Origin of the sequence: Aeromicrobium jepli (genome assembly GCF_047246605.1) — a bacterium.
In the GTDB taxonomy this organism is placed as follows: Bacteria; Actinomycetota; Actinomycetes; order Propionibacteriales; family Nocardioidaceae; genus Aeromicrobium.
Genome location: NZ_JBFOKO010000003.1, coordinates 1 through 113,140, shown reverse-complemented (window position 1 = coordinate 113,140; position 113,140 = coordinate 1). Strand labels below are relative to the sequence as shown.

Sequence of the window (113,140 nt, the reverse complement as noted above, 5' to 3'; positions counted from 1 at the left end):
GAAAGACCGCCACCTGCTCCGGTGACGGATACATCCGCTGCTTCACACTCACCCGACGGCACTCCTGACGGTTCGGCCCTACGCCCACCACAAGCCCGACACCACCAAAGACTCGATCACCTCACCGTGACGACTCCCCGAACGGCGCTTACTCCGCCCTAAAGGACGGAGCCTGCGCGCCTCTCAGAAAAGGTCACGTCCCGCGTTCGGTGTGCCCCACGTCACGCCGCATGTACACAGGGCATGCGAACGAGACCTCGGGGAGTCGCACTCGCGCTCCTGACACTCATCCTTCTGCTGACCGGCCTAACCGGAGCCAGCGCGGCCGAACGAGGTTCGTTCTGGTGGATGCAGTTCGGTGACGGCACCCTTCAACCCGGGAAGCGGACCAACGGACCCGCTCTCGTCCTGATCTCAGGGAAGTCGTTCAAGGTCACCCTCGCCGGGACGTCAGGCGTTGTGGACGTCGATCTGATGAGGTCGGGCCGCAAGGTCGCCGACCTCACCTCCGGGCCTGTCGGCGACCCGGGCAGCAACGGCAAGCACAAGTTCAAGCGGACCGTCCCGAAGAACCTGTACGGCAACTACAAGGTGCGAACCCGGTTCATCAGCGACGACGGTCACATCACCGTCGACACATCCCAGACCATCCGTGTCGTCAAACGCGTCCCGCCTATCGCGAAGAAGTACCGAAACACGGTCACCGACGTGGACCCCGGGCATGTGCTGCGGTTCAACGCGTGCGACACCGTCACCATCAGGTACGACGACAAGGCGCTCCCGTCCAAGAAGCGCAAGGCTGCACTCGCTGACCTCAAATGGTCCGCGAACCAGATGACGAAACTGACCAAGACTCCCTACAAGGTCGTCGGCAAGGTCAACAAGAGGAAGCCCGCCAAGATCTTCGTGAAGTGGGGCAACCCGAAGGGGGACGCGCTCGGCATCGCCTACCTCAAGAAGTTCCGACACGTGTCCGGGAACTACTGGGAGATCACACGGACCGCCATCTCGCTCGACAAGAGGGCTCTCGCCAAGGACCGAAACCTGCGCCGGTCGACGATGGTTCACGAACTGATGCATGTAGCCGGTCGCGGTCATGCCAAGCAGTCCACCGGCAACATCATGACTCCCCGCGCTCGAGCGAACGAGAAGTTCAAGGCTACCGCCGCCGACCGGTACGCGATGAAGCGTCTCGGTCGAGGTTACGGGTGCCTGTGACGAATGTGCCCGGCCGTTCGCCGCATGAAGAAGGACATGGCGAACGACATCGTGCACGTCAAACTCCCGCCCGGGTTTGACCCCAAGAAGCACCTTGGCGCGCTGCGTCGACGCATCGAGCAGGAACACGGCGACGGGTTCGAGATCCGGTCCGTGAACTTGAAGTCCAACCGTGCGACCGCCGTCCGTCAGTCCACCATCACCGAGGTGTCCGACGACACCGGCAAGTACCTCGAAGTCAACCTTCCCGCGAACACCAAGCCCGCGGACGGCGACAAGATCGCCATCCAGTTGAAGTCCACCCATCCCGGCTACGAGATGACGAAGTTCGAGCCGTTCCTCGGGACCGCGCTCCTCACCAAGACCGACGCCGCGACCTCCCATGCCCGCGCCTCGATCGCGAACGCGCTCGGTGTGAAGACGTGGGAAGTGCAGGTCGAACCACGACGCGACGGTGGCTACAACATCGAACTGCCGATGACGTACGTGCCGTCGAAGCACGACGAGAAGTTGGACGAGGTGGCGACCGCGATGGTCGGCCAGCCCGGCTGGTACGTGAAGACGAACGCGCTCAAGCGCACGGCCGCGATCATCCCGTCCGAGCCGCCCACGTTCCCCGGTGTCATCCCGTTCCCGTTCGCCGAGTTGAAGCGCGCTCCGCGAGACAAGTTGCTCATGGGCATGCAGTTGGCTGAACCCGGCGCCGACAACGAGCCCCTCTACCTCGACTTCGAGGCAGCCCCACACACGCAGATCTCGGGTACCTCAGGATCCGGCAAGTCGGTCACCTTGAACACAATGATCACCGGCGTGCTTGCCGGTGGTGCCGAGTTGGTCATCATCGACCTCGCGCACAAGGCCCAGCCGCTCACCACCCGCATCCCCGTGCCGATCAGTGACCGGTTCAAGGATGGGTGGGCTCTCCTCGGCGACCTGCAGCCCGGAGACTCCGTGTACGCGGCCGACGGATCCATCGCACTCGTGTCCAGCCTTGCACCCATCGAGTACGACGCTGACGTGTACGAGGTCGAGTTCTCCGACGGGCAGATCGTTAAGGCGGACGGACAGCACTTGTGGCCTGTCCAGAACCGAACCGATCGGGCGCGCCTGAGCCCTTCCTATATCGAGGGTCGCGAAAAGGCTCATCGCGAGGCTGTCGCTCGCATCGAGGAACGAGTCGTACCCCTGCGTGACCGCGCCCGGGAAGCAGTTAAGTCGAAGCAGAAGGCGAACACCGCTGGACTCGCTGAAATCATCGGCAAGGGAACCGCGTACGCAGCCCAGTTGGTCAAGAAGATGAACACCCCGTTCATCGAGGTGCCGTCCAACGGCAAGACGGCCCGGTTCTACTCCGTGGACGAGTTCCTCACCGGCTACATCCACGTCCTCGAGAACAGTGTCCGTTCCGGTGAGCCAGTCCCCGCGTACCGGTTGGAGACCACCGAGACCATTGCCCAGAACCTCCGGGTCACCAAGAAGGGCCTCCTGAACTACTCGGTACCGCACGCCGCCCCCGTGGGCGGAGACGACCTCGACCTTCCCATCGCCCCGTACATCCTTGGCGCGTGGCTCGGCGACGGATCCAAGAACACCGGCCAGATCACCTCCGGCGTACAGGACGCCGAGGAGATGGCCGAAATTCTCAGCGACGAGTGGGGTCACCCGGTTCGCTGGCTCAAGGGACGCGAAGGCATCATCGCCACTCTCGCGTTGCCTCGACCCGACGACCACCTGTGCCCGTACGGACACGACGACTTCCGCGAGAACACGAACGGCACCCGCTCCTGCCGTACCTGCCTCCGTGTCGGCGGTCAGGACGGGCCCAAGAACTACAGCCTGTACTCCCTCCTCGAACGAGAGGGACTTCGCAACAACAAGCACATCCCCGCGGAGTACCTGCGCGCATCGTTCCAGCAGCGGCTCGCACTCCTACAGGGCCTCATGGACACCGACGGATCCGTGAACGAGAACGGCACCTGCCGGTTCATCGCCAGTAACGACGCGATCGCCGAGGGCGCGCTCGAACTGGCGCGTTCTCTCGGAATCGCCGCGACCTCCACCAAGTGCCCCACGACGTACACGGTCAAGAACGAACACGGTGAGACCGAGCAGCGTACTGGCCGAGACACCAACGTCATCCAGTTCGTCACGAACCTGCCCGTGTTCAGACTCGCGCGGAAGGCGGAACGGCTCGCGGCCCGCACCGCGAAGACCCTCGAGCACCGGTTCATCGTGGACGTCCGCAAGGTCGAGTCTGAACCGGTCCGCTGCATCACCATCGACCACCCCGAGCACCTGTTCCTCACCGACGGATTCATCCCCACCCACAACTCCGTGGACTTCTTCTGGTGCAAGGACTTGGTTCGTGACGGCGGCTGGGGTTGCGCGTCGCTCGAACATCAGGTCACCGCGCTCGCCCTCGTCTACGAAGAGGGTCAGCGCCGCGCCAAGGTGCTCGCTGAGCGAGGCGTCACCAAGTGGACCGAACTGCCTCCCCGTGAGCAGTTCAAGCCGATCTTCGTGCTGTTGGACGAGGTGACCGGCCTGATCCAGATGGACGACAAGCCGCAGGGCGTCCCGAAGGACCACCCGATGATGCAGGAAGTGCTGCAGTCGAACCTGCTGCGCGCGACCCTGCTCGCCCACATGAAGAAGATCGCCGCCGAGATGCGATTCGTCGGCATCCGGCTCGTCCTCTCCTCGCAGGTCTCCTCGGTGAACACCGGCATCCCGACCGCGTTGCGCATGAACCTCGCGCAGAAGTTCCTCCTCGGCGCGAACCCGACCGACAACAACCGCAAGTTGGCTCTCTCGGACCCCACGAGCGTCCCGAAGGTTCCCGAGAACGTACGACAGGACGGCAAGGCCGCCAAGGGTGTCGGCGTCGCCGAACTCGAAGGTCAACCGCCGACGGTGTTCAAGTCGTTCTACGCACCGACCGAGGAACTGCGTAAGGCACTCGACCAGTTGGGGCTGCCGCGCACGTCCCGCCCCGAACCCACCCCGATGGAGATCGCCAAGCACACCCCGTCTCTCGACGACGAGGGCCCGGCTGCGGCTCCTGCGTACGAGGGCGAGCGTGCCCCGTCAGGACGTCCGGCTGCTGAGGTGCTCGCCGAAGTGAAGGCGAAGGAAGCCGCTGCGGGGATCGCGTGGGACAACGACGTCGACCCGGAGACCGGCAAGCGACTGACCGGCTGGGCGAAGGCCAACGCCAACCGTGCAGCCGCCAAGGCTGGCGGACAGAAGCCCAAGGAGAACTGATGGACGACCGCAGCAACATCGAGAAGATCTACGCCGGAGTGCTCGGCCGGTTCGAGAAACACTACGAGCGTCACGGCGCCCCGTTCCTCAAGGCGACGATCGGTGCCCAGCATCGCAACGTGCTCGTCCCGACGTACGTCGGCCAGTCCGGTCACCGGTTCTTCGGATGGCGCATGCAAGAGATGAAGGCCTTCGGTGGTCGCCTGCCCGCGTTCGTCGAGGCTGACCCCTCTCGCGACATGGCGACCAACGACGAGATCGCGATGCAGTTCGCACGTCACATGAAGGAATTGTCCGGCTTCGTGGTCGAAACAGACCTGCGTTCCTTCTCCCTTGACCCGGCGTACCTCACGAACCGGATCGTCCCGTGGGTCATCACAGTTCGCCCGACCGACCTCGACGACGACTGGCAGTGGTCGACCGCCACGGAACTGCGCTCCTACATGCACTCCGCGGTGTTCGCCGGAGTCGTGAACATCCTCGACCGCGAGTTCCGGCCGAGCCAGTGACAGCCACACCCCGGGCGTGCGCCATGTTCCCGCAGACCTTCAACGAGAAGGCCCGGGACCGACGTTGGGAGTTCGCGTGAGCGCAGAGATCATCGACACGTACGACGACACGACCTCTCCTGCGCTCGCGTTCATCGGGTACATCGAATCGATCCTGACCGACGACATCGACGGCATGAACCAGTTCGAGAAGACGTTCGGCCGTAACTACATGGGTGTCGGTGCCGCAGCCATCTGCCTCGTGACCGTCTCGGTGTTCGAACGTCCCGAGTTCGTGCTCCTGCAGGCCCGTCAGACGTACGCCGGGTTCACCACCTCGCCGACGAAACGAGCCAGCCAACGGTTCATCGAAGACCTCCTCGAGTCGTACGCCCATCAGGAGGTGCATGAGCATGAGCATGACGATGACGACGGGCATATGCACTCGTTCGGGATCGACCTGACGTTCGGGCGCACCCCACGAGTGCGGTACCTGCGTGCTCTCGCGGCGGTCTCCATCACCCTCATCGCGACCCTCGAAACGCATTCGGGGCACTCCATCGAGGCACAGTTGATCGACATGCGGCGCCACTTCATGCCGAGCCCGGCATGAACACGACCCTCGCCGGGCACATCGACCGGCTCACACAGGACCGGGCCCGCATCAACCGACTGCTGACCGCCCAACCGCTCACCAGCGATGACGAGCATGCTCTCGGTCAGATGGTGTACGACATCGACGACCTGATCGACGAGTGCTCCCACTGGTCGGCGTAGAAGTCAGCATCCCGAGCGGCATAGATCTGGCATGAAGCCGTTCACCCATGCCGTCGTGCTGTCCTCCTTGCTGCTCGCCACGGGCACCTCCGTGTTCGGGTACTTCGACCACGACAACGCGGCGTTGGACCGTCTCGGCGAGTACGCCAGTGAGGTGGACGTCGCGCAGGGCCGCTACGACGCGCTCCGCGACGTGTGGGTCAAGCAGGTCGGCGACACGATCCTCACCTCGGACCAGTACAAGGCGTTCGAGGCCGAGCAGGTCGTCATGAACGAGGCGCTCGTAAACGAGTCCAGTGAGTCCGCCGAAGCCGACGCGCTCGACGGGTTCCGACTGTTCTGGCACAAGGATGACGCGAAGCCCCTCATCAAGAAGGTTCACGAGGCTGACCTCATCCATGCCGCGAACTCCGGCGTGAACTCGCTCGTCACGATGGCCGCCTCCACATGTGAGGGAAACATCCTGACGAAGGATCAGTACGCCGCCGCCGGTCTGGACACCGCGGCCGGTATCGCCACGTACGACTCCGTGGTCAAGGCGTGGAAGTCCAACGAGGCCGCCTGCGACGCGCTCGAGGAAGTGTTGAAGCGCGTCGCACAGTCGTGAGGTCTACCAGCCGGAGTTGAGGACGTTCCGGGCAACCGCGAGCACTCGTTCGGGGTCGTAGCAGAACACGTCCGCTGGTGTTTCGTCCTCCAACTGAGGGCAGGGGCGCACCATCCAGAAGAACAGGTCTGCGGAGTCCATTTCGGACAGCATCGCGACCATGTTCAGGTACTTGATTTCAGGGGCGACCTGACCGTCGCAGAACTGGAACCCCGGGAATCGCGGGCGCCCTGAACGGTCGATGGCGAGAAGGTCACCGCGACGCACGAGGATGAGGGTCGCTTCTTGCGAGTATCCGACGATCTCGCTGGCCTCGGCGAGGGACATGAGCCCGTGCCGGTCGATGGTGTCCTGACTTGCTGAACGCATGTCCGGGACGATGATTCCCCTCACCATGATGACTGCCCATGATAGCGCAGGAGCGCCATCGTTGGAGGGGTGAGCATCAAACGGCTCGAAGGTGCCCGGCGGCGGGCAGGGTGTCGTCCCACAGGTCGGTCTGGAGGTACTCGCCGTACAGGTTGTAGGCGATGTCCCGCAGAGCGGCTCGGGAGGACGTGTCGTTCATGAGGACGCGCCACACCCAACGCGGGATGCCGTCGTCGGCGAACTGGCCGGTCTCGAGGAGGGTGAGGAGGTGGTCGGTGTGCCACGTGCCCTCGGCGGTTCCCTTGATGGGTGACAGGTCGGCGTTCACGATGTGCCGCAGGAACGCCTCTGGGGACGGGAAGTTGAATTGCTTGGGGCGCGGACGTTCGGACACGGCCTCGATGATGACGTCCTGACTGTTGCCGAACTGGTTGTCCAGCACGACCAGTGACACGGTCGCCATCGCGGGTGTCATGGTGTCGTCGGGGGTCGACTCGAAGGTGAACTCCCACCGTTCGGCCGACACCTTGTGCCGGGCGACGTTGGTGGGGGTCAGGTCGCGTGCCGTCACGTCCGCGCCCACGGTCACAGGCCCTTGCCTGTCGGGGGCGTGTATCCGCGATGACCTCCGGCGGCGGTCTTCATGCCGAACGCCTTGGCCTTGATCTGCGAGGGGCGACGCGAATCGGTCTGCAGGAGGTACTTGTTGGCGAGTCGGATGACGACGTTGCCGATGAGGCCGAAGGGCAGCCAGCCGAAGGCGATGATCATGCCGAATGTGTCGAACCACGTGGCGCCGTCGGACAGCGTGGGGCGGAAGTCCCACGGGATGGTGTCGGGCCAGTACGTGGGTGCGAGGAACAGCAGGAAGATGATCGGGGCGACGATGAGGAACCAGTACAGGAGCGACTCGAACGCCGAGAGCAGTCGGATGGGTGCCTTGCGGGGCTTGTCGTTGGCGTGGAAGCCGTAGGGCCAGTCCTCGGTTCTGCCGTAGGGGTTCTCGCGCGTGCGCTCGATCTTCTCCGGCAGCGGGGGCGGCTCAGTCACATGATTGTTCACGAGGTCTCTATGCCGTCGACTGCGCTGACATCGAAGCGAAAACAACGAGAGGCGCCCCGACTGACGGGACGCCTCTCACTGCGGTTGACCGGGTTGGGTTACCGACCCATGTAGGTCCATTCCTTGCCGGAGTCGTTGTTGTAGCAAGACGCGTAGTAGGCCATCTGGCCCACCTCGTCGGCGTAGACACGCTCACGCTTGCCGTACACCCACTCCTTTCCGCCTCGACGGAAGATCCGCTCGACGGTGTAGTCATCGGCCGGGGTGAGACGGACGCGCACGTGGTAGCCGTAGGAGACGGGCAGTTCGATGCCGTCCTTGATGGGGATGACCTTGCCGCCGGAGATGGACAGCACGTTCATGAACCCGATCTGGTCACGGATGGTGCGTCGCTCATCGCCGGTGATCTCCCAGTCGTCCGGGATGGGCGGGGCGTCGTCGATCTTGGAGCGCAGGTATTCGGTGTCTGCGTCGGTGGCGGCCAACTCCTCGGCGGTCACGGTGACCGGGTCTGCTGCGACCTTGGCGGCCTCGTCAGCGGTGTAGTCGGTGTACCACTCGCGCACGACGTCGATGACTTCCTGCTGGGCGTCCACATCGACGTCCTTGTCGAGGGCGTCAGCCTTGACGACCGCGGTGTCGTACTGGTCGAGCGCGGCCCGAGCCTTGTCGGCGAGCGGTCCGTCACCATCGCGGATCTCCTCAGCGAAGTCAGTGATGAGGGAGAACTCCTCGGGGCCCTCGTCACCTGCCGAGACGGCGATGTCCCAGTTGCCGAGCGCGTACATGGCGCGGACACCGGGCTTGTCGAACAGGTTCGAGGGGTTCAGTTCCGAACGGGTCGGTTCACCCTTCGCGGTCTCCTGAAACCCCTGCTTGCCCTTCTCGACGTTGATCTTGCGGCCGTTGCTGTCTGTGGTCATGTCTGTCAGGTGTGCGGGGTTGGCCCGGTGGTCGTCGCATGTTCCTGATCGAGATCCTGTTCCCTCACACCCTTAGATAGACATGAGCAAGCGCACCAAGACCCCCGCCGTCGTCATCCCCGGTTCGACCCGCGAGATGCGCGCTGCCGCTGACGCCCACCGACGCTCCGGCGCCGCGGGCATCCACTCCGACCAGCGAGCGAAGAACCGTGGCGCCCTGCGCGGCAACCGTCAGACGACGCGTTCGTCGATTCGTCGCGCCGCCATCGCCGACTACCGTTGAACCCTGCCTCTGCCCTGTGTCCGCACACCGGACTGCATAGAGGAATCGAATGCAGTCGCCGCGTCGCTGCGCCCCGACAGTCAGAGAGCCGCATGGACCAGCCCTACCCGAACCTGCACGACATCGCCCCCACGCGAGTCCTAATCTGCGGTGACTGGCATGGCGACACCCGTCACGCCAAGGCGGCGATCGCTCTCGCCGACCGCGTGGGAGCCGACGGCATCCTTCACGTCGGAGACTTCGGCTGGTCATGGAAACGTGACCACCCGAAGACGTTCAACGTCCCCGTAGAGGAAGAACTCGCCAAGCGTGACATCTTCCTCATCTGGGCTGACGGCAACCACGAGAACCACAAGGCAATCCGTGACATCACGCCACGTAAGTCCGACGGGTTCGTACCAACCGGTGACTCCGGTCGCTTGTTCTGGGCGCCCCGGGCACACCGGTGGAACTGGCTCGGTGTGGAGTTCGCCGCGATGGGCGGTGCGATGTCGGTCAATCGTGAGGACTACACCGAGGGCGAGACCTTGTTCTCCGACCTCGAGGAGGTCAAACCCGGGGACGTCGAACTGCTCGGCGACGTCAAGGTGAACGTCATGCTCACCCATGACGTCCCGGCGGGAGGCTACGTGTTCAAGCACATGCACTTCCCGCCGTGGGTCGAACGACAGGCGTACGAGTCCCGTGAACTTCTCCGGCTCGCCGTGGAGAACACCCGCCCCGATCTGGTGTTCTCCGGGCACTGGCATCAGCGTGTCACCAGCCGGATCGAACGTCTCAGTGACGGCGGCGAGACAACCATTCACGTGCTCCACATGAACGGTCACGATTCGAACGCAGTGATCGTAGATCTGCCCGGTCTGGGGCTTATAGAAGGTACAGAGCGGGAGGGCTGGCACCACTGGACCAGACGTGGTGAGAAGCAAGCCAAAGCAGCCGAAGCCCGCCGCCTCTACCGCCTAGCACAGCAAGCATCCAACCCACCAGAATAGCCGAAACCGGCTCACATTCTGAGACGACTTTTCACTGCGGTTCCAGTGGAAATGCGACACCTGTTCGAAAAGTGATCGAACAGGTGTACGAAACATGCCTTAACTAGGTATGAAGAACAAGACGCAGGTCGTCCTGAGCGCCACGAAGGCGGGTGCCCGGACTGTCGCACACGCCTTCGAGCCGGTCAGTCACGGCATGACGTTCTTGCTGTTCACGTTCGTCTTCGTCGCGTTGGCCTACCTGTCCCCCGCAACCCCGGTGGTCGAGTACAAGCCCGCCCAGCCGGGTGTGGGTGTCTGCCAGCCGAACGCGCTGAACAACTGGTGCGCCCCGGTCAACGACCCGCAGGTCGCCAAGGCTGTCAAGGCGCTCGAGGCCAAGGGTTTCGACTGCTCGGACAACTCGACCATCACCGACACCATCATCTTCCAGCACAAGGCTGACAAGAGGGTGGAGGTCGTGGACTTCGACACCGCATTCGTGTACGGCAAGAAGGGTCTGGGCTGGAACCAGAAGTTCTGCAAGTAGTCATCGTCTCCCGAACGCCGCCGCAGCATCACGCTCGGCGGCGTTCGCCATGTCACCTGCGTTTTGTCGCATAGATCGTGCATGACTACCGACACCCCGGACCAGATCCAGCACCACGAACTGGTCCTCGACGAACGTCGCCGCGAAGCGATGGAGAACGTCGCCACATCCCTGCGCGATTCGATGGGTGGGCGCGACTTCAAGTCCGTCACCTTGAACGTCACCCGCACCGAGGACGGTTCGATCAGCGAACTGGTGTCGGTCACCGACCAGTACGGCGGCGTCGTCGTCGAGGAGCCTTCGGCGAAGGTTCACGAGCACATCCTGTGGGCTCGTGTCTGCCTACGCCTGCCCGACACCACCTCCTTCGAGACACTCGTCTGCACGATCACTGCGGGCGACGGCGAGGACAAGGTTCACGTGGCGCCGACGTACCCGGCCGGGTACAAGGTCCAGTTCGTCATCCCCACCGCCTGAACGAACCTCACATCGCGACCGGGGTCGTCTCGGTCTCGTTGTCCACGGGTACATGGACGTACTTGATGAACTCGGGCACCGACTGCGGTCCCGGGTCGTTGAGTGCGCACACGGCCGCGATGACCTTGATGGTCGGCGGCTCGGACGGCCACGGTGTGCAACCGTCGGTCAACACCACGATGAAGTCCGGGCGCTCGTTCTTCGGGCGCGCCTCAGCCGCCTTGATACCGACGGTCATGTCGGTGCCGCCGCGACCCTTCACGTGCGCGATGGACGCCGCACCCTTGTAGTCCACCGAACGCTGCACCTTCGCGTCCACGTCGGTCACGACCAGATCCTTGCCCCGGATGCCGCAGCGTCGCGCGATGGCTTCGACCTCGCGGGACACGAACGCGAACTCGCGGGCGCTCATGGACCCGGACGTGTCTCGGATGATCTCGACCTTGACGACGGGTTCGACCTGTCCGGGGTACATGGCCCTGCCGCCGCCGACTCGAACGTCGTGACGACGACGGTTCGTCTTGGCGCGGCTGTAGTCGCGCTGTCCGCGCCGGAACGCGACCTCACGGCGGAACAGGCCTCCGATGAGGTTCTGCCACGGCAACGGGGACGGCTCGATGATCGTCTCGGCCATCTCGACGAGGCCGCCGGGGACGTTCCCTCGGGACTTGTGTTCCTTGATCTCGTGGGCGGTCTGGATGCGGACGCGCTCACGCTCGACATCATCGAGTGCATCGGCCGCGCCGCCGAGGTCGTCGTTCTCGTCCAGTTCGAAGGGTGCGGACTCGCCGCCGGAGCCGGAGCCACACCCCTTGAAGTCGTTGGGGTCGAATCCGCCCGCGCCCTGACCCTCACCTGTGCCACTGCCGGACCCCTGACCTTCACCGGTGCCGTTCTGGGACGGGCACGTGCAGTCGGGGCCGCTCTGGTCACCGGAGGCGCCGGGGGCGTGCTGCTCACCTCCCTGACCGCCCTGCTGACCCTGCTGACCCTGCTGACCCTGCTGGGACTGCCCGGGGCTGTTTTGGCCCTGCTGACCGTCCTGCGGTCGGCTGCTCTGGTCACCGTGCTGCGGGCAGTTCGGGTCGGTGCTGTCGGACTTGCGACCCTTGTCCTCCTTCTTGTTCTTCTCGTCGCGCTTCTGCTGCTCGCGGACCATCTTGCGGATGATCTGGAAGTAGAACGCGCCCGGCTTGCCGTTCGGGGCGCCGAGTTGCGCGGGCATCGGATCCTCGCCCGTCGCGAACGACATGCAGCCCGCGTCCACCAGATCGTCGTTGATGGAGGCGTCGGCCGCGAAGTTCCACTGGCCTCGCTCGTGCGGCAGGACGTGAAGGTCGTTCGCCATGTCGGCGTGTGCGCTCAGCAGGTGCAGGCACTCGTGCAGCAGCGACTCGACGTTCCAGCGGGAGCCACGCTTGGCGACCTCATCGAAGCCGATGTAGAGGCGGTGGTACTGGTCCACGGCGTACGTGTTGAAGTTCGGGACGTTCACGACGCGCAGGCTGAACAGCAGCGCCGAGAAGTACGGCATCTCTTCGAGGGCGAGTGAACGCCACACCATGAACTGCTCGTACTGCTCGGGGGTCGGAGCGGACAGGCCGGACTGGCGTACCGCATGGGTGCGTCCCTTGCTGCCGTCGATGCTCGTCAACGTTGCCACAGTCGTATCTCCTGCCGTTGTATCCGTACAGCGGTACAAGCCCTCAAACGCAGGGCGGCCCGATCGCATCCCAGATGGTGGACACGACCGGACCGTCCTACTTGCTCACTTGGCGACGCACTCGGTCTTCGAGGCGAGATTCTCCTTCGCATCGACGGCCTTGCGGGCGATGTCGATGACCTGCGGGACGGTCAGCACCTGAGCGGTGTTGTTCGACACGACCGTGGCGAAGACCACGCCGATGACCTTGCCGTCGAGCGAGACGAGCGGGCCACCGGAGTTGCCCGAGCGGACCACCGCGTCCGCCACATGAACGGCACGCTCGTGAGTGCCACGGCCGTACACGTCAGGGCCTCGCAGGGTGATGTTGCGGGTGATCTGGGCGCCACGGGCGTCGAACGGGCCGCCGAGCGGGTAACCCATGACGATGCCCTTCTGTCCACGGATGGCGTTCAGGTCGAACGACAGCGGCTTGATGGGCAGCCCATCGACTCGCAGGACGGCCACGTCGAGGCGCTCGTCGAACGCGACGACCTTGGCGACCCACTTCAAGCCGTTGGACTCGACGATGGGCTTGGCGATACCGGCGACGACGTGAGCGTTCGTCATCACGAGCCCCTTGCTGTACACGAAGCCGGTGCCGGTGATGTCGAGAGCGGAGCAGCCGACGTGACCGGAGATGCGAACCACGGAGTCCTTCGCCGCGGCGGTCACGGGTGACTTCATGGCCTCCTCGTCCGACGGCGCATCGACGTCAACCTCACGCTCGATGACGGGGGTGACGAACTTGTCGAAGCCGTTCTCGAGCAGGCCGCTGCTGATTCGCAGGAGTCGGTTGTCGGCCGAGTCGGGCACGATGCTGTCGATGGCGGTGAGCACCTTGGAGGACTGAATCTGGTGCGACGCGGGGGTGACGCCGACGGCGCCGGAGAACGCGATGACCCAGCCGAGCGTGGCGACGCAGACGGCGTTGAAGACGGTGCCGAGAGCGCGGTCGACGCCGGTGAAGACCTTGCCGACCTTCTCCGCGGTGAGGCGCTTGCCGACGAGCGAGCCGAGCGTCTGACCGAGGACCGACATGAACAAGATGGTGCCTGCACCGGCCGTGAAGATGAGGCCCGAGGCGATGGAGTCGGGGGCGTCGAAGTCGCCGAACAGCAGGCGGATGGCGAGCAGCGAGATGGCCCCACCGGTGAGCACGCCGACGATCTCGGCAGCGCCTCGGACGAACCCACGGCGGGCGCCGAGGGCGATGTAGATGACCGATGCGAGGACGAAGATGATGTCGATGATGTTCATGTCAGGTGGCTCCTTGGGTGTTCGCTCACCTGTTTAAGACCCGTCGGTGGGTACTTCTCGATCACGCGCGCGCGGGCGCGTACGCGTGCGCGCGCGTGACAGCCGTAAGGCACGCTTATGGATGCGGACCTCACGCGTAAGGAGATACCCCGCACACCAACTAGTTGTGCACAACAGGTTAGTGCCCTAACGATCGGTTGAGAGAGGCGAATCCGGGTTTTCGAGCCCGAGAGTTGGATCTGGCTCCAACGTGGTCCAACTGTCTGGAGCCAAGATTTTGTCTGCGCTTTGAGCCCAAAACGGACGCTGGGTCCAAAATACCAACTTTTCCCGTACCCCCTCCCTTATACAGAGACCCCGTCTCAATCTCAGTCTGAGATTTTGAGATGAGAAGCCCCCTAGTAGTAGTAGATCTATTTTGGATCTTTGGATCCAAGTAAGTAAGTAAGTAAGAACGGCCCGGTTTTCCAGCCAAAATCTTGGCTCCAGATTCCCTCGATTTTCTGGAGCCATGCTGGAGCCACTGGAGCCAAGGTCGTTTCGGCTGTAACCGGCCGTTACGGGCCGCGTCGAGTTCGCCTCTCCCCCACCACCGGTCACCACCGACCGGTACATCACCATGCCCATCGGCACCCCTCGTCGCGACCTCGATGTCACCGGCCCGACCCGCATAGATCCCACGAGCAACGCCCAGCCGAACCCACGTGCGGAAGAAGTCCGCCGAAGTGATCGAGCCGGGCCCACGAGTGGCCTTGACCGGGTCATGGGAAGAGAGACGCATCCATGAGCGACACCTTGACGCGAGCCCCGGAGAAGACCGAGGTGAACCTGCCCGACGTCGTCGCGTGGGACAACGACCACCTCGTCATCCTCGACCATGCCATCACCGAGCAGGTCGAGCGCAAGGCCCTGTCACCATCAACGTCCAAGTCGATGGCGTCGTGCCGAGCCCGCTGGCTCGCCGACCGTCTCCTGCCCGACAACGACGACCGGTTCGCTCCCGCGCCCCTTGGCACGTCCGGCCACCTCATCCTCGAACGGTTCTACGACCTTCCCCCGGCCGAGCGGACCTCCGACCGGCTCATGCTGCTGCTGTTGGAGAACGCCGACGAGGAGTACCCCGTCATCGACGAGGACGGCAACCCCATCGCTCTCGACCCGGCGACCGTCGCGGAGAAGCAGCGCTGGATCGGTGCCGTCTACGACAAGATCCAGCGCATCTTCGAGATGGAGGCCCCTCAGAGCGTCTCCGTCCGTCAGACCGAGATGCCGATCGATGAGGTCGAGATCGCGGGCGTCCCCTTCAACGGCCACATCGACCGCGTGGACGACGTGTTCGACGAGAACGGCAACTACATCGGCGTCAAGGTCATCGACTACAAGACCGGAAACCCGCCCAAGAGCCTCAAGTTCGGTGACGACCACGGCGACCAGATGCGCCTGTACAAGTTGGCGTACGAAGCCAAGTACGGCGTCACTGTCGTCGAAGCGACGCTGTACTACACGGCCGTCGGCAAGGTCCGCAACGTGCCAATCAGCAAGGCCGCTCTCAACAAGACGTTGAAGGCGTTCGTGGCGTCGTGGAAGGCGCACAACGACTCGATCGCTCAGGAAGCGTTCATCACGAAGCCGACGCCGTTGTGCGGCTGGTGCCCGCTGGTGAACTCCTGCCCGTCGGCGATCAAGGACGACGGCACCAAGTACGTGCCCAAGGCCGAGGGCATCCCCACGTTCGAGGAACTGCCCGTGCGGCACCTGTCCGCCATCGAGGCCGAGAACGCGCCAGTGCCCGACGCGCCCGCGGACGTCGAGTTCGAGTTCGACGACCTGCGCATGCTCGCGGCGTCGGCTGTCATCGCTCCAACTTCCGGCGTCGAAGGTGAGCAGAACGCACCTGCCGGGCCCACTCGCATTGCAGAGCCGGTCGTGTACCCGACCATCACCGGTCCTGAGCCGGTCGAGTTCGCTCCCCCGGCCGAGGTCGTCCTTGGCACCGGCCAGCCCGGCGAGTACGCACCGACGACGCAGGCATACGAGGTCGCGCAGCCGGTCACTTCGATGCCCGCACCGGCATCCGACGTGATCGAGAACGGGCCATCTGAGGCCTTGACCCCAGTAGCAGAACCGCCGGTCGAGGTGGCCGCGCGTACCACACGCCGAGGCGTCAAGACGTTGAAGGAGAACACCCTCATGACCCAGATGTTCGCACCGGAGTTGGACAAGCCGTGGGATCCGCGTGACCCCAACTCCCTGCCCCCGAACGCCCCCGACGCGACCGCCCTGTTCGGTCTGGTCAACACCGCGTCGGAGATCATCGCCGACAACGGATACCCGCTCGACAAGACGACCCTGCGCGCCATGAGCGGCATCCTCGCCAAGATCGTCGCCGACGCCGAACTGGCGATCAGCGGACGCATCGACTGGGCCAGCGGCCTCAACACCCGCCTGCGAGGCGCGCTGCACTCGCACCTGTCCAAGCACCCCATGCCGGTCGGCACGGGCGACAACGGCGAACTCATCGAGAAGTGGATGAGCGAGGCCACCGAGTCCATCATCCTCGTCGCCAACACCGTCGTCGCGATGTTCACCCGTGGCCTCGGCGAGTCCGGCGCGCACGCGTTCACGACCAGCGCCGGAGCCAAGACGTTCGCGATGGCCCCGCAGACCAAGACGGACGAGCCGCCGTTCTGAGAACTTCCGCCGGGCGGTGACCCCACGGCAGGACAAGCCTGCCACGCCGCCCGGTGGGAGCGTCACCTTGTTGGCGCTCAGGAAGAAACACACCACTACAACAGGAAGAGATACGCATGAGCGACAACAACACCGCCGTGATCATCGCCTCGGCCATCGCCGCCGCCGGGGAGAAGGACGCGGGCTACGAGGCCCGAGTCAAGGCCAAGATCGCCGAGATCGCCGTCGCGATCAACGACGAGTCGTACATCAAGGCTGCCGAGGCCGTCCTGAACGCCAAGGTGTTCACCGGCATCGTCGAGTCGATGGTCCTCGAGGAGACCTCCAAGCGTGGCGTGCTGACGCTCATCACGCAGCCGTCGTCGTTCCACCCCGACGGCAAGGAGACGGTCCGCACCGAGCGCACCGACTTCGACGAGTCGGTCCTGCCGATGATGCGTCACATCCGCGACAACCTCAAGGGTCACAAGGTCGCCGTCTGGATCGAGATGCAGCCGTCGGCCGACAACACGCGCAAGTTCCGCGTGCTGCGCCACATCAAGGATCTCGGCGTCCCCGCCGAGGCCGTCGCGCAGGCGGGCTGACCCGACAGGGCACCAAGGATGGTCCCGCTCCCGGCTTCACCACACGGTGGGGCATGGGAGCGGGATTGTCCCGTTAGCCCTGCCGCATCTGGATAGGCATACAGACCGAACCGAGGAGGCGATGATGGCGAAGAACAAGGCGAAGGAACGTCGCGCCCACTTCCAGTCGATCGAACGGTCGGAGAACTCCCAAGGCACGTGCGCCGACATCGGCAAGCAGATGTTCTACACGCGTCGGGCTGCGAAGAAGTACGGCAAGAAGGCATTCCCCGGCGAGAAGCACCTGTCGGCGTACCCGTGCGGTGACCACTTCCACTTCGGTCACCTACCCGATGAGGTCGTCGCCGGGAAGGTGGACCGGTCTGTCCTGTCGTCGCCACGCCGCCCGAACCTCGTGGTCGTGCCCCAGCGTGACCCGATCGAGTTCGCTGAACCGACTCCCCCGGCCCGGATCCCATCCCCGGCTGAACTGGCCGCTCGTAGTCGGGTGGCGTCATGAACGACGTGAACGGCATGTCTGACGAGCCGATCTATCTCGCTGGCGGCGAATCGATCCTCGAGGTCGCCGCCCGGGTGGACCGCTCCTACTGGTACTCAGGCGCGTCGGTCGCGTCACAAGCCAAGGGCGTCGCGAACGCTGTCGCCCCACTGGTGTTGGAGGCGTCCGACGTGGACAAGGGCTTCCACATGGCGTTGCGGACCCCGCTGGCGGACTGGCTGACCGAGAAGTTCAGCCACGGCGTCGCCAAGGTCACCCAAGCCGACATCGACATGGCGGTCGCGAAGTGCAACGCGTCCATCCCGCCGATCGAGACGGTACGGGAGGCCGCTGAGACCGAGGGCGTCATCCGGGTCGGGACGAAGCACTACTGGGCTCAGGGCCTGCTCTCGTACATGGGTGAGCGGCAGTTCCTCGCGTCGCGCAACCGCGAGATCACCGAGGCGCTCACGTACATGCTCGACCGGACGACCCATCTGGACAAGCGGGTCGCGGACCGGACCAAGCAGATCACCGACACGCTCGCATCGTGGGCTGCCCGTCGCGGGTACCGTCCCGCCCGCGAACTGTCCGTCCCGGTCATCACTCCCGGGTCCACGTACTTCGGTCGTCACGATCTGGTGATCTTCCGCAAGCCCGCCCCGTCCATCGTCATCGAGATCGACTCGCAACCGAACGAACGGTCGGTCCCGAAGTTGGATTTCGCGTACAAGTCGGGCGCCATCCCGATGTGGATCCGGTGGAACAAGGGTGACGCCGAAGACCCGAACACCGGCGTGACCGTGATCGACTTCTGCGACGTGCCCGCCGACGTGTGAGGTTGTCCCGGTTTTCACGATCGCTGAATTTTCACCACGAGTGAAAACTGTTCAATCTCGCTGCGTGTTCAGTTTCCCTGAACAGGCGCAAATCTTAAACACGAGCCGCCGGTCGATGTCGAGGCGTGGTTGTCGCATAGGAGCAGGTGACGAACAACGACACCTAGGAGACCCTCCATGTCCGACAACGGGCGCAAGAACGAACTCAGCCGAGCGAAGGTCCGCTCCATCGTGGACTACACCCTGACCGTGCAGGCTGCCAGCCCTGAGATCCGCGACCTCGCCATGCTCATCGTCGGGGTGAACAACGTCCGCGACTTCGTGGTCGCCAACCTGACCCGCGCGAAGGGTGAGACGAACGCGCTCGCCGACATCGACGCGCTCTCCAAGGCCAACCAGATCGATGCTGTCGTGGACGCGACCGAGATGGGCAAGGACCGCTTGAAGGCGATCTGGAAGACCCTCTCCGCGCTCGACATCGTGACCGGCGCCATGAACGCGTCCGACCCGAAGGCCGCGGGCGCCATCGTTCGTGCCCTCTCGGGTATGGACTACGAGCAGAAGCGCGAACTCGCGCAGGCCGCCGCCCTGCTGGGAGCGAACTGACCTCATGGCACGCAACAAGAAGCCCAAGAAGGCACCCCCGGGCGGCGACCCGCTCAACTGGGTGCACGAGCAGCAGGTTGATGCGCCTCGAGCGGACATGCCCGGGACGAAGAAGTTGACCAAGTCCGTCAAGTTCCACCGCAGGTTCATCAAGGCTGCCATCTTCATCCTGCCCGTCGCGCTGCTGTCGAACATCGTGCTCGTCGCGAACAGCCTCGGCGAGACTGAGGACACCACCGGGTACACCGGTCCGCCCGCCTCTCACACCACTGCGACCGTCGCGGTGAAGAAGTGGCTCTCGACGGACCCGTCCCCGCTGCCCGGTGGCGAGATCATCTCGTGGGACGAGTACAAGAAGACGCCGCTGCCCAAGGGTGAGGCCGCCAAGTCGATCACTGAGTCCGGCGTGAAGTCGGTCGAGGTGCATTCGTTCACTGTCGCGTCAGAGCAGGGCGTCCAGTATCAGGTGCAGGTCCAGTTGGCGGTCGGTGACGGCACCAGCGCCGCGACCGTCATCGGTGAGCCGTCGCTCGGCCCGATTGCCCCGGCGTTGGAGTCCATCGGAACGGAACTGTCCCCGTGGCCGACCCTGCCCACCGGTGCGGCACCCGACGAGGTCGACACGGCTGTGAAGGTGTGGGCCAAGGCGTTCTCCTCCGGTGACCCGGCCTTGCTGCTGAACACCGTCGGCGATTCCCGAAAGGGTGTCTCGTACGTGCCGCTCAACGGCATGATCCTCGATGAGGAGTCCACCTCCATCGTTCACGTCGGTGAGAAGTGGGGCGAGAACCAGAACCCGAACGAGGACGAGGCCCCCGAGCAGTTGCTCGTTCAGGTCGAGTTCGAAGGTTACTGGCCCGGAACGACGACCAGCACGAACCAGACCTCGCTGCCGAAGGTGACGTACGACCTGCTCGTCGACCGCGCTGACACCGCCTCCCCGCGTGTCGTTGCGTGGGCGGGCCCCGGCGGCGGCTACTGGCTCAAGCCGTACTCGAACGCCGTCACCGGTGTCGTGGTTTCGGCCGACGACCTGCCGGACGCGACCAACCCCGACACGGAGTCCGACACTGCCGATCCCGTCGAGGACGAGGAAGGTGATCTCTGATGGCGAAGAAGCCCAAGGCGAATCTCGCTGACCAGTTCGCCACCGAACCGATCTGGACCACGCAGATGCGTTCACGTCTTCTCGACGGTCGCCTGATGGGTGTCGACAACTCGATCTGGGTGTACCGCGAGGTGCCTCTCGGTCCGGTCGTCGATGCGGCCGACCCGATGGCCGCGTTGGAGGTCGCTCAACCGATCTTCGAGGCGTTCGAGGGTCTGGCTCAGATGGCGAACACGTCCGCCCCACGTCGCGTCGCCGCGAAGTCGTCGTACCGTGACGTTCACCTGCTGTTGGTGAACGTTCCGCAGGCGTACAAGCCGCCGATGAATCACCCGATCGCGCCGTACCTGCGACGTTCGTTCGGTCATCAGCGCGTCGACAAGCGTGTCCTTCTCCTCGGTGTCCGGCTCAACCCGGCAGTCGGTGGCGCCGAAGGTGGCTTCAAGGCGATGATCGAATCGGTCGTCGAGACGCTCACCATCGGTGGCGTTCCTCTGTCGGACTACGACAAGGACTTCAAGGCCGTCTCGGATCTGCTCGACCGGGCGGGTCTGCTGCCCGCGTCCGATGAGGCGATCCATCTGGCGAACGGCTGGTGGAACGCTGGCCGTAACCCGGACACGCCCACCCTCATTCACGAGGACCACCTGCACTTCTTCTCCACAGTGGACGCCATGCGCATGGCCGACAAGATTGGCGTGCGTGAGTGCAAGAAGTGGGACGAGGCGGGCATCCGCGACCAGACCTCGGTCACGTTCGCGAGCCTCGAGAACCTCGAACTGGGGTTCCTCGACCCGACTGACCCTCGCGCCACGTGGGTGTCGGACCTGCTGGACGCTGACGCCCTCGCGGTGTCGGTGCGCGGCAACATCGAACCTTCGACGGTCACCCGTAAGGAACTGCGACTGCAGAAGAAGCGGTACACCGACGACATCAACGAGCGTGTCCAGAACGGCAAGATGCAGTTGGCCGAGCAGAACGAGATGCTCGAAGTGCTCGGCTCGGTGGAGAACTACTACGGTTCCGGTCACGGATCCCCGACTCTGACGAACGCTTCGGTGCTCGTGGGTCTGAACGGTCAGCGTGAGGACTTGTCGCAGGACATCTGGCAGCACTCCCCCGTTCGTCTCGCCCCCATGTTGTTCCGTCAGCCCGGCGCGCACGCCGAGATGATGATCTGCTCGAACGTGCGCGCGAACCCGAACGTGCACGACTTCCCGTGCCAGACGGTCGCGTACTCGGGTATCCCGTCGCTGTCGTTCGTCGGTGACCGTGACCGCAACGGCGAGGGTGAAGGCGCGATGCTCGGCATGACGCAGCGTGACCGTCAACCCGCGTACCTGTCTCCCACGTCCGCGTCGCTCGGTGACACGCTCCCGCTCGGCATCATCGCGGGTGCGACCGGCTCAGGGAAGACGATGGTGCTGTTGAACCTCGCAGACCAGTATTCCCGCATGGGTCGACCGGTCATCATCATCGACCCGAAGACCGGCTCTGACCACAGTGAGGTCGTCAAGGCCGCGGGCGGTCAGGTCGCGTCGTTGGACGAACTGAGCAGGGCCGACGGCATCTTCGACCCCATCCGCTTCTCGGCGTCGAAGGACACCGGCGTGGACATGGCGGTCTCGATGCTCATGTCCATCAACCCGTGGGGACGCGACAAGGACGACATGGAGGTGCCGCTCCAGTACGCGATCCATCACGGTGTCGCTGCGGGCGCCGAGTGCATCGGTCAGGCCCTCACCATCGCCCAGAACGAGATCGGTCATGAACTGCCGCCCCACATGATCGAGGCCGTGTTCCGTGCCATGCAATCGTCGCCGATGTTCCGTGCGTGCGTCGGCATGAACCCGACCACGACGGGTCTGCGTGCCGCGAACGGCATCACGCTCATCAAGGTCGGCGACGGCCACCTCGACCTGCCCGAGCCGGGCGTCCCACCGAGCAACATCCAGCAGCGTGTCGCCGCCGCTCTGGTCCGCATGATGATCTTCGGTTCCGCGATGGCTCTGACGGGTCGCGCGGGCGTGGTCATGCTCGACGAGGCGTGGGTGTTCCTCGGTGCTGGCGCTTCGGAGGTGCAGCGTCTGGGTCGTCTGGCTCGTTCGCAGCAGGTGCTTCCGCTACTGTTCACGCAGCGAGTCACCGACGCGTTGAACGCTGGTCTGGCGGGCTTCATCTCCCGAGGCATCATCCTTCCCATCGAGGACAAGGACGAGGCGACAGCCGCGTGCCAGTTGTTCAAGTTGGAGCCGACGCCGGAGCGGATCGCGAAGATCACCGCGAAGGGCACCAAGTCGTCCACGAACGACAAGGCGCAGGTACCGAACTGGGATTCGATGCGTGCGCTGCGTGACCCGCAGACAGGGAAGGTACTTCGAGGCTCGGTCGCCATCTACTCGGACATGCACGGCCGTGCCGTCCCGGTGGAGATCACGTTGTCGGAGGAGTTCTTGGAACTCGCTTCGACGAACCCCGAGGACATCCGTCGCCGCAACGAGCGTCGGGCGCAGGCCGGGGCAGCCTGAGACCTCTCGGTCCACTTCCCCTGTGCGGGGCCACCTGTTGTTCGTCCTCCCGGTGGCCCCGCACACCTGTCTGCGCATGTGTGACCATTCCCCTCGGGCTCGAAACTTGGAGGAGATCCTCGTCGCGAGGTCGTTGCAGTCGGCGCCTGCGGGACTCCCGACCGAACCGGTACCGGTGACGGACTGAGCGTGAACGCATGTCCCCGTTTCGTCGTCGCATAAGTAGGGGCATGGCAAAAGACAGGGTTCTGGGCGTCGACATCGGCGCGCACTCCATCAAGATCGCCGAAGTGGACTTCTCGGGTGAACGCCCGGAGGTCACCGGCTACACGGCCGTCGCGCTCCCTTTCGGCTCGATCGAGGACGGGCTGGTCGCCATCGACAAGCGCAAGTTCATCGTCGATGCGTTGAAGCACGCGGTCAACTCGGGCGTCTTCTCCACCAAGAACGCAGTCTTGGGGTTCAACAGCCCGAACGCCGCGTTCATGCACACCCTGACCATCGGCGCGATGTCCGAGGAGGACATCGAGAAGTCCAAGGTGCTGCTCATCGAGGCGGCCGACTTGGGCATCGACACCGCTCACCAGCAGATCGACTTCTCTGTGCTCGGCCGTCGCCCGCGAGGCAACAAGATCGACGTGCAGTTCTACTACATCCAAGACGACGTGGCTGAGACCATCTGCCAGATCGCCGAGGATGCGGGTCTGGAACTGGTTGGCGCCGACTTGGGGATGCTCGCCGCGTTGCGCGGTGCGGCCATCGACTTGCACGGTCATGGCGCTCAGGCGGTCGTGAACATCGGCGCCGACACCATCACGGTGGTCGTGCACCACAACGGTGTCCCCTTGTACGCGTTCGGTGACACGGTGTTCGCGGGCAACGAGGCGTCTCGTCTCATCGCGGACGCGCTCACCCGTGATCCGGACGACCCGGAGGTGGAGACGTACAAGCGGGCGGGCCAGTGGGACTACTCGACGTCTCAGGTGGTCGCCGAGTACGCCTCGAATCTCGCTGACCGCATCGTGAACGCGCTCGGCGCGTACACCCGCTCGACGCCGGACGCTCCGAAGGTCGAGTCGATTCTGCTGACGGGTGGCGGTTCGCTGCTGGTCGGTTTGGCGAAGGTCATCCAGACCAAGGCCAACATTCGCGTCCAGTACGCCGCCGCTGACACGTCCTCGTTCGCGGGAGACCTGCAGCACGCCACCCTCCATCTGACGGCCATTGGCCTGACCACGGGAGCCCAGTCATGAAGTTCGGCAAGAAGAAGAACGCTGTCGAGTCCGACGCGTCAACCGGCGTCGCGCTCGAGGTTCCTGCGGCCGAGGAGTCGTCGCTGGCGAAGAAGGAACTGTCCTTGTCGAGCCTGTCGGGGCTGTTCGGCAAGAAGAAGGTTGATTCGTCGGAGTTGACGTGGACGTCACCGGTGCGTCCGTCGGCTTTCCTGATGGCGAACTACATTCGTCGGCGTCGCGCGATGGCTGAGGCGCTCAAGAAGACGACGTTGCTGGGCATCATCTCGGCTGTCGCGTTGGTTCTTGCCGGTGCTGGTTCGGTCGGTTTGAACTACATGGCGAAGGCGGACCGTGACGAGGCCGAGGCGACGTTGTCGCAGTCGCAGTCGAAGTTGAAGGAACTGTCGAAGGCGTCCTCGTTCTTCGATGGTTTGGAGAAGCGCGAGCAGTCGGTCAACAACGAACTGGCGGCCGAGGTGGATTACGCGAAGGTGCTCGCGTCGGTCACTGACGCGCTCCCGTCGGGGTCGAAGGTGGCGTCGATGACAACGAAGTACGGCGAGGTCTGCTCGACCCCAGACCCTTTCTTGTCGGCGTCCGCGATCGGTTGCATCGAGTACCGGGTCACGGTCAAGGATCTGGCTGCCGCGTCGTGGTTCCTCGAGAACGCGAACGACGTGGGCAACAAGTACGTGAACTCGTTCCTCGTGACGTCCACAGCCAAGGGTGACGGCGACACGTATGCCCTGACCGGCACCGCGAACTATACCGCCGAGGCGTTCACTTATCGCTTTGTCGACAAGGGTGACGCTGCGGCCGAGGACACCCCCGCAAGCGACGCGACCGACCCCGCACAGGTCGAACCCACCACGACCCCCACCACCGGAGGGAACTGACTCATGGACATGAGCAAGCGCAACCCCGCGCAGATCTACCAGATGGGTGTCGGTGCGGTCATCGTCGCGGCGCTGCTGGCTTACTTCTTCGTGATCTCCCCGCAGTTGGCGTCCCGCGCTGACGCGAAGGAAGCCGCCGAAACGACGATGCAGACCGCCGAACTCGTCGAAGGTCGCCTCGCCGTGCTGCAGAAGCGCGTCGATGACTCCGATGAGGCGATGGCTCGTATCAACGACCTGACGAAGGCGTTCCCGACGACCTACAAGCAGGACGAGTTCATCGCACTGCTCGACTCGGCCGCCCAGAGCGCCGGAGTCACCATCGTCTCCATCAACACCACGCAGCCCGCTGACCCGTCCAAGTTCACCGACGGTCAGTTGTCCGACAAGGGCACCAAGGCGGCAGCCGAGGGTAAGCCGTCATCGGGTAAGGAAGCCCCGGCTGGCGCGGTCGCCGCGACCGGTGAGGGCGTCGCGAACAACGTCCCGCGCGAGGGTGACACCGCTGCCGGTCAGCAGATCGGCGACTTCCCGCTCGCGCAGGTGTCGGTGACGATGAACGTCGAGGGTTCGACGAGCGGGATGACGCGATTCATCCGTTCCCTCGGTGGCTTGTCGCGTCCCATCTTGATCGACTCGCTGTCGTTCTCCAACGGTGACAACGGCAGCACGGCGGACCTGTCCGGCCGGACCTACCTGTCCCGCCCGTTGGAAGTTCCGGACTTTGACTGAGGTGGCGCTGGTTCCGGCTTCGGACACCACTGACGGTGATCTGGAGCCGGAACTGGTGGAGGTTCGCGACCTGTACTCCCAGCAGTCCAAGATGCTGGCCCTGATGGTCGTTCTCGGTCTCGGTGCAGCCGTGGCGGTGTTCGAGACGCTCGCTCCGCAGATGGGCGTGTGGGGTGCCGCAGCAGCAGCCGTGTTCGCGTTGCCGTTGCCGGTTCTCGCGTGGACGGACTTGCGGACGCTGCGACTGCCGAACAAGATCCTCGGCCCGACCGCCGTCGCGTGGTTCACCATCTCGATGGTCGCGGTCGTTGCCGGTTCGTTGAACGGCGCAGATCTGCTGACCGGCGTGTTAACGGGGCTCGGTCTGGGCGTGCTCATGTTCGTCATCGCAGTCGTGTCCAACGGTCTGGGTATGGGAGACGTGAAGTTCGTGGCGCTCGCCGGGGCGGCCATCGGCACGTTCGACCCGCTCGCTGCCGTCATCGCGACGATGATCCTCCCTCCGGTGCTCGCGGTCCTCGGCGTCATCCCGCTGCTGGTGAAGTTCGCTGTCGTGCAGGGAAGGAACCCTGACAGCGCGAAGAAGATGGGCCAGTTCAAGTTCGCGTACGGCCCGTATCTGGTGCTGGGTGCGCTCGGCGGGCTGCTGTTCGCGCCGGTTCTGACCGGTCTTCTCCTCTGATCTGAACGATGTGACCTCGCGGTCGTCGCATGAGTTCAAGGGACAAGCCAGACCGGGCCGTTCCCGGTCCCCGCGGACAGAACAGGAATGACATGGAAGACCGCACCAAGATCCTCTTGCTGATTGCCGGAGCGTTCGTACTGGTGGCCGTCGCCTCGGTCACGGGCCTCATCAACTTCTTCCCGGCCTGAGCATGAGCGACTCCTACGACCCGCTGGACGACATCTTCGACGACAGCGCGAAGCCCAAGCGCCGTAACCGGGGTGCTGGACCTGACTTCTTCCGTGACCCGGGCCCTGAGCCGGAGAAGATCACGAACTTCATGCAGGTAGATCCCCACGTTGAGGCACTTCCGTCGATCGAGAGCCTCGACAGCACCGACGATGAGGACTTCGGAAGTTTCGAGCCCGTCGCCGACACTCTTGATGAGCCGGTCGTCGCTCCTGAGCCTGAACCGGTGGTCGGCGCTATCGACGTGTCCCGCCTGAACGACGAACTGGGCGACTTCGAACTTCCCAGCGTCGAGGCTGACACTGATGACGACGAGTTCTTCGACATCATCAACGCGCCGTTGGACAACGAAGTTCTCGGCATGCTGGAGTCGTCGACCGCCCGCCAGTTGAACGTCATCCCTTTGCGTATCGAGGGGAACCGTGTCTACATCGCGGCGGAGAACATCAACGACATCATGCTGTTGTCACGGCTGCGCCCGTCGTTCTTCGGCAAGTCGATCAAACTTGTCCCGGCTCGTGGGCGTGAGATCTCGCGCCGTATCGACGACGTGTACTCGGCCAAGGCTGAGGCCGACCGGGTGGCTGCCGAAGCGGACGTCGAAGAGTCGTACGCCGAGGTGCAGTCCGGTCAGGATCTCGGGGTCGTGGGTCGTCAGTCGTCCCCGGCCGAACGGATCTTGTCCCTCATCGTCGAGCAGGCTATCCGCGATGGCGCGTCGGACATCCACATCGAGCCGACCGCGTCTCTGCTGGTGGTCCGCAACCGTGTGGACGGCAAGTTGCGTGTCGCGGGCACCTACCCGATGGACATGGAGCAGGGTCTGACGACGTTGGTGAAGGTTCAGGCGCGGATGCGGACCGACAACCGGTTCATGCCGGATTCGGGTGTCATCTCGTATCGACCCAAGGGCGCGTCGAAGGCCGTGGACATTCGTGTCGAGACGGCGCCGTCGCGTTGGGGTCAGACGGTCGTCATGCGTCTGCAGAACGAGATCTGGCGCGACTTGTCCACGCTCGGGTTCTCCGAGAGGAACGAGGCGAAGTTCCGTGAAGCGATCGCCGATCCGTTCGGCGTGGTGCTCCTTGTGGGCCCGACCGGCAGTGGCAAGACGACAACGCTGTACTCGTCGTTGCGTGAGCGCATCGACTCCGACACGAAGATCGTCACGTTGGAGAACCCGATCGAGTTCGCCATCGAGCAGGGCGTCACGCAGATCGCGGTGAATGAGGAGCAGGGGATGACGTTCGCGCGTGGTCTTCGCTCGATCGTCCGTCAAGACCCGGACATCATCCTCATCGGTGAGATCCGGGATCAAGAGACTGCCGATGTGGCGATCGATGGCGCCATGACCGGTCACCTCGTGTTCTCGACCTTGCACGCGAATGACGCTGTGGGTGCGGTTCCTCGTATGACTCGTCTGGGTATCGAGCCGTTCCTGTTGTCGTCGGCGTTGACGGCCGTGGTTGCTCAGCGTCTAGTTCGTCGTCTGTGTCAGCAGTGCAAGGTTGAGGCGACGCACGACTTCGGTGACGGGGCGGGTGCCGTCCCGATCTTCGAGGCGAACCCTGACGGCTGTGACGACTGCTTCCGCGGTTACTCCGGTCGTGTACCGATTCATGAGGTGTTCCGCCTGAACAACACGTTGCGTGACCTTGTGGCGACAGACCCGCCGATGTCGGAGTTGGTGGAGGCGGCCATCGAGAACGGTCTGGTGACGATGCGTGAGGACGGCTTCGAGAAGGTTCGCGAGGGCATCACGAGCGTACGTGAGGTTGTCGCGAACACTCGTATCTGACGGCTCGTGGGGTTCGTGACGTTCGATGTCACGGACCCCACTTGCATAGATCACGCCAAGCCGGTTTTCGGCTGGCATCAGGCGCAGACGAGTTGTCGCTAATCATGTGATCGGGCTCACATTTAGTGAACATGCTCCCTTGCCGTTCCAGTCGTAATCGGGTGTTACAGCAGAACACTCATGTGACTGGAGTTAGATGTGACCCTTGGTTCGCGCATGAACGCACCCACCACCACCGTCAGCACTACCCCCGCCCTCTCCGAGCGCAAGATCCGCAGCAGCCGCAACGGCGACGAAGCCGTCTGCCGCGAAGCCGACCTCAAGATCGCCGCCATCGTCGAGGACGTCCTCGCCGGACGCCGAGGCGAGAAGTCCGCCCGCGCCGAGATCGCCGGAATCCTGTGCTCCACGACCATCCTCGCCTCCGTCGCCGCGCAGGCACAGGCCACCGCCTCCGAGCGTGAAGAGTTGGAGGGCAGCCTGCGCTACCTCATGCTCCGCAAGATCCTCGAGGCCAACGGCGAGAAGAACCTCAACTTCCAGATGCTGCGCGGCAAGAGCGCCTGCGGCTGGTTCCGTCAGTTCGCCCGTAAGGCCAGCCCCTCGGAACTGCGCAACGTCCGTGGCGCCAACCGCCGCTTCGGTGTCCCCATCGACACCAACGACATGGACTACCAAAAGTTCGTCGAACTCGCGACGCCCGAGGCCGTCAACGCGCCGTTCGCCGCGAACCTCGCCCAGTACAACTCCCCGGAGGATCTCGCCGCCGAGGAGAACGCCTCCTCGCTCATCGAGGAGTACATCGAGACCGCCCGCTACCTGCGCGGCCCCCGCGTCACCTTCATCAAGGCCGACGTCCTGCGTCGCTTCTTCTCCCTGCCGAACGCGACACGCCTTCCGTCGCCGACCGACCGCTCCTACGTCCTCGACCAGTTGGAGAGCGATGAGAAGGTCGCCTACAAGAGCGCGTCCATCGCGTTCCGTCTGCGCATGGGTGAACTCGACCCCGAGGACGTCAAGACCGACCGCCGCATGATCGCCATCTGGAACAACCACGATGACGAGAGCCTCGAGAACCTGCTGGACCGCCCCCGCGAGGTCGCCCACACGCTCGCCGTCGTCGCGTCCATGCAGCGACCCCGCCCGAACTCGGTCGCCCTGAACCGGTTCCGTCGCCTCGTGTCGGTCGTGTCCGAACTGCCCGGCTGGAAGGACGTCGCCAAGACGCTCGCCGACGCGTACATCGCCACGGAGTTCAACGCCCTGTCGTCGTACAACGAGCACCGCCTGTCCGAGGACGAGGTCGCTGAACTGCACGCCCAGCACGAACTGGACAAGGCCAAGTGGGGCCCGGCCGTCGAGGCTGCCGCCGAGTTCATTGGCGCTCCGGTCGGTGTCACCGAGGCTGCCATTCGTCGCACGCTGGACCACCACGCGATGGCCGCGGGTGCCATCGAGCCGTCCGGCTTCAAGAGCCCGGAGACGAAGGCCAAGCGCGCCGCGAAGAAGTGAGAGCAGGATCACGCCGCAGATCGCTTACACTGGCCCCTCACACCTTGTCTCGGGTGGGGAAGCATTCCTTGTAGGGGGAAGAACAGAAGATGACTCGGGTACCCATGAAGGTCGCCGTCGTGTTGACGGCCGTGTTGGCGATGGTGGTCGCCACTGCGGGCGTCGGCAACGCAGCGAAGTACCGCAAGGTTCAGCAGGTGACCTCGATCGCGAAGGCTGTCGAGAAGTCGTTCGTCTCGCAGAACCGCACCTCGGGCAGGGAGTCCGCGAACTCGTGCCTGCGTAGGCAGGCCAAGTACGAGGCGAACCGGTCGGCCAAGCGTGGCAAGGGCTTCTACCGGGTGAACCGCAAGACGGTCGCCAAGAAGTGCAACCTCGCGCACGTCTACATGGTGTTCGTGAAGGTGCCGAAGAAGTCGAGTAAGTCCTCGGTGGTCAAGAAGGTGCGTCGTACCGCCGAGTACAAGAGGTCGATTCGTTCGGCCAAGCACAAGGTGTACGGCGCGTCGACGTACCGGGACAAGAAGGTGAAGGGACGCACGTACACGGTCCTGTTCACGGGGCAGAAGAAGACTGTCGTGAAGAAGCCGACGCCGCTTCCTCCGCCCGTGGTCACTCCGAAGCCGACCACTCCCACTGCCGTCCCGACGAGCGAGCCGACCGTCACCCCGACGACACCGGCGCCCACGACCGCCCCGACGACTCCTGCACCCACCACGGAACCGACGAGCGAACCGACTCCCCCGGCCGCGCCGGTACTGGTCGGTGACACCCAGTTCTACGACGAACTCGCGTCAAAGATTCTCAACCGGGTCAACGTCATCGGCCCCTTCGGTTGGGTTTGGGGTGATTCGTGCGCGCAGATCGAGGCCGCACGGTTCGCCAAGACAGCCGCCGATGCCCGCTCGTTCGATGACGTCAACCTGACCCCCGTGTGCACGGGCTTCAACGAGACAGCCGTCTTCACTGCTCACACCGGCCCGACTGTTGACCCGTATCCCGAGATGGCTGCCGCTCTGGTCACCGACGCGAACCTGAGCCCCTCGGCTCCCGGTGGGCCACGCAACATCGCCGACGCCCTCGAAGCGTCCAGCGGCAAGATCTCGCTGGCCACGTTCCGAACTCACGACGGATCGCTGTTCACCGCTGCCGTTGTCACGTTCGACGACCCGCGCTACACGACCCCCGAACGGGACACCAACTTCGAGCAGCAGATCGCTGCGTCGCTCGCAGCAGACGCTGGCACCACACCGGATGACATCAGGCCAGCCGACCAGTGCGTCACCGACGAGATCGACTCACGGGCCCGCAGCATCGCCACAGGTCAGACCAACCCGGACGAACGTCAGTGGACGACCACGCCTCTCGACTGCCCGAACCTGTACAAGCAGTTCTTCACCTACTCCAAGGCCACAACCCCGGCCGACACGATCACCGACCTGACCTCCGGGACGCTCAACGGCGACACCGGCACCAACGCCGCCGACCGCATCAACTACGCCCTCACCCATGAAGAGGGACGCTTCGCTGTCCGGTCCTACCGCGACTATCGAGGGAACGTGTGGACCTACGCCGCCGTCATCCTCGACGACTACCCGTACAAGGCACCCGAGGCCGTTCCGGGCTTCGAGGCCGCGGTCGCCGAAGGTCTGGTCGCGCGGTCACTTCCTCGAATCCAGCGTGACCGCGAAGACGGGTTCTGGACAGGCGGGGATCCCGTGTGGACCGAGAGTGACGAGTGCCTCGCTGAGACGGCAGACCGATGGGCTCGCACAAAGGCCACCAGTCAGGCAAAGGCCAAGGACATCTACGCCGCGTACATCCCCGGGTTCAACAAGCCGAACGTCATCTACGGCGGCATGGCTGAGACTTTCGCATCGAGCGGCTGCGCAACCGGATACGCTGACGGGTTCGTCATGGCGTCCAAGGCGTCCACACCAGCGGCGGTCGTTGACGAGTTCATGACCAAGGAGGGGGTGCAGGGGCGGGTCGACCAGATCGGTCGAGCATACGCAAAGAACTGGAACGGCCTCGGAACTGTCGCCTACCATCTCGCCCACGAATACCCGGTCGCCGTTCGCTCCTACCGGGACTTCCGTGGTGATGTGTGGACGTACGCCGTCTTCGCAACGACATCGGGTGACACTCGACGCCTCGACGCCGACCAGATCGACATGATGGAAGACAGCATCGTGTCGAAGGTGAACGACTACCGACAGGCTCTCGGCAAGTCTCGCCTGCCGCGTCGGGACTGCATGGATACCGTCGCTGGTAACTCGCGCTTGTTCATGGGCACCCGCGTCATGTGGGACGGCTCGTTCGCTTCGTACGACCCGCACACCCGCATGCACCGCAACAAGGCGGACATCATCGCTGACTCCACCAAGCAGTGTGGAGTCCCCGTCGCGAGCGCCAACGAGATTGTCACCCAGACCACCGACACGCAGAACCTCCGCTCTCCCGCTTGGATGGAGCAGCAGATGAGCACGTGGATGGGTGACCGAGACCCTCGGGCCGGATGGAAGAACTCCCCCGACCATCACACGGCGATGACCGACGGGTCTTGGACATCTCTTGGCGTGTCGGTTCGTGATGCCGACAAGTCCGGAACCTACATCGTCACCATCGCGTTCATGAAGTAGTAATGTCGCCGTCCTGACTTGTGCGGCTGTGAGGTTCGAATCGTCGCATAAGTCAGGGCATGAGCGATGCCCCTCAGAACCCACGCCCGGCCAGCCCCTTCGGGGAGCCATCCGGTGCGTACCCACCGGCCGAGCAGGTTGACCCGACCCTCGCTCGCCGGGCCGACGCAGAACGTCAACGTGACCTTGAAGCCGAGGCACTCGCCGCCGCGATCATGTCCGGTGATGAGCCGAACTTCGAGCAGCCTCCCATCGACCCGAACGTCCGGGTCAACCACGACGGGAACGACGGCGGCTGGTTCAAGGGCCTGACCGAGACCGACGCGTCCGTCGATGAACCCGACGAGCCGGAAACCCCTGACCCGATCGTTCCCCAGCCCGGACGACCCCTCATCGAGTCGTACCTGACATGGATGGTCGAGAACAAGGGCTCGGACCTTCACATCTACGAAGGTGAAGTACCGCGGGTTCGCGTTCACGGAGCCCTGCGCCCCATCCCCGGCGCCAAGGTCATCGATCAGGACACCGTGGTCGAGATGATCGCAGACCTGCTCACCGCGAAGCAGTCCAAGGAGTTCGCCGAGACACGCGACATCGACGCCGCGTACGAGATGCGCACCGATCAGGGTGCAGCCGTGAACTCCCGCTTCCGCACGAACGCGTTCGTCGCGCTCGACCGGTACGGGCTCGTCATGCGAGTCATCCCCACCAAGATCCGCACCCTCGACGAGTTGGGTGTCCTCCCCCAGATCAAGACCCTCTCGAAGTTGCCGCGAGGGCTCGTCCTTATCACCGGGCCCACCGGCTCAGGTAAGTCCACCACGCTCGCCGCGCTCGTGGACCTGATGAACACCACACGTGACGACTCCATCTTCACGTTCGAGGATCCGGTCGAGTTCACTCACCACTCCAAGCGATGCATGATCCGTCACCGTGAGGTCGGAACCGACACCGAGTCCTTCTACTCGGGTTTGAAGGCCGTCCGCCGTGAAGACCCCGACATCATCCTCATCGGCGAGATGCGCGACACCGAGACCATTCGTGCCGCCATCGAAGCGGCCGACACCGGCCACCTCGTCCTCGCAACCCTGCACACGTCGTCCGCGTACGAGACCGTCGGCCGCATCATCAACACGTTCCCTGAGGAGGAGCAGAACCAGATCCGTGTGACGTTGGCGTCCATCCTCAAGGCGGTCGTCTGTCAGACCCTCATCCCGTCCCCGCATTCGGAGATGGGTCGGGTCGTCGCGACGGAAATCATGATGGTCACCCCGGGCATCGCGAACAACATTCGCGAGAACGACCTCCCCGCGATCCGCAACGCCTTGTCGGACACGTCCAGCGGCTCCATCTCCCTTGACGCGCATCTGGCGCAACTCATCAACGAAGGCAAGATCTCCAAGCGCGAAGCCATGAAGAAGGCGTCCAGCGAAGAGAACCTCACCCGTCAACTCGGCGGCACAGGCAAGGCGTAAGGACACATCATGGCGAAAGAACAGGTCGTACTCACCGAGGAGTCCGCAGGCGACTTCAAGTGGAAGGCCCGCAACCCTGACGGGAAGGTCATCTCCGGCACCGCAACCGCAGGCAACGTCGGAGATGTCTCGCGGCACCTCATCGAGCGGGGCCTCATCCCGCTCAAGGTCCAGCAGGTCGACGGGTTCGGCATGGACACCGAGATCAGTTTGCGCAAGTCCGTCAAGCAGCGTTCTATCGTCGTCGCTACCCGCCAGATCGCGACGATGCTCGACTCGGGTTTGACGTATCTGCAGAGTCTCGACGTCGTGATCGAGGACTGCGAGGACCAGATCCTGCGCAACGCGTTGCAGGCGGTCCGTGAAGACGTCCGGCAGGGTTCGATGATGGCCGACGCGATGGCGCGTCAGCCTCAGGCGTTCCCGAGCATCGTCATCAACCTCATCGCCGCCGGTGAGGCGTCCGGTCAGGTCAAGGAAGCCATGACTCAGGTCGCCGACCAGTTGGACGCGCAGGATGCTCTGCGCGCCAAGGTCAAGAAGGCGATGATGTACCCGCTCGTGGTGTTCGTGCTCGCGCTCATCATCTTCATGGGCCTGATGCTGTTCCTCGTCCCGTCGTTCGCGAGCATGTACAGCGAACTGTCCTACGGTGAGGCGAAGTTGCCGAAGTTGACCATGATGGTCGTCGGCATCTCGAACTTCATGAAGAGTCCCGCGATGGGTGTCCTCGTGGCCGTCATCGTCGGCGGGCTCTGGTGGCTGCGCAAGAACAAGGACAAGGACCACGTTCGCGAGTACCTCGACCCGTTCAAGTTGAAGATGCCCGTCTTCGGGAAGTTGTTCCACAAGATCGCCCTCGCGCGGTTCTGCCGCACCCTGTCCGGCCTGCTGAACGCCGGTGTTTCCACGTTGGAGGCGCTCGAGATCACGTCCCGCACCGTCGGGAACGTCCGGTTGGAGCGGGCGACGTTGAACGCGATGGAGGCCCACCGTCAGGGTCGCACTCTGGTGGAGCCCCTGCGTGACGAGCCGTTGTTCCCGACGAACCTCATCACGATGGCTCAGGTCGGCGAGGATTCTGGCCGGATCGGCTACATGCTGGGTAAGGCGGCGGACATGTACGACCGCGACATCGACCAGATCACCGACAACATGAGCGCGCTCATCGAGCCGTTGTTCATGATGTTGATCGCTGGCATGGTCGGCACCACCGCCATCGCGATCTACCTGCCGTACTTCTCGATCGGCGACGTGATGGCCGAGTAGAATCGGCTACCCAGTGCATGTGGAAGCCCCGGAATCTCAACGAGTTTGAGGCCGGGGCTTCCGCCATGTGGTTGACCGGGTTGACGCTCAATGGGAGGATGGTTTCGGAACTCGAATCGCTGTGGGAGGAGCCCGGGTGAAGACCAGCACGATGATGAAGGTGGAGGCTTTCCGCGAGGTCGAGCGGGTGTCGCTGCTGTTGAAGCGCAAGCAGGAGGCCCTCGATGGGATGGTCGTCGCGGACGGCGATATGGCCGAGTACGTCGCAGCGACCGATGAGATCTCGGCCGAGTTCGAGGAGAAGGCCATCACAGCGGGGGTCCGATGACCAAGAAGGCCCCCAAGACGACCGGTAAGACGACCGGGTACTACACCAACAAGGCTCTCGCCCGCAAGGCCGCCGCCGCGACCGCTTACCGGAAGAAGGTCAGTGGTCGGTCACGCCTTTACGGAGCGAAGGGAGCCCACCCGACAACGCCGCAGGACGGGGCGGGGGTCAGTAAGACCCGGGCCCAAGCGAGGGATGAGAAGGCAGACCTGTTGTGGACCGGCGATCTGTCGCTGATCCTCACCGGGTCGGACAAGAACTTCCTGCGGGCCCTCGCTGCGGACATCGCCAAGCGTCGCTCCAAGGGCGCCCCCGTCGTCACCGACACGGGCACTCCCGAAGATCTCGCCGAACGAGCACTGTCCACCCTGCCGAAGCACTCTCGTCTCGCGGAGGACACCGGACCCTTCTACGACACGCCCTCCTTGAAGAAGTGGCTTGATGTATCGCGTCAGAGGCTCGACAACAGGGTCAAGGAGGGGACGCTCCTCATGTGTCTCACCTCAGACGGCAAGCGCGTCTACCCGGCGTGGCAGTTCAACCACAAGGGTGTCGTCATTCCCGGTATCGCCGAGGTCATCAAGACATTCCGGGACGTCGGCCTCGAACCCGGATGGGCCGTGGCGAAATGGCTCAACGTCCCGAACCCAGACCTCGGAGACGAGAAGGCCTCCAGCCTGCTGGCCGAAGGCAACGTTGACGCCGTGCTGACGGCGGCGCGTCGTGACGCTGAGAGGATGTCCCACTGAGCGCGACACCCGACCGGTCTGCAAGCCATCTCGGCCACCCGGCGCCCGGTTGCGGCAATCCCCCAGCATCCGATGCCCCTGCCGAAGCGTGGCGCGCCTACGTATACCGAGATGACAACAAGGAGACCGACCGGGGCTTGTGGCACTTCACCAGCGACACCGGAGGACGGTTCAACCTGCCGAAGCCCGACGGAACCTGCTACCTCGCGAACGACCCGGAGATCGCGTTGAGGGAACGGCTCGGACTCGATGCTGTGAATGAGTACATCGCACGCGACAAGTACGAGTACGAACTCGCGAAGCAGGTCGAGGTGTCCCGAGTGCCGATACCGAAGTCGAAGATGGCGGACATGTGCCATCGTGATGCTGTGAAGGTCAAGGGCCTCACTCGAGAGATCCATACCGGCCCGTACGAGGTGACGCAGGCGTGGGCGAAGCACTTCCGGTCCGAGGGTTTCGATGGAGTGATCTACGAACCGCGTCACACCATGTACTCGGATGACCGCTCCTATGCCTTGTTTGGCAAGTCGGGAGCGGCGCCGGAACTTCCTTCACCAGTTGAAACCCTCGACCTTGATGTCGTGCTCTCGCGTGCTGGCATCGAGGTTGAACCCGACCCGTCTGGCAACGATCTGGTGATGTCTGAGCCGCCGAACTAGTCGTGGAACGCGGTACGAGAAGGCCCCGAGGTTTGTAGTCCTTGGGGCCTTCTCTATGCCCTTTCGCCTAGCATTTGATGGAAGTTCAACGACGAATTTTCCCTGCAATTACAGTGTTCTGAGAAAAGTCTTGACATTTTTCGCCGGGTGTGCGTGGAAATCGTCGCATGTGTATCAGTAGGCAAAACCACTGGGGTTGCGCCAGCCCTTGACGGGGCATGTACACACAGGAGATTTCTCTTGAAGAACACCACGCGCGAGAGCGCACTCACCCGCATGCGGAACCTCGTCGCCAAGGACGGCGGCTTCACGCTGATCGAGGTGCTCGCGGTCATGGTCATCGTCGGCCTCCTCGCAGCCGTCGCCGTCCCGCAGATCAGCAAGTGGCGTGAGAAGGCTCACGTGACCGCGCTGACCACGGACGCGCGTTCGCTGTCGCAGGCCATCGAGGCCGAGTACGTCGACTCGGGCGCCTACCCGGCCGACGAGGATGCCGCGCTCGCCACCGGCGGCATCAAGAACGGTACGACCATCTCGGCGTACTCGCTGACCGACGCTGACGGCGCCGCTGCGGCTAACGCCGCGACCGCCGAGGGCTTCACGTTCACGCTGACCCACCCGAAGACCGACGTCACCGCGTCGTACTCCTCGGTCACCGGCAAGGTCACCAAGACCAACTCCTGATCGGAGATGGTCTGACCGGGCAACCGGTCACCAACCCGAAGCGCCCCACACTGGTTCGTCCGGTGTGGGGCGCTTCACTGTCTCCCCTGCCGATGAGCATGACGGTTCGCCGCATCTATCAGGGGATGACCCGAACACCAACGACGCGAAAGAGGACGGCCTTGCACCCCCGAGCGAACACCCCCGTGAGCCGCTTGCGAACCAAGATCGCACGCGACGGAGGTTTCGGCCTGCTCGAGATCCTCGGCGTCCTCCTGATCGTCGCCATCCTCGCGGCCGTCGCCATCCCGATCAACGGGCACTACAAGGAGAAGGCGCACGTCAAGGCGATGGAGTCCGAAGCGCGGTCCCTCTCCATCGTCATCGACGCGTTCACCGCCGAGCACGGCCAAGTCCCCAACAGTGCCGTCGGTTCGGCCGACAAGAGCCTGTGGACCATCCGCAAGAACGCCATCGTCGGACCCCCAGCCGTCGCCGCAGTGAGCGAGACCGCCAAGAAGAACGTCGGGTTCACCATCACCGGCTACCAGCGCCTCAACACCTCGGGCGTCTACACCGCCTCCAACGCAGCCGTCGGATACCGATTCCAGATCACCTACCCGGGCAAGACCACCAAGACCGTCTCCTACAACTCCGTGCTCGGAGGGTTGAACAAGTGGTGACGCTCCCCCTGTACGAATGTCCGTCCCGTTTCGACGCATATGGAGAAGCATGAGCAACCTGACCTCAGCCGTCATGAGCGGTCTCGAGCGCCTGCGGGCACGTCTGCGTGACGACCGAGGCTTCAACCTCGTCGAAGTTCTCACCGTCACCGTCATCCTCGGCGCCATCGTCGCCATCGCGGTCGCCCAGTACGGGAACCACAAGGAGAAGGCACACCTTCTCGCGTTGAAGTCCGACACCCGCCTCATCGCCCAGTCCTTCGAAATGGTGTACGCCGAGCAGAACGCCTACCCGACCGTCGTCGCCCCCACAGTCGACGCCAACGGCGGTGCAGCCATCGAACTGGCCAACGGCAGCCTCGACGCCTACGTGCCCATCTACTCCGTCCCGGTCACCCGCGGTGTCACCGTCACCGCCGTCGAACTCCTGCCCGGCGGAGAGGCCTTCACCGTCACCATGACCTCATCGGAGAACGCCAACCGGTCCATCACATGGGACTCCACGATCGGTGGATTCACCGGCTGAACTCGCCGCATATCAACACACGTCAGCGACAACAGGGCAAGGAACACATGAACGAGCAGCAGAACGCCACCCGACCGGCCCGCAGCCGGTTCGCGTTCCTGCGCTCCGACGACGGCGACATGCTCATGGAAGCGCTCGCCACCATGCTCATCGTCGCTCTGACCATCGCCGCGTTCAGCGTCGCGTTCGTCTCGGTCAATCAAACCCAGAACCGGATGCAGAAGAACGACATCGCCACACAAGCAGCCCGCGGCGTCGTCGAACACGCCAAGAGCGTCGACTGGGACATGCTCGGCTACCTGCCCACTGACGCCGGTTACGCCGCCACGTTCACCGACAAGGGCAACACCTACGAGACCGTGACCCTCAACCCCGCCGAAGTGGACCCCGAGGTGGATCGAGTAAAGCCCACCGAGGAAGTCACGATCCGCGGCACCAAGGTGAACATCCGCACCCACGTGCGTCGCGACGGCAACGGCAAGAGCCTGCTCATCTTCGCCCAGTACCGGGCCTCCGGATCCACCAAGACCAAGACCATGCGCGCCCATATCGCGCCAGACGCACGTTCACTGTCCGGCGCCAAGACCACCGGCGCAGCCGAACAGCCCGCCGACAACCACAAGTGGTGGGGAGACTAACCATGAACATCAACCACCTGCGCGCCCGACTCCGCGGCGACGACTCCGGGTACAGCATCATGATGGCTCTCGGCTTGCTCGTGCTGCTCGGGGCGACGTTCCTCGTCGTTCTCGGCGCGGCCACCAACCAGACGCTCCAATCACGTATCAACACCGAGACGATCTCCAACGAGCAGGGCAACGACGCAGCCATCCAGAACGCTCTGGACTTCCTCAACGACCGGATCAGCGACACGTCAGCCGTCCCGGTCGACGAGTGGCTCGTCAACAAGAACAGCGGGGGCGGTGTCGTCATCCCGACCGGCCCTGACAGTGCCCACAAGTTCACGCAGGGCAACACCAAGTACGAGTGGTATCTGACCGACAACGGCGACCACGCCATCGTTCACACGTCGGCCACGACCATGAAGCGGACCACCGAACGCGAGTACCGGATCGTCGGCAAGGGCGTATCCAGTTACCGCAACGGAACCGAGGGCAGCGTCTACAACGTGTCCCCTCTTGGCGCGTGGTCTGACGCGTTCGCCGTCGAACGGATCGACGGGACCGACCCGACGTTCGTCGTGAACGGCACCGTGGGTGTCTACTACAAGGAGACACTCAGCGGCAGCGCCATCACGGGGGCGGGACAGTTCAACCGGTACGACCGGCGCGCCGAAGTCACCAACCCCAAGAGCGACGTCAAGAACTTCCCATTCACTCTTGACCTGAACGGCAAGTACGCCCAGCCGACCGAAGCCGCCTGCCCTGTCACCCCGGGCCCCGGCTACCACAAGGGAATCTGGAAGGTCGGAGGGTTCGGTCAGTTCGACGGCAACGACACGTACACGGTCAACACTGCGGGCGGGTCCGTCGTCGAATGCCACCTCGGCGCCGACTTCCCCGCCGAGAAGACCCTCACCGTCACCGGTGGCGGCGTCTACACCGTGTACGTTCGCGACACCGGCAGCGTCAACCGTCTCGCAGGCAAGATCACCAGCGTCGGCACGAGCCAAGTGCACTTCATCTTCGAAGGTAGCCGCGGCGCCGAGAACGCCGGTCGTGACGTGGTGCTCGGCAACACCGTCGATGAAGTCGCCCAGACTGGCACGTTCATCTTCGCTCCCGAGTCCACCTGCCGTGCCGCTGACGAGGACCGTTACGCCGTGATCACCGGCTCGGTCGTCTGCAAGGACTTCGCTTCGTCGCGAGGTCTGCGCGTCACGCACGTCCAGCCGAAGGCCAGCCCCGGCGACGGCGCCAGCCACATGGTCTACTCCCTCGACTACCGAGAGTGAACAACGTGCCGCACACCGGCTGATTGTCGCCGCATATCTAAGGGCGGATGAACAACAAGGACGTGAGCACCCACATGAACACTCTCAAGACGCTGCGTCGCCGCGACGACGGCATGACGATGATCTCCACGCTGGCTGGTCTGGTCGTGGCGGGCATCGTGCTGACCGCGCTCGCCATCTTCTGGATCAACTCGAACCAGAACGCGAAGAACGTCACCGACGTGTCTGCGCAGGAGGCTGCAGGTCTGCGGGTGCTCAACAGCGCCGCCAAGGACATCAGCAACGCCGACCCCGTCGTGTACGCCGACGGTCAGACGGTCGTCGTGGACAACAAGAAGTCCGGCGGGAAGAACCGCGTCCGCATCCGACTCGACTCCACCGACCCGGAGAACCTCAAGATCGTTCGCGACGTGAACTCGTCCCCACCGTCGGGCTCGTACAACCCCTCGACTTCGTTCCCCACCAGTGGCGGCAACGTGAAGTCGAAGGTGCTCGCCGAGCGTGCGAAGAACAACGAGCCCCTGTTCACCTACTTCGACAAGAAGGGCAAGAAGTGGACGGCCGAAGCCGCAACCACCACGATCGCTCGCGTCGACATCAAGTTCAAGGCCGACGCCGGTAAGGGTTACGTCGAGTTGGAGACCAAGGCCGCCGTCCGTGCGGCGCTCGGCAACTCCGGTGAACCCGGCACCGCAGCCGCCTGCCTCATCGACCCGACCGGCAGCATCAACGGCTCGAACGACCCCGTGCTCACGTGGGACGGCGCCTCCACCGGAGCGAAGAACTACCGCATCGTGCGCGGCGGAACCGTCATCGGCACCGTGAACCACACCGGTCCGGGCACCCACACGTACACCGACACGAACGCAGCCGTGGGCGCGAACGTGTACGAGGTACAGCCCGTCAACGACGACGATGTCGTCAACACCACCTGCGCACCGATCGTCATCACCAAGACCATCGACCCGCCCGTCGTGTCGGGCCTGCTGTCCAGCGGCAACGCGAACATGACGATCCGTTGGGCCGAAGTTCCCGGCGCGACCGGATACCGGATCACCTATCAGGAAGTGGACCCCGCCTCGACCGCCTCCCCGAAGGCTGTCACAGGACCGGTCCGCACTCTGAACGTGACGACCGACAACGGCAGCGCGAGCACCGGCCACGGAAACTGGTGGTGGAGCAAGAGCGGCAGCACTCACAGTGCAGCGTTCGCGCCCGGACTTGGCAAGCAGTTCCGGTTCTCGGTGATCTCCCTCGCGAACTCCGGCAACTCGAAGACGTCGAACGAGTTCGACCTCATGAACGCGCCCGGCGTGTCCGGTAGCGTCTCTGCTGCGCCGAACAACTACTCGCGGAACCTCGTCGCCGTCGGCAAGAGCACCCACGAGGGTTACCGTATGCAGGCCTTCCGCGGAAAGACCGCTGAGGCGGCCGCTACTTCGACGAGCCCGCTCATCAACTACAACGACACCGCGAACGGCAACGCCAACGTGTCGATGAGCACCAGCATCGACCCCGGCGTCCAGAACGTCGACATCGGCCTGTGGTACCACAACCTCGTCGGCGGTACCGCTGACTCGGCGAACCCGAACCAGAAGTACCTCGGCTACTACTACTCGTACGACATCCGCAAGACGAACCGTGGCCCGCGTGTCGCCGCGGCTGGTCAGACCCTCGCACAGCAGGAGCAGACCGTCTTGGAAGGCGCTTCGGCGCCGCGCACGTCCGCGACCGCGTTGCAGTACCCCGCCGACCCCGACATCGAGGTTCGAGGCACTGAGCGTGCAGGCGTCGAGGACAACGACGGTTCGGCTGACGGCACTAACCTGATCGCGGTCACGAAGGACACCAGCCGCGCCGACTCGGACGCCGTTGTCGCGAAGTACTACAAGAACAACGGCGGCTGGGGCGACCGTATTCACGTCGTTAACGAGACCGGCCTGCCGTCGGACTGGACGAAGGTCTCCGGTGACGCTTCCTCGACCGATGACTGCACCGGTCCGGCCGGGACCGTCTGCATCTACGACGGAAGTACGTCCGATGCTCGCGGTGCGGTCAAGGCCGGAACCCGCTACTTCTACAAGGTGTACGCCGAGAACGCTACGGGCCAGTCGCCCGGCAACTGGACGACGAACACCGCCGACTACAAGGCCGCCTACCAGCGTCCCGCCCCGGTCGCGTTGGAGAACGTCATGTGGACGTTCTGGCAGACGCACAAGCGCCCGTCGCTCGACACGGCCGAGAACGCCAACGGGCAGGCCGAAGGCAACCGGTTCACCATGTCGTGGCACCTGCTCAACGACCGCAACGGTGACGGATGGCCCGAGACGCAGGAGGACCACCCTCAGGCGAACCAGAACAAGGATTACCTGTTCTGCGCCGAGAGCGACGCGAACTGCCGCTACATCGTCAAGCGGGACAACCGCGACGACAACACGGACGGCTTCGACCAGCAGCGCGCCGTCATCAAGGCGGGAACCGAGGACTACGCCAAGCGCACCCTCGAGGATTACGCCACCGGCTGGGGTACCCGTGACGTGTACGCCGTGCAGGCCTGCAACGCGGGCGGCTGCTCCTCGAACGCGACCAAGAACATCGACACCTACCCCGGCAACTTTACGGCCAGCGAGGACACCAGTGGTGAACTCGCCACCCGGATCGCCGAGAACTTCGCGGTCGGCTACACCGGACCTTCCGCGGTGGACGGAAAGGGAACGCTCGATTGGAGTGAGGCCGCGACCGGAACCATCGCCGACAAGACCAAGTTCACTCGCCCGGTCGGCGCGTCCGTCAACATGCTGTTCGAGCGGTTCCCGTGGGAAGAGGACTTCTGGGGTTACGGACCGCAGTGGGGCTTCTCGGAGTGGCAGAAGGGCACGTCCTCGACGACCCCGGCCCAGTTCCGTGCGAGCCCGAGCCGGATCTACCTGTGGAAGCAGACCGCGAGCAGCCGTTGGGATCCGTCGCTGACCCGCGTGAAGGAGTACACGAAGCGCACGCCTCCGCCGCGCATCGTCTACACCAGCAACGTGAACATGTGCTACTACAACACCGGCGGCACCAAGTACAACTCCGGCATCTTCGGCTCGCGCATGGAGGTCGGCGACCGTACCCACTCGCCGACGTTGAGCCCGTACGTCGGCACAGGCAAGTCGTCCTCGCTGCAGGTCCGCATGTCGAACGGCAACTCAGGCAGCGCAAGCAACTGGGACTACGCGGTCAACCGTCTGGAGTCGAGCCCGGACGCCACGTACAACTACACGTACAACCTGAACAACGGTCTCATCTGGCACTTCACCCCGACCGGTGGAGACTCGCAGACGGCGGCCGGGCGCAAGCAGGCCACGCAGACCGTCGACTACAAGATGTGGCTCGCTCAGCGGTACGTTCGTACGGCTCGTACGGTCACCCCGAACGAGTACGTCGCGTGGCGCGCCCAGAACCAGTGGACGACCCTTCCGACCGGTTACACCGGTGCGGTCACGACCGGTCGCACTTTCGGTGACAACAACACGCACATCGACGCGAAGTCCGGCACGTCGAACAGTTCGGAGTCGGTGTGCATCAACCCGTCGTTCGCGTACATCTACGAGGACGGCAACGGCAACAAGTACACCGAGAACGTCCTGCTGAACTCCAACTTGGAGATGCGATTCGGTCGTAGTTTCCAAGCGAAGATGAACACGCAGGGCATCCCTTCGCGCATCAACACCGCGAAGGTGGAGAACGCCTCGGGTTCGTACCTGCCGCCCGCGACCGTTCCGGAGAGCATCCGGGGTAAGCCGTTCGTGAAGGCGTACTACGAGTCTCTGTCGTACGTGGGCGGGAACTACTGGTACGTGAACAACTGATGTCGCCCGGCCCGAAAGCATAGAGATTCTATGGGAAAAAGACGCATCATCGCACTGCTAGCAGGCATCGTGGCCGTCACCGTGGCGGTCACGATGCTGCTCTCCGCAAACTCGGTCCGTGAGTCTCGTCAGGTCATCTCGGAGTTCACTGAGCAGGTCACTCCCCCGTCGACCAGCATGTCCCTGCTCGCTCCGGCCTCGCAGGACTGGTGGGAGGTCGCCAAGGCGATGGGTGACGCGAACAGCGGGATGAAGGACATCGACCTTCCCTCCGGCGCCACATGGGTGGGCTACTCCGAGGGCGCTTCGACGAACAAGCAGGCACGCGACTCGAAGATGTTGACCGTCTTCTACGCAGGTTTCGACTCGCATCGTGCCGCAGAGAACTATCTGCGGTCCGAGGCGATCACCGACGTTGGTGCCCGCGCTTCGGGTTCGGTGGTGGAGTTCGTTCCTGCGTACACGACGTTCAGCGACGAGTCCTTCCCGAAGAAGGCACCTCAGGTGGTGGATGCCCCGAGCGTCGCGGTGTGGACGATCAACTTCACGGAGCACTTCGAGCACCTCGAGTCGATCTCCCGATGGAAGTCTACGAAGGAGTTCTTCGAGGGGACGGGCCTGCGCGGCAGCAAGGAGAACCCCGTCGTGTGGACCGGCACCTCTGACGATCCGCGCGGAGTGTTCTCCGGTGACGTCAAGAACGCGTCTAAGTCGAACGTCATGAAGATGCTGTCTGCCGGGAACGATTCCGCGACACTCCTGTGTGACGAAGGGATGTGCGAGGAGAAGGTGCCCGGGTTGAACGGCCTGTCCTACGGGCGGACGTTCTTCTTCAAGGACAAGGACGGCCAGTTCGGTGACCGGCCAGCCGAAGCCGCCGATTCGCCGTTCAAGGACGACGGTGGTGTTTCGGTGGGGTTCGTGAACTGGGCCGTGCTGGCGTACACCGTCGCGAACACCGACACGGTCATCGCGTCGAACCCTCTCGGGTTCGATTTCATGGTGGACGGTTCGAAGATGAAGGTCGCGCCCGCGTGGGCTGACGACACGGACTGACCACGCAGAAGCCCCGTGGGGCCCGCTGACCCTGTTCCGGGGTTGGCGGGCCTTCGTCATGTCCGACGCTGTGTCGCGGCTGGTCTGTGCGTCTCGCGACGGTTTTCGCGGGTGTCGGTGGCCTCATGGACAACTTCTTGTCCATTTGATCATGTGAGTGTTCATCTGGGCAGGATGTTGTCCATGCGGGTGGGCCGTACCGGTGTCGTCTCGGTGCATACGGTCAACATGTTGACCGTCCCGAGCATCACGATCGTTGCTCGTGGCGAGGGAGCCCGTACATGCTGGAAGGCCCCCGCCGAAGCGAGGGCCTTCCAGTGGGTGTTGCCGTGTGGCTCAGAAGCCGTCCGTCGTGGTGACGGGAGCCTGCGCGACGGGCTGCGCGGGCGCGGCCTGCGGAGCCGGGGCGGCGAACTGCTGGGCCGTGGCACCCTGCGGCTGCGCCTGCGGGCGGGCGGAGCCACCGGCGGCGCGCTTGGTCACCGTGATGTCGGCGAAGCGCGGCGTGAAGCCCACGTGATCGACCTCCAACTGGATGTCGTTGCGGGTCTCGCCGTCCTTCTCCCACACGTTCGGGGTCAGGCGGCCGACGACGATGATCTGGTCGCCCTTCTTCGCGGAGTTCGCGAAGTGGACGCCGTAGTCACGCCAGATCGCGCCCGAGATGAACAGCGGGTCCAGATCGACCCACTCGTTCGCCTGCTTGTCGAAGCGACGCTGCGACTGCGCGATGCGGAAGTTGGTGACCGGGACGCCCGACGGGGTGACGCGGGTCTCCGGATCGGCGGTCAGGTTGCCGACGATGGTGAGAGTGTTCCCCTCCATGATGTACCTCTTTCTCGTGATAACTGTTGCGAGGGGTGATTCCCTCTTCTTTGGTGCAAGACCTCAGCCGTCGAAGGTTCGATCAGTAGTTGGTCTTGCAAGATCTATGCGTCTGCTCTCGCTGACATCACTCGTTGCCGTGGGCGCGGCCGATGGCCCGTTGCAGGTACGCGCGCACCACATCGAGGGACTCGTTGGGAGTCATGTCGGCCTTCGCGTGCAGCAGGGCGAGCAGCGACTCGATGAGTAGGAACGAAGCGGTCAGGTGATGCTCCGTCGGCGCTTTCGCGATGATCGTTCCCACGGCGTCCACGTCCACCTCGTGGGTGTAGCGGTGGATCTCGGTCAGCGCGGTGAGCAGGAGGAGAGCAGTCTGGTCTGGCGTGTCGGTCGCGTCGGCGAAGAACGCGGGGCCCTCGAACTCGTCATCGAGCGGGGGAAGGTCTCCGATGTCGATGCTCGTCATGGCCTCAGGCACCCACTCGCAGGTCGGCCGCAGCGGAGATGAACAGGTCACGGAACGCGCGGTACTCGGCGAGGTGACACTCGACGTCATCCATCGCCCGGTGGGTCTTGTCCTCGTTGACGCTGGTCAGATCGATGCCGGTCAGGTCGTGGAAGAGGATGCGGGAGTAGCCGATGTCGGAGGCGCGGCGAGGCGCTGGCTCGAGCAGGTTCATCAAGGCGGGCATGCCGGGGTTGAGGAACCGCGAGTCGTAGTGGGAGACACCTGAACCGGCCAACTTGGGCTTGTCGTTGATGTCGTAGTGGGCGAGCACGAGGTCGGCCAGATCGTTCGCGACGGTGGAGATGGCGGGCAGGGTGTCTGCGGCCATCCCGGCTTCGAGTTCGGCGATGAGACCGTTGGCCTTGTGCATGTCGTACACGAACTGGTTGGCGAGGAGTCGCTCCCAGTGCGCAGGGGTGGGCTTGATGAGCGAGCGGTACCGGAACAGTTCCTCGAGGTCTCGGTTCACGCCGATGCAGGCGATCTCCAGCAGGCCGTCGAGGTTCTCGTCCAGACCGGTCGCTTCGATGTCGGTGACCAAGAACTTGAGCGTCATACCGGAGCCAAGGCACTTACGACGCCGATTCTCGATCCGAACGCGATCTTTTCTGCGGCGGTCCACGTCAGACGGCCCCGTACTTCTCCCCCACGTCGGTCGGGACGTCCTCGGGGAAGTAGCGTCGGCGCCGCCGTTCGAGGCGGATCTTCTGCCAGATGGTGGGCACGTGGTTGGACTTGGCGATGTTGCACTTGGCGCACGCCCACACGAAGTTCGCCATCGAGGTGGCTCCTCCGAGAGAATGCGGGTAGAAGTGGTCGCCGTGCTCGCCGGGTCGCGGACACCTGAGCCACCACACCGATTCCATCTCGCAGCGGCCTTCGGCTCGGTCGGCGCCTTGCCTGCGCTGGTCCTTGGTGTACATGCGTTGCGGATCCTTGACGGTTCCGCCGATGTGGTCGGCGAGGAACGACACGAGCACCATGACCGTGATGACGGCTGCGGCGACGAGTGTGACCTTGGGTGCGAAGGTGAGGACGGCCCACAGGGCTGCGGTGCCTTCGGTGAGGGACGCGAGCGGTGTCCAGCCTTGGATGCCGCCACTGTCGACGCCGTTGTTGAACGCGACGATGACCGTGCCGACGGTCATGGAGAACAGGAGGGTTCCGATGAGCGTGAACACGGCGATCGTCTTGGCGGACGCGACCCGGTACATGGGTCAGAACATGCGACGACCCGGCCGTCAGATCGGGTCCGCGGCAGGTGCGGGTTTGGGTCTGGCATGACTCGAATCGACGGCAACACTCCCCTGCTCGACGACCCCGCGATGAGAGCGATCGGGTTCACCGACCACCGCGAGGGCTACTGGTACTGGTGCCGGGGCATCATGCCGGGCGTCACCTTGAACTTCACCATCAACAAGGAGACGGGCGACTACTCCGAACTGGTCATGGATGAGATGTTCGGCCAGCCGTACTTCTACGGCGCGACGACGTTCGAGGAGAAGATCGTGACGGCGGTCGATGCGATGCTCGCTGACCTGAACGCGCATGGTCTGACGCTCGCGGTGGACCACTCCCTCTACGGTGGCGCGAACGCCTCCTAGACCCCAAGACACGACGAAGCCCCTCACCCGCCTGTGAAGGACGGTGAGGGGCTTCGCTGTCGGTGGCTCAGTCCAGTGGCGGGAACGCCTTCTCCAACGGGACACCCACCGCGCAGAGCGTTCCGGGCTCCACCTCGGTCAGGCCCGCATCGTTGATCGCTACGGCACCGTCGAGGCCCGCCTTCTCGGCGAGCGTCTGCGCATCCACGAAATGCAGGTTCGGCAGCGAGTGACGAGGGAGCCGGTCCACGAGAGCGACGATCGCGTGCGCGGCCTGCGCTGCGGCCTTGCCAGTGGTGAGCGAGTCCAACACGAACACGGTCACCCACTTGTACCTGTCGCCGTCGATGGTCCCGGTGCGCTCGAAGTCGGTGCCGGACACCTGACCGCGCTTCATGATCGGATCGAACTCGTCGTACGTGGTCGGGAGCATCGCGACAGCGCGGGCGTCCTCGTACCGGAAGTCGATGACGGTGAACGAAGGGCTGTCACCATCGGGGCGATTCACGGTCTTGGCTCGCTTGGCGAGGACGTCCATGTCGCGGTGCTTCAACCGGCGGACCGTCTTGGTGAACCGGCCCGACATCCACTCGACGACGGCCGGGTGGTCGCGGTTGCCCTTCACGAGACGGAACGACGCACACATGGCCGCGTACACCGTCTCCTCGTGGTCGGCGCCTCGCTGCACGAAGATCGGCTGCACGAGTTCGTTCACTGCGTCCATGCCACGCCTTTCTGTCCGATGGTGATGGCGTCGTCGGAGCCGGACATCCAGTTGACGAACATCGAATCCATGAACGACAGGTTCGGCAGGTCGAACCGGGTCAGACGCGGCGACAGGGCGGCCATCAACTCGACGGCCGTGGCGAGCATCTCCGTTCGGGTGATGTCGTTCGCGATCAGGATGGTGCCCCGGTGGTCGGGCGTCTCGACGTTGTACAGGTCGCCCACCTCGACGAGTCCGGCGCCCGGGACGGCACGGGGACTGTCGGTGGGACGGGCCACGTACGCCTCGGCGCCCTTGTAGATGACGTGCGTGTCCGACACGGCAGCGCAGTTCACCGCGTACTGCTGGGTCGTCTCGATGGCCGACGTGGAGGATCCTCCCTCGACCCACTCGGTGGCCACCTCGGCGAGCATCAGGTCGTACGCCTGACGGTGCACGCCCATGATGGCGGCATAGATGGTGCGCGGCAGGTCGGGGCCGTACGCGAACACCTGCATGGTGGGCTTGGTTTGGCGTCTCATGACGGAGTAAGCCCCTGCGGCTACCTCGGCTCGATCCCGGGCGCGGACCGTTGAGTTCGTCACGACGCGACGCTACAGCCGCTCTGCTTCCTTCCTGCGATGACGGGCCCACGACCCGACAGACGATCGCTGCGATCGAACCCCTGACAGATTCGGGCTTGGGCGGTCCGTGACCACGACGGCGAACCCCTCACACCTGACATGCACGGCACGTCAGAGCGTGAGCCATTCCGCTTCCGACTCGATGTGCCTGAGCCCGGCCGCATAGAGGCCATGACGAATCAGACTGAGGGAACTACTTTGACCGAGAACACACAGCGCCGCGGCAACTTTGTCCACCTGCACACCCACACCGAGTACTCCTCCGGTGTCGACGGGTTGGGTCGAGTCATGGACGTGTTCGCTTCCGCCGCCGCTGACGGTCAGCCCGCAGCCGCACAGACCGACCACGGCAAGTTGACCGGCGCATGGTCGTGGAAGATGGCCGCCGCCAAGCACGGCCTCAAAGCCATCTACGGTGTCGAGGCGTACCTCGCCATCGGGTCACGGCACGAGAAGAACTCTCGCCTCGAAGACCGCGAGGACGCCGACACCGACTTCGACGAGGAACAGGTCGGCAAGGCCCAGCAGGACACCAAGGAAGTTCGCTACGAGCACCTGACCGTCCTCGCCCGGAACACGACCGGGTGGAAGAACCTCGTCAAGATGCAGAACGAGGCCCAGAACTCCTACTGGTACCACCCACGCATCGACTACGCCCTCCTCAAGGAGTACGGCGAAGGCCTCATCGTGTTGACCGGCTGCCTCGGTGGCCCGGTCGCGGGAAGGTTGAAGCACGTCCGTGGCGTGGACCCGGAGCAGGACGCCAAGTACATCGCCGAAGCGAAGGCCAACATCCGTGCCCTCATCGACGCCGTGGGCCGCGAGAACGTGTACGTCGAGATCATGGAGCACGGCATCGACGTCGAGGCTGACGTCCTGATGCGACTGATCGACATCGCGCACACGTGGACCGACGAGAACGGCAACCCCGACCCGCTCCCCCTCGTGGTCACCAACGACGCCCACTTCGTCGGCGCCGGAGACTGCGACGCGCACGACGCGTGGCTCGCGGTGAAGACCAAGACGGTCGTCGGGAACCAGAAGCGGTTCAAGTTCCACGGTGAGGGCTACCACCTGCGCACCGAGGCCGAGATGCGTGCACTCGGTGGTGTCGTGTTCGCCCGCGAAGCCGAGAAGTGGATCAAGTCGCATCTCGACTTCATCAGCGAGATCGACGAGTTCAAGGCCGCATACGAGACGGTCGCCACCCAGTGCGACCCCGAGGTGACCGGAAACCTCCGTCGAGGCATCGGCGTGAAGCAGTGGGTCGAAGCCGCCACCAGCCTGTACCCGGCCGCCGCTGACCTCATCAACGCGTGGTGGGACGAGGCGCGGGCCGACGCGTTCGCCAAGCGGATCCCGCAACTGGTGAACATCTGGAACGCAGCCTGCGACATGACCGTCACCATCGCCGACCGTTGCGACGACGAAGTGCTCGAGAGCCCCGGCACCCTCCTGCCCCAGTACCCCGTCCCGGAAGGGTTCGCCGACTCCAAGGCCTACCTGCACTCCCTGCTCGTCGAAGGTGCCGAGCGCCGGTACGGACGCGACGCCAACGGGATGCTCCCCCAAGACGTGCGTGAGCGTCTCGCGATGGAGTTCAAGACCGTCAACGACATGGGGTTCCCCGACTACTTCCTCATCGTGTGGGATCTGATCAACTGGGCCAACAGTGACCTCGGTCAGCCCGAGCCCGGGTTCCCGCGTGGACGTCCCGGCGGTAAGAAGCCCATCCTGACCGGCCCCGGCCGTGGTTCGGCGGCGGGTTCACTCATGGCGTACTGCCTCGACATCACCGACCTGTGCCCGCTCAAGTTCGACCTGCTGTTCGAGCGGTTCCTCGAGCCGGGCCGCGCCGACATGCCCGACATGGACCTTGACTTCGAGGCCGCCCGCCGTTGGGAGGTCCAGATGTACCTGACGTTGCGTTGGGGCATGAAGAACGTCGCCAAGATCGGCACGTTCCAGACCGCGAAGTCCAAGTCGGCCCTCGAAGACGCCGGGCGCGTGTACGAGTTGCAGGAGTCCACCACCCCGCTCAAGAAGTTGATCCCCGAGCAGGGCGGCAAGCCGCTCCCGTTCAAGGCGCTGCTGGACCCGGCCAACCCGATGGGTGCGGACTTCCGTGCCGCGTTGGAGAAGGCCGACGAGGAAGCCCGCGAGAAGGGCAACGAGCAGCACGACCTGCGCATGCTGTTGGAGACCGCCATCTTGTGGGAGGACACGGTCACCAACGAGGCCGTTCACGCGTGCGGCATGCTCGTCGCACCCATCGACCTGACCCAAGAGATCCCGTTGCGGTACGACCGGGCGAAGGACGCCCCGAAGGACGCTGACGGTAACCCGACCCAGCGCGTCACCCTGTGGGATTCCAAGCAGGTCGAGAAGTACGGCATGCTCAAGTTGGACGTCCTCGCGATCGACAACCTCGACTTCATGAGCAAGGCGTTCGAGTTCATCGAGATGACCACGGGCCGAGTCCTCACCATGAAGGGCATCCCCGAACCCGATTCGGGTGACCCGACCGTGGACGCCGTGTGGGAACTGCTCCAGTCCGGCAAGACCGCAGGCATCTTCCAGTTGGAGTCCGACGGCATGACCGGCCTCATCGAGCAGATGAGCGTCTCCACGTTCGAAGACCTCTCCGCCGCCGTGGCCCTGTTCCGTCCCGGCCCCCTGTCGGCCGACATGCACACCCGTTACGTGGAGCGCAAGGCCGGACGTGAACCGGTCGACTACGGCATCTTCACCAACGACCCCGCAGAGCAGGCCGCCATCGCGACCGTCCTCGACGAGACCTACGGCGTCTTCTGCTATCAGGAGCAGGTCATGCAGTTGGGTCTGGTCATGGCCGGATTCGACGCGGGACAGCGTTCCGCGCTGCGTCGCGCCATCGGCAAGAAGGACAAGGTCATGATGGCCGAGGTTGGTGAGAAGTTCCTCACCGGCTGCGAGCAGGAGTTCCGCGACGAGACCGGCAACCTGATCTCGATGCGGTTCTCCCGCGCGACCGCCGAACGCATGTGGGACTACTTCAAGGGGTCCGCAGACTACCTGTTCAACAAGTCCCACTCGGCCGCGTACGGCAAACTCGCCTACCACACCGCATGGTTGAAGGCGAACTACCCGATCGAGTACGGCGCCGCTATCTTGTCGGTCACGAACAAGGCCGAGAAGCGGTTCCGGGCCCTGCGCAACCTCGAATCCGAGGGTATCGAGGTGCTCCCGCCGGACGTGAACCTGTCGATGGCCGGTACCGCCCCGGAGATGGTGGACGGTAAGGCCACCGGCAAGATCCGTTTCGGTCTGACCGAGATTCGTGACGTCGGCGTCTCGGGTCTGCACGTGTACCGTGAGCGGGCCCGTGGCGGAGAATTCGAGAACCTCAACGACCTGATGCGTCGCGTCAAGTTGCCCGAGGTGGCTGAGCACACCGAGCAGGTCGTCGACACCGAGACGGGTGAGATCCTCGCCGAACCAGCAGGCAAGAAGTTGGGCATCACCGCCGTGGAGGCGCTCATCGAGTCCGGCGCGTGCGACCGGTTCGGCCCGCGTCTGGGTCTCATGCGTATCGCTCGCGCGTCGGCCGACATCGTGTTCGACGTGCCTGACAACGAGTGGCCCGTCGTGATGCGGTCGATGCTGCAGCGTCGTCGCCTGTCGATGGCGGTCGGCGAGCACCCGCTGGTCGCGGAGGCTGACTTCCTCGCCAAGTGGGTCACCCCGTCCGGATCGACCGACGACCGTGGCCGACCCCTGCACGGGGTCAAGCCGGTCCACATCGACGACTCGCTCGACAAGGGCACGCAGGTCGTCCTCGGGGTGGTGTCGCAGTTCGAGATCATCCAGAAGGCCAAGGGACGGTTCGCGTCGTTCAGCATCGAGGGCCCGAACGGCACCCTCGACGGCCGGGTCTGGTACGAGCGTCTCGCTCAGATGATCGACAACAACGAGTACCTGCCGCGTGTCGGTGACGTCGTGGCTGTGTCCGGCTGGATCAAGATTCGTGAGGTGGAGCGTGAAGTCGCGACCGATTCGGACGCGAACATCAACGCTGCCGACGCGGACGCTGTGGCGACGGTCACCGAGACGGTCATCCATCGTGAGATGTCCGCGTCCATGTTCTGGCCCATCGACATCCCGCACGAGACCGGTGACATCGGCGTGAACACGTTCGGTGGCGCGTTCGAGGTTCCCACGCCGTCTGGCGGCACCCTCCTGTTCGCTCTGGGTGCCCCTGAGACGCCCGAGACGCTCCCGGGGTCCGATTCCCCGGCGCTGGTCCCGTCGGTCGCTCACGCGGGCGCTGACGGCGGCTCCGTGGCTGTTCTGGACCGCCCGAAGACCGCTACGGCTGCCGTGTCGGTGACGTCGGCTCGTGCCGGTGACGACTTCGTGTGGGCGGGTTCGGCGGTCAACGGGTTCGGTGGTGCGGACTGCATCAGCAGCCTCGCCGGTCGAGTGATCCCTAAGGAGGTCACGACCGCGAAGGCCAAGCACTCGGTCAAGCGGACGGGACCGGCCCTGTACGTGAACGAGGCGAACCGGATCGTCGTGCTGATGCTCGACATGACCGGCCGTTCGGTGGAGCCGGAGGACGCCGAGTGCGACATGGTGGATGCCCTGACGGCGCTGCTGCGGGTGAACCCGTCCATCAACCTGCGAGAGGTCGCCGCCGGTGACCTCACGCTCGCCAAGCCCGACGAGAACGGCTGGATCCAGATTCCGGCCGACATGGGCAAGGTGGAGGCGCTCGTCGCCGAACACATGCTTCCGGTCTGATTCGTCTCTCACCGGGAACGACCAAGCCCCGACACCTCACCGTGAGGGTCGGGGCTTGGTTTTAGGTCGATGGTTACTGGCCCGCGGAGGCGTCACCGAAGATGGTGTCCGAGACGAGGAACTTGTCGCCAACCTTGGAGACCTCAACCTTGATCGTCTGCTCGTCGCCGGTGCCGCCGGTACCGACCGTGTTGTCGGTCGAGCGGACGTAGGTGACCACGACGACCGCCTTGTTCTCGGTCGCGTCGTACCACGGGTCGTACTCGGCGCCGCGGGTCTCGGTGGTCACGACGGTTCGTTCCTTGCGTACGTCGTCCCACGCGTTCGACAGGGAGCCGTCGTCCTCGTCGAACTCCTCCCGCAGTTCGCTGTAGTGGCTCGTGGTGGAGAACGGCTTGACCCGGGTGATGAAGTCGTTGGGGGTCTTGTCGCGGTAGGAGAACGAGAAGTACGCGACCGTGTACGCCTCGGCTGCGGCGAACTGGGCCGCGCGGGTCTCGTCACTGACCTTGGAGCCCGGCGCCTCGGATGCCGGAGTGTCGGTCGGACCGGCCGATGGGGCTTCGGTGGCGAGTGTCGCGGCGCCGGTCGGGGCCGGGGGTGCCGCTTCGGGCTCATCGGTGTCGCCCTTTCCGGCGAACTGGGCGATGAGGATCGCCACCATGACGACGGCCGCGAGGGCACCGCCGACGGTCTTTGCGTTCATGAAACCACCTGTGCTGGTTGAGGGTCGGGAACTGTTCTCGACGCCTAGGAACATGCGACAAACCGCACTCGACAAGCCCTCGGGCCTGCTGGCCCTGATCGGGTGACACCTACGCTTCGGCCTTGGACAGGCGAACCCACAGGAAAGGGCATCAAGTGAACCGCATCGAGAAGATCGCCGCCTCGCGCACACTCCGCACGTTCTCCGAGACCGTGCTCGGTCCGTCCGTGGACTTGCGTGACGCGGCTACCTGTCGGTCCATCGCCGCAGACGCCATCACTGAGGCCGACCGGATCCTCGCCGAGGCGAACGAGACCGACGTGTTCGTCGTGACCGGGCCGGGCGGATTCACTGAGACGCTCGACTCCGACACGGTGGACCTGCTGGTCCGGCTCGGGTTCATCCGTCACGATCGCGACGGGCACGTCTTGCAAGACGGGCAGGGTAACGGCATCGGTCCGCTGCACCGGTTCTACGTGCAGGCGTGAACCCGACCCGTTACGCGTCCTTCGTGTCGGTCTGCGTCGCCTGACCTGTCGGGCGCGAGTAGCCGTACGGCTTGCCCGAGTGGGCGTGCTCGAGCGGGACAACCTCGACGTTCTTGCCCGGGCGGGGCGCGTGGACGACCTTCCCGTCACCGATGTACATGGCGACGTGCCATGAGTCCTTCCAGTACACGAGGTCACCGGGCGACAGGTCGGCCTTCTTGATCTTGATGCCCACGCGGTCTTGGTCGTAGGACAGGCGCGGCAACGTGATGCCCGCCTTGCCGTACGCGTACATCGTCAGGCCCGAGCAGTCGAACCCGGCCGGGGTCGTTCCGCCCCACACGTACGGGACGCCAACCTGAGCCATCGCGGTGTCGATCGCCTTCTGTGCCTGCTCAGACGGGGCGACCACACCGGCACCTGCGGTCTCGTCGGTTGTGGTGCCGCACGACGTTCCGGCGCCCGGGTTGATGCCCGCGACGGCAGCCACGACGTCACGCGCGACCGGCTCCCACTGGTCGTACGCGTCCGGGAACGCCGACACCTGAACACGCTGCGCGGCCTGACCGAGCGGCAGGGACTCCCACGGGCCCTTGGGCATGCTGCCCCACGAGCGGTTGTCGAGCAGGCCAGCCGGTGACCCCTTGTTCGGTCCGTTCGGTCCACCGAAGAACGCCTTGGCGTTGTACTCCGCGTCCATCAGTTCGGCGACGGACCCCCAACCGGCGCCGGGGCGCTGCTGGAACAAGCCGACCGAGTCGTGGTCCTGACCGACCGCCTCGTACGGGTAGCCGAGCGACTCGGGGACGGTCCGGTTGGCGTACATCTTCAACTTCGACTCCTGCATCGCCGTCATGATGGCGATGATGAGGCCGTTCTCGGGAATGTTCATCTGCTGACCGACCGACACGATCGCGGCAGCGTTCTTCAACTGCTTCTGGTTCAGGACGACCTTCGCACCGGCGGTCGTCTTAGACGTGAGCCGCTGCGGAATCGGACCGGCTGCCGTGTCGGCATTATCGCTGGTCTCGGTGGCGTCCTCTGCAGGCTTGGTGTCCGTGACCGTGGCGCCGTCACCGGGTGCTGCCGGGCCCGCGCTCGAGATGGGGGCGTCCTTGCCGAGGGTGATACCTCGTTCCTTCAAGAACTCCATCGGGTTGATCGGCTTGCCCTTGCGTTCGATCTGGAAGTGCAGGTGAGCGCCAGTGGACATGCCGGTCGAGCCGACCTCACCGATCTTCATGCCCGCCGACACCAACTGGCCGGTCTTGACGTCCGACGCGGTGGACATGTGGGCGTAGATGGAGTGGATGCCGTTGCCGTGGTCGATCTCGACGTAGATGCCTGCCCAACCCGACCGGGTGCCTCCCCCGCCTGCGTGCACGACCTTGCCCGAGCCCGCGGCGACCAACTTGGTGCCCATCGGGGCGCTCATGTCGGCGCCCTCATGCAACTTGTACACGCCGGTGATGGGGTGCAGACGCATCGCGAACGACGACTTCGACAGCGGGGCCTTCAACGGTGCCGACCATGTGCCGTCAGCGACAACGAACCCGTTCGACGCGTTGATCGTGCAGGCCTGCATGCCGAGCGCCCACCCGCGAGCGACCTGATACATGATCGGGCCGAGCGAGTCAGCGTCAGCGACAGGCAGTTCAGTGAACGCTGTGGTGTACGTGTTCGACAAGATCTCAGCCGAGGACTGGTTGTCGGTGCCGTGCTTGGTTTCGGTGATGACCGTGTTGGTGCCGTTCTCGTCGTACTCGGCGCCAGCGGCGAGGGTGTAGTCCTCGATGACGGGGGTGACCTTCTTCGCGGTCCGGTCGAGGAGAACCGCGATGGCGGCGGCTGCGGTGTCGTCGTCTTCGGCGTCGTCCTCGGAGAACTTCTCGAAGCCTTCGTGCTTGCGGATCTCCTTGATGTTGATGCGGAACGGCCCGACACCGGAGTCGATGGCGTTGTCCTCGTCGGCGTCGTTGACTGCGACCGCTGCACCGCCTTGCGCTTCGGGCAGGGTGAGGTTCGCGACGATGGCGTTGTGGTCGGTGATGAACGGGTTCTGGTATCGGCCGTCCTTGATCGATGAGGCGTGCACCTGCTGCCACGTGTTCACGGTCGTTCCGCCGGACACCATGATCTGGTCGACGTTGTAGCCGGTCTTACCGGACGACTGCTTCGGCGCGACCATCGGTGGACGGGCCTCGCCACCCCAACCGGAGTTGTATTCCTTGTTCTCGGCTGGCTGCAGGCTCATGGACAGGGCGTTCTCGTAGCCCTTGCCCTTCAAGAAGTCGTAGGGGGCGTCACGGTCACGGGACTGGTTGGAGTTGAAGTCGCCCGCGAACACGATGGGGAGGTTGTCGGGGTTCTTCTCCTCGACCGCCTCGTAGATCTCGGTGATCTCCTTCTCGCGGCGCGTGTCCCATTCGGCGCCCTTGTTGTTCACGAGGTGCAAGGACACGGCGATGAACTGGGTGTCGTCGGGCTTGGCGAACCGGACCCAGCGGGCGCCGTACGGCTGCTGCAACTCGATGCGTCCGGTCTCCATGAACCGCAGAGCCGACTTGTTGTAGTAGATGTGCTGACCTTCGATGGCCTTACCTGCGGACGTCAGGCCCGTGCCCGCGGTGATGACCTTGCCGACTTCGGGACCGACGGAGAATCCGGCCTCCTGCAGCATGAGAACGTCGGGCTGCTGAAACTGGATCTTCTCGACCCAACCCTCGGCCCGCTTACGCCAGTCTTCCTTGCAGGCGTTCTGGCAGACGTTCCACGTCATGAACGTGAGCCCGGGACCGAGGGTGGAGTTCGATGCGACGAGTCCGTCCTTGTTCTCGTGGACGTACTTCACGGCGGGGATCAACTGCCACGGGATGCCCACGGAGTCGGCGACGTTCACGTACCGGGAGACGTCACCGCTTGCTACGCCGTCAGCGATGACGGACTCGACACTGATGGTTTCGTTGTCGGCGAGCGCAGTGATCTCGTTGCCGCCGGACATGACCATGATGCCGACGATGAGCGCAAGGACGAGCACGATGATGATCACGACGACCCCGACACCGATGGCGACGGGGAGCCATGCTGGTGCTGATGCGACGGCGGCGCCGGTGGCTGCTGCTGTACCGGCGGACGCTGCGGCGGCTGTTCCGGCTGCGGCGGCGGTACCTCCTGCGGCTGCGACACCACCGGTTGCGGTTGCTCCCCCGGCCCCGGCGGACAACAACTTGACGGCCTTGCCGACCTTCACACCAGCGCCGACCGCCTTGGCGCCCTTGTCGAATCCCGACGAGCCCTGCGTTGTGAAGGACTCCTGTGCGACTCCCGGTGTCGCAGGTGCGCCGGGCGTCGGTCGCTGCGGCGAGACTCCCGACTCGTTCGCGGCAGCCTTCTCGGCCTTCTTCGCATCCCGGGAATCCTTGAGCGCGCCAACCGCGTCGAGCACAGGGGCGGGCACACCAGCAGTTGTCAACGCAGCCTTCGTGGCGCGGCCCTTGATGCTGGGTTCGGGCTTCGTCTGCCCCTTGAGTTCAGCCTTGGTGGTGTCCGCAGGCGCGCCCGAACCCGGCGTCTTGGACTGGTTGGGTTCGAGCGAGCCGCCCTTGGGATCGAGATCGCTCATACCCCCACATATGCGGCAAGGTGAGCGTCACACCCTCAGGTGCGGGTCAACCTCGGAGGTAGTCGTTGATCTCCGAGAGACGGAACGTGTTCTCGATGTCACGGACCGTCATGACGTTGTTCAGACCGAGATCGATGCGGTGCTCGAGGACGGCCTCACGGTCCTCCTCGCTCCAACCCGCGGGCAGGTAACCGAACATCGCTCCTGCCCGCGCGAGCGGTCGCACCATCGAACGACCGATGAACGGGTACGGGATGGTCTCAGCCGGAACATCATCAGCGGTCGGCGGGTCAACCTTCTCTGGGGCTTCCTTGCGGAAGTCCTCCTCGGCCGCCAAGCGTGCCTGCGCCTCGCGGGTCCGCTGCTCCCGCTTGGCCTCGTCGCTCGCGATGTCCCACAGCGCGCGGTAGGACTCCTTGTTCTGGTTCTCGGCGGTCATCTGATCGAACTTGCGCATCTGCGCCGCGACATACTCACGCTGGCGCTTCTCCCACGCGGGAATGCCGTACGCGTCCCGGCGTCCACGGTAACGACGCTCGAAGTCCCGAAGCACCTCATCGCTGACTGGGACGTTCTCCCAGAAGTCGATGAACTGGGACGGGTTGCGAGCCGACGGCGGGTACAGGAACGTCCCCTGCTCGTTGTGCTGGCGGTCCTCAGCGTCAAGTTCCAGCGGCTTCCCCGGGGCTGACTTCACGACCTCAGCGTACTCACCGCCGGGCTTGGTGCTTCCGGCGACGTCCTTGTTACGCGTGTCGTGACGGGTGTTCAACAGTCATCCTCTTTCTGAGTCAGGCAAGGTCGGCGCTCTTGGGAGCAACCGGGCTGGTCGTGGCGTTCTTCTGCTGGTGTGCGGCGACGAACGCCTCGACACCCTTCGAGTCGCGATCGTACTCCTGCCACGCGGCGGCTTCCTCGGCCTTGATGCGCTCGGTGTCCTCACGCTTCTCCGCTTCGACGCGCTGCTGCATCTCCTCGCGGAACTCCGCGGAGTTCTGCTCGTTCAACCGGATCTGCTGGATCCGGTCGGCCTCGTTGGCGCGCTGCTGCTCGACCTTACGGATCGCTTCGGCTCGACGTGCTGCGTTCGACTCGAACGCGCGACGGTTCGCCTTGGTATCCATGCCCATCTGGGTGCCGATGGCGCTGACGCCCTTCTTGGCGGCGAACGCGGTACCGGCGACACCAGCGGCGGCGACGATCGGTGCGCCACCCATGACGGCAGCGGCACCGATGCCGACCAGAGGCAGAGTCTTCGCGGCCGTCTTGAACGGGTGCGCCTTCATCTCGGAGAATGCGTCCTTGACGGACTTGCCGCCGTTGACGAACGGGTCGGCGACCTGCTGGTACCACTTCTTGGAGTCCCAGTTCTCGCGGCGAGCCTCGGCGGCGGCCTTGCTTGAATCCAGACCGGACGCGTCCTCCCACGCCTTCGTCGCCTCGTCCACCGGCTTGCCGTCCTTGCCGGTGACTGCGCTGTTCTCGTTCTTGATGGCGTCCTCGAACGCGTCGGTGTTGCCCGATGCTTCGGTGCGGTCCAGACCCATCGCACCCGGACGGGCCACGTTGGTCTTCTCCTTGGTGCCCTTCGCGCCTCGTGCAGCGGACCAACGGTCGGAGATCTGGTTGCCGAGCGCGGACTGGATGGCGCCACGGTTCAACGCACCGGCCAGCAAACCGCCACCGAGGGCGCCACCGCCGACGAGTGCGGCCTGACCGAGCGAACCGGTCTGAGCGGCCTTGCCCCACGCCTGACCGGCGTTGACGCTCAGCGGCGACGGGACGCCCATCTTCTTGAAGCCCAAGTGCATCGCGAGGAGCGCGAGGGCCGGAGCCATACCGACCCACAGCATCTCCATCTGCTCGTTGCCGATGGTCTCGGTACCCATGTCCACGAGGATCTTCGTCAGGAACGCCAGCATCGCCATGATCAACTGGAACCCGAAGATGAAGAACGACACGCCTGCGTACTGCTTGAACAGGCGGGGGAACTTGCCCGGGTCGCTGTTGGGAAGCAGGTTGCCGACGGCGACGAAGATGAACATGAACAAGAAGATGAGCGCGGCCATCTTCGCGAGCAGGATCGCGGCCGACAGGACGCCGAACGAGATGAGCACGAACACCGACGACACCATGTAGAAGATGCCGGTGAGCATGCTTCCGGCGCCGCCGCCACCGCCGTGCAGGGAGTTCAGGAAGTCCTTCTGCCCGCCGGTCGAGATGGCGTACTTGGAGACCGTGTCGTCACCGTCGAGGCCCTTGCCCTTGACGATGCCACCAAAACCTCCACCAACGCGTGGCGGCCAGTCGAACACCTCGGGCATCTTCTCGCCCGGCTTGAACGCCTTGGCGCAGTCGGCGTCAGTGATGCGTGGCTTGTCGGTGTCCTTCTTCGCCAACTGGTACAAATCGACGTTCGGCTTCGCGACGTTGCCGTTCGTGACGCGGCACTGTGCGAGCGCGACCATCTGCATGTCGAACGTCTTGACGTCGCTGGTGCGAGCGAACACGGGAGCCTCTTCGGACGGCAGGCCCATCTTGGCCTTCGCCATGACCTCAGCCATCGTGCCGACCTTGGTGGGGGCGCTCGCGGGGCCCGCGACTTCGATGTCCTTCTTGGATTCGAGGGCGTAGCAGTACATGCGGTTGCCTGCGTTCGACTTGTCGCCGAACTGGACTTGACGCCATGCGCGCAGGCCGGACTGCTCCCACATCGAGGACAGGGCGCGCGAGGTGCCGGTGACGTCCACGAACGCCTTCTTGTTCCGTTCCTTGTACAGGTCGTGGAGGGCGCGCACGTAGTAACGGCACGAGGTGGAGTAGTCCGAACCGGCGTTCTTGGTCTTGGAGTTGTCGGTCCCTGCGGACAGGCCACCGATGGCGAAGGTGTCTTCCTCCATCATGACGGCCACGGGTGCCTGCGCGAGCGTGGAGACTACTTCGTCGATGGTGGTGGCGATCCAGCCGGGGCTACCGAGGCCGGGCGTGTACTGCTTATTGGAACCGTTGATGCCGCCGCCGGTGGACTGTGCGGCTCCGTTGATCATGATGAGGAGCACGCCGAGAATCATGATCTTCGGGACGAGTGTGGAGAACCGGAACTGCCCGCCGGAACGGTAGCCGCGCCATGCGACACCGATGATCGCTGCGACGACGAACACGACCACGATGCCGGAGTCGATGACGGCCTTGCCCAACTTGCCTGCGTACTTGTCCACCATGCCGCCGACAGCGTCGATGGGGCAGGCACGGTTCGCGAGGGTGACGACGCTGGTCGTGGCGTTCCACGAGGCGTTACCCAGTCCGAAGGTGATGTTGGTGACAGCGCGGTCGGTGAACCCACCCATGTAGCCCGACAGGTCCAACTTGGAGTACCGGGTGTGCATGTTGGAGGTTTCGGACGACCATCGGAACACCGGGAGGTAGTCGACGAACTTCTCGTCTCCTGCGGTGCCGCACAGGCTGGGAACCTTCTGCGCGCCAACACCGCCGGGGGTGGTGGTCGCGTGCGCTGCGGTCGGCGAGGCGATGGACAGGGTGAACGCGACCATGAGCATCGCGAACAGCAGAGCAACCCGACGGATGATCGGGTTGTTCACTGTGAGGGTCGTGCTGGCGTTCACGAGAACAACGCCTCCAGTTCGGCTCGGCTGTCGCGGGTCTGCTGCTGGTCGGTCACACTCTTCTGATGCGACGAACGGGCGTCGTCATCGAACGAGTCGTCGGAGATCTTGCGGGGTTCGCGTGGCGCGGTTGCGAGGGAGAACGGCTGGCGGTCTTCGTGGTCGAGCGCGATGTTCGGGTTGGGGGCGCTGGATGTGTACACGACGGAGTACTGGGCGGGGTTCATGTCGATGGGTTGACCGCCGAGGAAGTACTGGTTGATGACGGCCTTCTGCTTGTCGAGGAGGTGCTCGTAGGTGCGCAGTTTCAGGCCGGACTTGGTGCGCCGGTGGATGAGGAACACGGCTCCGCCCTCGACGACGGGGATGAGCAGCAGGCCGGTGATGCCGACGAAAGGCATGGCGAACAGCGCCGCGAGGATCGCGAACGGGAACGCGATGAGAAGGATGATCCACACACGCCACTTCATCTCGACAGTGCCGATGACGGTGGTGCGGTTGGCGTCGCGGTTCCGGCCGGTGAGGTCGGTGAGCGAGAACATCGCCGATGCCATGTTGTCTCCTAGAGATCGAGGACGGGGCGGGGCAACGCGTGGTCACCCCGCCCCGTCATTCGGGTCAGGACTTGGTCGCGCCCCAGATCTTGGAGATCGAGTTCACGAGCAGGTCGAAGATCTGCAGGACGATCGGGATGAGCAGGTTCGGGGCCGACAGGATGGCGCCGATGAGCAACGCACCCCAGATGGCGCCGGAGCCACCACCGTTGAGTCCGCGACGGCGATCCCATGCCCACTTGACGACGGCGAACGCGACGAGGACCACGCCGATGATCGACAGGAGGTTGAGGATTCGACCGAACCCGGACGTCTGCTCGATCGCCCCGAAGAACGTGTCCCACGAACTCTTGAGGTTGATGGTGTCGCCGCTCTTGGCAGCGAGCGTGCTGACCTGCGAGTACGCGGCGAGCGACATGGAGTTGAACATTTGTTACCTCTCAGTGGTTGTCGGGACGTGTTCGGGTTGGTCCCTTCCGGTTGTTGATATGCGGCGAAATCTGGTGACTTGCGTTTGCTTCTCAGGACGCTTGGGCGTTGATCTTGGAGAACACGCCGAGCACACGGTCGTAGTTGGTCTTGTCGGCCATCAGTAGCGCCGAACGCCACAGCGGGTACGCCTGCTCGGGGTGCTTGAGGAGAGCCTTGGCGACCTCGCGACGCTCCTCGGCGGGCAACGGAACCGACTTGATCGACTGACGATCGACGGCCGCGCTGGATGCGCGGTTCCACGGCATGAACACCGCGTCGGCGACCGGGTGGTCCTTGCCGTCGGCGACGTCCTGCAAGATGGTCGCGAGACCCTCGGACGCCTCGGCGTCGCTGGCCTGCTTGATGTTGTCGAAGCCGCCGACCTCGCAGATGTGAGCGTTGACGGCCTTACGGACGACGACCTCGGTGCGACGCACGATGGACGCGGGCACGACCGGCGCGATGCCGAAGTGCTCCGCGAACGCGTTGTACTTGATGAGGGTCGTGTCGGCGGAGTTGCCGGACACCTCGAGGAGCGCCTTGGACCACTGGCCCATGCCGATGTCGGAGTCGTCGGGGGCGGCCGTGTACGACTGCTGACCGAACGCGGGCGTCAGGTCGGCGGCCTCGTACTCGGTCCAGTCGGTCAGGAACGTCTGACGGGTCTGCTTCCAGAAGTCCTTCGGTGGCTTGGGACGGTCCGCGGGCCACTCGTCGAGCACCTTCTGCGCGAGCGTCTCGTACTCCTCACGGGTGAGGTCGGCGCCCTTGCGCTGCGCTTCCTCCGAGACGACCTTGGACAGCGCGACGAAACCGGCGCGGGCGGCCTTGGAGACAGGGGAGGTCTCGGCCGACACCATGTGCGTGACGGTCGTGGTGATGTAACCCTTGGGGTTCTCGTGCATGAGGGCGGGACGGTTCGCGACCTGACCGAGGAACTTCTCGATCGCCTGCTGTGCGATGTCCTCGGCGGCCTGCGGGTCCGGCTTTCCGAGCGCGACGAAGCGACGCTTGGCGTGGTTGGTTGCCACGTTCAGGAGGGCACGGATGTCCTCGTTGCTGATCATGTCGAACGACGTGTCGCCTGCGGGCAGGCCGGACGCCTCGGTCTTCGGGACTTCATGGAAGCCCTGAATGCCCTTGGTGGCGTTGATCGTCGTGCGCGTCTTCGTGCTCATGTCGGGTTAGGTGTGTGGGGACTTTCCCGTTGTTCTGGCGTCCCACAATGTGAGACGCCTTCGCGGGTCAGTTCTCCCACGGCAGCGCCGGGCGGACGGGCTCGGAGACGGGCGGAGGGGTCAGTTCGTCGTCCGTGGAGAACGGCGACGAGGGACGAACTCCGGGGGTGGCGACCTCGGCAGCGGCAGTCTCGAACGGCGACGGCGGACGCACCTGATCGAGATCTGCGACCTCGGGAACCTTGGGAACAGCGGCAGGGAACGGCGAAGCGGGACGCTCCACCACAGGGGCGGGCTCCGGCTCGGGTGCCGCGACCGGCTCGGGGTTGTCGATGGCGACACCTTGCTGCTCGGGGTCCGCGATCAGGATCGACGGCAGCGACTCGTAGTGCTTCCAGTACTCGTCGCGCACCCGCTCGAGGTAGGAGACGACGCGCGGCAGGAACGTGTCCACCAGACGGTCGTCAGGCATGTCTTCGATGGCGCGGCCGAACTCGGCCCAGAAGGCTGCACTGTTCGGTTCGTCACCGTCGGGGACGGAGCGCAGTTCGTTCAACCCGCAGTAGTAGACGGTCGTGAGTGCGCGAGCGATGTCCTCGTCGTCACCAGCCGAGGCGATGTTGATGACCTCGGACAGGTCGTTCGCCACGACGGCCCACGACGCGAACACTGCCGGGAGGGCCAGATCGACGGCCAGATCGTACGCCCACTCGGGGTCGTCGTTGACGAGCATGACGCTGAGGTCGATCTCGTCGAGGATGGGGTCGGGGTTACCGTCGAGCCACGCGGCGACGCGTTCCTGCACGGCGGGGTCGGTGATGTCCAGATCCACGACGGAAAGCACGTCGAGCCACGTTCCGGTCTCGGTGTCGTACAGGCCCGCGGCGGACAGTTCAGAGATGACACGGATGGTGTACACGGGCGTGATCTCGCCGATGGTGCGGCCATCCGTCGTGGTGATGGAGTACCGGTACGCGAGACGTTCGGGCAGCCACATGAGTGGGTGCCACATGAACTCGGGTCGGGTACCTTCCCAACGGCGGCGTCCGGGCTCGATCTCTCGATAGTCCGGGATCGGGACGGCGCTGAGCGCGTTCGACACGATCGCGGTCTCGGGGACGCCGGACATGTCGGCGAACTCTCCGAACCGTGCGGACAGGTCGAAGGCTGAATGGCAGAGCAGGAGGCTCTCGTTGGGGTTCGTCAGGATGCGACGGCGGACTGCGCTCATGTGTTCATTCATGCGGCGACTAGACGGCGACATCGCTCACCCGGTACTTGCCGAACGGGTCGTCGAACGGGTCGTCGGTTTCAGCGAACAGGGGTGTCTTGATGGAGACGGCGTACGCGGCGAGCCACGCCTCGATGGGTGCGACGTACACGGGTGTTCCGCGGCCGAGGAGACGGGCGACACGCAATTCGCGGGAGACGGGGTGTACCCCGTCGCGGATCTTTTCGTCGCGGAGCCAGTCGATGGCCTTGGAGACCATCTTGAACTCGGTCGGGTCGATGAGTCCTCCGTCTTCCCACAACGGCATGGGCCATTCCATGCAGGAGGCGAGCCAGCGGACGCCGGTCTTGCGGGCGCCGGGGATGGGGACCATGCCGAGCCCGACCGAGACGCGACCGTTCTTGGCTTGGATGACCGAGTCGGTCGCGGCGGAACGTAGCGCGCCACCAATGTTGGTCATCTTGTAGTTGCGGACCTGCACGGCGACGTCCTCGAAGACACGCAGGTCGCCCACGTCGTCGAGGCGTCCGGCGCCGAGCATTCGGATGGCGCCTTCGACGCATAGGTTCGGTGCCAGAGCCTTCAAGATCTCGCAAGCCTCGCGCTCGGCACGGTCGCCCTTGTTCTTCGCTGCGTTCGCCATGACTGTTCAGATGCGGCGAACAGGACCAGACATGACCAGAGCCGTCAGGGCCCGGGCGTGTAATCGAAACGGTCGTACCCTTCTGGGTCACGGGCGTAGGACGCTTCGATGAGCGGCTTGGCGAACGTCTCGGCCAACGCGTAGTCCTGCGAGCCGGTCGGGTCGAACGTGGCGATGGCGTCGTCGGGGTCGAGCACGTGACGGTGCACGCCAAGACCGACAGGACGGCGGTCTACGGGTGCGTGCTCGGTGTCGAACAGCAGCCCATCGCGACGCATCGCCCACACGCCGGTGACCACTTCGGCACCATCTCCGCTCCCCCGGTCCACGGTCTGCACGACGACCTTCGTGCCGTGCTCTCGTGCGACAGCGGCCGCGAGGGCGAGTCGGTCGTGGCTGTCGTACCAGTCGATGGCTTCGTCGTCGAGGACGCCGGGTGTGAGCGTGTAGGTGCCGCCGAGCGGCCCGCGCTTCTGGACCGTTGGCGCGGCCGGTTCGAGTGGCTTGTCGGTCGCGGGGCGGTGCGTCTCGGTCCAACGTCCGATACGGTCGCGCGGCTTGTCGGTCATGAACCGGTGGTGTGCGGGGTGGGCCCAATGGTGATGAGGTGTGCCCTCCCCTGCAAGCCCGCTGCTTTGCCGATCTCGATCAGGGTCGCTCGGGACTCAACTGACGAACTGGAGACCGTCGTCCTCGAGCCAGTTGTCCGACACGCGCAGGTGAGCCTTACGCCACGCGCTGGCGTAGTTGTCGGCCTGAACGAACGCATCCAGTTCCACGTCGGTGACCTTGTTGGCGCAGTCGGGCAGGGAGTTGAAATGCACGGGCCGAGTCGGGGACGCCAGCGTCGTGTCTCCCTCGTCCGCCGAGACAACCTTCACCCCGGTGGTCTCGATGGCGGTCTTCGCCCCGTCGAGGTAGGCGCGCTTGTCGGAGGGCGTCATCCCTGCCACGTCAGGCACCTTCGCCGACTCGATGTGAGTGGTGAATGACAGGGTGGTTGAACCGCCGTCGTCGAGAGTCAGGTGGAACTCGCGGCCGTCCACAGTGAACGCCTCGGACGCACCGAGACGCAGGTTGTGGAATCGGAGCGCGTCAGCGGCCTCCCGCTTGCCCCGGCGGGCGTACTCGATCTGTCGGTCCAACGACTCGGTGAACGTGCGCCCCGAGAGCGCGTCACGGTCCAGCCCGGTGGGCACGATGTCCCCGGCGGCTACGGCGTCACGGTAGGAGACGAGCGCATCCAGCGCGGCGGTGTCGGTCTCGGCAGCGAGTTCGTCGGCGGCCAGTTCGAGCGTGCTGACTCGCGCTTCGCTCCGCGGCTTGGGAGCGAAACGTGTGGGGTGTCCTCCCCGACCGATATCGCGGTTGCGAGGCTGCTGCTTCGACATACCAGAAGGTGTGCGGCGCGACCGGGACGCGCCCCTCTCGTCAGGTCACCGCAGGGGCGGCTGTTCAGCCCGGTTGTTCAGCGGGCCTGACCGAACACGACCGCGTAGTAGCGCACACCTGTCTTCGACGTGTACACGCCGACACCGACCCGGTTGAACTTCTTGGTCAGGATGTTCTTGCGATGGCCGGGCGAGTTCATCCACGCCTTCTGCAACTTGGCCGTGCTCGTGAACCCGTACGCGACGTTCTCGCCCACCATCCGCATGTCGCAGCGCACCAGCGCCGGTCGCAGGTTCTGGTGGTACATCCGCTGCTTCGTGGCCTGACGCTTCGCCTGCGCCCGGGCGTACGCGTTCAGGCACGCGTTCTTCTTGAGCGGCTTCAACTTCTTCGCCGTGCGGGACTTGTCGGTCCGCGTCTTGACCTGCTTCTCGAACTTCGTATCCACCTTCACCACCGGCTTCGCCGGGGACTTGGGCGCCGCCGTGGCAGCGACCGGGGGCACAGCGAGCAACGACACGGCGACGAACAGAGCGGACAGGACACGCAGCAACGAGGTCATGCCTGATAGATGCGGCGAGGCTCAGACGTCACCGTCACGTCGGTACGACCGCACCAGATGACCCGTCCACAGCAGATGCAGCACCAGAGCGATGAGAGTGACCGCACCGGCCGACGCGACGAGACCGAACAAGCCCGCCACCAGCAGGAACATCACCGCCACGAACCCGGCCGGGACCGCGAACACCAAGAACATGCAGACAAGCCCACCGAGCGATCCGATCCCGATCGCGGTGAACCCGAACCGGACCATCATCGGGACCAGACGGGCGTTCGCTGCCTTCACCCGTTCGATGCGTCCCGTGCTGCTCACGCCGCCGTCCCCATGCGTTCGCTGCGACGTTCCAGCCACGCGCACGCCTTGTCGAGGTTCGACATCTTGTTCGGGAAGTGCGCGAGCGCGCCGAGGTACAGGTCGCGGGTCGGCGCCGGGTACAGCATCTTGCCGATCTTGAGCAGGCGCGGGTCCAGCACGGCCACCATGCCTGAGTCGTCCGCGGAACGAATGAGACGACCGCCAGCCTGCTCCAACAGCAGGGCCGCGTCACCGCCGTACACGAGCCGGTCGGCGGCCCACTTGTCGAAGTCGGCGTCGTTCATCAACTTCTCGCAGCGGGCGTCATCGACGGGGTTCGACGCGGCGCGCGGGATCCGGTCCACGATGACGAGCGAGTTCGTCTCACCGGGGGCGTCCACACCGGTCATCAGGGAGCGGGTGCCCACCAGCACCGAGGACGGGTCACGCTTCCACTCGTCGGTCGCCTGCCGGATGGTCAGGCCGTCCCACTGGGAGATGACCTTGTAACGGCCGCCGGACTTCGCGCGCAGGTGCTCGGCGTACTTGCGACCAGACCCGGCGGTCGCGGACAGCACGAGAGCCGACCCACGGTTCGCGTCGATGAGTTGCGCCATGATGTTCGCCGCCCACGCCTGATGCATGCGCGTGTTGAACTTCGGACGCGACTGGTTCGCGGTCTCACCGGCGAGCGCAGCGATGTCAGCCGGGTCGTCGGCGCGAGGCACGAACAGGACCGACTGGGAGAACGCCTTCGCGAACGGGGACTCGAACTTCGCGGTCTGCGTGCGCAGACCCACGTCACGGCAGAACGACACCGGCAGGGTGGCCGACACGCACGCGACGTTCAGGTGGCGGCGGTTTGCGTACGGGTTCGCCTTCTCCCCTGACTCGTCACCTGCTTCGCCGTCCTCGTCGTCGAAGTGGATGTCCGGCGTCGACGGGCCCGCATCTTCCTCCTCGGCTTCCAAGTCGGGGCAGGTCCACACGTTGAAGTTCAGGGCGGCCGACACGTCCACAGGCGTGTACCGGACGACGGTCCACGGCCGCGGGCCCCGGTCCTCGATCTCGATCCAGCGGGCGGTGCCGGGCTCGTGGTCGTCGCAGTTCTTCATCGAGGAGGACAGGTCATCGACCCGAGCGATCAGGCGCCGGATGGCGATCTCGTTCGCCGAGGGGTTGTCGGCGACCGTCTCGAGGTTCTCCTTGACGGCCTTGATCCACCGCTTCGCGCGCGGAACGACCGACTTCAACGGGTTGTCTCCGTCACCGAGGCGGGCGACCTGACCTTCCTCGAGGTTCTGCGACCACTCCGACAAGGCAGCGTCAACCATGTCACCGACGACACCGGCTTCGTCGATGTACGCCTGTGTGGCGGGGTCGTGCGGGTCGAACACGTTCTTGAGAGCGTTCGCGGTCTGGTAGAACCGCAGGCCGGACACGTACGAGGCGCCCTGATTGCGGACCACACCCGGGAGGCCGTGCGCTTCGTCGACGACGATGTTGTGGAACTCGCCGAGGGTCTTCGAGCCGATGACGACCGGGACACCCTTGGATGCCTGCACGCCGAGCATGGTGTGGTTGGTGACGACGATGTCGGCTTCGGCGGCGACGGTGCGGGACTTGCGCGGCAGGCACATGTCCGCGAACGGGCACTTCTCCACGCCCACGCATTCGGACGACGAGATGGAGACGGTGCCCCATGTCTCGTGGTCCATCTTCCCGTCGAACGCGAACTTGTCGCCGGTGGCGTCGTTCACCGATTCCAGCAGCGCCCACCGCACCAGCGACGTCTCTGGGTGGTTGACGTTGTCGGGCTTCGACGCGAGTCGCGAGGCGAGTGTCTTGACGTGCCCGTAAGGATCCTTGATGGCACGCTGACGGTTCCCGGCGACGTCGTGGTCACCGAGGATCTGCTCAGCCTGCTCCACTGCTGCGCGCGAACAAGCGTAGTTGCTGAACCCCTTGAGGACGGCCGTCTTGGGTCGGTACCCGGTGACCTGCTCGCACGCCTCAGCGACCCGGGGCGCGTCCTTCTCGACGATCTGGGTTTGCAGCGCGAGGGACTCGGTCGAGATGACGGTCCGCTCCCCCAGCGATGCGGCGTACGCGGCCGGTGCAAGGTAGGCGAAGGACTTGCCGACACCGGTTCCGGCCTCGCCGACGACGGGGCCCGAGAGCCCAGCCATGCATCCGGCGATCTGGTTGGACAGGCCGACCTGACCGGGGCGGTCCTCGATGTCGGTACGTCCGGTGAGCAGTTCGGCGGTGCGTCGCAGGATCTTGTAGGCAGGGTCGGTGGTGGTCACCCTTGCTCTATGCGGGCTCGGGCGCCGACATCCCGGCGTCAGTCGCCGTAGTGACGCACGACCGTCGCATGCCGGGCGAGGGCCGCGCGCTCGTGCAGGAAGGTGCCGTCGGTGGCCCATCGCTTGGCCTGTGCGGGCGGGTCGAAGGGGCGCTTGTCGGCCTTGTTGCGGCCACCGAAGGTGGTGGTGCCGTCGGCGTGCCAGACCTCGACCTCGCCGTTGTCGGCGGTGTGGGCGCGGGCCCGGTCGGTGTAGAGCGACTCGACGACGACGCGGGAGTCGCCTTCGACGTCCACGGACACCTTTGTGGACTCCCCGGCGATGACGTACACCTTGGCGTCACCGCGCGCCTTGATGGGGTTCCCGAACGGCGAGTACGCGAAGATCCGGACACGACCTCCGGTGACGATGATGTCGTTGAACCCGGCGTGGTTGATGATCTCGAGCGGCGGGCCGGTCTCGGGGCCCTTCACCTCGAACCGGTCGATACCGGTCTTGGTGGGGAACGAGCCGAGGTAGACCTGCTGGGTGACGTCGGGCGTGAACGTGAGGTTCTTGAACACCGCCCGGGCTTCCTTGGCTGTGTAGGGCGCGTGCGACTCCGCGGAGGTCGCGTCGAACTCGTCGGAGGGCGGGGCGTCGGTCGAGATCTGGAACGGGCTGAACGTCATGGTCTTCGCGTCGGCGTCGTACTCGCATGTGTAGTCCATGAGCGGCCCGTCGAGTGTCTTGTCAGCGGCGACGGGTCGGGTCATCTCGTGGAACCCTTGGATGCCCTTGGTGGCGTTGACCTTCTTGCCGTTCTTGCCAGTCGTCGTCATGACTGTCAGGTGTGCGGGGGTTCAGGTTGCCCGAAGTCCTCGTCAGGTGTTGTCGAACGCGTCGAGGTCGTCCTGTCCGGCGGTACGGAACCGTTCCGGTTCGATGGTCTCGGTGACGATGTAGTGCCAACCGTCAGGGCCGTCCACACGCTCGTAGTGCATGCCGGAGATGTCCACCCGCAGCAGCCGGTCACCGTACTCGGCAGCCTCATGCGGGTCCGGGGTCAGGAACACCGCCTCGGTCACCCCGTCGCCGAGCATCCCCTCATCGGACAGACCGTCCATCGGGACGAGTCCATCACGCTCGAGGGTTCCTTCGGGGGCGTTGGTGCCGTGGTACATCGCGGTCAGGTCGTCCCCGGTGTCCGGGTCGTACACCGGCCCGCTCGGCGGCGCGAGAGACCGGGTGACCGCTTCTGGCTTCGCGGGGACGGGCTGGAAGCCCTGCTTTCCTTTCTCGACGTTGACCATCATGCGGTCCAGAGGCGGAATCCGGACGTCTTGCAGGCAGCCCGGGCGGCGCTCGTGGAGTCGAGGATGTCGTCCAGTTCGAGGTCGTCGTTGAGGTCGAGCGCGTAGATGCTGCGCGGGTCGATGTCGAGGACGGTGCCCGATTCCATGTCGTACAGGAGAGGGCGGATGAACTCGTTGATCCTTGGGGCGCTGGACAGTGCCACCTTCTCGATGTCGTTCTCGGTCAGGTAGGTCTCGATGTCCTCGTAGAGCGAGAAGAAGTCGTCGTGACCTTCGCTGGGTTCTTCAACGACGTACACGGACGTCGCGGGGATGACGGTCCCCGTGGTGGTGTCCACGACCATGTAGTTGCCCTCGTTGCCGGGAGTGAAGAACACGTCACGCTGCATCTGGTCGGCGGTGTAGCGGGCTTCGGCGTTGATACGGCCGGTGCAGTTGCCGGTGCAGTGCGAGGAGCCGCAGCCCGGGCATTCACCCTTGAACCACGTCGGGTCGGACTGTCCGGCTTCGAGACGACACGACGAGCACAGGCGCTTGGTGCTGTCACGCGTGGTGGGGTTGAACTCGATGCCGGAGAACATGACGGTCATCCCGATGGTCTTCGCGCCCCGGACGAGACCACAGCCGGTGCACTGCACGGCGGGCGGGTCCATCGAGACGATGCCGGTAACGGCACCTTCGACCTGCGGGAGTGGCGGCATCTGGACGCCCTGCTCCAACTCGTCGGCGGTGAGCCCGAACACGACGGGCATGCCCTTGCCGCTGGCAGTTCGCTGGGTCTCTTGGAACCCTTGCTTGCCCTTGGTGACGTTGACCTGCTTGCCGTGCTTGCCGATGCTCATGGCAGACAGGTGTGCGGGCCTGCCCTCTCAGTTCAGGCGGCGGCCTTCTCGACGAGCGCGGACAGGCCGTGCGCGAATCGGGAGGCGGCGTCGTTGTCATCCAGCAGACCCTCGGGCATCACGCCATCGGTGGCAGCATCGGCGATGGACCGCTTGAAGTCGATGCGGCCGAGGCGGTTGTCCACGTCCCACGACCAGTACGACCCGGCGACCTTGGCCTCTGTGGCGAGGTAGACGACCTCCACGGCGGACTTCTGGCCGTGACGGTAGGTGCGGCCGACCAACTGGTCGTCATCGGCTGCGGTCCACGGGGCGGACACGACGATGGTCTTGGCGCACACGTTCTGCAGGCCGTCCACGCCGGTCGTGATGGGGTTCGAGCCGATGATGACGTCGAACTGGCCGTCGATGAACGCTGCGAGGTTCGCGTTCCGGTCGATGTCGGCCTGACCGGTGAAGGTCGTGCACGAGATACCGGCGTTGGTGAGAGCCTCGACGATCGGGTCCACCATCTGCTCGATGAACTGGGTGTAGATGATGACCTTGCCGCTGGCGTTGTTCACCTCGTCGATGAGGGCCTCCATCTTGTGGTCGAGCAGTGCGATCTCCATGTCGAGCGCGGCGGCGTCCTTGCGGGACTTGGCCTTCGCGAGCGACTTCACCCGCTGGTCGATGAGGCCGATGTGCTCGGACACGTCGATGAGGCGGCGGCGGCGGTTGACGGTGACGCCGTGGTCGGCGACGAGACGAATGCTGTTGGTGCGGAAGAACTGGTAGAACTTCGACGCGTTCGTGAAGGTGGGAGCGGTGGAGAACTTCGGGGCACCGGAGCCGAACACGAGACGGATGATGGACTCGGCCTCGTCGAGGTTGTTGACGACCGGGGTGGCGGACATGCCGACGACCTTCACGTCGTCTCGCTGGCGGGCGGTGTCGAGGATCCGGCCGAGCGCGAAGTTCCGCTTGGACTGGCTGGCCTTGCCGGATTTCTTCGCCTTGTGGATCTCGTCGAGGATGAACAGGTCCGTGTGAGCGACCATCGAGGTGGTCTGCTTGGCGACGTCCTTGTAGTCCTTGCTGACCTTGTCGTAGTTCACGACCCGGACTCGGATCCCGTCGGTGGTCTTGGTCATCCGCTCGTTCTGCCGGACGGTGGGCAGTCCGGTGACGACGGTGACGCCGGGGATGGCTGCGGTGGCCTCGTTCTTCCACTGCTCGACGACGGCATTGGGGCCGAACACGACGACCTCGTGGGCGCCGATGGTTGCTGCGGCGAGGATGGCGGCGATGGTCTTTCCGGCGCCGGTAGATGACAGGTTGAGGAACGCGTCGTTGCGGGTCATCAGGTACGCGAACCGGCGCTGCGCGAGGGTCGGGGTGATGCCGCGCGTGTGCTTGAACGTGGAGGGCAGCGGCATGGACGTGACGGCCTTCAACTCGGCTGCGAACCGGTCGATGAGGGTGCGGCTGGCGTTGCTGGCGGCAGACGTGAGGAGGGTGGTCACGAACGTCTCGGCGTCAGGGTGGCCGAGCCCGAGCGCCCACAGGTTCTCGATCTGCTCGGCGTACACCATGTCGATGACGGTCTGGGAGTCGATGTGCTCGACGATCCCGACCGCTTCGAGGCACGCCTCGGCGGTGACGTTCTCGCGCTTGTCGGCCGAGTGGTCGGCGTCGAAGTCGGCCAGCGAACCGACCTCGGTGTCCTCGTCGGCGGAGTCCTCTTCGACGGTCTTGCCGATGAGGTCCATGCAGTCCGGAGACGCGATGAACTCAGCGAGCGTGTAGTTGCCGTGCACGAACGACATGCACACCGACCGCATGGTGGCGTCCTTGTTGCCGCGCACGAGCCCGAACTGGTTGAGGACGGCCAACTTGGTCGAAGCGGTCAGGGTGTCGAAGTTCTCGGGTCGGCCGCCGAGCGCGGTGATGAGGTCGGCGAAGTTCCCCTTCGTCTCGACCATGCGGGAGCGACGCATCGGGTTGCAGGCCGGGCACGGGAGCGGCTTACCTGCGACGACCTTCGGCGCGAGGACACGCACGGCCATCGACGGGCCGATGTCTCGGGACATGAACGCGCCGCAGTCGGGGCAGTACGCGTCGATGGCACTGTTGGACGCGAACGCGATCTCGGCGGGGCTCAGCGGCTGGCCGGTGTTCTCGTCGCGGTTCGTGGAGTAGGACCAGATGTGGAACCAGCGCGGCGACGAGTCGAGGAGGGACTGGGTGGAGATGCGCTTGGACTTACGCAGCGGGTCGCGGGAGCCGTCGCCGTGACCTCGGGAGCCGACGGTGGCGGACTTGATGTCGTAGGCGGTCTTCTTGGCCTGCTCGACGGACTCGGTGAAGCGACCCTTACCGGCGGCGAGGCGCGCCTTGAAGAAGTCGGCGGTGTCACGGTCACCGGCGGCCTTGAACGTCTCGATGTCCTTCTCGATGGCCTTCACGCCGGACGCGAACGCGGCGTAGTACGACACGATGGTCTGAGCGTTGAGCATCATTCCCGTCTCGGCGCAGGTGACGCGCACGGCGGCACGGGCCTTCTTGCGGGCGGGTCCGGAACCGAACCCGGTGGGCACCTTGCCGATGGCGGCGACGAGATCGCGGTAGTAGCCCGTGAAGCAGGACTTGCAGGGGATGAACTCGTCCGCGACCTTCTGGCACATGATGGGGTGATTCCGTTTCGCTCAGGCTTGATGTGTCACCTCGTTTAAGCCCGCACCCGGTTGCCACTCGATCGCTCCCGTTGGATCCCATCCCCACACCGGGGTTGTCTCACATGATGAGATCCGGTAGGGTCGCTGATCCTTGTCGCCGATGTGAAGCGGGTGTGCGTGAACTGGTCCGACTTGACGAACACGAAACGAGAAGCGGTGTCGCTTCTCCGTCTCTACGCCCAGTGCGTCAGAGAGCAGAACCCTCGGATTCGCGCCGGACTGAATGACCGCCTCAACCGCAAGGTGAACGCCTACGGGCGTGACAACGAGATGACGACCGCGTTGACCGGCCTGTCGTTCAACCTGATGCGTCGCTTGTCAGCACGGACGGGCACGCCGGTGTCCGAGACGGTCACCGATCTGGTGTCGATGGTGCAGTCGATTCACACCGACGAGCCCAAGGAGCACGAGTCGGGTGTGTTGCGGGGTCTGGAACTGTTGAACGCGATCGAGGCTGGTGAGAACCCGGCCGGGCTCGCTAACCTCATCCCCCGCACCGGGGCCGACATGGACCACCGTGAGGACATCCGGTTCGCGTTGGATGTCGCGCACGGCTTGATGGCGCGGGTGGGTGCCGACCCGATGCGTCTTGCCTGAACCTGACGAACGCACCCAACGACAAGACCCCCGACCTGCCCTACGTGATCACCGGCGCGGGTGCCTGTTCGGGGATGGTCGAGGGTCCAGTGGTCTGCCTCCGGAACGTGACGTTCGTGGCGGGCGATGTCGGTACGGGCCCGGCTAGCAGGTTCAGGAGCCGCTGTTCTCGAGGTGGTACGGCAGACGCATCGGCATGACGAGCCCAACCCGGCGGTCGCCGCGCATGATCACGAGTGTCGTGTACCCGGACGTTCCGGAGATGCCGTTGCCGTTGCGGGCCTGAGCGATGGTGATGTCGGGGTCCACTCTGGTGAGGTCGTCGGTGCCGAGCGCGAGGTGCAGGTTGTCGGCCTTCACTCGCACGAGCCGGTGCTTGAAGTTGGTGAGGCCTTCGTTGTCGGTCTTGAGGATGTAGGACGGCTCGCCCCCGTCCTCTTCGTAGTACTCGATGAGGTCGGGGTTGGTGACGTCGAACTTGTCACCACCGTAGGCGCGGGCCAGACGGTCCTCAGCGTTCTGGATGAGCCGGATGCACGGCTGATCACCGACGCCTTCCCACATTCCCTTGCCGGAGTCGGCGAGAGCGCCACCCTTGACGCGCGCTTCGACGGGCTTGCCGGGAGCCGCCTTGAGGCCACCGACGTACGGGGCGATGGTCTCCACGTCGAGCATCACGTGCCGGTCGGTCCAGAACTGCTGACCCTCATGTTCGAACACGAGGATCGGGTCGTCGTCGGCCTTCGTGGGTAGCGCCTTGCGGATGACGGACTTCGGGAGTCGGGTCGGCTGTGCGGGGAGCCGGGCGCCGTAGTGGTCGGTCAGGGACACGCCCGTGGTGGTCTCGGTCCGCTTGGTCTCTTGGAAGCCCTGCTTGCCGTCTTCGACGTTGACCTTGCGGCCCCGCGTATCGATCTTCGTCATGCCCGTAGGGTGTGTGGGGTCAGCCGCGGAGAAGGCCGATGGGGTCCACGAGCCACTCGTCGTTCTCATTGCGCATCAAGAACAGGAGCGAGTCACCGTTCGGCGCATCCACCACGACCGAGCCGTCCTTCCCGTCGACGTCCGAGGTGGTCAACAGGTTGTCGACGTCGATCTCTCGCGCGTCAACTTCCTTCGTCAACCCCGGGATGGTGTCCTCGCACGGTGAATTCTCAGGCAGGCCCTCCTGCGACGCCACTTCGGCGATCGCGACATCCGACATGTACACACACGCCGTGGCGGCGTCGCCCTCAGCGACCGCCGTGAGCCACTCGTGGAACGCGATCGACGCTTCGTCCTCCGGGGTGTTCTCGTACTGCACGGAGTCCGGGTCGTCAGTCCAGTCTTCGAACCCGTCCGGGTTGCCGATGGTGATCGTGCACGCCGACAGGGCGAACACCGGCACGGCCAGTAGGGCGAGGATTCGGGTCTTCATGAGTCTCCGAGGTGGTCAGTTGATGTAGAAGCCGGCGGGATCCACGGTCCAGTGCTCACCGTTGTGCTCCATTGTGAAGACCAGCGGGGTGACCGACTCCTCGATCGTCACGACGGCCGTGTCTTCAGACTCGGACACCTCTGCCCGGGCAACGACATCATCGGCGTTCAACCGGTACGCCTTCGCCTTGCCCATGAGGCCCTCGATGGTGTCAGCACATGATCCGTTCTCCGGGCGGTTCTGCTGGACGTTCACCGAGATGGTGCCCGTCTCGCTCTGGTACTGGCAGGCGTGGTCGACGTTCCCGGCGAGGACCGCATCGAGCCACGTCAGGAAGTCCCCCGCTGCGGCGTCTTCGGCGTCGGTTTGCCGGTCGACCGTGATCTCTGGGGTCGTGTCGGGATCGCTGACCGTGACGGTGCAGGCTGAGAGGGCGAACGCGGGGATCGCGAGCAGGGCGAGGATTCGGGTCTTCACGAGGACTCACATGCGGCGAACTCTGCCTTGATTTCAGCGACCGCGTCGTCGACGTCCCGCTCCCCTGTCGCGACAGCAAGCAGCGTCGCCTCGAACTCTGGCGTGATCGTGAGCCCTTCCAGTGCGGCGCTACCGACAGCGTGCCGGACCGCCTGCTCAGGTGAGAGTGCAGCCTGCTCGAGGGTCGATTCGTTCTTCACACTGGTCCTCGCTTGTCGGGCGCTCTCTTGCACACATGCGACCAAGCCCGCCGACACCGCACCCACCGATCAGTGACCTTGCAGGACCGTCGCATGTGCGAACGCATGAGACTCTTCACCGACACTCCCCCAGCACCTGCCACCGAACCTGTCCGGGTCGTCTTCCCTCGCACGATCGACGGCATCGAGACCGACAACCTCGACATCCGCCGTCTGTCCACGGTGACCGTCAACGGCGTCTTACGCGGCGACATCGCCGTCCGAGCCGAGGCTGGTCTTATCGTGAATGGGCTCGTGCACGGGAACGTCACCGTCGAGGACGGCGGTCACGCAACCATCAACGGGACCGTCAGCGGGATCGTCACGGCAGACGGTCACGTGAGGGTCACTGGTGACATCGGCCGGATTGACGAACAGCGCGTCACCGGTCTGGAACTCACGGACGACGCGACCGTTCTCAACCAGTGACCACACACCTGTCGGGCATGACCACCACAGATAAGAACGGCAAGACCGTCAACGTCACCAAGGGCGTTCAGGGCTTCCAAGAGATCCGTCGAGCCGAGGCGGCCGCGATTGACTTGGAAGACCTGCGAGATCAGGCCGATGCAGCGCAGGCGATCTACTGTCGCGCCCTCGCGCACCGACTCGCTACCGATATCGCTGAGAAGTATCCCGAGGCGGCCTACCTCGAGTTCGACATGCGTAGCGAGTTCGATCCCGAGGTGGTCCCGTGGATGACCGATGTTCTCGACGCCAACGAGCGGCCTGTTGAGGGCGAGGTCGTGGACGTCATCCGCAACGAGTTCGTCTCCAAGTACAACGAGCGGGACTTCGGCGACTGGGTGGAGGGAGGAACCATCAGCCTGATCCCTGCCCGTCACCCCGCCTACGTTCACGGCGACACCGAAGGCGCTCGCGAGGCCATTGCAGCCGAGAAGGGCGAGTCAGCAGCGCTCGACATCGTCAAGGAGAACTGCCGCCACATCGGGTACAACTCGCTCACCGACATGATCGAGCGACTCCACGATCGCGGTCAGGTGGACATCACCGACAGTGCCGAACTCACGACAGAGGAACTGGCTGTCCTCGGGGAGCGTCACTTCTCCGGCCTCGTGGACCGCTTCTGCGACACGCTCGAACCGGCCGAACCCACGGTCGGTGTCGACGAGTTGGGTCAGGCTGAACTCGACCGGTTCAAGCGCCGCGGTGTGATGGAACTCGGCGCCTCAACGACCACGATGGAGGCGCTGGAAGCCGCGATGGACCGCGCTGAGATCCCCGCAGGTTCACTCGACTCGATGACCCGCGACACGATGGACGCCCTCGAGGATCACACCGAGCGGGCCCTCGACCGACTCGCGAACGACGTGCGCATCTTCCTGAACGAGTGACCTGCCACTCATTGCCCGGCATGTAGGTCGGAAACAGCCACGAGAAGGGCCCGGAAGATTTACTGTTCTTCCGGGCCCTGATCGATCCTCGGCATGTTCGAGGGCTTGAACTGGGTGAGCGAGCCACCCAAGGAGCGAACCGGCATGAGCGTCACCTTCTTCCCGTCCCAGTCCCCCGTCGTCGGGTACCGGTTCGAGTGCCATTGCGGTGTCGTCGCCGCGGAGTTCGAGACGTACGAAGGCGCCCACGGGTTCCTGTCCATCTACAAGGACGATCCGTACCAGTTGGACGGATGCACCGATGAACTCTGCCCGATGTACCCACAGATCATGAACGTGTACGCCGACGCCCACCACGAGGGCCTCAACCTGAACAACGAGAACGCGGCCGACATCCTGCGCGTCCTCGGACTCATCGAGCCCGGTCAGGATCCCGCTCTGTTCAAGCCAGAGGTCCAGTGGGTTGGTGAACTGGCCGCGTCGGACTTCCTCGGTCGGGTGATGGTCGCTCAGGCGATCTCGCCGGAGTCCGCTGAGAAGATCGGTCACGAGAAGCCGGGCCGTGGCGCCACCATGTTCGAGGGCGGCCGGGAGGCTGGCTACATCCAGCGGACGCTCAGCCAGTTGGCGGACGTCGCCGACTGGGCCGCGAAGCACGAACGAACCATGTGCTGGGGCTGACCCGTCAGTCGCGGGTGATGCACATGACTCGCGACAAGTCGACCCGTCGTTCCTGACCGTTCTCTTCGCGCCAGAGGATCCGTACGTGGTTCGCGTTCAACAACCGGACCTTTTTCGGTGAGTCTTCCCAGAAGTGGATCGTGATGTCCCGGGACGCGTTCGGGTCGGCGAGGATCTGCTTGCACGTGTCGGAGGGGTATTCGCGGTTGGGTCGGTTCAGCCAGTTGAACGCTGCGACCATCGGGGTGAAGATCCCGCGCCCGCTGCCGGTCTCGAAGGTCTCGGTGAACCCGTCGCACTTGAATGTGACCGAGCCGTCCCATTCGGGGGTCCAGTCGGTGCCGGAGTGGGTGTTCTCCTCGATGATCTCCACGGGTGCGTCGTCGTCGATGTACGGACTGAATGCGCGACGGATGGCGACCGCGATCGCCTCGTCGGCGGTGTAGGTGGTGACCTCGGTGCCCTTGCCGTGATCGTCCATGAACGAGTCGTCAACCGATGCGGTCTTCAACCCGTCGGGATGAGCGGGCTGGTGTTCGTCGAGTGGCTTGTCGGCGGCCTCGCCCTTGGTGACAGCGGCGAAGTGGGCCTTGTTGTTGGTGGCCTGACCGACCTGTCCCTTGCGTGGCTGCATGGATGGAGGGTGTGCGGCTCACGTGATGTGACTGGGCTCACGAATGTGCAGAATCCCCCACACACCCTTCTAGGTACAACCACAGACCACTCCTCGCCCCGTCAGCAGCGAACGGCATGTCCTCACCGGCGTGCCGTTCGCTGTGTGTCAGCCCGGGTGTAGTCGAGTCGCCCCGCACACCTCCACTGCATGAATCAGACCAAGCGCGGACACAACGCCGCATCGAAGCCCGGCGAGGTCGGCTTCCAGCCCGTCACCCGCAGCGAGCCGTCCAAGAGTCTCGACGTGTACGCGCTGGTCGACGACCTCGAAAGCGAGCACGCTCGCATCGAGAAGCGGCTCCGTCGCGCGCAGGTAGCCGCCTTGGCCACCCAGATCCACGAGCAGTACCCGGAGGTTGCCTCGCTGGAGTACGCGTGGCGCGAGAACCCCGACACGATCATCCCGCCGCTCGCCGCCACCTTCGACGTCGACGGAGAGGTACTCCCCCAGATGATCACCGACGACCTGAACAGGAACTTCCGTAGCGGTCTCGGTATCGGCTTCGGTGACCACGTGGAAGGTCAGGTCATCGACTTGCACGAGGCATCCCAGCCCGGCTACCTCGACGGCATCGCGAACCCTCCCGCCAGCCGCGCCGAAGCGATCGGCTGGCCGAGCCTCGGAGGCCTCATGGATGATGCCAAGAGCCGTGGACTGATCAACGACTCCCACCTCGATGAACTCGATGACGACGAACTGAACGACCTCGGACACCGGTACGTCGGCTCCACCATCGTCTCGATTATCAGCGGGTACAGCCACTACGAGTCCGACTCGACCATCGGAGCGGACGAGATGGAACGGTTCCGGGTACGGAGCGAGAGCCTGACTGGCTCCAAGGCGTTGGGTTCCATCTGGGAGTGCGTCGAGGGATCCAGTGTCCCGTCCGGGATGCTCGACCGGATGACCGACGGGCAGATCAGGGTTTTCCACTCGGCGCACGTGCGAGGTCCGGCCGCGAAGATGGCCGACGAGATCAAGGCCCTGCTCAACGACAAGTGACACAACGACGAAGCCGCCCACACCCCGCGAAGGGTTGGGCGGCTTCGTCATGTTCGGAGGGGTCAGGGTCGTTCGCCCGGCGGGACTCGAACCCACTCGCTGGCGTCTCGGTATCCGTGGTCCAGCGGGGCGAGGAACACGACGCCCGGGTCGCTCATCGCGATCTCGATCGAGAGGGCGTTCCCGGTCTCGGACGCCCACTGGTTGAAGTTGTACACGTTCATGCCGAGGGCTTCTGCTGCCGCCTTCTTGGAAGTGGACGCGATGACCGCGTTGCACTGATTGCTGCCGTTCGCCGGTCCGGGGACGCGTCGGCTGAACGTGGTGAGCCCGTAGACCTTCAACTTCGCCATGATGTTTCACTCTCTTGTGGGGTTCGCTCACCCTGTTCAAGACCGCGAAGTGGACGAAACTCGATCAGGTCATTGTGAGCGGCTGGCCTCGAAGTCGGCGCCTGCGACCAACTGGGCTGTCTTCACGATCCGTCCTGTCCTGCGTCGCTCGTGGAATCCGGTTCGTCACCGGATGTTGCCTCGTCCTCGGATTCGGCTACTGGTTCGGGGTCCACCCCAGCGAGTGCGTCCACGGCCCGGTGGAGTTCACGGTTCACCGACGAGATCACCTTGGTGATGGTCTGCTCGATCTTGTCCACGTGTCCACGCATCGCCGACGCGGACCGCTTGGCATCCTCCAGCGATTCGAGAATGCTCATGGCTTCACGGATGGACTCGTTCGCGGTGGAGATCTGGCTCGTGGAGAACTGGCCGCTCGACGTCATCGCGAGGGTCCGCATCAACAACAGAACCGTCCGCAGCAGTTCGACGTCACCGTCGGCCGGGTCGAACGCGAGAATGATCCGCTTCGGGCCGATCACCCGAAGCAGGCGTCCCTCGTTGTCGTCGATCGAGCGGACCACACCGAGCGCCGCGGATGCGCCACGGTTCCGTTCCGCTTCGGCGAGGTAGGAACCCCACTCCTTCGAGGAACCGTCGTGGTACTCGAGCACGAACCGGGCCACTCCCCCGGCGATGTTGAACACACCGTCGCCCTTCTTGTTCCGGGCGAGACGTCCAGCGAACTGGCCGACGGACTGGTACTCATCCCCCATCTGGGCAGCCAACTCGGTGCAGAGTGTGTCCATGTCGGCCTCGTAGTCGAGGCCCTTGATCGTGGTTGCACCCTTCAACCCGTCGATCGCTTGAGAGGCGGCGGTGTCCTCGGCGACCTTCACGGCCACCTCCTGACGGACCGACACGACCAGATCGGCGAGTTCCTTGTGACGTCGTTCGGAGTCCTCCACGAGTGCGGCGTGCGCAGCGGCCATCCCTTCGGTCACCTGTGTTTGCAGGTTCGATCCGACCCCTTCGAGGAGTGGTCGGAGGCGTTCCATGAGTTCGGGGTTCTCCCCGCCGACGAGACGCTGAATCTGGTCGGTGAGGGACTCCTGCACATGCCGGGCGGCCTGACTGATCTGCTCGGTCGCGCGTTGTACGGCGTTGTCGTGCGCGGTGACGGACTGGTTGAGGGACTGACCCATCTGCTCCGAGGCAGCCTTGACGACGGTCTGCACGGCGAGCGTGTCGGACGACTGGGACGCGATGGCGAGCACGGACGCGCCGGTCTTCAACGCGGCGATGACGAACGCGGTCAAATCCTTGCCGTCGAGTTCCTCCAAGGTGACAGGCTGGGCGCGGGTGCCAGTCGTCCAGCGGGACGCCTCAGCGATGGTGTCGGGGTTCGTGGACCAGACGCCGGGCCCGACATACAAGGTGCGGTCGGCGTGCACGTACACGGGATGATGGGTGGTCTGCGACACGCTTTCTCTATGCATGTCGAGGTCGCCACAGACCACGGCGTCGAACAGTTCGATGCCGGTCATGGAGGCCTCCCTTCTCGCCCCTGTTACTGCTGCTTCTTGAGGTGTGGTCTCTTCACGGTGACGGTCACGACGTCCGTCTTGTCAGTGCGATCGATACGCAAGAGGGAGGGCTTGCCGTCGAGGCGGCCCATGAACCGCATGAACGTGTCCTCGTCGCTGTCGATGAACTGGGCGATCTCGGTCTCCAACTCGTCCTCGAAGTTGGCCTTGAACCCTGTCCGTGACTCGATCTCCTTCACCGATGACGAGATCGCGGAGTCGCGCGCGTCGTTCACCTCGTTCTTGGCGGCGATGCCGTACAAGCCGATCCAGACGCCGACAACCGCGATGAACACGCTGAGGAAGGGCCGTGCGCGGCCGATGAGGAACGCGACCGTGAGAAGTGCGACGGCGACGACGGCGAGAACGATCATGAAGATTGTTGGGCCCGGGCCGAGGAACGCCTCGGTGGGCAAAGTCAGGTCCAACGGCTCGACCTTGGCGTGGAGGCTCATGAGGCGGCTCGCATCTGTCGGGTGACCTCACGGACGACCTCGGCGAAGTGCAGGACGTCGAGGACTCGCTTGTCGGTCTTGACGTGCTGGTTCCACGGGCGGGTGACGAGCCATGCGTCCACTCCGGCGGCTTCGAGGGCGAGGAAGTTCTCGGCCTTGTCCTCGAGCATCATGTCGGGGTTGATGCTGGTCTTGTCGGCTGTGAACGTGATCGTGTCGTACGAGAGGCCCTTCTCGGCGAGCGCGTCGATGGTGTTGCGTTGGGACTGCCCGGGGTTGCCAAAGGTGCGGTCGGTGGCGACGTCGATGGTGTGCCCGAGGCTCCGGATGATCTCCCATGCCTCGTTCACGTACGGGAACCAGTCCATCGACCTGAACACGATGCCTGCGTTCACGCCGTCGTGGGCGTGGCTGACGAACTCCGCGGGGGTGAGGCTGCCCCAACCGTGGGTGCCGAAGAAGTCCCAGATGGTCGGGTCGGGCATCTCGTGCGGGTGGTCGACGGTGAGCAGGTAGCGGCGCAGGCTGGCGGCGAAGTTGTAGTTCACGCCGTCCAGATCCATGCCGATGGACAGGCTGGTCTTCGGCGTGATGAGTCCGGTCCCGGTGGTCGGCGGGAGGAGTACGGTGCCGCGCGCGGGCGCGAAGGATCGGGTGGTCATGGGTGCTTCCTTCTCGGTTGCTTGAACCCGTCAAGCCCGCAATCTTGGCGGTTCCGATCAGGTGAGGAAGATGAACTGGTCGATGCCGATGTGGGCGACCTTCTCTACGTCGAGGGCGTCGCCGCGGTCCCATCGGCCGCCGGACCGCATGACGGCCTTGTCGCGGAAGATGGTCGCGTCGATCATCGCGAGCCTGTCGGTCCACTGGACGACGACCGCACTGGGGACGCCGGTGATGATGGCGCGCCGGTGCAGGTGGTCCAGTTTCGCGAGCGACAGCATGTACGTCGGGTACGCGTCGTGGCGGTTGGTGCGGGTCTTGATCTCGATGTGTCCGACGAGCCGACCGTCGCGATGCAAGGCGTAGTCGGCGTGGTCGGCGTCCGCTGTCTTGACGGCGGTCAAGCCGGGCTTCTGTGTAGCGAGGAACGCCTCGCAAGCGGAGGCTTCGAGGGCCCGGTGTCGGTCGGTTTCGTAACGGGGACGCACATGGTTTCTATGCGTCCCCCGCTGCCGAGATCAGTCGTCGTCGTCGATGGTCATGACCTTAGGTGTGCGGGCGGGTCAGTGCTGGTGGCGGGTCTCCCACGCGGCGACCTTGGCCCGGCCGAGACCCTTGTCGGGTGCGGTCTCGGTCTCACCGCAGACACCGCACGTGGACGTGATCGTTCCTCCAGTGGTGACCCGGGTTGGCGTGTGCGGGAGTCCGAGGCTGGCAGGTTCGGACCGTTCGACGGTCTGGAACCCCTGCTTGCCCTTGGTGACATTCACTGGCTTGCTCATGAGGGGCTGGTGTGTGGCCTCAACGAACTCGTCTCCCCCACCTGTCACGACTTGGAGGATATGCCACCCGATGGGGCGTTTCGGGCCCTAGATTCTGGTCATCAGCCAGAACCCCGCCGTGAGGAGCCCTGTTGTGAGAACCCGCCGCCCGTCCTCGTCCTCCTACCGCACCATGATCGTCGCGCTGTTCGCGGCGTTCGCCATGTTGTTCGTGTCCGCCACCCCCGCGACCGCGGGCACCTTCAACGAGTCGAAGTCGGGCAGTGATCGCGCCTCGTCGACCACGTTGTACTACAAGAAGGCCCACGGGAACTTCAAACTTCGCATCTGGACGTCCATCGACGGGCCGATCCAAATCGGGGTGACGAAGTACTCGGTGAAGTTCTACGACAACGCTGGCCGGAACGTGTGGTCCGCGACCGACCAACGAGACCGCACCTACACGATCGGTGGGAACGTCACCAAGATCGTCGTCAAGCAGAACAAGCACACCCAGTTCAGCAAGACCAACTGGCAGCGCAAGTAACCCACGCCGCGCAGACGCCAGACGGCGGGCACACCAGCCATGTAGCCGGTGTGCCCGCCGTCTTCTCTTGAAGCCCCGTCAGAGGCTCCCCCGAGCCTTGGTCAGACCGCGCAGGATACGCACTCGTCGTTGTCGAGGCCGTCCATGACGTTCATCTTGATGCGCACGTAGTAGAGCGTCTTGATGCCCTTCGTCCACGCGTACATCTGCGCCTTGTTGATCTCGCGCGTGGTCGCGTTCTGGTCGAAGAACAACGTCAGGCTCATGCCCTGATCGACGTGCTTCTGCGCGGTCGCGTACGTGTCGATGATGGCCTTCCAGCCGATCTCGTACCCGTCCTTGAAGTACTCGACGTTGTCGTTCGTCATGCCCGGGGCGGGCCAGTAGACCTGACCCATCATGCCTTCCTTGCGGGTCTCCACCTTCGCGGTGACCGGCAGGATGGACGCGGTCGAATCGTTGATGTACGAGATCGAGCCGGTGGGCGCGACGGCGAGCCGGTACTGGTTGTACATGCCGTGCTTGGCGACCGAGCGGGCCAACTTCGCCCAGTCCTCGGACGTGGGGATGAACAGGTCGGCGACGAGACGCTTGACCTTCTTCGTCTTCGGGACGACCGGCGCGTCGATGTACGTCTGGAAGTACTCCCCCGACGCGTACTTGGAGTCCTCGAACCCGGCGAACGTCTCGCCGCGCTCACGGGCGATCTTGTTCGACGCGACGATGGAGTGGTAGTTCAGCGCGGAGAAGAACACGTCCACGAAGTCGAGCGCCTCATCGGAGCCGTACTCGATCTTGTTCCCGGCGAGGTAGCCGTGCAGGTTCATGGCGCCGAGACCGACCGCGTGGCTGATCTTGTTACCTCGGTCGATGGCCGGGGCGTTGACGACCTCGCTGATGTCGGACACCTGCGACAGGACACGGATGGCGGTCTCGACGGTCTTGCCGAAGCCTTCGGCGCCGTCCATGACCTTCGCGACGTTCAGCGACGCGAGGTTGCAGGAGATGTCCTTGCCGACGACCTCGTAGTTGCCGTCCTCACCGACGACCGACGGTTCCGAGACCTGCAGGATCTCCGAGCACAGGTTGGAGAACTTGACCTTGCCCGCGATCGGGGACTGGGCGTTCACGTTGTCCTCGAACATGATGTACGGGTAGCCGGACTCGACCTGCGTCTCGGCGATGCGGGCGAGCATGGCGCGGGCCCGGATCTTGGACTTCTTGACGGCGGGGTCGTCGACGAGTTCGCGGTAGACCTCGGTGATGTTGACGTCGGCGAAGTCCTTGCCGTACTTCTGGGTGACGTCGTACGGGGAGAACATGTACATGTCCTCGTCGTTCTTCACGAGGGTGAAGAAGATGTCGGGGATGACCACGCCGAGGCTCAACTTGTTGATGCGGATGGCGTCGTCGGCGTTCTCACGGCGGGAGTCGAGGAAGACTTCGATGTCGCGGTGGAACAGGTTGAGGTACGCGGCGGCCGAGCCGTCACGCTGACCCAACTGGTTGGAGTACTTGATGGCGTCCTCGATGATCTTCATGACCGGGATGACGCCGGAGGCCTGATTCTCGATCTTCTTGATGGGGTCGCCCTGTGCGCGCAGGTTGGTGAGGTTGAACGCGACGCCGCCGCCTCGCTTGGACAACTGGAGGGCGGTGTTCACGGCGCGACCGATGCTGCTCATGGAGTCGGCGACCTCGGACAGGTAGCACGATACGAGGTCGCCTCGGGACTTCTTGCCGCTGTTGAGGAACGTGGGGGTGGCGGGCTGGAGGCGTCCGGCGAGGATCTCGTCGGCGATGGTGGTCGCGAACTTCTCGTTGCCGTCGGCGAGGTAGAGGGCGTTGGCGACGACGCGGTCCTCGTACCGTTCGAGGTAACGCTCACCGTTGAACGTCTTGAGGGCGTACTGGCGGTAGAACTTGTACGCGCCGACGAAGGTGCGGAACCGGAACTTCTGGTCGTAGACGCGCTTGAAGAGTCGCTTGACGAACGCGGGGTCGTACTTGGCGAGGAACTCGGCCTCCCAGTACTCGTTCTCGACGAGGTAGTTCAACTTCTCCTCGAGGTCGTGGAAGAACATGGTGTCGGGGTTGACCTGTTCGAGGAAGTAGGCGCGGACGGCCTCGGTGTCCTTCTCGAACTGGATGTTGCGGTCGGCCCCGTACAGGTTCAGTTCGCTGTTCAGGCCGATGTACGTCTTGTCGCTCAACGTCTTTCCTTCGTGGTTGCTCGTCTTGGGGTGGGAGCAAGTAGGTGTGCGGGGCTCCCGGGTTGGGGTGCCGTTCGCGGGAGACTCCCCCGTTGGTCTGTAGGTGCTTCTATGCGCCCCGCAGGGCCAACATCATTCGGTGCGGAGCAGTCGAGTGATCGTCTCGAACACGTCGGTGTCGCCCCAGTCCGATCCGATGACCCATGTGACGTTCTGACCGTCGGTGGTGTGCTCAGCCTCGTAGAAGTCGGCGCCGTCGATGAACGTGAGCCGGACGGTCCCTCCGGTCTCGGGCAGCCACGTGAACGTGACGCGGGTCGGGTCGTGAACCGTGACGATGGGGACGGTGTTCACGTGGTCGAACAGGCGGTGAGCCATGACGACCAGTTCGTACCGGAAGTCCACGGATGGGCGAGGGTCGGCGGCTTCGACCTGCTGCATGGTCGCTCGGGTGAGTTCGACACGCATGGGTTCAGTACTTCTGTCGCTCGGGGATGACGCCCCTGACGCCGCCGCGGGGGTCGTCCATGTCGCCGTGGCGTCGTGGGATGAGGTGGCAGTGGGCGTGCATGACGGTCTGCCCTGCCGCCTCTCCTGCGTTCCAGCCGATGTTGAACCCGTCGGCGCCGTTGGCGCGGAGCCGGTCGGATTGGAGGCGTAGGACGCGTTCGGTGTCGCGGCGTTCCTCGTCGGTCAGGTCGAAGTACGTTTCGCGGTGCGTGACGGGGATGATGAGCAGGTGCCCGGGGGTGACGGCGTAACCGTCCTCGATGTAGTAGACCGACCCGAACCGGGTGGCGAACTCGGCGTTGGCGAACTCGCAGAACCGGCAGTCGTCGCTGTGAGGGGTGCTCATGTCAACCCCACAGGACGCTCTCGATGTCGGGTGCGGTCCAACCCTCAGGCTTGAGCACCTTGCCGTCCTCGCGTCGGATGACCTGACCGTCGGGGCCGACCTTGGCCATGTTGGACCGGTGCACCTCGGTGAACAGGGCGTCCATGTCGAACCCGAAGCGGGCTCCGGCGCACAGGCACAGGTCCACGATCTGTTCGAGGGTGTCAGCGACGGCGCCGCGGGCTGCTCCCCCGGCGAGCGCAGCGGTCACGTACTCGCCGTACAGGTGGTCCATGTGGGAAAGGAGCGCGCCGGTGACGTCGCTGTTGGGGAACCCGATGGTGTCCTCGACGGGCACGAACTGGTGGAACGCGGGGTTGATGGTGCGCCCGTAGGCGACGGCGGTGCCCTCAGCGATGTAGATGATGTCGGTGAGCGCGTCGGCGACCTCGACCAGATCGACGTCCCGGATGGCGGTGAGCAGTTCGGAGATCTCTTCGGCGATCAGGCTGCGTCGCAGTTCGATGGTGGAGGTCTCGAGGAGGCGCTCGTTGATTGGGTGGCCGAAGGTGCGGTGGAAGTCGAGCAGCGCCTCGTGTCGGGCGATGGTGGCGGCGTTGCTGGTCATGCGGTCTCCTTGGCGAGTTCGGTGGTGAAGGTGTCGATGGCGGCGAGGGCTTCGCGGACGTCCTCTGGGGTGCCTTGCAACTCGAACTCGTAGATGACCGGGACTCCCAACTTGGTGGCGAGTTTCCGGGCTCCGGCGCAGTAGTTCCGGCCGAAGTTCATGTTCCCGGCGCCGATGATCGCGACGATGTTGTCGCGGTCGGCCTTGTCCTTGAGCGCTTTGAGAACGACGACCGGGACGGCTGCGTCGCCGTAGGTCGGGATGATCGCGATGGACGGCTCAGGGACACCGGCTTCGATGCGGGTGGCGGGCAGACCCAACTTCGCGACGAACCGTTCGGTGTTCTTCGTGACGTTCGAGTAGTAGACGATGTGCACGTCTTCTCTATGCAGTCCCGGGGGCCGACATGGCGAAGGGCCACACCGCGTGTTGTGGTGTGGCCCTTCGGTCCTGCTGTCCCGTCAGGGGTGCTGGTGCCCCGATCAGCAGATCGGCGTCCAGTCGGCGGGCGGCTCGGCGATGTTGGTCAGGTCTCCCTTGACCAGAACCGTGCTGCCGTCCTTCTTCGCCGAGGTCGGCAGGGACTGCTTCCACGCGGCGACCTCGGGGTTGTCGCACTGGTCGGCGGGGTACTGGGCGCCGTAGTTGCCCTCTTCGCCGGTCAGTCCGCCGCCGGGCGCGTAGATGAGCGCGAAGTCGTACTTGTCGTTCGTGATGTACGCTCCGAAGTCGTTACCGCCTTCGGAGTCGCCAGCGATCAGCATGGCGAGCGAGTTGTTCTTGCTGAGGTTCGCGCCGATGACGTCGGCGAACGCGTCCCCTCCCGTGCCGCTGTACATGATGTCGGCGTACGCCTGAATCTCCGGGTCGGTGATCGTGTCGAGGTCCAAGTTGTCGACGTTGTGGTCGACGGTCCATGCGAGGGTCGCGTTGACGACGCTGCGGGCGTCCTGCTGGGCGGACGTGACGGCTGCCTTCTCACGCCACTTGCTGATCTGGGGACGGCGACGGCGGCGAGCAGGCCGACGATGACCATGACGGCGAGAACTTCGATGAGGGTGAAGCCGCCGTCGCGGGAGATGAGGTCACGGGCGCGGGAGATGCGTCCGCGGGACTTGGGGAACGACACGGTGATCCTTCGGTTCGATGATGCCCGGGTGGGCGGGCGAACCGGTCTTGGTACACCCAATGAACACATGCGGCGACAGTTGAAGGGGAAACCAGTTGGGAGACACCAGACCCCGGACCATGCAGGTGGTTCCGGGGTCTGGTGGTGTGCTGGCTCGGGTCAGCAGGCGGTCTTTCTCAGTCCGGTCTCGGGCGTCCACGAACGAACCTTGTCGGTCTTGGCGTGGGTTGCTTCGAGGCACAGACCCGTGCTGGGGGCGGGGCTGCTGTCAGCCGCCTGAGCGGTGATGCCCCACGCCATCTGGAACCTGCGGTTCACGTACGTGGCGTTGGTGATGTTCGCGCCGTTGTAGGAGAACCCGACGGCCTTCCCGCCGGAAGGACACGTGGAGGTGCCGGTGACGACGGTGATGGGCCCGTTGGTGACGTAGCCGGGTGTGTCAGCGCGGGTGGTGCGGACCGAGATGTTCGAGTTGTTCAACTGGCCGACGGTCTGAACGACACCAGCGGGGGTCTGGCACAGCAATGCCGGGGCTGGGCCCGGCGACGCGTCGGCCCACAGCACGAACTCGACGCCGTCGGTGCCTCGACAGCGCAGAGACTGCAACCCGTTCGGGACGGAGGACGGGCACGACACGGTGACCTTCAACGTGCTCTCGCCCTCGGGAGCCACGGAGATGTTCACTCCCTTGACGGTGACGGAACTGGGCGCCCCAGCCAGTCGAAGGTGGGACAGGGCCTCCGGGAGGGCGACGGTCGGTGCACCCCCGCCTCCGATGGTGACGGTGGTGTCCGGTGATGGTCGGTAGAGGCCGTTCAGGCTCGTGGGGAATGCACCCTCGTCTCCTGCTGCGATCTGCATGGCGTTGCTGGCGTTGCGTAGGTCGGACTCCATCGCGGTGACGTAACCGTTCTCGCGCCACTTGGCGATCTGCGGGACGGCTACGGCGGCGAGCAGGCCAACGATCACCATGACGGCGAGAACTTCGACGATGCCGAATCCTCTGTCGCTGGTGGCGCGGCGCCGGAAGAGGGTGATGCGGTTAGGGGTGTGCATGGTTCCTTGGTTTCTGGCTCTGAACGGGCGTGACGCGGTGGCGTGCACCTAGGAACACATGCGGCGGAAATGAAGAACCGGACCCCGCGGTGGGGTCCGGTTCGGCGGAGGTCGTGCGGCTCAGGCTGTCGCGAGCGCGGAGAGACGGTCGGGGTGGAAGCCCTGAAAGTGGTCGCCGGTCGGTGTGACGATGACCGGGACGCTGCTGTAGCCGAGCGAGTTGATGGTGTCGAGACCGGTGGGGTCAGCGGTGACGTCGACGTAGTCGTACTCGACGCCCATCTTGTCGAGGGTCTTCTTGGTGCTGCGGCACGGCATGCAGGTGGGCGATCCGTAGACGGTGACCTTGGCGCTGCTCACGATGTTCTCCTTGAGAGTGTCGGGGTTGGAAACAGGCGGCTCCCGGATGGGCAACCGCCTGCGTACCTGTTGGGTGTGTGGGGGTTTCGAAGTCCTGCAGGTTTCTATGCGTCAACCGGTGCCCGACATCACGTGTCGAGGTAGTACCAGCGGGGTGCGCGCAGGTCCGCGAGCGGTGCCGGGCACGTCGAACGAGGTCCGGGCCACCGTTCAGCCCAACGGGCCAGCGCGAGACGGTTCAGCAGGCCGGTGCACTCGGCGACGAGACGTTCACGCTCGTACAGGTAGTTGACGATCTCGACGATCTCAGCATCGGCCTTCTCGGCGGCGTCACGGCCCCGCTCGATGGTGTCGTACTCGGCTCGAGCGGCTTCCCGGGCTGCCGAGTCGATAGTCGGGTCGGCTAGCATCCCGGCGAGGCGGAGACGTTCGGCGGCGGTGCGTTCGTACCCCGACGCGATGTTGATGCGTTCGAGCATGAGTCGCTTACCGAGACTGTCACCCCAGTGAGGTCCGAACGACGACAAGTGGACGCGCTCATCGGTGTGGACGGCTCGCAGATAGAACCCCTCGATGTCGTGGGCGTGCCTCTCGAACCCGTCCTTGACGTGCAAGACACCGGAGTAGTCCACGGTCCCGCCGGGTGCGTAATCGACGGCGAACGCTTCGACGACCTTGGCCTGCTGGTCGGCATTCGCAGAGATCCGGTCGCTGAGCGTTTCGATCTCGGCGACCGTGTCAGGGTTCTTCGGAAGAACTTCCCACGGCGGGATGGAGCCGTTGATGACCGATTCGATGAAGTCCTGCTGGGAATCCTCGTCGAGCCCGGACAGGTGATGCTCCCACGCGCGGGTGAACGCCTCGGGAGTCTCCTCGATGCCGTACTGGACGAGCGCGGCCGAGACGACATCGACTGTCCGGGGCGCTCCCAACGGTCGGCCGGGTTCACCACGTCGCAACGCGGCGAATCGAGTGTCGTTGGGTCGTCCGCCACGGTCGCGGCGACGAATCAGGTCACGGACGGCCATGACAGTCCCCTGCGCTTACTCGGCCGTCGGGATGGTTGACGGTCCGCTGCTGACCGGGCGGACCATGCGGGCGGCAGCGGCAAGCGAACCCTTCGACATGGCGGTGCGCTTGGCGGCCTCACGGGCGCGCGCGTTCGCCTCGGCGCCAGCGGCAGTCGGGGAGGCGTGCAGGCCGGACGGGCACATGTGCTTCGCGTTCGGCGGTGCGAATCGCTTGCACGAGCCGCACTGGGTGGAGACGCCTGCACCTTCCTTGACCTGCTTACGACCCCGGCCGATGATCTGGTGGAACACTGAACCGGCCGACCGTGCGGTCAGGAGCATCTCGGCCTCTTCACGGCTGACGTCCTTGTACACGTAGTCCTTGCCGGACGCGGCGATGTGGATCTGGGCGTTGGCCTCGTCGTAGGCGGCGCCGGTGATCCAGTTCGACTGGACCTCCTGCAAGGTGACTCCCTTGGTGCGCTCACGTTCGGCGTGACGTTCCATCAGGTCGTCCACCTTGACGAGCGCGGACTGGATCTGGCCGCGGCGGGCCTCAGCGATGGCGGAGACAGCCTCGGCGACGCTGGTGCGGAACGTGTCGTCCTTCGAGTCGTGCGACGGGTCGGTCACGAACGACGTGGACCAGCGGTTCGGGCCCAGACGCGACGCACGCACCCAGCCCTGAATGGTGTTGCCCGACGGTCCGACCGCATGAACCGGGACGTCGAACGTGGAGTTCTTGCCGCCTGCTTCGAGTTCGTCGGCGTACCGGTTGAGCGCGGTGTTCGACGGCATACGCAACGCGAACCCGTTCTTGCCCTCGTACTTGACGCGGTGGGTGCGTCGGGAGCCTGACAGGGCGGCGCCAGCGGTCTGCATGGGTGTGTTGTCGTCCGGCATCTGCGGGACACCGGCGGGCGCGTACTCGGCGGTCAGGCGGGCCTTATCCCACCAGTCCTCACGGTCACGGGTGGAGCGGACGTCGCCAGAGTTGACGAGCACACCGGCAGCGACGTAACCGTCCTCGATGAGACGCTCGGCGCGAGCCCGCACGGACTCCTTCTGACGTTCCTGCCACGGGTCTGCGTCAGGGATGAGCGACTTGGTGGACACACCGCGCTCCAACTCGGCGGTCTGGCCGATGTTCTTGTGCGGGACGCCCGGCTGCTTGTGCTTGACACGGAACAGCGGGTCGCGGCGGTCGCCATCGTTGTTGCGCTTGAACATGCTCATGCCCGATCGGTGTGTGGGCATTCGAGCAGGGTTCACAACTCAGAAGTCCTCGGTCACGTCCGCCGGGTTCACCGGGATGTCGAACGTGTCCAGCGGAGGCGGTGCGAGCGCGTCCACCGTCGGCGCCGGGAGCGGTTCGGGAGCCGACTCGACAACCGGAACGGACGGGACACCGGTTGGGGTGGGGTCGTCGTTGAAGAACTCGTCAGCGATGTCGTCACCGAACACGACAGCCTTCGCACGAACCAGACCGTCACTGCTGACCTCAGCCTCGGCGCGGCCAGTAGAGGGCGCCGGAACAGTCACGGCCGGGGATGGAACAACCGCAGGAGTCTCGACGGTCACCGTGACGGGTTCAACGTCGGCCGGTTCGTTCAGGGGGTCCTCGGGGGTCTTCTGACGGGTCGCGGCCTTGATCTTGACCGGCTTCAACGCCTTCTTCTCCTCGGCGTCCGCTGCGGCCTCCACAGCGTCGCGGCACTGCTTGGTCAACTTGCACGACGACGGCGCCGCGCCGGTGAGGATGGTGAAGCCCGAGCACATCGAGCAGATGGCGATGGTGCTGGTCGCGGTGCCACCCTCGGGCTTGGGGATCTTCGCGATCCATGTGAGGGCGTCGGTGTTACGGTCCAGCAGCGCGGCCTGAACGGGCGACAGAGTGACCTTCTTCATGGCCTTCTCGCGGTACTGCGGGTCGTCACCAACGAGTTCAGCCCACGTGGAGCAACCTCCCTCTTGGAGGAGGCGAAGCCCCAAACTGACCACGACGGCCACCTCGGGTAGCCCCGGCTCGGTGACGAGTCCGGGCTTCCACTTCGGCTTCTTGGTTACTGCCATGACCCCTCTATGCGTTCCGTGACGGCTACATCGGGTCCAAGCCCTCAACCATCACGGCCTCGATCAGGGCAGTCGAAGGTACTTGCCGACGATGATGGACAGGCCGACGGTGGCCACGCCGATGAGCGACCAGACGAACTCGCCGAGGTGTCCCTTCACACGGGCGGTCACTTGGCGCAGCCGTTCAGGATCTTGACCATCGCGTCCTGTTCGGCCTTGGTGACCCACACGCCGTAGGTCTTCTTCACGGTGACCTGCTTGGCGATGTACTCGCAGCGGAACCCCTTGTTCGGGGGCAGCCACGTGGCGGCGTCCTTGTCACCCTTCGCGCCGTTGGTCGGTCCGTCCGACGCCATCAGGTTGATCGGGTCGTTCGCGAACTTGGTGCGCTTGGTGGTGTCCCACGACTGTGCGCCCTTCTGCCACGCGTCCGACAGCGGGATGATGTGGTCGATCTGGACGGCCGACGACTTGGGTCCGCGGACGAAGTGGATGGTCTTGCCGGTGTACTTGTCGGCGAGGGTGCCGGTCGCTACGGCGCACTTCTTCGCGTCCTTGTAGGTGACCTTGGTCAGGTCACGCTTCAAGATGTCGTTGCGGGTGTCGCAGCCGTTCTTGCCCCACTTGGCGGTGTTGTTGTCGGTCCACGCGGACCCGAACAGTTCACGCTTGTAGCCAGTCTTGGGGGCGCGACCCTTGACCGTCAACTTCTTCGCGTCGGCGAGAGCGGCGACGTAGACCTTCTTGTCGGTCGTGCCGGGCTTCGGCTTGGTGGTCTTCGGTGCGGGGGTCTTGGGGGCGTTCTTTCGGCCCTCGGCGATGGCCCTCTTGATCTCGTCGGTGGACAGGCCAGCCTTGGCGCCCTTGTCGTAGAGAGCCTTGACGTCCTTGGCGGTCTGGACGTTCGCTCCACCGGCGATGAGGGCCTCGACGGCTCGACGTTGCGCGGGCGGCTGGTAGCCGAACGTCTCGGGCGTGATGACCTTGTCCATGCCCGGGATGGTGAAACTCGACGGGATGGTCAGGTCGGTGTTCTTGTTGATCTCGTCAGTGATGCCGGTCAGGTTCGCGTATCCCCACAGGACCGAGAGTGAACAGACGGCCACGATGGACCGGAAGATGAAACCGAACATGCGGGGAAGGCTCCTGAGACTGAGTGATGGTTCGTCTGGTTCAAGTCAGATATGCGACAAGACCCCGATCCGATCCCACGATGTGAGACCAGACCGGGGCTGATGTGGTGCGTTCAGTCGCAGTCGTCGCAGATGCCTGTCAACGGCATCGTCATGAAGCAGCGCGGGCACACGGCACCGACCTTGACGGTCTGTGCGGCGGCGATACGGCGGGCCTCCTCACGCTGCGCCTGAGCGCGAGCGGAGCCGCGTTCGCATCGCTGCGCCAGATCGGACGTCTGGTTGCCGTACGCGAACTCGATGACAGCCGAGTCCATCGCCTGCTGTGACCACGAGCGGATACAGGCGGCCCGGCGGGTGGCGGTGTTCTCGGACAGTTCCTCGTGGAGTTCGTACTCGCCGACGAGTGCGTCGTCGCCGTGCTCGCGCAGGTACTGCACGTCGTCCATCCGGTCCACCATCGCGCCGATCATGCGGGAGCGGTCGGCGGGGGTCTGCTCGGCCATGAACTGGCCGACCTCGGTGAGCGAGTAGGTGTCCACACCGAACTCATCGACGTTCTTGTCCACGAGTCCGAGATATCCGGCGGCGGACATGTAGTAGTGGCCGTTGCGTTCGCCGACGCCAAGGACGTCCGCAGAAGCCTCGTTCGTGTCGGCGCCAGCAGCGACGGCATCGACGACCACGATGACCTTCTCCAGATCGTTGGCTTGCGGGAGGGGGAACCCGTCGTTGGGTTCCCAGCCGAGCACGATGTCACGGATCGGGTCACCGGCGGCGATACCGTACGTCTCGGACCGCTTGACGGACCCGAACTGTCCGGGGTTGGTGGTGGCTTCGCCGGTCTGTCCCTTGCGAACGATCGTCTGTGTGGCTCCCATACCACACAGGTGTGTGGGTTGTCAGTAGTTTGTGACGAGAACCTCGATGGTCTTCGAGTCGCGGTCCTTCTTGTGGTACGAGGCGTTCTTGTAGTCGAAGTCCAACTCGTGCAGCGTGTACCGCTTCGCGAAGTCGATGAGGGACGTGTTCTCCTTGCCCTGATGATGGGTCACGTTCGACAGAGCCCACTTGACGCCACGGTCGGTGAGCCCGTCGAGCCACTTCTCGAGCGCGGTCTCCTGATATGCGCCCCAACCGACCGAGTCGCCAGTCTCCTTGTTGTACGTGGCGTGAGTGATGAGGTACGGCGGGTCGCAGTAGACGAACGCGTCGTCGGGGACGTCGAGTTCGTCGAAGGAGCCGTTGACGAACGTCAGGTCGAGGGACTGGAGCCGCTCGGCGAAGTCGGTGAACCTCTTGCGCTGGGCGCCGTTGAAGGTGCGCTTGCCGAACGGGATGTTGTAGTGGCCGTGCCGGTTGAACCTGATCTGGTTGTTGAACCCGTGGGCGACGAGCGTGTAGAACATCGGCTGGTTGGACGGGTCGGCGTTGAACGCGGCGCGCAGGTCGTAGTAGCCGTCGGAGTTCTCCTTGTCGAGCGCGTACTCGGCCATGACGGCATCGACCTGTCCGAGAGCCGTGGTGACAGTGGTGGTGGCCATCCACGTGAGGACGTCGGTGACGGCCTTGTCGAAGTCGTTGTAGATGCTGCGCGCGGCCGGGACGTTCGCGACGACGTTGCCGCCACCACCGAACGCGTCGATGAACGTCGTGTAGGTGTCCGTCGCGGGGAACAGCGGCATCAACTGCGGGAGGAGGCGGTACTTGCCGCCGGTGTAGTTCAGGGGGCTCCGGACCAGATCGTGGCTACGCATGCTTGTTCTATGCGTGCGAGTCGGTCGACAGTAGTGGTCGTCAGCCTTGGGATTTCAGTCGAAGATCCGGTCGTTCACCGATGGATCCGACCAGATCCGAACGCCCTCGTCAGGTGCGACGCAGTTCACGTTCGGTGCGGCCGGGTGTTCGGGTTCGGGTGTCGCATGTGAAGGGGTGACCCACCCGCGCGCATGGAGGCTTTGTTGATGTTCGCCCGGCTGTCCAAGGTCAAGCCACACGCCGACCTGACCGGCGAGGAACGCCAGATCTTGTCGTCGCGATGGCGGGCCTCGGTCGAGGCGCGCGAGTTGGCTGCCCAGAACCAGCAGACCCCCACTCCCCTGCCGTCTCCGGCAAAGAAGTAGGGGTCGCGCGGTCTCTCAGGTGAGGGTCAGTTGTCGGAGACTGCCCACTCGGTGAGGTCGTTGGTGACCTTCACGTCGCAGGTGCCGTTCTCGTAGTCGAGGTTGAGGATCTTGAACGCCAGATCGAACGGCCGTCCGCCCTCGACCTGCGCGGCGGCGAGGTTCTCGGTGAGGTCGTCCTCCGCGACGCCGATGACCTGATGGATGGGGACACGCACGACCGACGTGAGTACGTGGTTGTCCTCCGCGCGCGCCAGAGCGTCCTCGGGTGTGATCGGCTCCTTCTGCGGGATGTTCTTCCAGTCGAGGGTCTTGTTGTCGTCCTCGTCGATGAGGCCGTGCCGCTTCGCGGTGCCGAAGGTCCGGCTGAACGCGTACTCGATGGTCTCGGCGGTCTCGATGGCGGCGGCCAGACCGGACGAATTCACCCGGTCCGTTGGGGTGAGAGTGCGCCAGTCCAAGTAGTGCTTGAGGTACTGGTTGTCGGCGAGATGGACACCGACCTCGACACCGCCGGGTGCACCGTCACCGTCGGTGAGGGTGTCCACCAGCATGTCGACCTTCTTGCCGTCGGCGGAGCGGGCGTCGTTCAGCGCGCTCGCGAGCATGTCGATGTGCCACTCCTCGAGCCCGTCGTGGCTCGTGGGGAAGGACGTGTCGATGGTCTCGGCGATGATCTCGGGGTTGTCCTCCCCGTGAGCGAACTGCTGACCGCCGAAGTCCGGGTTCGTGAGGATGGACAGGAGCCGCTGTCGGTCCTCAGTCATCTCGAACGTGTCGGGAATGAGCGCACCGATCTTCATGTCGGCGGTCGCTTCGGTCTTCTTGGTCTCGATGAACCCCTGAACGCCCTTCTTGGCGTTGATCGGGTTGCCGTGCTTGTCAGTGGCCATGTCCGTCAGGTGTGTGGGCGTAGAGATCGGATGGTACGACGTCGCATGTGGGAAGGGAACGACCCGTGTGGAGGCACCGATGTGCAAGCGCAAGAGCAAGCCCGCCGAGTTGACGGCCGAGGAGCGACAGATCTTGCAGGCTGGTCAGGCCGCACGACGGGATGCGCGTTCAGAAGGCTCGAAGGGTCGAACGTCAGGTGGGTCTCACGGCGGCATCATGGGGTTCTTCGGCGGCTGACGGGTTCCTTACCCGCACGACCGGCGCCCCGGTCACCGGGCCGACGCTCACCTTTGCAACGACATCCGACGCTTCACGGTCGGTGAGCCCAGAGTCGAATCGGCCCATCTCAGTGGCGGCCACGGTTGGAGATGAAGCGCGCCTCGAGGGTCGCGCGGTCGAAGTCGCGTTGCAGCCGTACCCTCTCCCCCGGCGACAACCGCGCGATGGCAGCGGTGGCCGCACGACGAGTTCGTTCCCGCCGCGCTTCGCGTGCCTGTGCTGCGACGACCTGCGTGCTGGACATGAGAACCCCCCGTCTGCCGGTTGACCTTGATGTAGGTCAGATGCGACAGAGGTGGGTTCACACTCGACAGTTCAGGCGTTCAGGATCCGGTCCAACAGGTCACCGACCGTGCCTTCGATGCGCAACGTCTGGTTCTCGTACTGGCCGCACGCGCACGACACGCCGGACAACTCGATACCCACCTCGGTGTCGTTACCGCGGATCGTGTCGCCGAACATGGAGTACGTGTACTCGCGGATGTCCGGGGTGCCGTCAGGCATCACCCAGTGGCAGCCGTCACCGTTCCACTGATCGACCGGCTTGCAGTGGTACTGAGCCTTGCGATCGTGCCAGCCGTAGAGGAACGCGCCGGAACGGATCTCGGCCTCGGTCATGTTCTCGAACCACGAGCCGTGCGCGTGCTTCTCATGCTTGCGGTGAGCCTCCAACTGCTCCAAGTCCATCGGGTCACCCTTGGCGACGATGACCTTCGCGGCATCCACATCGAAGTCGTTACGCGGGATCAACTCGACCTCGAAGTCGTTGATCTGGCGCATGACGAACCGGCCGCCCTTGGCGGGGATGTCGCTGGACTGGATGTCGTTCATCTTCGGCTCGCTCCGGTAACAGTGGACTGCTGGTATCTGTCTACACCCGGTTCAAGCCTTCGTCAGCGGTGGTGCTCGATCACGTCGTCGAGGAGGCGGGTCAGTTCCCAGCCGAGACCGTTCGTGGAGGCGCCGTGCATCTCGAACTGTTCGATCTCGACGAGAATGGCTTCGACCTTCGCGCGGGCGAACCCTTCCTTGATGGACGGCAACTCGTTCGTCACGACGGACGCGAGTTTCTGTACATCGACCTGTCGGGCGACGGGGTGCGCGCGGAACTCGGCGATGGCCGACTTGAGGTTCTCGCGGGAGGTGTCCGGCATGTACGGCGACTCGGCCTCCATCTGCGCGACGACCTCCCGGTAGACGCGGTCGAGGTGGTCAGCCTTCACCGTCGCGGCGACGTCGTCCCACAGCACAGCACCCTTGGTGGCGGGCTGAGGGTTCATGTCGATGGGGACAGCCTTGATGCCGGTCTTGTGGTCGCCGACGAACAGGAACCCGTCCTTGACCTCCATCGGGGGCATCCCCTCGCGACGGTAGTGACGGGACAGAGCCAGAGCGAGGGTCTGCATCTCCCACTTCGCGTTGTCCGCCTTCTCCTCGTCGGTCTTGCCAAGCACCGGAACACAGAACGCGCCCATGTCCCGAGCGAGGAAGTCGTCGGCGTGCACGATGTCGGCGATACGGGCCCGGTTGACGGTCAGCGGCTCGTCCTTCGGCCACGGGAACATCATCTTTGCCTCGAACGCGGCCTTCTCCGACTCAGGAAGTGGCTGCTCACCGAACTTGCCGTCCGGGCGTCGGAACTTTGCGAGGTTTGAGAGGGCTTCGGGACTCATGTGCGTCATGTCCTTGTGGTGTGCGGTCGGTCGAACACGCACCGCGCGGGAACGGTCAATCGCCACCGTTGGCTACATGGTCTCGCCATGTTCGGTTCACGGGGGTGTCCGTGTCGTGGAAGTCCGACTCGATGGGCATGTCGGTGTTCCAGTAGTCTCGCGGGATCATGGCGACCGGCTTGTCGTTCGCTTCGAGCATCTCCTCGGTGACCTCGAAGTCCTTCCAGTAGCCGCCACCGCCCGCGATGGTGACGCGTGCTGCGGCGCCGTCGTAACCGGACTGGGGACGGTAGCCGGGGCTGGTCATGTGAGCGACGACGGTCTGGGTTTTCTTGGTGACCTGTGGACCCTTGATGGACGGGTTCATGGAACGGAACGGAGTGCCTGCCGGGATGACAACTGTCTCACCCTTGCGGAACGGGTTGTGCAGGTACTTGACCTTGAAGTCCGGGTCGGCGAGCAAGATCCGGTAGTCGGCGTACTGGTCAGCGGACAGTCCGAGACGTTCAGCCTCAGCCGGGACGTCGGTCACCCCGACGGACGCGACAGGCTTGGTGGTTTCCTTCCACCGGCCGCTCGACTCACGGGGGTGCTTGACCTCGTCGTGCCCCATCAGATCCATCCGTCTCGCTTGGCCTTGGCCTTGATCTTCTTCTCGAGCATCTCGTCCACCTCGCCCATTGTCATGTTGTGCTTGTCAGCGATGGCCTGCTTGACCTTGTTCTGCGCGTCGATGAGCGTCGGGTCGGGGGTCTTCTCGGTCCAGTACCGCTCGTCGACCAACTTCCCGACCAGCCATGATGTGGCTGCCTGCTCGGTCTTGAACCGCTCCTTGTCCGGTCGACCGTAGGAGATGAACTCGATCTCGAACTCGCTGCCGTCCGCAGTGAGGGCCTTCTCGACCTTCTTCGCGTCACGTTCGACCTTCGCGGCAGCACGCGCCTCGCGGTCCTTGGCCGCCTGAATCTCATCCGGCGTGAACATCTTGGTCGGCTTGTTCAACGTCTCGACCGGGGCGGACGGGTAGCAGACCGTGCAGGCCCGCTCCCCCGCCGCGTCCACGACGTCGGCTTCCTTACCGCCGGAGTACTCGGTCACCCAGTGGTAACGGGTCGTGGGACGACACGTGGAGCACATCATCGAGGAATGCACGTGACCGCCTGCGTTCGTCACGAGGAACGCGCGAGTCCATCCGCCGCGGGCGTTGAACTCGTCCTCGTACGGCAGCATGGCCTCCGACGCTGCCATGACTTCCTCGTCGGCGACGATCGTGTTCTCGTAGGCGCGCAGAATGTCGTGCTCGATGTACGTCTGCCGTTCTACGGCGCGACACTCGGCGACCACGGCATCGATCTCGGTGGTGGACAGACGCCCCCGAGTGCCGGTCTTGCGCCGTACGAGGTCTTCGAGGTGCCGCTGCTGCCCCTCGGCGCGAGCGGACTTGTTGATGTACGTGTAGTACAGGTCGGCCAACTTGGTATCCACCTGCACCGGCGTCCAGTCCGACAGGTTCGGCTCGTTGTCGAGCGTCAACCCCATCGGCTCGGCGTGCTTCGTCTCTTGGAAGCCCACCTCGCCGGGCTTGGATGCGGCGTTGTGTCCCTGTCGTCCTGTCATATTGAGAGGGTATGCGGGGTTCAGATCGTGAACTCGCGGCTCAGCAGGGACTTGCCCCACGCCCGCAGGTACGGGTTGTCGTGCCAGCCCGAAGGGAACGCGGCACGGATCGCCTCGGTCGCCTTGACCATGCTCGGTGCGTCCCACTTGTCGATGACGTCGCCGTGACGGCTTGTGTGCGAGTACAGGTGCGGGAGCATGAAGTCCACGTCGGTGCCCTTCCAGCAGTAGTCGGTGAACTCGAACCTGTCGCCCGGCTCCGCACCCGGGAAAGCGTGACGCAGGATGGCCTCCACCTTGGTGTCGAGGGCTCGGTTCAGGCCTGCGTTGGCGGCGCGCAGTTCGTCGAGCGCTTCGGTGACCTCGTCGTCGATCTCTGTGAGGGCATCCTCGTGCGCGGTCACTGGGTCGGGACGCTGCCCGTACTCGGGGGTGAGGTCTTCGATGAAACTCATGGCGGCGCGCGGGTCGCCGTCGTTGAGGATCCGTTCGATGCGAACGAGGGCTTGGTCGAGGATGCGTCGCAACAGGTCCGGGCCGGTCGTTGCGGGGATGAGGGTCGCGGAGGTCTGGTGTTCACCCATCCAACGCCAGCACGAGCCCGGCTCGATGCGGAGGTTCTCGGTGGCGAGCGGGTGTACGTCTTGGACCTGAACGTCCATGCGCAGCACGATCTGGTCGTCGGGGTTCCGCATCAGGTCGAGCGGCTCCATCGAGAGGGTGTCGTCGGCGCGGTACAGCATCGCGCGAACCGTGAGGCTCGGCGACAGGTGCCACTCGTTGAGGGCGTCCGGCGTGGTGTCGCCTTGAATCGTCCACGTGTGCTCGATGGTCATGAGGGGCCTTTCGTTTCGCTCACCCATCTAAGCCCCTACGGGCCGTGAGCCACGATCAGTCGCCGGGCATGTGTACCCAGTCGGCGATCTTGAAGTTCAGCGACACCTGACTTACCCACCGGTCGCTGGCGCGTTCGCGGGCGTCGAGGACATATCGACGGATCGTTGACTCACTGAAATCGGATCCGTCGGCGTCGCAGGTGGCCCACTTGTCGTCGGCGTCGAACACGGTGACCCGCGCGTACCCGGAGGCGCCGTCGTAGTTGAAGTCCACGTCGATGCTCGCAGCGTCGGGGTACTGGGCGTGAACTTTGCGGATGACGACCGCGGTCTCGGCCTGACGCAGCCGCTCCTCGATGACGGCGGCCTGCTGACGGAGCACATCGGCGACGAACTCAGCGGACGACGTTTCGATGCTTCGCTGGTTCGCGGTCGGTTCACCGGGCTGATACGTGTCGAGGCGAGCGCCGTAACCGGTGATGTGTCCCGCGTCGATGTAGGTGCCAGCGTACGGCTTGGTCGTGACAGTCACAGTGGGTCGCCCTTTCGGTGTTCGCTCACCACATCTAAGCCCACACCGCGGCTGAGACACGATCAGGCGCGGTGGTTCTTGACCCAGTTGTCGATGACCAGTGAGATCGTCACTTCGTCGGCGTTCTCGTACTCGTCGCGCTGCTCAGACAGGAACCGGGCGAGGGTGCTGTCGGACAGCATCGTGACGTCGGGGGTCTCTTCGATGAGTTCACCGCGATGGTCGTAGGCGCGCCCTTCGACGGCCAGTTCACCGAGGCCGAGGTCACGGATGCGCAGGTCCACAGTGCGGATGTCGGGGTTCTCGGCGGCGACCTTGGCGAAGATGCCGACCTCGATCTTGCGGAGTCGTTCGGCCGTGTTCTCTAGGGTCTCGGCTGCTCCGGCCCGCAACTTCTCGAGGGTGTCGATCTGCGCGGACGCGGTGATGGGCTTGCCGGTGCGCGAGTCGGGGCTCACGTACGGCAAGTACTCCTTGATGGGGCGACCACGGTCGTCGTCCACGTCCGGGTGTGGGTCGTACAGGCCCTTGTGAGGTGCGGGCTTGACGACGGTGCTCCATCGGCCGTCACCGCGACGGGGTTGGGCAGCGTTCTTGGGCGCGTTCATGACGGGTGGGTGTGCGGTCGTTCAGGCTTCGGCTTCGGCCATCATCTGCTTGAACTGGTCGCTGGTGGCGTCCAGTTGCGCGAGAGGTCGGACGTCTTCGCCTTGAGCCCATCGGGTCGCGGCTCCCGTGTTCGCGAAGAGGTAGCAGATGCCGTCGGCTTCGTCAATCACGGCGACGAACTCGTCTGGGCCTCGAAGGTCTGTCATGTCAGTTCTATGCCCGTCACGCCTTGGACACTGCACGCTTACGGGCGGGCTTGCGCTTGGCGGTGGTCTTCTTCGCTGCAGCCTTGGCCTTGCGTCGTTCAGCGGCGGCTTCGGCGGCCTTCGCCTTGCCCTGCTCGACGACGGTGGAGATGTTGCGGAACTTCTGCTCCTTGACGACATCGTTGACACCCTTGGCGATGGCGGTGCCGGACTTCTTCATCGCGCCGACGGTCGCATCGAGCGATTCGGTGTCGGTCTTCCCCTTCGCGGCCCACGAGTTCAGGTAGCGAGAGGAGTTGGTGGACAGGTCGGTGCTCATCCCGTTGAGGCGCGACAGCACGTACGCGAACGATTCGGCTTCGACTTCCATCTCGCCACGGCAACCGGTCTCGCCGGTGTGGTACTCGTCGGTCCGGTCGAGGTGACCCAACTGGATGTGTCCGAGTTCGTGCGCGAGGGTCTTGGCGCGGTCAGCGGGACCGAGGTCTTCACGGATGACGACGTGACCGTCGGTGGTGGTGTACCCGCGCGTCTCAGGGCTCGGCATCCGCCCGTAGGAGACGGTGTACCCCTTGGCGGCGATGGCGGCTTCGAGGTCGTCGATGAGACCTTCCGGTGGGGTCTCGGACAGGGCGGGCCGCAGTTCGGGCAGCGGGTCGCCCTCGGTCTGGGAGACGTCGTAGGTGGTGGTCGTGGTGAACCCGACGACACGGAACTCCCGCTTGGTCTTGCCGTTCTCGTCCTTGATCTCGTTCCCGGCGGCGTCCTTCTTGGTCACCCACGCCATCCGGGGTGCGAGGATCGCGAGGCCCTTGCCGCGCTGGTCTTCCTTGATGGTGCGGTTGAAGCCGCTGCGCCACGTCTTGGCTCCGGCGCAGATGGTCGCGTCGGGGTTCTGCACCATGATGAGGAGGGTGTTGTTGAACGAGTAGCCGTGCAGTTGGCTCATGGCGTCGAGCGCGCGACGCCATTCGGTGTCCGAGTCGAGCCCGGCGATGGCGCCTGCGAGTTCGTCCTTGAGCATCTCGACCTTGTCCTCGAGACGCTCGTACCTCTTGGTGAACTTCGTCTCGCCGGTGTCGGCGTTGTCGAGGCCGCGCGCTTCGGGACGGTCCAGTTCTCCGAACTTGCCGTGCTCACCGGACGCCTTCTGGCGTGCGACAGTCGAGGTCTGGGTGGCGGTCAGCGTGCTCATACACCGCTGGTGTGCGGGGTTTGGCACGCGCCGTCAAGAAGTTCAGGGTGTCGCGGCGGGTTCCCAGTTCTCAGCCCAGTCGACCACCTCGTCGGGCACATCACCCAACTGCTCGTAGTCGAACTTGTCCGTGCCGACGAACGCGACCGGCCCGACGAGTCCGTCAGGGAACGTGACCCCGAGGCGGGCGCACAGGACGGTCGCCTTGACGTTCACGGTGAACTCCGGCTTGAACCGGCCCTCCTCGTCGAACAGGGCGTACACGCCGTCGTCGTTGAGCCGGAACGCCTCCACATAGCCGCCACCGACGAGGGCTTGGAACGAGTCGAGGTCGTCGTTCGAGGCGGTCTGGACGGTGGTCGTTCCGTCTTGGGCGATGACGAGCGCTTTGAAGGTGGAGGGCACGCCGGGAGTCTACCGAGTATGCCCTCCAGAATCAGCGGTAACGAGTCGGGTTCGCGTCCGCGTTCACCTTCAAGAACGAGGTCTGGATCTTGAGCATCTTGCGGTACTTCGCGACGGTCCTCTCCCACTGTTCGACCAGATCGCGGGCGGCTGTTTCGAGCACAGCCACAGGGTCGGCGTCGAACTCGTCGGGGTCGATGAAGGTCACGACGGTGGGACGTGGGCGGCCACTGAGGGTCGCGTCGATGGGTCGCAGCGTCAGCATGATCGGTTCGATGCTCTCGATGTCGAACTTGTGACCCGGCGGAGGAACCGGAAGGTCGACGTCGTACGACTGGTGCCAGTCCTTGACGTCAGCCACAGGCGCCCTTGCTGTTGGCGGCGTCAGCCGACGCGCTGACCGTACCGATGAAGTCACGGGCGACGGCGTCGTTGTGCACCTCGTTGGTCAGGAACCCGCAGATCGCGTCGATCTCGTGCTGCGGGTTCTCCTGCAACTGGTCCAAACCGATGGTGACCCGGTGCTGGTGACCGGGCGTGCCACCCTTGGGGCTGACGGCGAACACGGCGGTATCGCCTTCCCGAGAGACGAGCCACACGTACCCGTCGGGCGGGGCGGGGAACTCGAACGCGGCGGTCATCGAGGGACCGTGCGGGCCTTGTTGGCGGCGACGGCCGCGTCACGAAGCGCCTGATCGAACGCGGCCTTGTGGGCGTCGTCCTCGATCTTCTGCTGGTACTTGTTCAGGACACCTTCGAGCGCCGCCTTCGGGTTCGTGCGGAACGAGTTCGAATCGACGAGCGCCCAGTACCGCTCCTCGCAGGAGTCGTTCAGCAGCCCGACACGGATGTCTCCAGTGACGTGCAGTGCGGCGTCCCAGCACAGCCCAGCAGGCGGCGGCGGGAACTCGATCCCGGCCTCGGGAATGGTGTAGTCGGTCATGTGAACTCCTATGCCTGTCCCCCGGCCCACATCAGGCGTCCGGGCGGGGGTTCTTGGGCTTGGTCGGTTCCTTGCCGACCTTCGGCGCCTTCTGGTCGAGGATCGAGGGACGTTCCGGCGGGCACATGATGTCCGGTTCGTCCTCCTCGACGTCCGGCTCGATGGGCGTCTCGGCAAGTTCGAGGCACTGGTCGAGGAGTTCGTCGTAGGCGTCCTTGGCGGTCTTCTTCTGCGAGTCGAACCGCTCCCGTGCCGCCTTCCGCTTCGTCCACGCGTCATGCTCAGCCCAGTACGTCGCCCACTGTGCGTCGATGACCTTCCACGCCTTCTCGACGTCGGCGACCTTCTGCGCGTAATCGCGGTACGAGATGACGGTGGCTCGGTAGTCGGCGTACGCGACCCAGTAGCCGACGACTTCGGTCAGCCACCTCTTCTCGTCCTTGGCGAGTCTCTTGGTTGCCTTCGCGAACGCCGCGTCGTTGACTTCCTCAGCCTTCACCTCGTCGAACGGTGCGACGGCTGACGTCATCCACGCCCACCCGCATCCGGGTCCGGTCACATCCGCGGTGAGCGTGTCGATGCTCGCGACGGTCTTCTGCGGCTTCGGCGCCTCGGGCGGGTTCGGGACAGCGCGGTCCTTCGGCAGGTCCGGCCACACCGGGTACGCGCGCGGCTCTGGGCGGGTCACCGTCGGTACCTTGTACGTCTTCGCCGGGACCGCCACGGCGTCCACACCCGCAGGCGGGCTCGGGGTGGCGGCCGGTTCACGGGTGACCTTCTCGACGGTGGTGAACGGCTTGTACTTGGTCTTCGCGGTGGCCGGGTTACGGAACGCCGCCGCTACCGTGGAGTCCTGCGTTGCGCACCGATTCATGTGCGCAGCGACCACACCGTCGACGGCCTTCGCTGTCGCAGGTGCGGGGCTCGTGGTTGCGACGAACGTGAGCACATCTCCTCGACGGACGACCTCGATTGAGGCACGGTTCCCAGACCACGAGACGATGTACCGAGCCGACTGCACACCGATCCCGGTCGACGGCATCACTGTCATCGACGTCGAGGACGGCTTGCAGTCGCGAGCCTTGGCGGGCATCTGGTCGAACACCCACGCACCGAGACCTGCCGGGTAGGAGGTGATGGTGACCTGTGTGCCGACACCGGTCTTCGTCGTGTACGTCTGCGACAGGGACAGGCTCGGCGCCGGGGTGACACAGGTGAGCGGGTGCGGGAGCCCTGCTGCGGCCACCCGGCGCCCTTGCGGCTTCCATGCGGTGTCGATCTGGTCGAACATCTCCTTGACTGCCACCGCTGCAGGTGATGGGGCCGGAACGAGCCCTTCGGGTGCGGCAGTCGTGTCGACGGTCGATGCGGGCGCCGTCTCGTCGTCTCGGGTGGGCAGGTCAACCGGGACACCGAACGCGGACAGGCCGACGCACACTCCGGCGATGACGGCCGGGACCGCGATGATGGCGGTGGTCTTGGCGATGACGGTGCGGGCGTTCACGGCGTCTCCTTCACGGGGGCGGTTCCGGCGGTCGGGGTGATGGTGACCTTGGTTCCCCATCCGGTGTTCAAGCCCGGGTCGGGGGTCTGCTTGATGACGTAGCCGGGGCCGGTCACCCACTTGTCGGCCTCCTTGGCGTTCTTCGCGACGGTCACCTTGAACCCGGCGTTGGTCAGTGACGAGATGGCGGCGGGGACGCTCAACCCGACGACTGATGGGACGGTCCGGGTGGTGAGGGTCGCGGACGCGGACTTCGGCGCGGGCAACCATCGGGGCTTCATCCCGGACAGGTAGCCGTTCATCGTGTCAGCGAACACCGGGCCCGCGACGGTACGACCGAACACCGGGGACTGGAACTTCCCGTACGCGACGACGGACTCCAACGGGTACTTGTTACCGCCACGCGGGTCACCGACCCACACGGCTGTCGCGGCCTGCGGGACGAACCCGGCGAACCATGTTGCCGACGTGCCGTTGGTGGTGCCGGTCTTACCTGCGGCCTTGCGACCCTTGGGCTTCAACCCGGTCGCAGTTCCGCCGTCGGTATACGGGGCTTGCAGGGTGTCAGCGACTTGGTCGGCGATGGTCGGCATGATCGCCTGATGGCAGTCGCCGTCGGTCTTGGTCTTGCCGGTGCCGTCGAGGCGCGCGTACGAGGTGATGACGTGAGGGGTGCAGGCGACTCCTCGGGCGGCGAACGTCGCGTACACGGACGCGACTTGGATGGGGCTGGTCTCGAACGCGCCGAGCGCGAGTGACGCTTCCCGGCCGGTCAACTTCTCCGGGATGGACGTCATCCCGAGCCTGCGAGCCATGTTCGCGGTGTTCTTGACTCCGGCTTCGGCGATCATCTGCACGAAGTACGAGTTGACGGACTTCTTGGTCGCCTCGTACGCGTCGATGCTGCCGAAGTTCGCGTACCCGTCGTTACGGAACCCACCCGGGGGTGCATCGACGCCACGCGGGTGAACACCAGACGGGGAGTTGTAGCGAGTCTTGGGGCCGATACCGCGTTCGATAGCGGCGGCGGTCACGATCGGCTTGAACGTGGACCCGATCTGGAAGTTCGACGCCGGGTACACCATCTGTGTCTTGCCCTTGCTGTTGCCGTAGGTGCGGTTCTGGGCGATGCCGAGCACCTTGCCGGTCCCGGGTTGCACGACGGCCACGCCGACGGCGACCCGGTTCCCGTTGGTCATTGCGCGGGCGACGGCACGGTTCGCCGATCGCATGGCCTTGGGGTTCAAGGCGGTGGTGATCCGCAGGCCACCGGTGGCGAGGAGACGCTGCCGGTCGGTCTTGGTCTTGCCGAACTTGCTGCTGGTGAGCAGTTCGTTGATGACCAACTCGCAGTAGTAGGGGTACTTCGAGGCGGAGCAACCGGACTTCGGGGTCTTGGGCTTCAACTTCGTCGGGGCGACCGAGAGGCGGTCGTACTCGGTCTGGGTGAGGTGCCCTTCGGCGAGCATCCGCCCGAGCACGACGTTGCGACGTGCCATCGAGTTGTTCGGCTGATGGATGGGGTCGTAGACCGTGGGGCTCTTGAGCATGGCGACGAGGGTCGCGGCTTGGTCGATGGTCAACTTGTCGGCGGTGGTGCCCCAGTAACGGTCGGCGGCTGCGGCGACTCCGTAGGCGCCGTTACCGAAGTAGACGCTGTTGAGGTACTGCTCGAGGATCTGGTCCTTGGTCAAGGTGCGTTCCAGTTCGACGGCGTACCGGAGTTCTTGCATCTTGCCTGCGATAGTGGACGGCTTCGCTGCGGCGAGTTCGGTGTCGTTGGTGGCGGACAGGACGCGCAGGTTCTCGACCAACTGCTGGGTAATGGTGGAGCCACCTTCGCTCGCACCGGCGAGGAGGTTGCGTGTGGCGGCGCGGCCGAGACCCTTGACGTCGGCGGCGCCGTGCTCGCGGAAGCGCGCGTCTTCGGTGTCGAGGAGGGCCTGCACCATGACGGGTGCGATCTGGTCGAGGGTCACGACGGTGCGGTTCTGGGTGAACACGGTCGCGTACGTCTTGCCGGTCGAGTCGACGATGATGGACTTCTGGGCCGGTGCGATGGCGCCGAGGTCGTGGGGCATGTTCTCCCACGTGTCGAGGGCTGCCTTGGTGGTGCCGCTGGCGGTCAGCGCGAGCGGGATGGTGGTGGCGCCGAGGAGGACACCACACAGGGGCAGAGTCACGAACGACAGCGCAATGGTGCGAAGTCGTCGGCGCTTCGGGGTGGGGAACGTGTCCACCCCGTTGAAGATGTCCAGACCGGAGTCGGTGACGTGTTTGCGCATGTCCGCTCTATGCGGTTGCCGGACACGACACCACCGGGAAACAGCGAGTTACACCTTGGCTCCAGTGGCTCCAGCGTGGCTCCAGAAAATCGAGGGAATCTGGAGCCAAGATTCTTACTGGCATTGGAGGG

119 protein-coding genes and 1 pseudogene (1 of these 120 cut by a window edge) are annotated in these 113,140 nt (G+C 64.6%); 46 read left to right on the top strand and 74 right to left on the bottom strand.

Annotated features, from left to right (window positions below; all coding sequences use genetic code 11):
* Nucleotides 1-52, bottom strand: partial view of an RNA-guided endonuclease InsQ/TnpB family protein gene (locus AB3M81_RS07240; RefSeq protein ID WP_412903258.1) — the 5' portion only. It extends 1,223 nt beyond the left edge of the window; only the first 52 of its 1,275 coding nucleotides appear in the window; the start codon lies at nt 50-52; its stop codon lies off the left edge, out of view.
* 422 nt (nt 53-474) lie between these two features.
* Between AB3M81_RS07240 and AB3M81_RS07235 the strand changes: the two genes are divergently transcribed.
* From AB3M81_RS07235 to AB3M81_RS07210, 6 genes are all read left to right on the top strand, one after another.
* Nucleotides 475-1,218 (top strand): hypothetical protein, encoded by a 744-nt coding sequence (locus AB3M81_RS07235; protein ID WP_412903257.1) that lies wholly within the window; start codon nt 475-477, stop codon nt 1,216-1,218.
* A 36-nt stretch (nt 1,219-1,254) separates the two neighbouring features.
* Nucleotides 1,255-4,482, top strand: a complete 3,228-nt coding sequence (locus AB3M81_RS07230) for an FtsK/SpoIIIE domain-containing protein (protein WP_412903256.1) — start codon at nt 1,255-1,257, stop codon at nt 4,480-4,482.
* Nucleotides 4,482-4,991 (top strand): hypothetical protein, encoded by a 510-nt coding sequence (locus tag AB3M81_RS07225; protein ID WP_412903255.1) that lies wholly within the window; start codon nt 4,482-4,484, stop codon nt 4,989-4,991. The genes AB3M81_RS07230 and AB3M81_RS07225 overlap by 1 nt, the downstream gene beginning before the upstream one ends.
* Before the next feature lie 76 nt (nt 4,992-5,067).
* Nucleotides 5,068-5,583 (top strand): hypothetical protein, encoded by a 516-nt coding sequence (locus AB3M81_RS07220; RefSeq protein WP_412903254.1) that lies wholly within the window; start codon nt 5,068-5,070, stop codon nt 5,581-5,583.
* On the top strand, nt 5,580-5,747 hold the full coding sequence (locus AB3M81_RS07215; protein ID WP_412903253.1) for a hypothetical protein: 168 nt from the start codon (nt 5,580-5,582) through the stop codon (nt 5,745-5,747). Before AB3M81_RS07220 ends, AB3M81_RS07215 begins: the two co-directional genes overlap by 4 nt.
* A gap of 31 nt (nt 5,748-5,778) precedes the next feature.
* Nucleotides 5,779-6,354: a hypothetical protein gene (locus tag AB3M81_RS07210; RefSeq protein WP_412903252.1), complete on the top strand. Its 576-nt coding sequence runs from the start codon at nt 5,779-5,781 to the stop codon at nt 6,352-6,354.
* Between the two features lie 3 nt (nt 6,355-6,357).
* Here AB3M81_RS07210 and AB3M81_RS07205 read toward each other — a convergent pair whose 3' ends face one another.
* From AB3M81_RS07205 to AB3M81_RS07190, 4 genes are all read right to left on the bottom strand, one after another.
* Nucleotides 6,358-6,750, bottom strand: coding sequence for a hypothetical protein (locus tag AB3M81_RS07205; protein WP_412903251.1), 393 nt, complete (start codon nt 6,748-6,750; stop codon nt 6,358-6,360).
* Nucleotides 6,751-6,799: 49 nt separating this feature from the next.
* Entirely contained in the window at nt 6,800-7,294 is a 495-nt protein-coding gene (locus AB3M81_RS07200) for a hypothetical protein (protein WP_412903250.1), read from the bottom strand.
* Nucleotides 7,295-7,308: 14 nt separating this feature from the next.
* On the bottom strand, nt 7,309-7,773 hold the full coding sequence (locus tag AB3M81_RS07195; protein WP_412903249.1) for a hypothetical protein: 465 nt from the start codon (nt 7,771-7,773) through the stop codon (nt 7,309-7,311).
* A 110-nt stretch (nt 7,774-7,883) separates the two neighbouring features.
* Nucleotides 7,884-8,708 (bottom strand): hypothetical protein, encoded by an 825-nt coding sequence (locus AB3M81_RS07190; RefSeq protein WP_412903248.1) that lies wholly within the window; start codon nt 8,706-8,708, stop codon nt 7,884-7,886.
* Nucleotides 8,709-8,790: 82 nt separating this feature from the next.
* On the opposite strand from AB3M81_RS07190, the gene AB3M81_RS07185 reads away from it, so the two are divergent.
* The 4 genes from AB3M81_RS07185 to AB3M81_RS07170 all read left to right on the top strand — a co-directional run bounded on the left by AB3M81_RS07185 (nt 8,791) and on the right by AB3M81_RS07170 (nt 10,989).
* A complete protein-coding gene (locus AB3M81_RS07185; protein WP_412903247.1) occupies nt 8,791-8,991 on the top strand; it encodes a hypothetical protein in 201 nt (66 codons plus the stop codon).
* A 92-nt stretch (nt 8,992-9,083) separates the two neighbouring features.
* On the top strand, nt 9,084-9,983 hold the full coding sequence (locus tag AB3M81_RS07180) for a metallophosphoesterase family protein (RefSeq protein ID WP_412903246.1): 900 nt from the start codon (nt 9,084-9,086) through the stop codon (nt 9,981-9,983).
* 109 nt (nt 9,984-10,092) lie between these two features.
* On the top strand, nt 10,093-10,512 hold the full coding sequence (locus AB3M81_RS07175) for a hypothetical protein (RefSeq protein WP_412903245.1): 420 nt from the start codon (nt 10,093-10,095) through the stop codon (nt 10,510-10,512).
* Between the two features lie 81 nt (nt 10,513-10,593).
* Entirely contained in the window at nt 10,594-10,989 is a 396-nt protein-coding gene (locus AB3M81_RS07170; RefSeq protein WP_412903244.1) for a hypothetical protein, read from the top strand.
* A gap of 7 nt (nt 10,990-10,996) precedes the next feature.
* Here AB3M81_RS07170 and AB3M81_RS07165 read toward each other — a convergent pair whose 3' ends face one another.
* Together AB3M81_RS07165 and AB3M81_RS07160 are read right to left on the bottom strand one after the other, a co-directional pair.
* Complete coding sequence (locus AB3M81_RS07165; protein ID WP_412903243.1) at nt 10,997-12,643, bottom strand: vWA domain-containing protein; 1,647 nt, start codon at nt 12,641-12,643, stop codon at nt 10,997-10,999.
* 114 nt (nt 12,644-12,757) lie between these two features.
* Nucleotides 12,758-13,951 carry a MarP family serine protease gene (locus tag AB3M81_RS07160; protein WP_412903242.1) on the bottom strand — a complete coding sequence of 398 codons (1,194 nt, stop codon included), beginning with the start codon at nt 13,949-13,951 and terminating at the stop codon, nt 12,758-12,760.
* A 783-nt stretch (nt 13,952-14,734) separates the two neighbouring features.
* On the opposite strand from AB3M81_RS07160, the gene AB3M81_RS07155 reads away from it, so the two are divergent.
* The 26 genes from AB3M81_RS07155 (at nt 14,735) to AB3M81_RS07030 (ending at nt 45,687) form a co-directional block, all read left to right on the top strand.
* A complete protein-coding gene (locus tag AB3M81_RS07155; RefSeq protein WP_412903241.1) occupies nt 14,735-16,642 on the top strand; it encodes a RecB family exonuclease in 1,908 nt (635 codons plus the stop codon).
* 116 nt (nt 16,643-16,758) lie between these two features.
* The gene (locus tag AB3M81_RS07150; protein ID WP_412903240.1) at nt 16,759-17,226 is read left to right on the top strand and encodes a hypothetical protein; all 468 of its coding nucleotides are present in this window, start codon (nt 16,759-16,761) and stop codon (nt 17,224-17,226) included.
* A gap of 124 nt (nt 17,227-17,350) precedes the next feature.
* Nucleotides 17,351-17,725 (top strand): hypothetical protein, encoded by a 375-nt coding sequence (locus tag AB3M81_RS07145; protein ID WP_412903239.1) that lies wholly within the window; start codon nt 17,351-17,353, stop codon nt 17,723-17,725.
* The gene (locus AB3M81_RS07140) at nt 17,722-18,543 is read left to right on the top strand and encodes a hypothetical protein (RefSeq protein WP_412903238.1); all 822 of its coding nucleotides are present in this window, start codon (nt 17,722-17,724) and stop codon (nt 18,541-18,543) included. Before AB3M81_RS07145 ends, AB3M81_RS07140 begins: the two co-directional genes overlap by 4 nt.
* A 177-nt stretch (nt 18,544-18,720) precedes the next feature.
* A complete protein-coding gene (locus AB3M81_RS07135) occupies nt 18,721-19,149 on the top strand; it encodes a hypothetical protein (RefSeq protein ID WP_412903237.1) in 429 nt (142 codons plus the stop codon).
* A 4-nt stretch (nt 19,150-19,153) separates the two neighbouring features.
* Entirely contained in the window at nt 19,154-20,257 is a 1,104-nt protein-coding gene (locus AB3M81_RS07130) for a hypothetical protein (protein ID WP_412903236.1), read from the top strand.
* On the top strand, nt 20,257-22,785 hold the full coding sequence (locus AB3M81_RS07125) for a helicase HerA-like domain-containing protein (protein WP_412903235.1): 2,529 nt from the start codon (nt 20,257-20,259) through the stop codon (nt 22,783-22,785). Before AB3M81_RS07130 ends, AB3M81_RS07125 begins: the two co-directional genes overlap by 1 nt.
* A 197-nt stretch (nt 22,786-22,982) precedes the next feature.
* A complete protein-coding gene (pilM, locus tag AB3M81_RS07120) occupies nt 22,983-24,038 on the top strand; it encodes a pilus assembly protein PilM (protein ID WP_412903234.1) in 1,056 nt (351 codons plus the stop codon).
* Nucleotides 24,035-24,916, top strand: a complete 882-nt coding sequence (locus AB3M81_RS07115; RefSeq protein WP_412903233.1) for a hypothetical protein — start codon at nt 24,035-24,037, stop codon at nt 24,914-24,916. The genes pilM and AB3M81_RS07115 overlap by 4 nt, the downstream gene beginning before the upstream one ends.
* Nucleotides 24,917-24,925: 9 nt before the next feature.
* Complete coding sequence (locus AB3M81_RS07110; protein ID WP_412903232.1) at nt 24,926-25,648, top strand: hypothetical protein; 723 nt, start codon at nt 24,926-24,928, stop codon at nt 25,646-25,648.
* A gap of 1 nt (nt 25,649) precedes the next feature.
* Nucleotides 25,650-26,330 carry a prepilin peptidase gene (locus tag AB3M81_RS07105; RefSeq protein ID WP_412903231.1) on the top strand — a complete coding sequence of 227 codons (681 nt, stop codon included), beginning with the start codon at nt 25,650-25,652 and terminating at the stop codon, nt 26,328-26,330.
* A 193-nt stretch (nt 26,331-26,523) separates the two neighbouring features.
* Entirely contained in the window at nt 26,524-28,359 is a 1,836-nt protein-coding gene (locus AB3M81_RS07100; RefSeq protein WP_412903230.1) for a GspE/PulE family protein, read from the top strand.
* A gap of 216 nt (nt 28,360-28,575) precedes the next feature.
* Nucleotides 28,576-29,871, top strand: a complete 1,296-nt coding sequence (locus tag AB3M81_RS07095) for a hypothetical protein (RefSeq protein ID WP_412903229.1) — start codon at nt 28,576-28,578, stop codon at nt 29,869-29,871.
* 104 nt (nt 29,872-29,975) lie between these two features.
* Nucleotides 29,976-32,513: a hypothetical protein gene (locus tag AB3M81_RS07090; protein ID WP_412903228.1), complete on the top strand. Its 2,538-nt coding sequence runs from the start codon at nt 29,976-29,978 to the stop codon at nt 32,511-32,513.
* A 215-nt stretch (nt 32,514-32,728) separates the two neighbouring features.
* Nucleotides 32,729-33,988 carry a type IV pilus twitching motility protein PilT gene (locus AB3M81_RS07085; RefSeq protein ID WP_412903227.1) on the top strand — a complete coding sequence of 420 codons (1,260 nt, stop codon included), beginning with the start codon at nt 32,729-32,731 and terminating at the stop codon, nt 33,986-33,988.
* A 9-nt stretch (nt 33,989-33,997) separates the two neighbouring features.
* Entirely contained in the window at nt 33,998-35,257 is a 1,260-nt protein-coding gene (locus tag AB3M81_RS07080) for a type II secretion system F family protein (protein ID WP_412903226.1), read from the top strand.
* Between the two features lie 136 nt (nt 35,258-35,393).
* Nucleotides 35,394-35,585 carry a hypothetical protein gene (locus tag AB3M81_RS07075; RefSeq protein ID WP_412903225.1) on the top strand — a complete coding sequence of 64 codons (192 nt, stop codon included), beginning with the start codon at nt 35,394-35,396 and terminating at the stop codon, nt 35,583-35,585.
* Nucleotides 35,582-36,334, top strand: a complete 753-nt coding sequence (locus AB3M81_RS07070) for a hypothetical protein (protein WP_412903224.1) — start codon at nt 35,582-35,584, stop codon at nt 36,332-36,334. Before AB3M81_RS07075 ends, AB3M81_RS07070 begins: the two co-directional genes overlap by 4 nt.
* Nucleotides 36,331-36,993 carry an RES family NAD+ phosphorylase gene (locus AB3M81_RS07065; RefSeq protein ID WP_412903594.1) on the top strand — a complete coding sequence of 221 codons (663 nt, stop codon included), beginning with the start codon at nt 36,331-36,333 and terminating at the stop codon, nt 36,991-36,993. Before AB3M81_RS07070 ends, AB3M81_RS07065 begins: the two co-directional genes overlap by 4 nt.
* Before the next feature lie 240 nt (nt 36,994-37,233).
* Nucleotides 37,234-37,677, top strand: a complete 444-nt coding sequence (locus tag AB3M81_RS07060; protein WP_412903223.1) for a type II secretion system protein — start codon at nt 37,234-37,236, stop codon at nt 37,675-37,677.
* Nucleotides 37,678-37,862: 185 nt separating this feature from the next.
* A complete protein-coding gene (locus AB3M81_RS07055) occupies nt 37,863-38,339 on the top strand; it encodes a type II secretion system protein (protein ID WP_412903222.1) in 477 nt (158 codons plus the stop codon).
* 49 nt (nt 38,340-38,388) lie between these two features.
* Nucleotides 38,389-38,865, top strand: coding sequence for a type IV pilin protein (locus AB3M81_RS07050; protein WP_412903221.1), 477 nt, complete (start codon nt 38,389-38,391; stop codon nt 38,863-38,865).
* The gene (locus tag AB3M81_RS07045) at nt 38,832-39,503 is read left to right on the top strand and encodes a hypothetical protein (RefSeq protein WP_412903220.1); all 672 of its coding nucleotides are present in this window, start codon (nt 38,832-38,834) and stop codon (nt 39,501-39,503) included. The genes AB3M81_RS07050 and AB3M81_RS07045 overlap by 34 nt, the downstream gene beginning before the upstream one ends.
* Nucleotides 39,504-39,505: 2 nt before the next feature.
* The gene (locus tag AB3M81_RS07040) at nt 39,506-40,780 is read left to right on the top strand and encodes a hypothetical protein (RefSeq protein WP_412903219.1); all 1,275 of its coding nucleotides are present in this window, start codon (nt 39,506-39,508) and stop codon (nt 40,778-40,780) included.
* A 47-nt stretch (nt 40,781-40,827) separates the two neighbouring features.
* On the top strand, nt 40,828-44,631 hold the full coding sequence (locus AB3M81_RS07035) for a phage tail protein (RefSeq protein ID WP_412903218.1): 3,804 nt from the start codon (nt 40,828-40,830) through the stop codon (nt 44,629-44,631).
* Between the two features lie 69 nt (nt 44,632-44,700).
* Nucleotides 44,701-45,687, top strand: a complete 987-nt coding sequence (locus AB3M81_RS07030) for a hypothetical protein (protein WP_412903217.1) — start codon at nt 44,701-44,703, stop codon at nt 45,685-45,687.
* Nucleotides 45,688-46,023: 336 nt separating this feature from the next.
* On the opposite strand, the gene ssb is transcribed toward AB3M81_RS07030, so the two are convergent.
* The 4 genes from ssb to AB3M81_RS07010 all read right to left on the bottom strand — a co-directional run bounded on the left by ssb (nt 46,024) and on the right by AB3M81_RS07010 (nt 48,234).
* A complete protein-coding gene (ssb, locus tag AB3M81_RS07025; RefSeq protein WP_412903216.1) occupies nt 46,024-46,512 on the bottom strand; it encodes a single-stranded DNA-binding protein in 489 nt (162 codons plus the stop codon).
* A gap of 127 nt (nt 46,513-46,639) precedes the next feature.
* Complete coding sequence (locus tag AB3M81_RS07020) at nt 46,640-46,978, bottom strand: hypothetical protein (RefSeq protein ID WP_412903215.1); 339 nt, start codon at nt 46,976-46,978, stop codon at nt 46,640-46,642.
* A 4-nt stretch (nt 46,979-46,982) separates the two neighbouring features.
* Nucleotides 46,983-47,576, bottom strand: coding sequence for an exonuclease domain-containing protein (locus AB3M81_RS07015; RefSeq protein ID WP_412903214.1), 594 nt, complete (start codon nt 47,574-47,576; stop codon nt 46,983-46,985).
* 67 nt (nt 47,577-47,643) lie between these two features.
* Nucleotides 47,644-48,234, bottom strand: a complete 591-nt coding sequence (locus AB3M81_RS07010) for an HNH endonuclease (protein WP_412903213.1) — start codon at nt 48,232-48,234, stop codon at nt 47,644-47,646.
* A 66-nt stretch (nt 48,235-48,300) separates the two neighbouring features.
* On the opposite strand from AB3M81_RS07010, the gene AB3M81_RS07005 reads away from it, so the two are divergent.
* Entirely contained in the window at nt 48,301-48,624 is a 324-nt protein-coding gene (locus AB3M81_RS07005) for a hypothetical protein (protein ID WP_412903212.1), read from the top strand.
* A gap of 67 nt (nt 48,625-48,691) precedes the next feature.
* On the opposite strand, the gene AB3M81_RS07000 is transcribed toward AB3M81_RS07005, so the two are convergent.
* Both AB3M81_RS07000 and AB3M81_RS06995 read right to left on the bottom strand, forming a co-directional pair.
* On the bottom strand, nt 48,692-49,348 hold the full coding sequence (locus AB3M81_RS07000; RefSeq protein WP_412903211.1) for an aminoacyl-tRNA hydrolase: 657 nt from the start codon (nt 49,346-49,348) through the stop codon (nt 48,692-48,694).
* Nucleotides 49,336-49,872 (bottom strand): hypothetical protein, encoded by a 537-nt coding sequence (locus tag AB3M81_RS06995; RefSeq protein WP_412903210.1) that lies wholly within the window; start codon nt 49,870-49,872, stop codon nt 49,336-49,338. Before AB3M81_RS06995 ends, AB3M81_RS07000 begins: the two co-directional genes overlap by 13 nt.
* Before the next feature lie 273 nt (nt 49,873-50,145).
* Here AB3M81_RS06995 and dnaE point away from each other — a divergent pair, with 273 nt between their 5' ends.
* Nucleotides 50,146-54,756, top strand: a complete 4,611-nt coding sequence (gene dnaE, locus AB3M81_RS06990; RefSeq protein ID WP_412903209.1) for a DNA polymerase III subunit alpha — start codon at nt 50,146-50,148, stop codon at nt 54,754-54,756.
* A gap of 73 nt (nt 54,757-54,829) precedes the next feature.
* Here dnaE and AB3M81_RS06985 read toward each other — a convergent pair whose 3' ends face one another.
* Entirely contained in the window at nt 54,830-55,462 is a 633-nt protein-coding gene (locus AB3M81_RS06985; protein ID WP_412903208.1) for a hypothetical protein, read from the bottom strand.
* A gap of 155 nt (nt 55,463-55,617) precedes the next feature.
* On the opposite strand from AB3M81_RS06985, the gene AB3M81_RS06980 reads away from it, so the two are divergent.
* Nucleotides 55,618-55,950, top strand: coding sequence for a hypothetical protein (locus AB3M81_RS06980; protein WP_412903207.1), 333 nt, complete (start codon nt 55,618-55,620; stop codon nt 55,948-55,950).
* Between the two features lie 10 nt (nt 55,951-55,960).
* Here the strand turns inward: AB3M81_RS06980 and AB3M81_RS06975 are convergent, their stop codons facing one another.
* The 17 genes from AB3M81_RS06975 to AB3M81_RS06895 form a co-directional block, all read right to left on the bottom strand.
* Nucleotides 55,961-59,572: a peptidoglycan DD-metalloendopeptidase family protein gene (locus AB3M81_RS06975; protein WP_412903206.1), complete on the bottom strand. Its 3,612-nt coding sequence runs from the start codon at nt 59,570-59,572 to the stop codon at nt 55,961-55,963.
* Nucleotides 59,573-59,618: 46 nt separating this feature from the next.
* A complete protein-coding gene (locus AB3M81_RS06970; protein WP_412903205.1) occupies nt 59,619-60,269 on the bottom strand; it encodes a hypothetical protein in 651 nt (216 codons plus the stop codon).
* Between the two features lie 94 nt (nt 60,270-60,363).
* The gene (locus AB3M81_RS06965) at nt 60,364-63,195 is read right to left on the bottom strand and encodes a hypothetical protein (RefSeq protein WP_412903204.1); all 2,832 of its coding nucleotides are present in this window, start codon (nt 63,193-63,195) and stop codon (nt 60,364-60,366) included.
* The gene (locus AB3M81_RS06960) at nt 63,192-63,749 is read right to left on the bottom strand and encodes a hypothetical protein (RefSeq protein WP_412903203.1); all 558 of its coding nucleotides are present in this window, start codon (nt 63,747-63,749) and stop codon (nt 63,192-63,194) included. Before AB3M81_RS06960 ends, AB3M81_RS06965 begins: the two co-directional genes overlap by 4 nt.
* Before the next feature lie 64 nt (nt 63,750-63,813).
* Nucleotides 63,814-64,179, bottom strand: coding sequence for a hypothetical protein (locus tag AB3M81_RS06955; RefSeq protein WP_412903202.1), 366 nt, complete (start codon nt 64,177-64,179; stop codon nt 63,814-63,816).
* A 91-nt stretch (nt 64,180-64,270) separates the two neighbouring features.
* A complete protein-coding gene (locus AB3M81_RS06950) occupies nt 64,271-65,398 on the bottom strand; it encodes a hypothetical protein (protein ID WP_412903201.1) in 1,128 nt (375 codons plus the stop codon).
* A gap of 67 nt (nt 65,399-65,465) precedes the next feature.
* Entirely contained in the window at nt 65,466-66,629 is a 1,164-nt protein-coding gene (locus AB3M81_RS06945) for a hypothetical protein (protein ID WP_412903200.1), read from the bottom strand.
* A gap of 19 nt (nt 66,630-66,648) precedes the next feature.
* Nucleotides 66,649-67,272 carry a hypothetical protein gene (locus tag AB3M81_RS06940; RefSeq protein ID WP_412903199.1) on the bottom strand — a complete coding sequence of 208 codons (624 nt, stop codon included), beginning with the start codon at nt 67,270-67,272 and terminating at the stop codon, nt 66,649-66,651.
* 44 nt (nt 67,273-67,316) lie between these two features.
* On the bottom strand, nt 67,317-67,841 hold the full coding sequence (locus AB3M81_RS06935) for a hypothetical protein (RefSeq protein WP_412903198.1): 525 nt from the start codon (nt 67,839-67,841) through the stop codon (nt 67,317-67,319).
* A 96-nt stretch (nt 67,842-67,937) separates the two neighbouring features.
* Nucleotides 67,938-68,663: a hypothetical protein gene (locus AB3M81_RS06930; protein WP_412903197.1), complete on the bottom strand. Its 726-nt coding sequence runs from the start codon at nt 68,661-68,663 to the stop codon at nt 67,938-67,940.
* 77 nt (nt 68,664-68,740) lie between these two features.
* A complete protein-coding gene (locus tag AB3M81_RS06925) occupies nt 68,741-69,226 on the bottom strand; it encodes a CAP domain-containing protein (RefSeq protein ID WP_412903196.1) in 486 nt (161 codons plus the stop codon).
* 21 nt (nt 69,227-69,247) lie between these two features.
* Complete coding sequence (locus tag AB3M81_RS06920) at nt 69,248-69,577, bottom strand: hypothetical protein (protein ID WP_412903195.1); 330 nt, start codon at nt 69,575-69,577, stop codon at nt 69,248-69,250.
* Nucleotides 69,535-71,829, bottom strand: a complete 2,295-nt coding sequence (locus tag AB3M81_RS06915) for an ATP-dependent DNA helicase (RefSeq protein ID WP_412903194.1) — start codon at nt 71,827-71,829, stop codon at nt 69,535-69,537. The genes AB3M81_RS06920 and AB3M81_RS06915 overlap by 43 nt, the downstream gene beginning before the upstream one ends.
* Nucleotides 71,830-71,867: 38 nt before the next feature.
* Nucleotides 71,868-72,650 (bottom strand): hypothetical protein, encoded by a 783-nt coding sequence (locus AB3M81_RS06910; RefSeq protein ID WP_412903193.1) that lies wholly within the window; start codon nt 72,648-72,650, stop codon nt 71,868-71,870.
* 42 nt (nt 72,651-72,692) lie between these two features.
* Nucleotides 72,693-73,121, bottom strand: coding sequence for a hypothetical protein (locus AB3M81_RS06905; RefSeq protein WP_412903192.1), 429 nt, complete (start codon nt 73,119-73,121; stop codon nt 72,693-72,695).
* Nucleotides 73,121-73,966 (bottom strand): hypothetical protein, encoded by an 846-nt coding sequence (locus AB3M81_RS06900; protein WP_412903191.1) that lies wholly within the window; start codon nt 73,964-73,966, stop codon nt 73,121-73,123. The genes AB3M81_RS06905 and AB3M81_RS06900 overlap by 1 nt, the downstream gene beginning before the upstream one ends.
* 32 nt (nt 73,967-73,998) lie before the next feature.
* Nucleotides 73,999-76,632 (bottom strand): helicase-related protein, encoded by a 2,634-nt coding sequence (locus AB3M81_RS06895; protein WP_412903190.1) that lies wholly within the window; start codon nt 76,630-76,632, stop codon nt 73,999-74,001.
* Nucleotides 76,633-76,800: 168 nt separating this feature from the next.
* Between AB3M81_RS06895 and AB3M81_RS06890 the strand changes: the two genes are divergently transcribed.
* Nucleotides 76,801-77,280, top strand: a complete 480-nt coding sequence (locus AB3M81_RS06890) for a hypothetical protein (RefSeq protein ID WP_412903189.1) — start codon at nt 76,801-76,803, stop codon at nt 77,278-77,280.
* 153 nt (nt 77,281-77,433) lie between these two features.
* Here AB3M81_RS06890 and AB3M81_RS06885 read toward each other — a convergent pair whose 3' ends face one another.
* From AB3M81_RS06885 to AB3M81_RS06870, 4 genes are read right to left on the bottom strand one after another with little or no spacing between them, the layout of a single operon-like run.
* Nucleotides 77,434-78,204 (bottom strand): hypothetical protein, encoded by a 771-nt coding sequence (locus tag AB3M81_RS06885; RefSeq protein WP_412903188.1) that lies wholly within the window; start codon nt 78,202-78,204, stop codon nt 77,434-77,436.
* A gap of 19 nt (nt 78,205-78,223) precedes the next feature.
* Nucleotides 78,224-78,697, bottom strand: coding sequence for a hypothetical protein (locus AB3M81_RS06880; RefSeq protein WP_412903187.1), 474 nt, complete (start codon nt 78,695-78,697; stop codon nt 78,224-78,226).
* A 15-nt stretch (nt 78,698-78,712) separates the two neighbouring features.
* Entirely contained in the window at nt 78,713-79,174 is a 462-nt protein-coding gene (locus AB3M81_RS06875; RefSeq protein WP_412903186.1) for a hypothetical protein, read from the bottom strand.
* The gene (locus AB3M81_RS06870) at nt 79,171-79,374 is read right to left on the bottom strand and encodes an antitoxin VbhA family protein (protein ID WP_412903185.1); all 204 of its coding nucleotides are present in this window, start codon (nt 79,372-79,374) and stop codon (nt 79,171-79,173) included. The genes AB3M81_RS06875 and AB3M81_RS06870 overlap by 4 nt, the downstream gene beginning before the upstream one ends.
* A gap of 72 nt (nt 79,375-79,446) precedes the next feature.
* Here AB3M81_RS06870 and AB3M81_RS06865 point away from each other — a divergent pair, with 72 nt between their 5' ends.
* The 3 genes from AB3M81_RS06865 to AB3M81_RS06855 all read left to right on the top strand — a co-directional run bounded on the left by AB3M81_RS06865 (nt 79,447) and on the right by AB3M81_RS06855 (nt 81,449).
* Nucleotides 79,447-79,842 (top strand): bactofilin family protein, encoded by a 396-nt coding sequence (locus AB3M81_RS06865; RefSeq protein ID WP_412903184.1) that lies wholly within the window; start codon nt 79,447-79,449, stop codon nt 79,840-79,842.
* Between the two features lie 17 nt (nt 79,843-79,859).
* Nucleotides 79,860-80,768 (top strand): hypothetical protein, encoded by a 909-nt coding sequence (locus AB3M81_RS06860; RefSeq protein WP_412903183.1) that lies wholly within the window; start codon nt 79,860-79,862, stop codon nt 80,766-80,768.
* A gap of 144 nt (nt 80,769-80,912) precedes the next feature.
* Complete coding sequence (locus tag AB3M81_RS06855) at nt 80,913-81,449, top strand: hypothetical protein (RefSeq protein WP_412903182.1); 537 nt, start codon at nt 80,913-80,915, stop codon at nt 81,447-81,449.
* A gap of 4 nt (nt 81,450-81,453) precedes the next feature.
* Here the strand turns inward: AB3M81_RS06855 and AB3M81_RS06850 are convergent, their stop codons facing one another.
* Entirely contained in the window at nt 81,454-82,083 is a 630-nt protein-coding gene (locus AB3M81_RS06850; protein WP_412903181.1) for a hypothetical protein, read from the bottom strand.
* Between the two features lie 285 nt (nt 82,084-82,368).
* On the opposite strand from AB3M81_RS06850, the gene AB3M81_RS06845 reads away from it, so the two are divergent.
* A complete protein-coding gene (locus AB3M81_RS06845) occupies nt 82,369-83,127 on the top strand; it encodes a hypothetical protein (protein ID WP_412903180.1) in 759 nt (252 codons plus the stop codon).
* Between the two features lie 62 nt (nt 83,128-83,189).
* Here AB3M81_RS06845 and AB3M81_RS06840 read toward each other — a convergent pair whose 3' ends face one another.
* The 6 genes from AB3M81_RS06840 to AB3M81_RS06815 form a co-directional block, all read right to left on the bottom strand.
* On the bottom strand, nt 83,190-83,480 hold the full coding sequence (locus AB3M81_RS06840; protein ID WP_412903179.1) for a hypothetical protein: 291 nt from the start codon (nt 83,478-83,480) through the stop codon (nt 83,190-83,192).
* Nucleotides 83,481-83,602: 122 nt separating this feature from the next.
* Nucleotides 83,603-85,006 (bottom strand): hypothetical protein, encoded by a 1,404-nt coding sequence (locus AB3M81_RS06835; protein WP_412903178.1) that lies wholly within the window; start codon nt 85,004-85,006, stop codon nt 83,603-83,605.
* Nucleotides 85,007-85,029: 23 nt separating this feature from the next.
* Entirely contained in the window at nt 85,030-85,500 is a 471-nt protein-coding gene (locus tag AB3M81_RS06830; protein WP_412903177.1) for a hypothetical protein, read from the bottom strand.
* Nucleotides 85,497-86,162: a 5' nucleotidase, NT5C type gene (locus AB3M81_RS06825; protein ID WP_412903176.1), complete on the bottom strand. Its 666-nt coding sequence runs from the start codon at nt 86,160-86,162 to the stop codon at nt 85,497-85,499. Before AB3M81_RS06825 ends, AB3M81_RS06830 begins: the two co-directional genes overlap by 4 nt.
* A gap of 57 nt (nt 86,163-86,219) precedes the next feature.
* A complete protein-coding gene (locus tag AB3M81_RS06820) occupies nt 86,220-86,651 on the bottom strand; it encodes a hypothetical protein (RefSeq protein ID WP_489671971.1) in 432 nt (143 codons plus the stop codon).
* A gap of 75 nt (nt 86,652-86,726) precedes the next feature.
* A complete protein-coding gene (locus AB3M81_RS06815; protein ID WP_412903174.1) occupies nt 86,727-86,945 on the bottom strand; it encodes a hypothetical protein in 219 nt (72 codons plus the stop codon).
* 133 nt (nt 86,946-87,078) lie between these two features.
* Between AB3M81_RS06815 and AB3M81_RS06810 the strand changes: the two genes are divergently transcribed.
* Nucleotides 87,079-87,471 (top strand): hypothetical protein, encoded by a 393-nt coding sequence (locus AB3M81_RS06810; RefSeq protein ID WP_412903173.1) that lies wholly within the window; start codon nt 87,079-87,081, stop codon nt 87,469-87,471.
* Between the two features lie 101 nt (nt 87,472-87,572).
* Here the strand turns inward: AB3M81_RS06810 and nrdE are convergent, their stop codons facing one another.
* The 15 genes and pseudogenes from nrdE to AB3M81_RS06735 form a co-directional block, all read right to left on the bottom strand.
* On the bottom strand, nt 87,573-89,684 hold the full coding sequence (gene nrdE, locus AB3M81_RS06805) for a class 1b ribonucleoside-diphosphate reductase subunit alpha (RefSeq protein WP_412903172.1): 2,112 nt from the start codon (nt 89,682-89,684) through the stop codon (nt 87,573-87,575).
* Nucleotides 89,685-89,816: 132 nt separating this feature from the next.
* Nucleotides 89,817-90,125 (bottom strand): hypothetical protein, encoded by a 309-nt coding sequence (locus AB3M81_RS06800; RefSeq protein ID WP_412903171.1) that lies wholly within the window; start codon nt 90,123-90,125, stop codon nt 89,817-89,819.
* 31 nt (nt 90,126-90,156) lie between these two features.
* Entirely contained in the window at nt 90,157-90,540 is a 384-nt protein-coding gene (locus AB3M81_RS06795; RefSeq protein ID WP_412903170.1) for an HIT family protein, read from the bottom strand.
* A gap of 1 nt (nt 90,541) precedes the next feature.
* On the bottom strand, nt 90,542-91,147 hold the full coding sequence (locus AB3M81_RS06790) for a pyrophosphohydrolase domain-containing protein (RefSeq protein WP_412903169.1): 606 nt from the start codon (nt 91,145-91,147) through the stop codon (nt 90,542-90,544).
* A complete protein-coding gene (gene nrdI / locus AB3M81_RS06785; protein ID WP_412903168.1) occupies nt 91,144-91,524 on the bottom strand; it encodes a class Ib ribonucleoside-diphosphate reductase assembly flavoprotein NrdI in 381 nt (126 codons plus the stop codon). Before nrdI ends, AB3M81_RS06790 begins: the two co-directional genes overlap by 4 nt.
* A 105-nt stretch (nt 91,525-91,629) precedes the next feature.
* The gene (locus AB3M81_RS06780; RefSeq protein WP_412903597.1) at nt 91,630-92,037 is read right to left on the bottom strand and encodes a hypothetical protein; all 408 of its coding nucleotides are present in this window, start codon (nt 92,035-92,037) and stop codon (nt 91,630-91,632) included.
* A gap of 116 nt (nt 92,038-92,153) precedes the next feature.
* A pseudogene (locus tag AB3M81_RS06775) lies at nt 92,154-92,345 on the bottom strand (type II secretion system protein); the annotation flags it as partial.
* 90 nt (nt 92,346-92,435) lie between these two features.
* A complete protein-coding gene (locus tag AB3M81_RS06770; RefSeq protein ID WP_412903167.1) occupies nt 92,436-93,332 on the bottom strand; it encodes a type II secretion system protein in 897 nt (298 codons plus the stop codon).
* 120 nt (nt 93,333-93,452) lie between these two features.
* Nucleotides 93,453-93,692, bottom strand: a complete 240-nt coding sequence (locus tag AB3M81_RS06765) for a glutaredoxin family protein (RefSeq protein WP_412903166.1) — start codon at nt 93,690-93,692, stop codon at nt 93,453-93,455.
* 128 nt (nt 93,693-93,820) lie between these two features.
* Nucleotides 93,821-94,720 (bottom strand): hypothetical protein, encoded by a 900-nt coding sequence (locus AB3M81_RS06760; RefSeq protein ID WP_412903165.1) that lies wholly within the window; start codon nt 94,718-94,720, stop codon nt 93,821-93,823.
* Between the two features lie 15 nt (nt 94,721-94,735).
* Nucleotides 94,736-95,938 (bottom strand): hypothetical protein, encoded by a 1,203-nt coding sequence (locus AB3M81_RS06755; protein ID WP_412903164.1) that lies wholly within the window; start codon nt 95,936-95,938, stop codon nt 94,736-94,738.
* 39 nt (nt 95,939-95,977) lie between these two features.
* Nucleotides 95,978-96,712: a hypothetical protein gene (locus tag AB3M81_RS06750; RefSeq protein ID WP_412903163.1), complete on the bottom strand. Its 735-nt coding sequence runs from the start codon at nt 96,710-96,712 to the stop codon at nt 95,978-95,980.
* A 230-nt stretch (nt 96,713-96,942) separates the two neighbouring features.
* On the bottom strand, nt 96,943-97,908 hold the full coding sequence (locus AB3M81_RS06745) for an HNH endonuclease family protein (RefSeq protein WP_412903162.1): 966 nt from the start codon (nt 97,906-97,908) through the stop codon (nt 96,943-96,945).
* A gap of 113 nt (nt 97,909-98,021) precedes the next feature.
* Complete coding sequence (locus AB3M81_RS06740; protein WP_412903161.1) at nt 98,022-98,789, bottom strand: DUF7226 domain-containing protein; 768 nt, start codon at nt 98,787-98,789, stop codon at nt 98,022-98,024.
* Nucleotides 98,790-98,810: 21 nt separating this feature from the next.
* A complete protein-coding gene (locus AB3M81_RS06735; protein WP_412903160.1) occupies nt 98,811-99,665 on the bottom strand; it encodes a Dam family site-specific DNA-(adenine-N6)-methyltransferase in 855 nt (284 codons plus the stop codon).
* Between the two features lie 192 nt (nt 99,666-99,857).
* On the opposite strand from AB3M81_RS06735, the gene AB3M81_RS06730 reads away from it, so the two are divergent.
* Nucleotides 99,858-100,031, top strand: a complete 174-nt coding sequence (locus tag AB3M81_RS06730) for a hypothetical protein (protein ID WP_412903159.1) — start codon at nt 99,858-99,860, stop codon at nt 100,029-100,031.
* A gap of 26 nt (nt 100,032-100,057) precedes the next feature.
* On the opposite strand, the gene AB3M81_RS06725 is transcribed toward AB3M81_RS06730, so the two are convergent.
* The 17 genes from AB3M81_RS06725 to AB3M81_RS06645 form a co-directional block, all read right to left on the bottom strand.
* A complete protein-coding gene (locus tag AB3M81_RS06725) occupies nt 100,058-100,924 on the bottom strand; it encodes a hypothetical protein (protein WP_412903158.1) in 867 nt (288 codons plus the stop codon).
* Nucleotides 100,925-101,271: 347 nt separating this feature from the next.
* The gene (locus AB3M81_RS06720) at nt 101,272-101,448 is read right to left on the bottom strand and encodes a hypothetical protein (protein ID WP_412903157.1); all 177 of its coding nucleotides are present in this window, start codon (nt 101,446-101,448) and stop codon (nt 101,272-101,274) included.
* Nucleotides 101,449-101,519: 71 nt separating this feature from the next.
* Nucleotides 101,520-102,035 carry a hypothetical protein gene (locus tag AB3M81_RS06715; protein ID WP_412903156.1) on the bottom strand — a complete coding sequence of 172 codons (516 nt, stop codon included), beginning with the start codon at nt 102,033-102,035 and terminating at the stop codon, nt 101,520-101,522.
* A gap of 62 nt (nt 102,036-102,097) precedes the next feature.
* The gene (locus tag AB3M81_RS06710; RefSeq protein WP_412903155.1) at nt 102,098-102,877 is read right to left on the bottom strand and encodes a hypothetical protein; all 780 of its coding nucleotides are present in this window, start codon (nt 102,875-102,877) and stop codon (nt 102,098-102,100) included.
* 55 nt (nt 102,878-102,932) lie between these two features.
* The gene (locus tag AB3M81_RS06705; RefSeq protein WP_412903154.1) at nt 102,933-103,499 is read right to left on the bottom strand and encodes a hypothetical protein; all 567 of its coding nucleotides are present in this window, start codon (nt 103,497-103,499) and stop codon (nt 102,933-102,935) included.
* Entirely contained in the window at nt 103,490-104,494 is a 1,005-nt protein-coding gene (locus tag AB3M81_RS06700) for a hypothetical protein (RefSeq protein ID WP_412903153.1), read from the bottom strand. The genes AB3M81_RS06705 and AB3M81_RS06700 overlap by 10 nt, the downstream gene beginning before the upstream one ends.
* Before the next feature lie 20 nt (nt 104,495-104,514).
* Nucleotides 104,515-105,330 (bottom strand): hypothetical protein, encoded by an 816-nt coding sequence (locus tag AB3M81_RS06695; RefSeq protein ID WP_412903152.1) that lies wholly within the window; start codon nt 105,328-105,330, stop codon nt 104,515-104,517.
* A gap of 55 nt (nt 105,331-105,385) precedes the next feature.
* On the bottom strand, nt 105,386-105,922 hold the full coding sequence (locus AB3M81_RS06690; RefSeq protein ID WP_412903151.1) for a hypothetical protein: 537 nt from the start codon (nt 105,920-105,922) through the stop codon (nt 105,386-105,388).
* 2 nt (nt 105,923-105,924) lie between these two features.
* Nucleotides 105,925-106,470, bottom strand: a complete 546-nt coding sequence (locus AB3M81_RS06685; protein ID WP_412903150.1) for a hypothetical protein — start codon at nt 106,468-106,470, stop codon at nt 105,925-105,927.
* A 21-nt stretch (nt 106,471-106,491) separates the two neighbouring features.
* A complete protein-coding gene (locus AB3M81_RS06680) occupies nt 106,492-106,677 on the bottom strand; it encodes a hypothetical protein (RefSeq protein ID WP_412903149.1) in 186 nt (61 codons plus the stop codon).
* A gap of 16 nt (nt 106,678-106,693) precedes the next feature.
* On the bottom strand, nt 106,694-107,872 hold the full coding sequence (locus tag AB3M81_RS06675; protein WP_412903148.1) for an ImmA/IrrE family metallo-endopeptidase: 1,179 nt from the start codon (nt 107,870-107,872) through the stop codon (nt 106,694-106,696).
* A gap of 42 nt (nt 107,873-107,914) precedes the next feature.
* Nucleotides 107,915-108,277, bottom strand: a complete 363-nt coding sequence (locus tag AB3M81_RS06670) for a DUF3846 domain-containing protein (RefSeq protein WP_412903147.1) — start codon at nt 108,275-108,277, stop codon at nt 107,915-107,917.
* A gap of 31 nt (nt 108,278-108,308) precedes the next feature.
* The gene (locus tag AB3M81_RS06665; protein WP_412903146.1) at nt 108,309-108,638 is read right to left on the bottom strand and encodes a hypothetical protein; all 330 of its coding nucleotides are present in this window, start codon (nt 108,636-108,638) and stop codon (nt 108,309-108,311) included.
* Nucleotides 108,631-108,918 (bottom strand): hypothetical protein, encoded by a 288-nt coding sequence (locus AB3M81_RS06660; RefSeq protein WP_412903145.1) that lies wholly within the window; start codon nt 108,916-108,918, stop codon nt 108,631-108,633. Before AB3M81_RS06660 ends, AB3M81_RS06665 begins: the two co-directional genes overlap by 8 nt.
* Nucleotides 108,915-109,220, bottom strand: a complete 306-nt coding sequence (locus AB3M81_RS06655; protein WP_412903144.1) for a hypothetical protein — start codon at nt 109,218-109,220, stop codon at nt 108,915-108,917. Before AB3M81_RS06655 ends, AB3M81_RS06660 begins: the two co-directional genes overlap by 4 nt.
* A gap of 31 nt (nt 109,221-109,251) precedes the next feature.
* Nucleotides 109,252-110,724 carry a hypothetical protein gene (locus AB3M81_RS06650; RefSeq protein WP_412903143.1) on the bottom strand — a complete coding sequence of 491 codons (1,473 nt, stop codon included), beginning with the start codon at nt 110,722-110,724 and terminating at the stop codon, nt 109,252-109,254.
* A complete protein-coding gene (locus AB3M81_RS06645) occupies nt 110,721-113,009 on the bottom strand; it encodes a penicillin-binding protein (RefSeq protein WP_412903142.1) in 2,289 nt (762 codons plus the stop codon). Before AB3M81_RS06645 ends, AB3M81_RS06650 begins: the two co-directional genes overlap by 4 nt.
* Between the last annotated feature and the right edge of the window lie 131 nt (nt 113,010-113,140).

Bases quoted from the DNA above. Each gene is read 5' to 3' on its own strand.
- AB3M81_RS07235 (WP_412903257.1), top strand. From the start codon at position 475: ATGAGGTCGGGCCGCAAGGTCGCCGACCTCACCTCCGGGCCTGTCGGC.
- AB3M81_RS07230 (WP_412903256.1), top strand. From the start codon at position 1,255: ATGGCGAACGACATCGTGCACGTCAAACTCCCGCCCGGGTTTGACCCC.
- AB3M81_RS07225 (WP_412903255.1), top strand. From the start codon at position 4,482: ATGGACGACCGCAGCAACATCGAGAAGATCTACGCCGGAGTGCTCGGC.
- AB3M81_RS07215 (WP_412903253.1), top strand. From the start codon at position 5,580: ATGAACACGACCCTCGCCGGGCACATCGACCGGCTCACACAGGACCGG.
- AB3M81_RS07210 (WP_412903252.1), top strand. From the start codon at position 5,779: ATGAAGCCGTTCACCCATGCCGTCGTGCTGTCCTCCTTGCTGCTCGCC.
- AB3M81_RS07205 (WP_412903251.1), bottom strand. From the start codon at position 6,750: ATGGTGAGGGGAATCATCGTCCCGGACATGCGTTCAGCAAGTCAGGAC.
- AB3M81_RS07190 (WP_412903248.1), bottom strand. From the start codon at position 8,708: ATGACCACAGACAGCAACGGCCGCAAGATCAACGTCGAGAAGGGCAAG.
- AB3M81_RS07185 (WP_412903247.1), top strand. From the start codon at position 8,791: ATGAGCAAGCGCACCAAGACCCCCGCCGTCGTCATCCCCGGTTCGACC.
- AB3M81_RS07180 (WP_412903246.1), top strand. From the start codon at position 9,084: ATGGACCAGCCCTACCCGAACCTGCACGACATCGCCCCCACGCGAGTC.
- AB3M81_RS07175 (WP_412903245.1), top strand. From the start codon at position 10,093: ATGAAGAACAAGACGCAGGTCGTCCTGAGCGCCACGAAGGCGGGTGCC.
- AB3M81_RS07170 (WP_412903244.1), top strand. From the start codon at position 10,594: ATGACTACCGACACCCCGGACCAGATCCAGCACCACGAACTGGTCCTC.
- AB3M81_RS07160 (WP_412903242.1), bottom strand. From the start codon at position 13,951: ATGAACATCATCGACATCATCTTCGTCCTCGCATCGGTCATCTACATC.
- AB3M81_RS07155 (WP_412903241.1), top strand. From the start codon at position 14,735: ATGAGCGACACCTTGACGCGAGCCCCGGAGAAGACCGAGGTGAACCTG.
- AB3M81_RS07150 (WP_412903240.1), top strand. From the start codon at position 16,759: ATGAGCGACAACAACACCGCCGTGATCATCGCCTCGGCCATCGCCGCC.
- AB3M81_RS07145 (WP_412903239.1), top strand. From the start codon at position 17,351: ATGGCGAAGAACAAGGCGAAGGAACGTCGCGCCCACTTCCAGTCGATC.
- AB3M81_RS07140 (WP_412903238.1), top strand. From the start codon at position 17,722: ATGAACGACGTGAACGGCATGTCTGACGAGCCGATCTATCTCGCTGGC.
- AB3M81_RS07135 (WP_412903237.1), top strand. From the start codon at position 18,721: ATGTCCGACAACGGGCGCAAGAACGAACTCAGCCGAGCGAAGGTCCGC.
- AB3M81_RS07130 (WP_412903236.1), top strand. From the start codon at position 19,154: ATGGCACGCAACAAGAAGCCCAAGAAGGCACCCCCGGGCGGCGACCCG.
- AB3M81_RS07125 (WP_412903235.1), top strand. From the start codon at position 20,257: ATGGCGAAGAAGCCCAAGGCGAATCTCGCTGACCAGTTCGCCACCGAA.
- pilM (WP_412903234.1), top strand. From the start codon at position 22,983: ATGTCCCCGTTTCGTCGTCGCATAAGTAGGGGCATGGCAAAAGACAGG.
- AB3M81_RS07115 (WP_412903233.1), top strand. From the start codon at position 24,035: ATGAAGTTCGGCAAGAAGAAGAACGCTGTCGAGTCCGACGCGTCAACC.
- AB3M81_RS07110 (WP_412903232.1), top strand. From the start codon at position 24,926: ATGAGCAAGCGCAACCCCGCGCAGATCTACCAGATGGGTGTCGGTGCG.
- AB3M81_RS07100 (WP_412903230.1), top strand. From the start codon at position 26,524: ATGAGCGACTCCTACGACCCGCTGGACGACATCTTCGACGACAGCGCG.
- AB3M81_RS07095 (WP_412903229.1), top strand. From the start codon at position 28,576: ATGAACGCACCCACCACCACCGTCAGCACTACCCCCGCCCTCTCCGAG.
- AB3M81_RS07090 (WP_412903228.1), top strand. From the start codon at position 29,976: ATGAAGGTCGCCGTCGTGTTGACGGCCGTGTTGGCGATGGTGGTCGCC.
- AB3M81_RS07085 (WP_412903227.1), top strand. From the start codon at position 32,729: ATGTCCGGTGATGAGCCGAACTTCGAGCAGCCTCCCATCGACCCGAAC.
- AB3M81_RS07080 (WP_412903226.1), top strand. From the start codon at position 33,998: ATGGCGAAAGAACAGGTCGTACTCACCGAGGAGTCCGCAGGCGACTTC.
- AB3M81_RS07070 (WP_412903224.1), top strand. From the start codon at position 35,582: ATGACCAAGAAGGCCCCCAAGACGACCGGTAAGACGACCGGGTACTAC.
- AB3M81_RS07050 (WP_412903221.1), top strand. From the start codon at position 38,389: ATGAGCAACCTGACCTCAGCCGTCATGAGCGGTCTCGAGCGCCTGCGG.
- AB3M81_RS07045 (WP_412903220.1), top strand. From the start codon at position 38,832: ATGGGACTCCACGATCGGTGGATTCACCGGCTGAACTCGCCGCATATC.
- AB3M81_RS07040 (WP_412903219.1), top strand. From the start codon at position 39,506: ATGAACATCAACCACCTGCGCGCCCGACTCCGCGGCGACGACTCCGGG.
- AB3M81_RS07035 (WP_412903218.1), top strand. From the start codon at position 40,828: ATGAACAACAAGGACGTGAGCACCCACATGAACACTCTCAAGACGCTG.
- ssb (WP_412903216.1), bottom strand. From the start codon at position 46,512: ATGGAGGGGAACACTCTCACCATCGTCGGCAACCTGACCGCCGATCCG.
- AB3M81_RS07020 (WP_412903215.1), bottom strand. From the start codon at position 46,978: ATGACGAGCATCGACATCGGAGACCTTCCCCCGCTCGATGACGAGTTC.
- AB3M81_RS07015 (WP_412903214.1), bottom strand. From the start codon at position 47,576: ATGACGCTCAAGTTCTTGGTCACCGACATCGAAGCGACCGGTCTGGAC.
- AB3M81_RS07010 (WP_412903213.1), bottom strand. From the start codon at position 48,234: ATGTACCGGGTCGCGTCCGCCAAGACGATCGCCGTGTTCACGCTCATC.
- AB3M81_RS07005 (WP_412903212.1), top strand. From the start codon at position 48,301: ATGACTCGAATCGACGGCAACACTCCCCTGCTCGACGACCCCGCGATG.
- AB3M81_RS07000 (WP_412903211.1), bottom strand. From the start codon at position 49,348: ATGGACGCAGTGAACGAACTCGTGCAGCCGATCTTCGTGCAGCGAGGC.
- AB3M81_RS06995 (WP_412903210.1), bottom strand. From the start codon at position 49,872: ATGAGACGCCAAACCAAGCCCACCATGCAGGTGTTCGCGTACGGCCCC.
- dnaE (WP_412903209.1), top strand. From the start codon at position 50,146: ATGACGAATCAGACTGAGGGAACTACTTTGACCGAGAACACACAGCGC.
- AB3M81_RS06985 (WP_412903208.1), bottom strand. From the start codon at position 55,462: ATGAACGCAAAGACCGTCGGCGGTGCCCTCGCGGCCGTCGTCATGGTG.
- AB3M81_RS06975 (WP_412903206.1), bottom strand. From the start codon at position 59,572: ATGAGCGATCTCGATCCCAAGGGCGGCTCGCTCGAACCCAACCAGTCC.
- AB3M81_RS06960 (WP_412903203.1), bottom strand. From the start codon at position 63,749: ATGGCATCGGCGATGTTCTCGCTCACCGACCTCACCGGCCGGAACCGC.
- AB3M81_RS06955 (WP_412903202.1), bottom strand. From the start codon at position 64,179: ATGTTCAACTCCATGTCGCTCGCCGCGTACTCGCAGGTCAGCACGCTC.
- AB3M81_RS06950 (WP_412903201.1), bottom strand. From the start codon at position 65,398: ATGAGCACGAAGACGCGCACGACGATCAACGCCACCAAGGGCATTCAG.
- AB3M81_RS06945 (WP_412903200.1), bottom strand. From the start codon at position 66,629: ATGAGCGCAGTCCGCCGTCGCATCCTGACGAACCCCAACGAGAGCCTC.
- AB3M81_RS06940 (WP_412903199.1), bottom strand. From the start codon at position 67,272: ATGGCGAACGCAGCGAAGAACAAGGGCGACCGTGCCGAGCGCGAGGCT.
- AB3M81_RS06935 (WP_412903198.1), bottom strand. From the start codon at position 67,841: ATGACCGACAAGCCGCGCGACCGTATCGGACGTTGGACCGAGACGCAC.
- AB3M81_RS06930 (WP_412903197.1), bottom strand. From the start codon at position 68,663: ATGTCGAAGCAGCAGCCTCGCAACCGCGATATCGGTCGGGGAGGACAC.
- AB3M81_RS06925 (WP_412903196.1), bottom strand. From the start codon at position 69,226: ATGACCTCGTTGCTGCGTGTCCTGTCCGCTCTGTTCGTCGCCGTGTCG.
- AB3M81_RS06910 (WP_412903193.1), bottom strand. From the start codon at position 72,650: ATGACGACGACTGGCAAGAACGGCAAGAAGGTCAACGCCACCAAGGGC.
- AB3M81_RS06905 (WP_412903192.1), bottom strand. From the start codon at position 73,121: ATGGTCAACGTCGAGAAAGGAAAGCAGGGCTTCCAGCCCGTCCCCGCG.
- AB3M81_RS06900 (WP_412903191.1), bottom strand. From the start codon at position 73,966: ATGAGCATCGGCAAGCACGGCAAGCAGGTCAACGTCACCAAGGGCAAG.
- AB3M81_RS06895 (WP_412903190.1), bottom strand. From the start codon at position 76,632: ATGTGCCAGAAGGTCGCGGACGAGTTCATCCCCTGCAAGTCCTGCTTC.
- AB3M81_RS06885 (WP_412903188.1), bottom strand. From the start codon at position 78,204: ATGACGAAGATCGATACGCGGGGCCGCAAGGTCAACGTCGAAGACGGC.
- AB3M81_RS06880 (WP_412903187.1), bottom strand. From the start codon at position 78,697: ATGAAGACCCGAATCCTCGCCCTACTGGCCGTGCCGGTGTTCGCCCTG.
- AB3M81_RS06860 (WP_412903183.1), top strand. From the start codon at position 79,860: ATGACCACCACAGATAAGAACGGCAAGACCGTCAACGTCACCAAGGGC.
- AB3M81_RS06855 (WP_412903182.1), top strand. From the start codon at position 80,913: ATGAGCGTCACCTTCTTCCCGTCCCAGTCCCCCGTCGTCGGGTACCGG.
- AB3M81_RS06850 (WP_412903181.1), bottom strand. From the start codon at position 82,083: ATGCAGCCACGCAAGGGACAGGTCGGTCAGGCCACCAACAACAAGGCC.
- AB3M81_RS06840 (WP_412903179.1), bottom strand. From the start codon at position 83,480: ATGGCGAAGTTGAAGGTCTACGGGCTCACCACGTTCAGCCGACGCGTC.
- AB3M81_RS06835 (WP_412903178.1), bottom strand. From the start codon at position 85,006: ATGACCGGCATCGAACTGTTCGACGCCGTGGTCTGTGGCGACCTCGAC.
- AB3M81_RS06830 (WP_412903177.1), bottom strand. From the start codon at position 85,500: ATGAGCCTCCACGCCAAGGTCGAGCCGTTGGACCTGACTTTGCCCACC.
- AB3M81_RS06825 (WP_412903176.1), bottom strand. From the start codon at position 86,162: ATGACCACCCGATCCTTCGCGCCCGCGCGCGGCACCGTACTCCTCCCG.
- AB3M81_RS06815 (WP_412903174.1), bottom strand. From the start codon at position 86,945: ATGAGCAAGCCAGTGAATGTCACCAAGGGCAAGCAGGGGTTCCAGACC.
- AB3M81_RS06800 (WP_412903171.1), bottom strand. From the start codon at position 90,125: ATGCAGCAGGTCGAAGCCGCCGACCCTCGCCCATCCGTGGACTTCCGG.
- AB3M81_RS06795 (WP_412903170.1), bottom strand. From the start codon at position 90,540: ATGAGCACCCCTCACAGCGACGACTGCCGGTTCTGCGAGTTCGCCAAC.
- AB3M81_RS06790 (WP_412903169.1), bottom strand. From the start codon at position 91,147: ATGACCAGCAACGCCGCCACCATCGCCCGACACGAGGCGCTGCTCGAC.
- AB3M81_RS06770 (WP_412903167.1), bottom strand. From the start codon at position 93,332: ATGCACACCCCTAACCGCATCACCCTCTTCCGGCGCCGCGCCACCAGC.
- AB3M81_RS06760 (WP_412903165.1), bottom strand. From the start codon at position 94,720: ATGGCCGTCCGTGACCTGATTCGTCGCCGCGACCGTGGCGGACGACCC.
- AB3M81_RS06755 (WP_412903164.1), bottom strand. From the start codon at position 95,938: ATGAGCATGTTCAAGCGCAACAACGATGGCGACCGCCGCGACCCGCTG.
- AB3M81_RS06745 (WP_412903162.1), bottom strand. From the start codon at position 97,908: ATGTTCGGTTTCATCTTCCGGTCCATCGTGGCCGTCTGTTCACTCTCG.
- AB3M81_RS06740 (WP_412903161.1), bottom strand. From the start codon at position 98,789: ATGGGAGCCACACAGACGATCGTTCGCAAGGGACAGACCGGCGAAGCC.
- AB3M81_RS06735 (WP_412903160.1), bottom strand. From the start codon at position 99,665: ATGCGTAGCCACGATCTGGTCCGGAGCCCCCTGAACTACACCGGCGGC.
- AB3M81_RS06730 (WP_412903159.1), top strand. From the start codon at position 99,858: ATGGAGGCTTTGTTGATGTTCGCCCGGCTGTCCAAGGTCAAGCCACAC.
- AB3M81_RS06725 (WP_412903158.1), bottom strand. From the start codon at position 100,924: ATGGCCACTGACAAGCACGGCAACCCGATCAACGCCAAGAAGGGCGTT.
- AB3M81_RS06720 (WP_412903157.1), bottom strand. From the start codon at position 101,448: ATGTCCAGCACGCAGGTCGTCGCAGCACAGGCACGCGAAGCGCGGCGG.
- AB3M81_RS06715 (WP_412903156.1), bottom strand. From the start codon at position 102,035: ATGAACGACATCCAGTCCAGCGACATCCCCGCCAAGGGCGGCCGGTTC.
- AB3M81_RS06710 (WP_412903155.1), bottom strand. From the start codon at position 102,877: ATGAGTCCCGAAGCCCTCTCAAACCTCGCAAAGTTCCGACGCCCGGAC.
- AB3M81_RS06705 (WP_412903154.1), bottom strand. From the start codon at position 103,499: ATGGATCTGATGGGGCACGACGAGGTCAAGCACCCCCGTGAGTCGAGC.
- AB3M81_RS06700 (WP_412903153.1), bottom strand. From the start codon at position 104,494: ATGACAGGACGACAGGGACACAACGCCGCATCCAAGCCCGGCGAGGTG.
- AB3M81_RS06695 (WP_412903152.1), bottom strand. From the start codon at position 105,330: ATGACCATCGAGCACACGTGGACGATTCAAGGCGACACCACGCCGGAC.
- AB3M81_RS06685 (WP_412903150.1), bottom strand. From the start codon at position 106,470: ATGAACGCGCCCAAGAACGCTGCCCAACCCCGTCGCGGTGACGGCCGA.
- AB3M81_RS06680 (WP_412903149.1), bottom strand. From the start codon at position 106,677: ATGACAGACCTTCGAGGCCCAGACGAGTTCGTCGCCGTGATTGACGAA.
- AB3M81_RS06675 (WP_412903148.1), bottom strand. From the start codon at position 107,872: ATGAGCACGCTGACCGCCACCCAGACCTCGACTGTCGCACGCCAGAAG.
- AB3M81_RS06660 (WP_412903145.1), bottom strand. From the start codon at position 108,918: ATGACCGCCGCGTTCGAGTTCCCCGCCCCGCCCGACGGGTACGTGTGG.
- AB3M81_RS06655 (WP_412903144.1), bottom strand. From the start codon at position 109,220: ATGACCGACTACACCATTCCCGAGGCCGGGATCGAGTTCCCGCCGCCG.
- AB3M81_RS06645 (WP_412903142.1), bottom strand. From the start codon at position 113,009: ATGCGCAAACACGTCACCGACTCCGGTCTGGACATCTTCAACGGGGTG.